The following is a 112611-nucleotide window of genomic DNA, read 5'->3' as shown; positions in this document are numbered from 1 at the left end:
AGCGCGGCGTACCGCTCGACGCCGACCTGATGTTCGACGTGCGCGCGCTGCCGAATCCGTACTACGACCACGAGTTGCGCCCGCTCACCGGGCTCGACCAGCCGGTCATCGCCTTTCTCGACGCACTGCCGATCGTCCACCAGATGATCGACGACATCCATGCGTTCCTGTTGAAATGGCTGCCGCACTTCCGCGATGACAACCGCAGCTACCTGACCGTCGCCATCGGCTGCACCGGCGGCCAGCATCGCTCGGTGTTCATCGCGGAAACGCTCGCCGCGCGCCTCGCGCACGAGGCGAACGTGATCGTGCGGCATCGTGACGCGCCAGTGGATGTCGACGCGTCGTCGCGGCTCGTCTCCGAGGTCGACCGACCCTAGCGACACCCGCCCCTTCGTCAGCGCGCCATGTCCTCCCTATCGACCACCCTGATCGACCTGCCGCTGTTTCCGCTGCACACGGTGCTGTTTCCGGGAGGCCTGCTCCCGCTCAAGGTGTTCGAGGCACGCTACCTCGACATGTCCCGCGCGTGCCTGCGCGACAACGCACCGTTCGGCGTGTGCCTGCTGAAGAGCGGGCCCGAAGTCGCACAGGACGGCGCCGTGTCGGTGCCCGAAACCATCGGCTGCATGGCGCGCATCACCGAGTGCGATACCGGCGAATTCGGGATGCTGTATCTGCAGGCGGTCGGCACGCAGCGTTTCGAACTGCTGTCGTATCGCGTCGAAGGCAACGGTCTGCTGGTCGGCATCGCGGAACCGCTGCCCGACGATATCCCGCTCGAAGGCGAGCAGGCGCTCGCGCAGTTCGGCTCGTGCGCCGAGGTGCTGGAGCGCATCATCGACGCGCTGAAGAAATCCGAGCCGGGCAAGCTGCCGTTCGGCGAACCGTTCCGTCTCGACGATCCGAGCTGGGTGTCGAACCGCCTCGCGGAACTGCTGCCGCTCGACCTGCGCGCGCGGCAAAAGCTGATGGAATTTCCGGACGTCGGCGCACGCATCGACGCGGTGCATCACGTGCTCGACCGGCACGGCTGGCTGTAGGCGCCGCCGGACGGGGCTTCCTTCGGTGCGGAAAACCCGGGGCGGCCGGCGTTTTCTTTTCTCGAGCGCGCGGCCCGCGCCGCGCCCGTTCCCCTTCGTTACAGCAGCGGCCCGCTCAGTGCATCGAGCAGCTTGCGCACGGGCGCCGGCACGCCGTACGCATCGAGCCGGCTCAGCGACACCCACGCGGTCTCCGCGTCCCGTGCCTGCGACGGCAGGCCGCCGCCGTCCGCCATGTCGCTCAGCCGCGGCTCGATCTCGAGCCGAAAATGCGTGAACGTATGCGTGAACGGTGCAAGCGGCACCGGGCCGCCGCCGCCGAAGCCCTGCGCAAGTTCCGCGAGCGCCGCGTCGCCGTCGGCTTGCGGCAGGCACCACAAGCCGCCCCAGATGCCGGCCGGCGGCCGCCGCTCGAGCAGCACGGCGTCGCCGTCGCGCAGCACGAGCATCCAGGTCTTGCGTGTCGGCACGGCCTTCTTCGGCCGCGCGGCCGGCAGTTCGCGCTGCCGGCCCGTCGATTGCGCGACGCAGTCGCCCGCGAACGGGCAACGCGCGCAGTCGGGCTTGCCGCGCACGCACAGCGTCGCGCCGAGATCCATCAGCCCCTGCGTATAGGCGCTCACGTCCGCCGCATTCGCGGCGTCGGGCAACAGCGATTCGGCGAGCGCCCACATGTCGTTCTCGACGCGCTTCTCGCCCGGAAAGCCCTCGACGCCGAACACCCGCGCGAGCACGCGCTTCACGTTGCCGTCGAGGATCGTCGCGCGCGCGCCGTACGCAAACGACGCAATCGCCGCGGCCGTCGAGCGGCCGATGCCCGGCAGTTCGGCCAGCGCGTCGGGCGTCGCCGGAAACGCGCCGCCGTGCTCGGCGACGACGACCTGCGCGCAGCGGTGCAGGTTGCGCGCGCGCGAGTAGTAGCCGAGCCCCGCCCACAGCGCCATCACGTCGTCGACCGGCGCGGCCGCGAGCGCGGCGACGTCGGGGCAGCGTTCGAGAAATCGCGCGTAATACGGGATGACGGTCGACACCTGGGTCTGCTGCAGCATGATTTCCGACAACCAGATCCGGTACGGATCGCGGGTGTTCTGCCACGGCAGGTCGTGGCGGCCGTGCTCGCGTTGCCACGCGATCAGGCGCGTGGCGAACGTGCGGTGCAGCGGCGCGACGGGGAACGGAGCGGGGGCGATGCGGGGCGGCTTCAAGTTATCTAATCGCGGAAAGAGGTTTCAACGCTGGCAGGTCGCACAGAAATAGGTCGACCGCTGGCCCTGCACGATCTGGCGGATCGGCGTGCCGCATACGCGGCAAGGCTGGCCGGCACGGTCGTAGACGAAGCAGTCGAGCTGGAAATAGCCGCTTTCGCCGTTGCTGCCGACAAAATCGCGCAGCGTGCTGCCACCGCGCTCGATCGCATCGGCGAGCGTCGCGCGCACCGCGTCGGCCAGCCGCTCGTAGCGCGGCAGCGACACCTTGCCGGCGGCCGTCGTCGGCCGGATGCCGGCGCGAAACAGGCTCTCCGACGCATAGATGTTGCCGACGCCGACGACCATGTCGCCCGCGAGCAGCGCCTGCTTGACCGAGACCGTGCGGCCGCGCGTGCGCGCATGCAGCAGCGCGCCGGTAAACGCCGGCGAGAACGGCTCGACGCCGAGGCTCGCGAGAAGCGGATGCGCATGCACGTCGCCCGCTTCGCGCGGGTGCCACAGCACGGCGCCGAAGCGGCGCGGATCGCGGAACCGCAGTACGAATTCGTCGAAGATCCAGTCGATGTGATCGTGCTTCGCGGCGACCGGCACGCCGGCCGCCGGCAGCACGCGCAGCGTGCCCGTCATGCCGAGATGGACGATGAACCAGCCCGCGTCGACCTCGAACAGCAGGTATTTGCCGCGGCGCTCGACGGCGAGCACCTCGCGCGCGCGCAATTGCTCGGCGAGCCCCGCCGGCACGGGCCAGCGCAGCATCGCGGTACGGATGTCGACACGCTCGACGCGGCGGCCCGCGACAAAGGGCTCGATGCCCCGGCGCGTGACTTCGACTTCTGGCAACTCTGGCATGTTATACGGGTCTGAGGCTAGGGTCTGTTTGCATATGGAACGCGCATGCGTTGCCACGAGAACGGCCGCTCGCGAGGCGCGCGACGCCGCGAATACTGGACGTATTCGCAAGGAGCGCAACGCGGCGAGCGGCCGTTCTCGTGGCAACCCCAAATTAAAAAATTCATGTCACGGGAATGCCCGAAATCGCCCGCATAGCGGCGTCGCTCGTCGCTTGTTTGGCTCGCCAAACGGCGCTCCTCGCCTCTTGCTATGCGGGCGATTTCGGGCATTCGCATGTGCGTTCCATATGCAAACGGACCCTATCACGATCGTGCGTGTATTGTAGCGAGCGCGTTACAATCGGTTGAAACATCGAACGGATTTCCATGACTCTGCCCTCGAAGCTGCTTCAGAAGCGCCCCGCCGCCGCGCGCGGCGCGCGCGCCTTCCCGGTCCGTCGTGCACTCGGCGCCGCGCTGTTTGCCGCCTGGACCCTCACCGCCTTCCCGGCTCACGCGCAGGATCCGGCATCGGACGACGCGGAGCCGCAGGGCGCGTTCGAGCATGTGATGCCGGATGAGCAGAAGAATCTCCCCGGTGTCCCGCTGACGAGCCAGATCGTCTACCAGGTGCTCGCCGCCGAGGTCGCGCTCCAGCGCAACCAGCCGGCGCCGGCGTACCAGACCTACCTCGCGCTCGCCCGCGACACGCGCGATCCGCGCATGGCGCAGCGTGCGACCGAGATCGCGCTCGGTGCACAGAGCCCGGCCGACGCGCTGTCCGCCGCGAACCTGTGGCGCCAGTACGCACCGGATTCGAACCGGGCGTCGCAGGTCGACGCCGCGCTGCTGGTGCTCGCCGGCAAGCCGGCCGACGCGCAGCCGATGCTCGCGCGCGAGCTGGCCCGCGCAACCGGCGAGACGCGCGGGCCAGCGATCCTCGCGCTGCAGGCGCTGCTCGTGCGCGGCTCCGATCGCGTCGGCGGCCTCGCGGTGCTGAAGGACATGCTGAAGAACGACATGAACCGGCCCGAGGCGCAGCTCGCGATCGCGCGGCAGCAGCTCGCGGTCGACGACAAGGACGGCGCCGCGCAATCGCTGAAGCGAGCGCTGCAGCTCCGTCCCGACTACCTGCCGGCGGCGCTGATGCTGTCGCAGATGGGGCCGGCGGAACGCGCGGCGGGCATCGCGTCGTTCGAGAAATATGTTCAGCAGAATCCGAAGTCGCGCGACGCGCGGCTCGCGCTGTCGCAGCTCTATCTCGCCGACGATCGCCTCGACGACGCGCAGAAGCAGTTCGAGACGATGCGCAAGCTCGACTCGAAGGATCCGACGCCGCTGATGGCGCTCGCGCTGATCAAGATTCAGCAGAAGAAACTCGACGAAGCGACCGCCTACCTGAAGCAGTACGTGCAGCTCGGCGACAAGCAGCAGAACCTCGACGTCGGCCAGGGCTACATCTACCTCGCACAGATCGCGATCGACCAGAACAACGATGCACAGGCGTCGCAATGGCTCGACAAGGTCGACCAGACGAGCCAGCACTATCTCCCCGCACAGATCACGCGCGCGCAGCTGCTGCAGAAACAGGGCAAGACCGACGAGGCGCGCAAGGTGCTCGACGACCTGCCGATCACGGATCCGCGCGACGCGGCCGTGGTCGCGCGCACCGACGCGTCGATCCTGTTCACCGCGAAGCGCTATCCGGAAGCCGAGGCACGGCTCGGGCAGGCGGTCCAGGACTTCCCGGACGATCCCGACCTGCGCTACGACTACGCGATGGCGGCCGAAAAGACCGGCCACTACACGACGATGGAACAGCAGCTGCGCGAGCTGATCCGCACGCAGCCCGACAACCCGCAGGCGTACAACGCGCTCGGCTATTCGCTTGCCGACCGCAACCAGCGCCTGCCCGAAGCCAGCAAGCTGATCGACAAGGCGATGACGCTCGCGCCGAACGATGCCTACATCATGGACAGCCTCGGCTGGGTGAAGTACCGGATGGGCGACACGGCCGGCGCTACGAAGGTCCTGCGGCACGCGTACGAACTGCAGCCGAACGCCGAAATCGGTGCTCACCTCGGCGAAGTGCTGTGGAAGAGCGGCGCACAGGACGACGCGCGTTCCGCGTGGCGTGCCGCGCAGAAGCTCGAGCCCGACAACGAAACGCTCGTGCAGACGCTGAAGCGCCTGCAGATCAACGGTCTCTGATGCAGATGTTCCCGACGCTTTCCCTGTCCTCCCGCGCGCAGCGCACGCTGGCCGCGGCCGGCGCGGCGCTCGCGCTCGCCGGCTGCGCGAGCACGCCGCCGTCGGCAAGCGCGCCGACGGGCGCGGCGCTGCAGACCGCCGCGACGCACGCTTACCATGGCCGCTTCGCGGTGCAGTACGACGATCGTCTCGGCAGGCAGCAGAACGTGTACGGCAACTTCGACTGGCAGGAGCACGGCAACGACGTGTCGCTCGAGCTGCGCAGCCCGCTCGGCCAGACGCTCGCGGTCGTGAAATCGACGCCGCAGGCAGCGTCGCTCGAGTTGCCTAACCGACCGACGCAATATGCGACGGACGTCGGCGACCTGATGCAGCGAACGCTCGGCTTCGCACTGCCGCTCGCGGGCCTGCGCTACTGGCTGCTGCCGACGCCCGCGCCCGCGACGCCCGCGGAGACGGTACGCGATCCGGCCGACGACACGCACGTCAAGCAGATCCGCCAGGACGGCTGGACGATCGACTACCTTGCCTACGCGGACGCCCCGGCCACGGGCGTCAAACGCGTCAACCTCGTGCGCGCGACGCCGCCGCTCGACATCAAGCTCGTGCTCGATCAGTGAGCACGTGCGCCTAGCCTCGACATACGCATGACCGATTCGACCCGCTCGCTGCGCAACTGCCTTGCGCCCGCGAAACTCAACCTGTTCCTGCACATCACCGGCCGCCGCCCGAACGGCTATCACGATCTGCAGAGCGTGTTCCAGCTGCTGAACTGGGGTGACACGCTGCACTTCACGCTGCGCGACGACGGCCGCGTCGCGCGTGTCACCGACGTGCCCGGCGTGCCCGAGGAAAGCGATCTCGTCGTGCGCGCGGCCAACCTGCTGAAGGCGCACACTGGCACCGCACTCGGCGTCGACATCGAGATCGACAAGTGCCTGCCGATGGGCGCCGGCCTCGGCGGCGGCAGCTCCGACGCGGCAACGACGCTGCTCGCGCTGAACCGCCTGTGGCAACTCGACCTGCCGCGCACGGAACTTCAGTCGCTCGCGGTGAAACTCGGCGCAGACGTCCCGTTTTTTATTTTTGGAAAAAATGCGTTCGCAGAGGGTATCGGAGAAGAATTAGCTGAGGTAGAATTGCCGACTCGCTGGTTCTTGGTTGTGACGCCACGCGTTCATGTCCCGACCGCTGAAATATTTTCAGATGAGTTGTTGACAAGAGATTCGAAGCCCGTCACAATTGCTGACTTTCTTGCACAGCAAAACAGCGATGCGGGATGGCCAGACAGCTTCGGCCGGAACGATATGCAGCAAGTTGTGACAAGTAAGTACGCGGAAGTTGCGCAGGTGGTCAAATGGTTGTATGATGTGACCCCCGCGAGGATGACCGGATCCGGAGCAAGCGTGTTTGCAGCGTTTCGCAGCAAACACGAGGCAGAAGCGGCGAAAGCCAAGCTGCCCGCCAGTTGGAACGGCGCAGTTGCCGAGAGCCTGAACGAGCATCCGCTCTTCGCTTTCGCGTCATGAAGTTTTACTTTGCCGGATGGCCTACACGAGTCCGGTGAAGTTATCAGTTAAGTGTAGGGGAGTCGCCAAGTTGGTCAAGGCACCGGATTTTGATTCCGGCATGCGAGGGTTCGAGTCCTTCCTCCCCTGCCAAAAATTTTCCCGCATTTCCCGCCTAAGCCTGAAGCAGGTGCACGATGAGCAGCCATGACGGCCTGATGGTTTTTACTGGCAACGCGAATCCCGCGCTCGCCCAGGAAGTCGTCAACATTCTTGGAATTCCCCTCGGCAAAGCAATGGTCAGCCGTTTCTCCGACGGCGAGATCCAGGTCGAGATCCAGGAAAACGTGCGTGGCAAGGACGTCTTCGTCCTGCAATCCACGTGCGCGCCGGCGAACGACAACCTGATGGAACTGATGATCATGGTCGACGCGCTCAAGCGCGCATCGGCCGGCCGGATCACTGCAGCCATCCCCTACTTCGGCTACGCCCGTCAGGATCGCCGCCCGCGTTCGGCGCGCGTCGCGATCTCGGCGAAGGTCGTCGCGAACATGCTGGAAATCGCCGGCGTCGAGCGGATCATCACGATGGATCTGCACGCCGACCAGATTCAAGGCTTCTTCGACATCCCGGTCGACAACATCTACGCAACGCCGATCCTGCTGGGCGACCTGCGCAAGCAGAACTACTCGGATCTGCTCGTCGTGTCGCCGGACGTCGGCGGCGTGGTGCGTGCCCGGGCACTCGCGAAGCAGCTCAACTGCGATCTCGCGATCATCGACAAGCGTCGTCCGAAGGCGAACGTCGCCGAAGTGATGAACATCATCGGTGAAGTCGAAGGCCGCACCTGCGTGATCATGGACGACATGGTCGATACGGCCGGCACGCTCTGCAAGGCCGCGCAAGTGCTGAAGGACCGCGGTGCGAAGCAGGTGTTCGCGTACGCGACGCACCCCGTGCTGTCGGGCGGCGCCGCCGACCGCATCGCCGCATCGGCACTCGACGAGCTGGTCGTCACCGATACGATCCCGCTGTCGGCCGAATCGCTGGCGTGCTCGAAGATCCGCTCGCTGACGAGCGCGAGCCTGCTGGCCGAGACGTTCTCGCGGATCCGCCGCGGCGATTCGGTGATGTCGCTGTTCGCGGAATCCTGATCGCGAGTCGACACAAGAAAGCATGCGCAGAAAGCGAAGCGGCAACGCTTCGCTTTTTGCACAATCGGACGGGATAGACGAAACCCCGCCGTTTCATCGGGGGCCGCCGTTTGACGGCCCCGTTTTACTGCCTGGTCGCGGGCAGCCATTGGAGAATCACATGAAAGTCGTCGCTTTCGAGCGCCAACAGCAAGGTACGGGTGCGAGCCGCCGCCTGCGCAACGCCGGTAAGACCACGGGCATCGTTTACGGTGGCGAAGCAGCCCCGCAAAAGATCGAACTCGATCACAACGCCCTGTGGCACGCCCTGAAGAAGGAAGCCTTCCACTCGTCGATCCTCGACCTCGAAGTGGCCGGCCAGTCGCAGCAGGTTCTGCTGCGCGACGTGCAATACCACCCGTTCAAGCAACTGGTGCTGCACGTGGACTTCCAGCGCGTTGACGCGAAGAAGAAGCTGCACACGAAGGTGCCGCTGCACTTCCTGAACGCCGAAGTCAGCCCGGCCGTGAAGCTGTCGAGCGCGGTCGTGTCGCACGTCGCGACGGAAATCGAAATCGAGTGCCTGCCGGCTGCGCTGCCGGAGTTCCTCGAAGTCGACCTGTCGAAGATCGAAGCCGGTCAGTCGCTGCACGCGAAGGACATCACGCTGCCGAAGGGCGTCGCGCTGGTCGCGCACATCGATGCGGAAAACCCGGTTGTCGCATCGGCGACGGTCCCGGCTGGTGCCGTGTCGGACGCAGCAGGCGAAGGCGAAACGCCGGCTGCCTAAGCGGCTGCCTACGCGCCCGATCGATCCGTTTCACGAAACGGTCGACGCAACCCGCCGCGGCTTGCCCGGCGGGTTTTTCTTTTTCTGCGCCCAGGCGGCAGCCGCCGCCTTCGAAACGTCATGATCAAACTGATCGTCGGCCTCGGCAATCCCGGGGCGGAATACACCGCGACGCGCCACAACGCCGGCTTCTGGCTGATCGACCAGCTCGCCCGCGAGGCAGGCACGACGCTGCGCGACGAGCGCCGCTTCCACGGCTTCTACGCGAAAGCACGCCTGCACGGCGAGGAAGTGCACCTGCTCGAGCCGCAGACCTACATGAACCGCTCCGGCCAGTCGGTCGTCGCGCTCGCGCAATTCTTCAAGATCCTGCCCGACCAGATTCTCGTCGCGCACGACGAGCTCGACCTGCCGCCCGGCACCGTGAAGCTGAAGCTCGGCGGCGGCAGCGGCGGCCACAACGGCCTCAAGGACATCTCCGCACACCTGTCGACGCAGCATTACTGGCGGCTGCGGATCGGCATCGGCCATCCGCGCGACCTGATTCCGGAAAGCGCGCGCGCCGGCGCGAAGCCCGACGTCGCGAACTTCGTGCTGAAGCCGCCGCGCCGCGAGGAACAGGACGTGATCGACGCGTCGATCGAACGCGCGCTCGCGGTGATGCCGATGGTCGTCAAGGGCGAACTCGACCGCGCGACGATGCAGCTGCATCGCAACTGACCGCGCATCGCACCGGCCCGGTGCATGGGGCCGTCCGGCGTCGCCGGGCGGCACCGCCCTCCCCACCTTGACGCGCACATGCGGTAATCTCGTCGTTTTGCCCGACAGGAGCCAAGCGGTGAGCCGTTACTGGAGCGACGTCGTTCAGCAACTCGTGCCTTATGTGCCGGGCGAACAGCCCGCGCTCGCGCACCCCGTCAAGCTGAACACCAACGAGAATCCCTATCCGCCGTCGCCGCGCGTCGTCGCGGCGATCGCACGCGAACTCGGCGAGACCGGCGACACGCTGCGCCGCTATCCGGATCCGGTCGCGCGCGCGCTGCGCGAGACGGTCGCGGCCCATCACAGCATCAAGCCCGAACAGGTGTTCGTCGGCAACGGCTCCGACGAGGTGCTCGCGCACACGTTCCAGGCGCTGCTGAAGCACGACCGGCCGCTGCGGTTTCCCGACATCACGTACAGCTTCTATCCGACCTACGCTCGCCTGTACGGCGTACAGACCACGGTCGTGCCGCTCGCGGACGACTTCTCGATCCGCGTCGACGACTATCTCGACGACGCCGGCGGCGTGCTGTTTCCGAACCCGAATGCGCCGACCGGGCGCGCGCTGCCGCTCGCGGACGTCGAGCGGATCGCGGCCGCGAATCCGTCGTCGGTCGTCGTGATCGACGAGGCCTATGTCGATTTCGGCGCGCAGTCCGCGATTACGCTGATCGACCGCCATCCGAACCTGCTGGTCGTGCACACGACGTCGAAGGCGCGCTCGCTCGCGGGCATGCGCGTCGGCTTCGCGTTCGGCGATGCGGCACTGATCGACGCGCTGAACCGCGTGAAGGACAGCTTCAACTCCTATCCGCTCGACCGGCTCGCTCAGGTCGCCGCGCAGGCCGCGTACGAGGACACCGACTATTTCGACGCGACCTGCCGGCGCGTGATCGACAGCCGGACGCGGCTCACGCACGCGCTCGACGCGCTCGGCTTCGACGTCGTGCCGTCGGCCGCGAATTTCGTGTTCGCGCGCCATCCCGCGCACGATGCGGGCGCGATCGCGGCAAAGCTGAAGGAACGGGAAATTTTCGTGCGGCACTTCCGGCTGCCGCGGATCGACCAGCATCTGCGCATCACCGTCGGCACCGACGCCGAATGCGATGCGCTCGTCGCGGCGCTGCGCGAGCTGCTTGCCTAACGAAGAACCGGCGCCGGACGGCGCCGCTCGGGAAGCGTGACGCGTGCGCCGATAAACCAAAGCGCGCGCGTCACCGCAGGGTCACGACGCGTCGTCGCCCTTCCCGGCGATCAACGCGTGATACTTCTCCATCAATTGCGCGTGCGATTCGTCATGCTGCGGATCGCGCGGAATGCATTCGACCGGACACACCTGCTGGCACTGCGGTTCGTCGAAATGGCCGACGCACTCGGTGCACTTGTTCGGGTCGATCACGTAGATATCCGGGCCCATCGAAATCGCGCCGTTCGGGCACTCGGGCTCGCACACGTCGCAATTGATGCACTCGTCGGTAATCATCAAAGCCATACTGATCTCACTTCTTCAGGCCGGCGGCCGGCTTCGCAACGAAACCGGCCGGCGCCGCGTCACGCGGCAGGGCCTCCCATCGCGGCGACTTTCTCGGTCAGCCATTTCTCGACGGACGGGAACACGAACTTGCTGACATCGCCGCCCAACTGCGCGATTTCGCGCACGATCGTTCCCGAGATGAACTGGTACTGATCGGACGGCGTCATGAACATCGTCTCGACGTCGGGCAGCAGGTAGCGGTTCATCCCCGCCATCTGGAACTCATATTCGAAATCGGACACGGCGCGCAGGCCGCGCACGATCACGCGTGCGTTGTTGGTGCGGACAAAGTCCTTCAGGAGACCGGTGAAACTCATCACCTTCACGTTCGGATAATGGCCGAGCACCTCGTTCGCAATCGTCAGACGTTCTTCGAGCGAGAAGAACGGCTTTTTCGCGCGACTGTCGGCGACACCGACCACCAGCGTATCAAAAATGCTCGACGCACGCCGCACGAGGTCTTCGTGCCCGCGCGTCAGCGGATCGAACGTACCGGGATACACGGCGACTACCATGTCGCTCCTCCTGTCATCACGCAAACGGGATGGCAGCGGTGCGATGCGCACGCCACTGCCGAGATGGGCATGCGTCGCCTTTGCGGCGCGCCGCCTCGTATGGAACGCGCATTATTCATCATTTTCGCGCCGCAGCAAATGATAGTGAACCGCACCGGCCTTGCCGTGCTTCACGACCTGCCAGCCCGCGAGCGCGTCGTGTGCGGCCGGATCGAGTTCAGCCCCCGTCTCGACGTAAAGCGCACCGTCCGCCGCGACGAGCGGCGCCGACAGCGCGATCGCGCGCTCCAGCGCGGCCGGATCGCCGAACGGCGGATCGAGAAACACGACGTCGAACGCGCCCGGCGTGAGCCCGGCCGCGAGCCGCAACGCATCGGCTTCGGCGACTTCGACCGTGCGGGCGCCGAGCTTGTCCTTGATCGCACGCAGTTGCTGCGCGGCGCGCGGATGGCGTTCGACCATCACGACGCTCGCCGCGCCGCGCGACGCGGCCTCGAAGCCGAGCGCGCCGGTGCCCGCGAACAGGTCGAGGCAGCGCCGGCCTTCGAGATCCTGGCCGAGCCAGTTGAACAGCGTCTCGCGCACGCGATCGGGCGTCGGCCGCAGGCCGTCGAGATCGAGCACCGCGAGCGGAGTGCGTTTCCAGTCGCCGCCGATGATGCGGATCGTGTGCGGCTTGCCGCGGCCAGGAGGGGCCGCCGGGCGGCCGGGAGAGGAACGGGACATACGGAATATAGGCAACGGAGGGACCGGGCGCGCGCAGGGCGCACCGCCAAACAGGCGCACGTTACCACAGCGGCGACGCGCACTGACGCGAGCGCCACGCCGCACTGATAAAATGCACGGTTTCGGCCGCCGTGCGCCGCGCCCGCGCGAACGCAGAACGGCCCGTCCGGCGCCCCGCTTCTGGCGGCGGCCCCCCTCTTCCCGACGTCAGACCATGTTCAGCTTCTTCAAACGATTCAAGAAAACGCAGGAGCCCGATCCCGCGGAATCGCAATCGGCCGACGCGCAGCAAACGGACGAGCCGTCCGATGCGCCCGTGCTCGAGGCTCCGCCCGCGGCCGACGTGCCGCAGGCGCCCGTGCAACCGGCCGCGCCGGCCGTCGTGATGACGGTCACGCCGACCAACGACGGCCGCGACGAAGTCGTCGAGACGGTCGAGATCGTCCCGCCGCCGCTGCAGGACGCATCCGCGAAGAAATCGTGGCTTGCGCGCCTGAAAACGGGGCTCGCGAAAACGGGCAACAGCATCACCGGCGTATTCGTCAACACGAAGATCGACGAGGATCTGTACGAGGAACTCGAAACCGCGCTGCTGATGTCCGACGCGGGCGTCGACGCGACCGAGTACCTGCTCGACGCACTGCGCGAAAAGGTACGCACCGGCCGGCTGACCGACCCGCAGCAGGTGAAGGGTGCGCTGCACGACCTGCTCGTCGAGCTGCTGAAGCCGCTCGAGAAATCGCTGATGCTCGGCCGCGCGCAGCCCCTCGTGATGATGATCACCGGCGTGAACGGCGCGGGCAAGACCACCAGCATCGGCAAGCTCGCGAAGCATCTGCAGAGCTTCGACCAGTCGGTGCTGCTGGCCGCGGGCGACACGTTCCGCGCGGCCGCGCGCGAACAGCTGGCGGTCTGGGGCGAGCGCAACAACGTGACGGTCGTGCAGCAGGAAAGCGGCGATCCGGCCGCGGTGATCTTCGACGCGGTCAGCGCCGCGCGCGCACGCAAGATCGACGTGATGATGGCCGACACGGCCGGTCGCCTGCCGACGCAGCTCCACCTGATGGAAGAGCTGAAGAAGGTGAAGCGCGTGATCTCGAAGGCGCACGACGGCTCGCCGCACGAAGTGCTGCTGGTGATCGACGCGAACACCGGCCAGAACGCGCTCACGCAGGTGAAGGCATTCGACGACGCGCTCGGCCTCACGGGCCTCATCGTCACGAAGCTCGACGGCACCGCGAAGGGCGGGATTCTCGCCGCGATCGCGCGGCAGCGCCCGGTGCCCGTCTACTTCATCGGTGTCGGCGAGAAGGTCGAGGACCTGCAGCCGTTCAGCGCCGTGGAATTCGCGGACGCGCTGCTCGGCTGAACGCCGCCGGCCCGCATCGCCCAGGGCGCCTTCGGGCGCCCTTTTTCATGCGCGCCCGAGGCGCGCCGCGCTCATTCGGCGTCGGGTTGCGCGCCGGGCTCGGCGGCCTTGAACGCGTCGAGCGTCGATGCATGGTCGACGATCCGTTGAATCGTCGGATAACGCGTCGTGTCGATCGAGAAGCGGTTCGCGTTGAACACCTGCGGCACGAGGCACAGGTCGGCGAGCGTCGGCGTGTCGCCGAAGCACAGCTTGCCGGTGCGCGGATCGTTCGCGAGGCGCGTCTCGAGCGTTTCGAAGCCCGCCTCGATCCAGTGCCGGTACCACGCGTTCTTCGCCTCTTCGGGTACCTGCAGCGTGTGCTTCAGGTACTTCAGCACGCGCAGGTTGTCGAGCGGATGGATTTCGCACGCGATCTGCAGCGCGACCGCGCGCACGTACGCGCGGTCGACCGGCTGCTTCGGCAGCAGCGCGGGCTCGGGATGGGTTTCTTCGAGATATTCGATGATCGCGAGCGACTGCTGCAGCGTCGCGTCGCCGTCGATCAGCGTCGGCACGACCGCATCCGGATTCAGTGCACGGTACTCGTCCTTCAGTTGCTCGCCGCCGTTGCGCAGCATGTGCACGGGGACATAGTCGAACGGCAGCTGCTTCAGGTTCAGGGCGATCCGCACGCGGTACGACGCAGAACTGCGGAAATAGCTGTAGAGCTTCATGGGATGTCTCTCGTAGTCGTATTCGGCCGGCAACGGCACAGGCGCGGCGCAGCCGGCGCGCCCGCCGCCGGTACCCGGAGTGTAGCGCGACGCGATGCGCGGCCGCGCTTGCGCCGGCCGCACCCGTGCGATACTCGGGGCATTCCTTACGCTCACCGCGCGGCCCGATGCCGGCCGCCCGCCCCACGTCCCGATGACCGCTTCCCACGATCCCGCCGCCGTTCCATTCCGTTGCGCCCGCTTCATCAAGGAGATCGGCCGCGGCCCGCACGGCGCGCGCGCACTGTCCGCCGAGGACACGTTCGAGCTCTATCGCGCGATGCTCGACGCGCGTGTGTCGGACGTCGAACTCGGCGCGATCCTGATCGCCTATCGGCTGAAGGGCGAAACGTCCGACGAGCTGGCCGCGATGCTTGCCGCCGCGCAGGCGTCGTTCGAGCCCGTGCACGTGCAGGACGCCGCGTTCCGCCCCGTGTCGATCCCGAGCTACAACGGCGCGCGCAAGCAGCCGAACCTCGTGCCGCTGCTCGCGCTGCTGCTCGCGCGCGAAGGCGTGCCGGTGCTCGTGCACGGCGTCGAGCGCGACTCGGGCCGCGTGACGAGCGCGGAGATCTTCTCGGCGCTGTCGCTCGCGCCGTCGACGTCGCACGATGCGATCGAGGACATGCTCGCCGAGCGCCGCGTCGCGTTCGCGCCGATCGAAGCGCTGGCGCCGCGCATCGCGCACCTGCTGTCGATGCGCAGCGTGCTCGGCGTGCGCAACTCGACGCACACGCTCGTGAAGATCCTGCAGCCGTTCGCGCCGGCCGGCCTGCGGCTCGTCAACTACACGCATCCGCCGTACCGCGACAGCCTCGCGCAATTGTTCCGCGACCATCCGGACGCCGCGCTCGGCGGCGCGCTGCTCGCGCGCGGCACCGAGGGCGAGGCCGTCGCCGATACGCGGCGCCAGGTGCAGGTCGACTGGCTGCACGACGGTGTATGCGACACGCTGATCGAGGCCGAACGTTCGTCGACCGATACGCCGCCCGTCGCGCTGCCCGAATCGCGCGATGCGGCGACGACGGCCGCGTGGACGGACGCCGTGTTGCGCGGCGAGGTGCCGGTGCCCGACACGGTCGCGCGGCAAGTCGCGACGATCGTGCAGATCGCCCGCATCGCGCGCTGACGGCGCGGCAACGACCCGCCCCGCGCCCCGACCATTTGACACGCGCCCGCATCCTGGCATAGAGTTGCCGACATGCGTTCCTTTCCGAACACCCTCCGAATTACCTCCGGCTGCCTAGCGCGGCCGCTATCGCTACGACTAGCCTAAGGCTGTCGTAGCGCCGTGTGCTGTCCGCACGGCCCCTCCCAGCAGTTCCTCGCCGTACCCCTCTCGCAGTTTTTACAACCCGAAGTCGTCAGCATTCGTCCGTCTATCCGTCGGTCGATTCGCGAAGATCATTCGCATCCGCAGCGCATTTCGCGCGCTGCGGTGCGAGGCAGCGCCAACCGTCGCCCCTGCCGCCCGTCTTCGCTCGCGACTTGAGACCCGAGGTCCAGAAGATGAAGCGCAATCCGCAAGACAAGTACCGTCCGTTCGAGCCCGTCCGCATCAATGGCCGCCGCTGGCCGACCCGCACCATCGAGCGCGCGCCCGTCTGGATGAGCACCGACCTGCGCGACGGCAACCAGTCGCTGATCGAGCCGATGAGCATCGAGCAGAAGCTCGAGTTCTTCGAGATGCTGGTCGCGATCGGTTTCAAGGAGATCGAAGTCGGTTTTCCGTCGGCGTCGCAAACCGACTTCGATTTCGTCCGCAAGCTGATCGACGACCAGCGGATTCCCGACGACGTGACGATCGAAGTGCTCGTGCAGTCGCGCGAAGACCTGATCGCCCGCACGTTCGACGCGCTCGAAGGCGTGCCGCGCGCGATCGTGCACCTGTACAACGCGGTCTGCCCGTCGTTCCGCCGCATCGTGTTCGGGATGTCGAAGAACGACGTGAAGGCGCTCGCGGTCGACGGCACGCGCATCATCAAGGAGCACGCCGCCGCGCGCCCCGACACGCACTGGACCTTCCAGTACTCGCCGGAAACCTTCAGCATGACCGAGCTGACGTTCGCGCGCGAGATCTGCGATGCGGTCGCGCAAACCTGGCGGCCGACCCGCGACCACAAGATGATCGTCAACCTGCCGGCCACCGTCGAGGCCGCGAGCCCGAACGTGTTCGCCGACCAGATCGAATGGATGGACCGCAACCTCGCGTATCGCGACAGCATCGTGCTGTCCGTGCATCCGCACAACGATCGCGGCACCGCGGTCGCGGCGGCCGAGCTCGCGCTGCTCGCGGGCGCCGACCGCATCGAGGGCTGCCTGTTCGGCAACGGCGAGCGCACCGGCAACGTCGATCTCGTCACGCTCGCACTGAACCTCTACACGCAGGGCGTCGACCCGGGCCTCGACTTCTCCGACATCGACGCGGTGCGCCGCGTCGTCGAACGCTGCAACCAGATTCCCGTGCATCCGCGCCATCCGTACGCGGGCGACCTCGTGTTCACCGCGTTCTCGGGCTCGCACCAGGACGCGATCCGCAAGGGCTTCGCGCAGCAGCGCCCCGACGCGGTCTGGGAGGTGCCGTACCTGCCGATCGACCCGGCCGACCTCGGCCGCAGCTACGACGCGGTGATCCGCGTGAACAGCCAGTCCGGCAAGGGCGGCGCGACGTTCCTGCTCGAACGCGGGATGGGCTTCACGCCGACGCGCCGCGTGCAGATCGAATTCAGCCATGCGGTGCAGACGCTCGCCGACGCGTCCGGCGAGGAAGTGACGGGCGACGCGATCTGCGCGCTGTTCGCCCGCGAATTCTTCGAGACCGACGGCCCGGCCGCGCGGCATGGCAGCGGTGCGCGCTGGCAGAACCGCGAGATCGCGGCAGCGCCGGCAGCGGCCGACGCGACGCCCGAAGACGCCGTGCGACATTTGGCCGCGGCATTCGCGGCGGCAGCCGGCACCGCGATCGACATCGCGTCGTGCGAACACGCGCGCACGACGGACGGCCGGATCGCGGTATCGGTCGGCTGCCGGGTCGGCGATGTGCCGCTGCGGCACGGCGTCGGCCTGCACGCGGATGCGGCAAGCGCCGCGCTCGACGCAATCGTCAGCGCAATCAACCGTTCGGCATGGCATTGCACGGACCGCCGCGCGGCGGCCTGACGCTCAGGGTTCGACAGTCAGCGAGCAGGGCGTGACCGCCCGTGCGCCGCGCGATCCGCGCCGCACGGGCCAGCAAAAAGCGGCCCATAAGGCCGCTTCGGTGGGGACATGAAAAGGAGCGCCACGCGCGCTCATGTCTCGGTCGCGCACCGCGTCGCCTGCCATGCGAGCAGGCACCAGCGGCCCTGCTCCTCGGTATGGACTGACGTATAGGCAATCGGGAACACCAGGCCGCCGTTGTTCGTTTCCATCTCGATCAACGCGCGCCCGGTGACGACGCAGGTTTCGCCACCGACGGGCAGCACGTCCTGCGACTGGATTTCGATCTGACGATAGCGGCGGCGGCCGGCGACGATGGCGTCGATGAACTGCTGCTTGGTTTCACGCTTGCCGTTGGTGTGCACGAAGAACACCTTGTCCGACAGCAGCGCGTCGAGCGCCTCGCCGTCCCCGTCCACCATCGCCCGGAACCGATCGCGCTCGAGCGCGCGGATCGCATCGACCACCTTCGCCATCGCCTGACTCCTCGGCAACGCGCACGCCGTGCGCGGGCATGCGGATCAGAAGTTGTACTGCACGTAGAACTGGTGGAAATTTATACCAGGATTCGGCTCTTTGATACCCGCGTTAGACACATGTTGAAAACGGTAACCGACCTGATACTGTTGCCGTTCTCCGAACTGTGCGCCGACGCCGACGACATCCACGAACTGGAACGACGTCGCAAGCGAAAGATTGTTGGAGATCGTCGGGGAAGTCAGGAACCGGATGCCGGCGCCGGCCTCGACGAACGGACGCACCTGGCCCGCGCTCTTGACGAAGCGGAACATCGGCTGCGCGCCGAATTCGCCGATGCTGCCGTGGACGTTGCCGCCCGTGTGCCAGTAGCCGACGTGGCCTTCCATTACGAAAGCGAAGTGCCAGCCGCCGATTTCCCACCAGTTCCAGCCCGGATCCCACACCACGCCGAGATCGGCCTTGTCGATCCCGTGACGATCCGAAAACCCGCCGCCCGCCTGGATACCCCATCGATCCGCGAACGCCGCACCCGATCCGCCCAGAAGTGACGCCGCCAGCATCGCATGCAGCGCAAGCCGGCTGCGGGGCCGGCGATTCTTCTTATTGTTCATCTGACACTCCAACTTTGTGGGTTGAATGGAGCCTGCCGCGACGGCCTGGCTCGAGCGAACTGAATGGTATGGTAAAGGACTTTTCGGATCGGCATCACGAAGCGAAATGGCTTCCTTCCAAAACGACAAAAATCGAAATCGTCTACTGATTCCCATCAGAAACAATGGTTTACGGAACTTCGATCCGCCGCCTTGGTCGCAGATTAGACTATCGACTCGACTATCTCGATAGAAAAATCGGGAACTCAGATGCCCACGCCCGCTCTAAGGAATTAGCACTCGGTTTCCGGGAGTGCTAAGATTGGCCCCGGAATCTCATCCGAGACCCAGGGTTTGTCCCTGATTCCAAAGGAGTTTTTAGTGAGCAACGCCCTGACCCTTCCGAATACCCTGAGCCCGACGCCGGCCAAGGCCGAATCGGCAGGCTCGCTGGCGCTCGCAGCTCAATCGATGTTGCCGGGCCAGCTTGGCAACATCGACGCGTATATCCAGGCCGTCAATCGCATTCCTCTGCTGACGGCCGAAGAGGAACGCCAGTACGCAACCGAATTCCGCGAAAACAACAACCTCGACTCGGCGCGCCGCCTCGTGCTGTCGCACCTGCGTCTCGTCGTGTCGATCGCGCGTAACTATCTCGGCTACGGCCTGCCGCACGGCGACCTGATCCAGGAAGGCAACATCGGCCTGATGAAGGCCGTGAAGCGCTTCGATCCGGCCCAGAACGTGCGCCTCGTGTCGTACGCGATCCACTGGATCAAGGCCGAGATCCACGAGTACATCCTGCGCAACTGGCGCATGGTGAAGGTCGCGACGACGAAGGCGCAGCGCAAGCTGTTCTTCAACCTGCGCAGCCACAAGAAGAGCATGCAGGCGATGACGCCCGAGGAAATCGACGGCCTCGCGCAGGAGCTCAACGTCAAGCGCGAAGAAGTGGCCGAGATGGAAACGCGCCTGTCGGGCGGCGACATCGCGCTCGAAGGGCAGGTGGAAGACGGCGAGGAGTCGTACGCGCCGATCGCCTATCTGGCCGACTCGCACAACGAGCCGACCGCCGTGCTCGCCGCGCGTCAGCGCGACACGCTGCAGACGGACGGCATCGCGCAGGCGCTCGACGCGCTCGACGCGCGCAGCCGCCGCATCATCGAGGCGCGCTGGCTGCACGTCGACGACGACGGCTCGGGCGGCTCGACGCTGCACGATCTCGCCGCCGAGTTCGGCGTGTCCGCGGAACGCATCCGCCAGATCGAAGCGAGCGCAATGAAAAAGATGCGCACCGCCCTCGCCGAATACGCATAAATCCGGCGACTCAGAGCGCTGCATCGAAAACCGCTGCCTGACCGGCAGCGGTTTTTTTTCGTCTGCTTTTTCCCGCTGCTTTTTCCGCTGCTTTTCCGCTTTTCCCGCTGCGTTTCATCCGCTTTACCGCCCGTTTCTTCGCCGATTAATTGACCCGATTCATCAGGTAATAGGCCGTTTTCGGCTCCCTTCCGCATAAGCTTGATCTGCCTCAAGTTTCAGCCCGTAGTTAGCGACGGTCTGCCGCAGCGCAGCACTCGGCATCGGAAAGCCGTCATCTTAAAATTGGCATGTCAGGCGCAAAAGGATTAAAACAGCTTCACGGCCGTCATAAATCCGACGTAAAGTCGCCCCCAATCCGTCCTAAATCGATTCAGGATAATCACCTTGATCTCGATCAATAAAGAGCCTGCGCCGCCTCCCCAGCGGCCGGCCGGCACGATCGGCTGGCGCGCGCGCATCGCCGCGTGGGCTCGCGGACCGACCCTCGCCCGCGACATCACCCTGGTGCTGATCGTCAAGCTGATCCTCCTGATGTCGCTCAAATACGCATTCTTCAATCATCCGCAGGCCGAGCACATGTCGCTTCCGCCTGCCGCCGTCGCCGAGAAGCTGCTCTCGGTACCGGCACCTGCACCCACCGAGGGAGACCACCATGATAAGTAGTGAAGTCGTCGATCTATCACGCCTGCAGTTCGGCATCACGGCGCTCTACCACTTCCTGTTCGTGCCGCTGACGCTCGGCCTGTCCTGGCTGCTCGTCATCATGGAAGCCGTCTACGTGATGACCGGCAAACAGGTCTACAAGGACATGACCCAGTTCTGGGGCAAGCTGTTCGGCATCAACTTCGCGATGGGCGTGACGACCGGCATCACGCTCGAATTCCAGTTCGGCACGAACTGGTCGTACTACTCGCACTATGTCGGCGACATCTTCGGCGTGCCGCTCGCGGTCGAAGGCCTGATGGCGTTCTTCCTCGAATCGACGTTCGTCGGCCTGTTCTTCTTCGGCTGGAACCGCCTGTCGAAGGTCAAGCACCTGATGGTCACGTTCCTCGTCGCGCTGGGCTCGAACCTGTCCGCACTGTGGATCCTCGTCGCGAACGGCTGGATGAACAACCCGGTCGGCGCCGAGTTCAACTACCAGACGATGCGCATGGAGATGACGAACCTGTTCGACGTGCTGTTCAACCCGGTCGCGCAGGTGAAGTTCGTGCACACGGTGTCGGCCGGCTACGTGTCGGCCGCGATGTTCGTGCTCGGCGTGTCGTCGTGGTACCTGCTGAAGAAGCGCGACATCGACTTCGCGCTGCGCTCGTTCGCGGTCGCGGCCGGCTTCGGCCTCGCGGCGACGCTCTGCGTGATCGTGCTCGGCGACGAATCGGGCTATACGACCGGCGAAGTGCAGAAGATGAAGCTTGCCGCGATCGAATCCGAATGGGAAACGCAGCCGGCGCCCGCATCGTTCACGCTGATCGGCATTCCGAACCAGGAAGAACAGCGTACCGACTACGCGATCAAGATCCCGTATGCGCTCGGCCTGATCGCGACGCGCTCGATCGACGAACCGGTGATCGGCCTGCGCGATCTCGCGAAGCACAGCGAGGAGCACATCCAGAGCGGGATGATCGCGTACGGCGCGCTGCAGAAGATCAAGCAGGGCGACACGAGCGCCGCGACGCGCGAACTGTTCGACCAGCACAAGCAGTATCTCGGCTACGGTCTGATGCTCAAGCAGTTCACGCCGAACGTGACCGACGCGACGCCCGAGCAGATCAAGGCCGCCGCGAAGAAGACGATCCCGCCGGTCGCGCCCGTGTTCTTCTCGTTCCGGATCATGGTGTTCCTCGGCTTCCTGTTCGTCGCGACGTTCGTTGCCGCGTTCTGGTTCTGCGCGCGCCGCGAACTGCTGCAGGACAACCGCCGCTGGTTCCTGCGCTATGCGTTGTGGGCGATCCCGCTGCCGTGGATCGCGATCGAATTCGGCTGGATCGTCGCCGAGCTCGGCCGCCAGCCGTGGACGATCGCGGGCGTGCTGCCGACGCACCTGTCCGCGTCGAGCCTGACGCCGACCGACCTGTACCTGAGTCTCGCGGGCTTCATCCTGTTCTACACCGCGCTGTTCGTCATCGAGATCAAGCTGATGTTCAAGTACGCGCGCCTCGGCCCGTCGTCGCTGCATACCGGCCGCTATCACCACGAACTCGCGGCCGCCAGCGAGCGCGCCCCGGCCTGAGCACGCACCCGAAACGGAACAAGGAATCGCTATGGACTATGCAACTCTCAAGCTGATCTGGTGGCTGCTCGTCGGCGTGCTGCTGATCGGCTTCGCCGTCACCGACGGCTTCGACATGGGCGCGACCGCGCTGCTGCCGTTCCTCGGCAAGACCGACGAGGAGCGCCGCATCATCGTCAACACGGTCGGCGCGACGTGGGAAGGCAACCAGGTGTGGCTGATCACGGCCGGCGGCGCGATGTTCGCGGCCTGGCCGCTCGTCTATGCCGCGTCGTTCTCCGGCTTTTACTTCGCGATGCTGCTCGTGCTGTTCGCGCTGTTCTTCCGGCCGGTGGGCTTCGACTACCGCAGCAAGCGGCCGGACCCGCGCTGGCGCGCGGGCTGGGACTGGGGCCTGTTCGCCGGCGGCTTCGTGCCGGCGCTCGTGTTCGGCGTCGCGTTCGGCAACCTGCTGCAGGGCGTGCCGTTCAAGTTCGACAGCGACCTGCGCGTGACCTATTACGGCAGCTTCTGGGCGCTGCTGAACCCGTTCGCGCTGCTGTGCGGGCTCGTCAGCCTCACGATGCTCGTCGCGCACGGCGCCGCGTTCATCAAGATGAAGACCGACGGCGTGATCGCGCGCCGCGCATCGATCGCGCTGCGTGTGGCGTCGTTCCTCGCGGTCGTGCTGTTCGTGCTGGCCGGCGTGCTGATCGCGTCGTATATCGGCGGCTTCCACATCACGAACGCCGCGCCGACCGACACGGTCGCGAACCCGCTGCTCAAGGACGTCGCCGCCGGCTCGGGCCTGTGGCTCGCGAACTACAGCGAGTTTCCGTGGATGATCGCGGCGCCGGTCGTCGGGATCGCGGGCGGCCTGCTGGCGCTGCTGCTCGCCGGCTCGAAGCAGGAGAAGACGGCGTTCTTCTGCACGGGCCTGATGATCGTCGGCGTGATCCTGACCGCGGGCTTCTCGATGTTCCCGTTCATCATGCCGTCGTCGCTCGACCCGCGCAGCAGCCTGACCGTGTGGGATTCGACGTCGAGCCACAAGACGCTGCAGGTGATGCTGTTCGCGGTGATCGTGTTCCTGCCGATCGTCCTGGTCTACACGGGCTGGGTGTATCGCGTGATGCGCGGCAAGGTCACGCACCAGACGCTCGAAGAGAACAATCACTCGATGTATTGAACCTGGCCGGGGCGCACAGGCGCCCCCGTCCACCGTTTCGCAAGGAGTCGGATCATGTGGTATTTCAGCTGGATTCTCGGTATCGGCGTCGCGCTGTCGTTCGGCATCGTCAACGCGATGTGGCTCGAAGCGCGGCAGAAGACGCAGGAAGCGCCCGCGCGCGTGCGCCGCGACTGACGCGTGACGCGCCGCGGCGGATCGCGCCGCCGCCGTCCGGAACGAACCTCGCTTCGCGCGAGGTTTTTTTTTCGTCCCGGCCGTCCGGACAGGCGCCGCACGCCGATGCCAATTTAGCTCCAGATTGATACCACTTGAATACCAATAAAAGGTTTCATAAGATCGTTGGACACGGCCGCTGACAGGCCGAATCCTTCTGGGTGGGGGAGACATGCGAATCCCGTTTATGGCGCGCGCCTGCGCGCCGTGTTGCCGGGCGGCGGCTGATTGCCGTGCGGCGGCACCTGTTGTCGCCATCGTGCGCGGCCGGACGAACGCAGCCGACTGCGGCCGCTTCGCCATTGCGGCCGTTGCCGCGCGCCGCCGATGAACGCGCGTACGCCGCCCCGCCGGTCCGACCGGCACGCCTGCCCGCCTCCCGTTCCGTAACGCACGCCCCCGCGTGCCGAAAGCGTGCGGTGCGGCCGCATCGCCCCGCGCGCTGGTATCTCCCGCAGCTCCACTGAAAGACCCGATCGCAGCGACGTCGCTCCACGACGCCGCCACGCCCCCTTTTTTATCAGGAGTTCGAATGAAGCGTACCTTGCCATCCCTCTTTGCCGGCGTGCTGATCGCGGCGCTGTCGCCGGCCGCGATCTCCGCCCAGCCGGCATCGACCGCGTCCGGCGCGACCGCGGGCACCGCGCAAACGGCCAGTCTCGCGACGCTGCTGTCGAACGGCCTCGCCTTGCGCGTCGCCGTCGACAACAACCACGCGGCCGCGGCCGGCGTGCCGTGTGCCGATCTCGGCGCCGACGGCGCGGCCTGCGCGACGGGCCGCCTGATCCTGCAGAACCGCGGCCACCAGGCGATCGCCGACGGCGGCTGGAAGCTCTATCTGCACAGCATCCGCCGCCTGCTGCGGATCGACCGTCCGGGCTTCGCGCTGCGGCGGCTCACGGGCGACCTGTACGAGCTGACGCCGCAGCCGGGCTCGGTGCGACTTGCGCCGGGCGAGCGCATCGAGCTGCCGTTCGTCGCCGAATACTGGCTGCTGCGCTACAGCGACGTGATTCCGCGCCCGTACGTCGTCGTCGACGGCGCGCCGCCCGCCGTGCTGCGCTACAACGACACCGACAACGAGCTGCGCTACGTCGAATCGCTGCCGGCCGACGCGCAGAACAACTCGACCGGCAATGCGCCGCCGGTAGCCGCACGGCCCGACGCGAGCCGTGCGCTGCCGAGCGTGAAGCGCGAGCAGCCGCTGCCCGGCACGCTCGACCTGCGCGGCGTCGAGTTCGCGTTGCCGAACCTGCCGGACGCGCAGGTCGCGGCGCTGCGCGAGCGGGCGACGACGCTCGGCCTCGACGGCGCACGCGTGCCCGTGTGGGGTGCCGTCGCGCCGCGCCGGCTGCCGGCCGACATCGCGACGCCGGGCGGCTACCGGCTCGCGATCGGACCGCGCGGCGTGTTCATCGAAGCCTACGATCGCGCGGGCCTCTACTACGGCGTGCAGACGCTCTTCTCGCTCGCGCCGGCCGGCGGCGGCCCGATCCCGGCGATGCTCGTCGAGGATGCGCCGCGCTTCACGCATCGCGGCATGCACGTCGACCTCGCGCGCAACTTCAAGCACCCGGCGACACTGCGCCGCCTGATCGACCAGATGAGTGCGTACAAGCTCAACCGCCTGCACCTGCATCTGTCCGACGACGAAGGCTGGCGCATCGAGATCCCCGGCCTGCCCGAGCTGACCGAGATCGGCTCGCGCCGCTGCCACGACCCGAGCGAGACGCGCTGCCTGCTGCCGCAACTCGGCTCCGGCCCGGACAACCGCTCGGGCGGCGGCTACCTGACGCGCGACGACTACGTGGCGCTGGTGCGCTACGCGGCCGCGCGTTTCGTCGAGATCATTCCCGAGATCGACATGCCCGCGCATGCGCGTGCGGCCGTCGTGACGATGGAGGCGCGCTACCGCCGGCTGCATGCGGCCGGCCGCGAGCAGGAAGCGAACGCGTACCGGCTGCTCGATCCGCAGGACACGTCGAACCTGCTGACGGTGCAGTTCTACGACCGGCGCAGCGACCTGAACCCGTGCGTGCCGGGCGCGCTCAATTTCGCGTCGAAGGTGATCCGCGAGATCGCGGCGATGCATGCGGACGCGCAGGCGCCGCTGCACATCTGGCACTACGGCGGCGACGAAGCGAAGAACATCCTGCTCGGCGCGGGCTTCCAGCCGCTGAACGGCACCGACCCGAACAAGGGCCGCATCGATCTCGCCGCGCAGGACAAGCCGTGGGCGCGTTCGCCCGCGTGCACGGCGCTGCTCCAGCGCGGCGAGATCAAGTCGATCGACGAGCTGCCGACGCGTTTCGCGCAACAGGTGAGCGCGGCGGTCAACGCGAACGGGATCGACACGATGGCCGCGTGGCAGGACGGCATCAAGCATGCGAACGGGCCGCAGGACTTCGGCACGCGCCACGTGATGGTGTCGCTGTGGGACACGATCTTCTGGGGCGCATCGGACAGCGCGCGCGACCTGAGCGGCAAGGGCTACCTGACGGTGCTGGCGCTGCCCGACTACCTGTACTTCGACTTCCCGTACACGCTCAACCCGCGCGAGCGCGGCTACTACTGGGGCTCGCACGCGACGGACGAGTACAAGGTGTTCTCGCTCGCGCCGGAGAACCTGCCGCAGAACGCCGAAGTGATGGGCGACCGTGGCGGCAACGCATTCGAGGCAACGGGCACGGGCCCCGCGCCGCGCATCGAAGGCATGCAAGGGCAGGCATGGGGCGAGGTGATGCGCAACGACACCTTCCTCGAATACATGGCCTATCCGCGGCTGCTCGCGCTCGCCGAGCGCGCGTGGCACCGGGCCGACTGGGAGCTGCCGTACGCGGCCGGCGTGCGCTACAAGCGCGGCGATACGCATCACGTCGACACGGCCGCGCTGCAGCGCGACTGGGCCGGTTTCGCGACGCTGCTCACGCAACGCGAATTGCCGAAGCTCGACCGCGCGGGCATCGGCTACCGGAAGCCGACCTTCACGCTGACGAACCCGTGAACGGCTGGATGACTGCACGATCGAGCAGTTGAGCAATGCGCGATGCGGACGAACGCATCGCGCAATCGCCCCACCAAACAAAAACGGCTTGCGACGCATCGCAAGCCGTTTTCGTTTCTGCCGACCGGCCCGAACCCGCAGCGCGGGTCCTGCCGGCCTTATTGCGTCATGCCGGTTGCGCTGCCGCCCCGCCTGCCGCCGGCGGCAGGCGTGCGCCGAGCTGTTCGGCATAGCGTGCCGCCGCGTTGCCGCAGACGATGTGGAACGTGTCGAGCGACACCCACGCGACGTCGAGCGCGCCGAGACGATCGCGATCGACCGCCGACGGATCGCGCACGACGACGCGCAGGCGCGTGGTCGCGACCGCGTCGAGCGACGCGACGTTGGTCGCCCCGCCGAACACCGCGAGCCAGCGGGCCGGCTCCGGATCGAGCGGGCCGGCGGCCGCGCCGGTGACCGGCTGCGCCGCGGCGGCCGTCGCCGTCGACGCCGCGCCGGTCGCACCGCTGCCGATCGCGGTACGCATCTCGTCGGCAATGAGGTCGGCCTCGGGCCCGATGATCACCTGCACGCTGTTGCCGCCGCGCTTGAGCACGCCGCGCGCGCCGATCGACTTCAGTTCCGGCTCCGATACCTTCTCCGGATCGACGACGGTCAGGCGCAGGCGCGTCGTGCATGCGTCGACGACCGTCAGGTTGCCCGCGCCGCCGAGCGCGGCGATGTAGCGCTGCGCGCGCGGTGCAACCGCAGCCGATGCGGCGCCCGCAGCCGGCGCGACGAATCCACCCGATGCGTACGATTCCGCCGCCGCGTCGGCCGATGCCGGCTCACGGCCCGGCGTCGCCATGTTGAACTTGCGGATGAAGAAGCGGAACAGCCCGTAGTACGCGGCGCCGTATGCGATGCCGAGCGGAATCGCGATCCAGCCCTTCGTCGACAGCCCGTAGTTCAGCACGTAGTCGATCGCACCGGCCGAGAACGTGAAGCCGAGCTTCACGCCGAGGATCTGGCAGATCGCGAGCGACAGCCCCGTCAGCACCGCGTGGATCACGTACAGCACCGGCGCGAGGAACATGAAGCTGAACTCGATCGGCTCGGTCACGCCGGTCAGGAACGACGTCAGCGCCATCGAGAACAGCAGGCCGCCGACCATCGCGCGGCGCTCCTTCGGCGCTTCGTGCAGCATGGCCAGACACGCTGCCGGCAGGCCGAACATCATGATCGGGAAGAAGCCGGCCATGAAGGTGCCCGCGGTCGGGTCGCCCGCGAAGAAGCGGTGCAGGTCGCCGTGCACGATCTCGCCGCCGGCGGGCGGCGTGAAGTTGCCGAACACGAACCACGCGAGCGAGTTGATGATGTGGTGCAGGCCCGTGACGAGCAGCAGGCGGTTCAGGAAGCCGAACACGAACGCACCGATCGCGCCCGCCGTCGTCAGCCACTGGCCGGCCGCGTCGATCGCATGCTGGACCGGCTGCCACACGTAGCCGAACACGATGCCGAGTATCACGCAGACCAGCCCCGTGATGATCGGCACGAACCGTTTGCCGCCGAAGAACGCGAGGTAGTCCGGCAGCTTGATGTCCTTGAAGCGGTTGTACAGCAAGCCCGCAACGACACCCGCGATGATCCCGGACAGCACGCCCATGTTCAGCTTGGGATCGATGTCCTTCATGATCGCGGTTTCGATCAGGTAGCCGATCGCGCCCGCGAGCGCAGCAACACCGTTGTTGTCTTTCGCGAAGCCGACCGCCACGCCGATCGCGAACAGCAGCGGCAGGTTGTCGAAGATCGCGCCGCCGGCGTCGGCGATCATCTTGATGTTGAACACGTCCGGCTGGCCGAGCCGCAGCAGGATGCCGGCAACCGGCAATACCGCGATCGGCAGCATCAGCGCCCGGCCCAGGCCCTGTATTTTCAGAAACGGATTCCCGTTCATTCAGTCCTCCAATCCTTGTCTCGTCGTTAAGCGTCGTTGACCTAATTGCTCTCGTAGTGAAACGGGTCGCGAGCCTGCCTTCGACGTTCAGTCGAGCGGCCAGACCTCGCGGCTTGCTGCCCTTACCGCCTGTGCCGAATCGAGCGCGAGCAGATCCTGCGCGCGCTGACGGCACAACTGGTAATCGAGACGGCGCACACGCGCCTTGATGCCCGGCACCACTACCGGGTCGACCGACAGCTCGGTCACGCCGAGGCCGACCAGAATCGGCACCGCGAGCGGATCGCCGCCGAGCGCGCCGCACACGCCGACCCACTTGCCGTGCTTCGCAGCGCCGCGCACCGCGATGTCGATCAGGCGCAGCACGGCCGGATGCAGGCCGTCGGATTGCGCGGCCAGGTCGGCCTGGCAGCGATCCATCGCAAGCGTGTACTGCGTCAGGTCGTTGGTGCCGATCGACAGGAAATCCGCGTGTTGCGCGAGCTGGTCGGCCAGCAGCGCGGCCGACGGCACCTCGATCATCACGCCGACCTCGATCGGCTCGGTGCGGCCCTGCGCGCGCGCGAACTCGTCGATGCGCTTTCTGAGCCGCACGATCTCGCCCGCGTCGGTGACCATCGGCAGCAGGATGCGCACCGCGCCGAACGGCTTCACCGCGAGCAGGCCCTGCAACTGGTCGTCGAGCAGATCGGGGCGCACCTGCGCAAGGCGGATGCCGCGCAGGCCGAGCGCCGGGTTCGGTTCGGGCGGCAGCGTCAGGTAGTCGACTTCCTTGTCGGCGCCGACGTCGAGCGTGCGGATGATCGCCGTGCGGCCCTGCAGCGCGTCGACGATCGACTGGTAGCTCTGCTGGTGTTCGACGACCGTCGGCGCGGCCTGGCGATGGATGAACATCAGCTCGGTGCGCAGCAGGCCGACCGCGTCCGCGCCGTTGTCGACCGCGGTGTTCGCGTCGTCGAGCGTCGCGATGTTCGCGGCCACCTCGATCGCGCGGCCGTCGGCCGTCGCGGCGGCAACGCCTGCCAGCTGCCGGTTCGCCTCGCGCACGCCTTCCAGGCGCTGGCGCTCGTGCCGCGCGCGTTCGACGTCGAGCGCGGTCGGCGCGTGTTCGAGACGGCCCGCGCTCGCATCGACGACGACCTGCGTGCCGTCCGGAATCGCATACAGCGCATCGCCGACCGCGACCAGCGCCGGGATGCCGAGCTGCCGCGCGATGATCGCCGCGTGCGACGTCGCACCGCCGCGCGCCATCACGAGCGCGGTCACGCGCTGGCGATCGAGCGACGACAGGTCCGACGGCGTGAATTCCTCGGCCGCGAGCACGGCCTCGTCGGGCAGCGCACGCGCCGCGCCGTTCGTGTGGCCGAGCGCGCGCAGCACGCGCTTCTCGATGTCGCGCAGGTCGGCCGCGCGTTCGGCGAGCAGCGCGTCGTCGAGCTTCGACAGCGTGTCGATCTGCGTGCGGATCGTCGCGCGCCATGCGAAACCCGCGCTCTTGCCGAGGCTGATCAGGTCGCGTGCCGCGTCGATCAGCGTCGGGTCCTCGAGCAGCACGCGATGCACCGCGAAGATGCCCGCTTCGCCGACCGCGCCGCGCGCCGATGCGCTGCGCACCGTTTCGTCGAGTTCGCCGTCGACAGCCTTCAGCGCCTGGTCGAGCTGGCGGCTTTCCGTGGCCGGCGTGCCGGCGGCCTGTTCGGGCGGCACGATTTCCGCATCGTCGAGACGCACCAGCGTGCCGACCGCGATGCCGGGGGCCGCGCATACGCCCACGAGCGTGTTCGGGTCGATCGGCGCGCCGACGTTGCGCGCGGCCGTCTGCGGCGCGGGCGACCTCAGTCGCGCCGGCTTTTCCTCGACTTCGCCGTGCGCTTCGCGCAGCAGTTCGTGCTCGACCGCATCGACGGCCTGCTGCGCGTGCGCGCCGCGGCCGACCAGTTCGACCGTCGCGCCTTCGCCGGCGCCGAGGCCGAGCAGGCCGACGACGCTCGCGATCGACGCCTTGCGGCCGTCGAACAGCACGTCGACGGTCGCGTCGAGCCCGCGCACGGCCTCACGCGCACGCGCGGCCGGCCGCGCGTGCAGGCCGCCCGGCTGCGCCAGCACGATTTCGCGGCGCACTTCGTTGTGTGCCGCCGCGCCGGCCTGCGCCGCCTGCGCAGCCGCTTCGCCCTTGCCGCGCAGCGCGAGCAGCGGCGTCTCGCCGGCCGTCGCGAAACCGCTCGCGCGGTCGACGACCTCGAACGCGTCGGAGTTCGCGATCGCGATCACCGACACGAGCGAATGCGCGCTGCGCGCGACCGCGTCCTGGTCGAACTCGATCAGCAGATCGCCCGCTTCGACGCGTGCGCCGGCCTCGACGTGCGCGGTAAAGCCCTGCCCGTTCAGCTCGACGGTGTCGATGCCGATGTGCAACAGCACTTCCGCGCCTTGCGGCGTCGTGATCGTCACCGCGTGGCCCGTGCGCGCGAGATGCGACACGATGCCCGCGCACGGCGCGACGAGCTTGCCCGCGAGCGGGTCGATGCCGATGCCGTCGCCGAACATCCCGCCGGAGAACACCGGATCGGGCACGTCGGCCAGCGGAACGATCGGCCCCGTCAACGGGGCAAGCAGGACGATCTGATCGTGGGTGGGGCTCTTCAACTGGGACTCCTCGGCGCGTCTCATCGGCTGTCTCGGCTATCAGTGCGTTTCGGTGACTTTGTTCAGGTGGCGCGGCGTGTCGGGATTGCGGCCGCGCGCGACGGCGAGATCCGCCGCCATCACGTAGAACGAAAGAATGGCGGCGATCGGGTCGAGCGCCGGATGGGCGGACTGCGCGAGCGGCAGCACCGTGCCCGACAGGCCGGGCGTGCCGGCGGGCGCCGCGAGCAGCACGGCGGCGCCGCGCGCGCGCATGTCTTCCGCGAGTTGCAGCAGGCCGGCCTGTTCGGGCCCCGGCGGCGCGAACACGAGCAGCGGATAGTCGCGATCGATCAGTTCCATCGGGCCGTGACGAACTTCGGCGCTCGAGAACGCCTCGGCCTGGATGCCGGACGTTTCCTTCAGCTTCAGCGCGGCTTCCTGCGCGATCGCGAGACCGAGGCCGCGGCCGATGACGATCATCCGCTCGATGCCCGCGAGCGCGGCAACGGCCTGCGACCAGTCGAGCCGGCCGGCCTGCGCGAGCACGTCGGGCAAGCCGCGCAGCGCGGTCATCAGCGCGGCGTCGCGCTGCCAGTAAGCGACGATCTGCGCGGACAGCGACAGCATCGCGATATAGCTCTTCGTCGCGGCAACCGACAGTTCGGGGCCGGCGAGCAGCGGCAACTGGTGCTCGCACGCATCGGCGAGCGGCGACGGCAGCACGTTCACGGCGGCGACGGTGCGCGCGCCGGCTTCGCGCAGCGCGGCCATGGTGTTGACGAGGTCGGGGCTCTTGCCCGACTGGGAGAAGGCGATCGCGAGTTGATCCTGCACCTTCAGCGGCGCCTGCTGCAGCGTCGCGACCGACATCGGCAGCGACGCGACCGGCACGCCGAGGCGGCTCATCGTCAGGCTCGCGAAATAGCTCGCGGCGTGATCCGAGCTGCCGCGCGCGACCGTCAGCGCGACGGCCGGCGGGTGATCGAGCAATTGGCCGGCGAGCGCTTCGACGCGCGTGGTGTCGGCGATTTGCGCGGCGACGACCTGGGCGGACTCGCGCGCTTCCTTAAGCATATTCGACAATCGATTCTCCTTCGACATAGGTCGCGGTGAGGTTCAGGTCGCGATCGAACACCGCGAGGTCGGCCCATGCGCCGCGCTCGAGGCGGCCGCGATCGGCGACGCCGAGGTAGTCGGCCGCATAGCGCGACATCCGGTTCGACACGTCGGCGATCGGCAGGCCGAGCGACACGAGGTTGCGCAGCGCCTGGTCCATCGTCAGCGTGCTGCCGGCGAGCGTGCCGTCGGCGAGCCGCACGCCGCCGAGGCACTTCGTCACGTGCTGGCTGCCGAGCCGGTATTCGCCGTCGGGCATGCCGGTTGCGGACGTGCTGTCGGTCACGACGTACAGGCGCGGAATCGCGCGCAACGCAGCACGAATCGCGCCCGGGTGCACGTGCAGCAGGTCGGGAATGATTTCCGCGTATTCGGCATGCGCAAGCGCCGCACCCACCAGGCCCGGGTTGCGGTGATGCAGCGGCGACATCGCGTTGAACAGGTGCGTGAAGCCGCATGCGCCGTGCTTGAGCGCGGCGACGGCATCGTCGTAGGTCGCGAGCGAGTGGCCGAGCTGCACGCGCACGCCGCGCGCGGCCATCTCGCCGATGATCTCGATGTGGCCGGCGATTTCCGGCGCGAGCGTGACGACGCGGATCGGTGCGATCGACAGGTACTTCAGCACTTCGTCGAGCACGGCCGACACGGCCGCGTCGGGCTGCGCGCCGAGCTTGCCGGGGTTGATGTACGGCCCTTCGAGGTGCACGCCGAGCACGCGCGCACCGCCCGGCGTGCGGGTGCGCGCGACGCTGCCGAGATTGCCGACGACCTTCATCAGTTCGTCGCGCGGCGCGGTCATCGTCGTCGCGAGCAGGCTCGTCGTGCCGAATTGCGCGTGCGTGCGGGCGATCGTCTCGATCGCGTCGCCGCCTTCCATCACGTCGGCGCCGCCGCCGCCGTGCACGTGCAGGTCGATGAAGCCGGGCAGGATGTACGGCGCGTCGTTCTGTGCGGGATCGGCGGGCGTACCGTCGAGCGTGGTGATGCGGCCGTTCTCGCTATCGAGCGAACCGTGAATCCAGCCGTCGGGGGTGAGGATGTTTCCAGTCAGCATGACGTTCTCTTGATGATCTGGTGACGCGGGCATCCGCGTCGTGATTTGCAAATCCGTGTCGTTGCTTCGCGCATGTCGCGTTGCTTGGCGCGCGGGCAGTCTCGCGCGTCAGCGTTTCAGTTCGGCGACGAAGTCGTAATAGTCGTCGCGGCAATACGATTCGGTCACTTCGATCGCGCGCTGGTCGGCGCCGTAGCCGATGCGCGTGATCACGAGCAGTGCCGCACCCGGCTTCACCGCCATCCACTTCGCGATCTCGCGCGTCGCGTTCACCGCGCGAAAGTGCTGCAGTGCGCGCACGACGACCATGCCGCGCGCTTCGAGGTATTCGTACAGCGACGCGCCGAGCGCCTGCGGATCGGGCACCACCGCGGCCGGCAGCGTCGAATGCTCGACGGCCATCACGATGCCGTCCGCGCGGCGCAGCCGTTCGAGCCGCGCAACCGTCGCGCCCGGCGCGAGGCCGAGATGCACGATCTCGTCGCGGCTCGCGGTACGCAACTTGCGCGACAGCCATACCGAATCGGGCATGAAGCCGCGCTGCTGCATCTTCGCGGTGAAGCCGACGAGACGCGACAGCGGATCGGCGACGCGCGGCGTGATGAAGCTGCCCGCACCGCGCGCCCGCGTGATCAGCCCCTGCTCGACCAGCAGCGCGAGTGCGCGGCGGGCCGTGATCCGCGATACGCCGACCGACACCGACAGCAGCCGCTCCGACGGCAGCGCCTCGCCGGCCCGCCACGCGCCGCCGTGAATCGCGCTCGCCAGGTTGCGGGCGAGCTGCAGGTAGAGCGGCGTGTCGCTGAGGGGATCGGGCGCCAGTTCGGACCAGCCGGTTTCCATGTGCCTCCGGGTGTCGGACGACGACCTCGGGCCGTCGAAAGTGAACGCATTATATAACCACCATAATACCAGTCAACGAACTGGTATTAGCTGCGTGAAAATCGCCGAAAGCCTTGCTGCGCAAGCGTTTTAGTGCCGTGAAATCCTTTGTTTACAACGATGTGCGGGATAGGGATTTACCCGAAGTGGTATGCAAGGGGACAGTTCCAGTGCCCGGTTCAGCCAGGTTTCGGGTGCGAATATGAGACCGGGATAGAACCAGTTGAGCCGACTGGTATGCATCGTGGGGCGAAGCGCCGCGCGGGCCGGCGGCACGCGTCGGGGGCGTCAGTGGAATTCGCGGCTCGACGTGCGCAGGCCGCCGAGCAGCGGCGTCAGATCCTCGAAATGCTGCGCGACGAGGTGCCTCACGTCGCTCACGACCTGCCACACGCCGGACGCCGCGAGCAGCCGCGAATCGAGGGTTTCGCGGCGCTGCCGCGCGAGCAGTTCGGGCCGGACGATCACGTTCACGCAGCCCGTTTCGTCCTCGAGCGTCATGAACATCACGCCTTTCGCGGTGCCCGGCATCTGCCGCGCGGTCACGAGCCCGCACGCGCGTGCGAGCCGGCCGTCGGGGCGGTCGCGCAGTTCGGCCGCGGACGACAGCCGCTGCGCGCGCAGCGCGGGCCGCAGCAGCGCGACCGGATGGCGGTTCAGCGTGAGGCCGGTGGTGTGATAGTCGGCGAGGATGTCGTCGGCCTCCGACGGCGCACCGAGCGCGGGCTTCTCCGCTTCGTCGATCGGCGCGGCGGCGAGCAGGTCGCGCTCCGGCGCCGCGGCGACGGCCTGCCACAGTGCATCGCGGCGATGGCCGGCGAGCGTCGCGAGCGCATTCGCGGCGGCGAGCGCTTCGAGGTCGCGGCGTTCGAGCTGCGCGCGACGCGCGAGGGTGTCGACGTTCTCGAACGGGCCCGCCGCGCGTGCGGCTTCGATGCGGCGCGCGGCGGCTTCGCCGAGACCGCGCACGAGCGACAGGCCGAGCCGCACGGCAGGCTGGCCGTGCGGCGGCAGCTGGCCGGGCAGCGCTTCGAGCGATGCCTCCCAGTCGCTTTGCGTGACATCGATCGGCAGGACCTGCACACCGTGGCGCTTCGCGTCCTGCACGAGTTGCGACGGCGGGTAGAAACCCATCGGCTGGCTGTTCAGCAATGCGGCGAGGAAGATCGCCGGTTCGTGGCATTTGAGCCAACTGCTGGCGTAGGCGAGCTTCGCGAAGCTCGCCGCGTGGCTTTCGGGGAAACCGTAATCGCCGAAGCCCTTGATCTGTTCGAAGATCTGTTCGGCGAATTCGGGCGGATAGTCGCGCTCGCGCATCCCGTCGACGATCTTGCGGTGATATTGCTCCAGATTGCCCTTGCGCTTCCACGCGGCCATCGCGCGACGCAACTGGTCGGCTTCGCCGGGCGTGAAGCCGGCCGCGATCATCGCGACCTGCATCACCTGCTCCTGGAAGATCGGCACACCCTGCGTGCGCTCGAGCGCGGGCTTCAGATCTTCCTTCGGGTAACTGACCTTTTCGATGCCCTGCCGCCGCTTCAGATAGGGATGCACCGCTCCACCCTGAATCGGCCCCGGCCGCACGATCGCCACCTCGATCACCAGATCGTAATAATTGCGCGGCCGCAGGCGCGGCAGCATCGACATCTGCGCGCGCGATTCGATCTGGAACACGCCGACCGTGTCGGCGCGGCAAATCATGTCGTAGGTCGCTTCATCATCCTGCGGAATGTGTTTCAGCGTGAATGGCTCGCCGCCCGGCTCCGGCGGCCCGCGCCATGCGGTGCGCATGTCGAATGCGCGATGCAGCGCCGACAGCATGCCGAGCGCCAGCACGTCGACCTTCATCAGCCCGAGTGCCTCGAGATCGTCTTTATCCCACTGGATCACGCGCCGCCCGTCCATCGCCGCGTTCTCGACCGGCACGAGCCGCGTGAGCTTGCCGCGGCTGATCACGAAGCCGCCGGAGTGCTGCGACAGGTGGCGCGGGAAATTGAGCAATCGCCCCGCCAGTTCGGCCCATGCGCGGATCAGCGGCGTTTCGGGATCGAGCCCGGTCGTCGCGAACTTCTGCAGCAGATCGCGGCTGCCGTCGAACCAGCGGTGCCCTTTCGCAACGCGATCGACCAGCATCGGATCGACGCCGAGCGCCTTGCCGGTTTCGCGCAGCACGCCGCGCGGGCGATACGTCGATACGGCAGCGGCGAGCGCGGCGCGATCGTGTCCGTATTTTTCATAGATATGCTGGATCACTTCTTCCCGACGCTGATGCTCGAAGTCGACGTCGATATCGGGCGGCTCGCCGCGTTCCTCGCTGATGAAGCGCTCGAACAGCATCGTGCTCTGTTCGGGGTTCACCTCGGTGATGCCGAGGCAATAACAGACGACCGAGTTCGCTGCCGAGCCTCGGCCCTGACACAGGATGTTCTGGCTGCGCGCGTATTTGACGATGTCGTAGACGGTCAGGAAGAACGGTTCGTAGCTCAGCTTCGCGATCAGGTCGAGTTCATACCGGATCTGTTTCTCCACTTTCTCCGGAATACCCTGCGGATAGCGCTCGGCCGCCCCTGCCTCGGTTTCCTGTTCCAGGTAACTCGCCGGCGTGTGCCCCTTCGGCACGATTTCGTCGGGATACTCGTAGCGCAGCGAATCGAGTTCAAAATGACACGCATCGAGAATCGCGCACGTTTCCGCGATCTCTTCAGGCGAAAACAGTTGCCCGATACGCTGCCGCGAACGCAGGTGCTGTTCGGCATTCGGCGCGAGCGCATAGCCGCATTCCGAAACCGGCATCCCGACGCGGATCGCCGTCATCACGTCCTGCAACGCCTTGCACGAGCGCCGGTGCATCGTCACGTCGCCGAGCGCGACGATGCGCACGCCGCGCCGCGCGCCGGCCGCACGAATCTCCTCGCGCTGCGCACCGTCCAGCGCACGCTGCAACTGCACGAGCCCTAGCCGCGCACGCTCGCCGAATGTCGTGCGAAACCACGCGACCTGCGCATCGAGTACATCCGCACGCACCGGATACGTGGGCACGAGAATCGCGTAGCAGTCGGGTATTCCGCGCAAGTGCGCAAACTCCTCGGGCGGCACCGACAGCATCCGCGACGTCAGTCGGTACGTGCCCTTCGGCGATGCCATCCGCCGCCACGAAATCAGTTCGGACAGGTTGCCGTAACCCTCGCGGCTCTGCGCGAGCAGCACGAGCCCGAACGCGCCGGGGCCAGGATCGTGGCCCGGCGCAACTTCATCCGGGGTTACTTCGAAATACGAACCGATGACGAGCGGCAGCCCTTTCGCCTTCGCCTCGACATGCATGCGCGCCGCGCCTGCGAGCGAGCATTCGTCGGTGATCGCGATCCCGCGATAACCGAGCTCGAACGCGCGCTCGACCAACTCCTCCGCATGCGACGCGCCATGCAGGAACGAGAAGTTCGAGCGGCAAAACAACTCCGCGTAATCGTGCAGCCAACTGAATTCCGCAACCATCACCGTTCACCCGAACAGGCCGTGCAGGAACCAGCGCGGCTCGGACTCGCTCCCCGCCCGCTCCCGGAATACCCAGTAGCACGCACCGGCCTCGTCCTGCGCGACGCAGTAATCGCGCGCAGCGAGCTGACCATCGAACCACCCGGCCTCGATCCGTTCCACCGACGACATCATCCTGAGCGGCGTATGAAATACCGGCCGCTCCCCGCGCATCAGCAACGGCAGCGGCTCGGCCAGCAGCCACGCGGGACGCGGCGGCACGGCCGGCGGACCGGCGGCCGGCTTGCCGGCCTGCGCATCGAGCGGCAGCCAGCGGTTCGCGGCTTCGGGCCGGTGATCGGCAACCGGCGCCGCGCGCAGCACGTTCTCCGCGCCGAGCCGCGCGACCAGCAACTCGAACAGCCGCGCGCGCGTCTCGCGCGTGCCGCCCGGTTCGGGAAACAGATCGTCCGCCGGCGGCGCGACCGATTCGACGCGCGTGGCCTTCAGGCGCACCGCGATCACCGCGGCCGGCAGTTCGACGCGCGCGAGCCGCTCGCCGAGCAGCCGCATGAAGTGCGCCTCGTCGCGTACGGGTGCGGCGAACGCGAGTTCGAGCGGCGTCGGCGGCACGGCCTGGCGGCCGCGCTCGTGCTCGAGATCGAACGTCATTGCGGCCAGCGACAGTTGCCGCGCGGCCAGCCAGCCGCAGAGCTGCACGACGAGCCGCCGCGCGGCGAACAGCACGGCTTCCGCGTATTCGACGCGCTCCGGCAATTCGAGCCGCACGTCGAACACGGGCGGCACCGCCATCCACGCAAGCGGCTCGACCGCGTCGCCGTACGCGCGATCGAGCGCGGCCAGCAGCGCGGGACCGCAGCGGCGCTGCAGCCCCGCGCGCGGCAGGCGGCGCAGATCGGCGAGCGTGCGGCAACCGAGGCCGTCGAACCAGCCCGCATACGGACGCGCATCGGGCAGCAGCACACAGGGCAGCCCGTCGAGCGAGCGGACGAGCGACGCGTGGCCGGCGACGCGGCGCCGGCTGCGCGCGCGCGCCGACGTGCGCGCGAGCAGCCACGCGCCGCGCCCGGTCGGCGCGGCGGACAGGCGCGCCGCATAACCGAGCGCCGCGAGCGTCGCGCGCACCTGGCGGCACAGTGACGGCAAGCCGCCGAACAGGCGCAGGCTCGGGCCGACGTCGACGATCAGCGTGGCTTCGTCGTCGAGCGCGACGCACGGCGAGAAGCGCAGCAACGCGAGCGCGACCGCGCGCAGCGCATCGGCCTCGCGCGCGGGATCGCGTTCGACGAGCTGCGTGTCGGGTGCGAGCGTCAGCACGCCGCCGCGCTTCATGCCCGCACGCACGCCTTGCCGGCGCGCGGCCGCATCGGCGATCAGCACGACGCCTTGCTCGAGCACCGCGCAGCCGGCGCCGCCGGCCGCTGCGTCAGACGGCTGCGGGGCGCACACGTCGAGCGGCAGGCGCGGCAGATGGATGCCGAGCAAGACGCGCATAACGACTCTCCACGATGGGCGACGGCAGGTCGAGCACGAGCGGCTCGCCGCGCGCGGGCCCGCGACGCTTGACGATATCGAGCGACACGCCGCCCGGCACGGGATGCAGCGCGACGCGCAGCACGGCCGGCGACGGCTGCCGCGCGGCCGACAGCGGACGCAGCATCACGAACAGCGTGTCGCCCGTGCGCGCGGCCGCGAGATGCAGGCGCCGCAGCGCATCGGGCCGCGCGTCCTGCCAAAGCAGCAGCGCGCCGCAACAGCCGGTCCTGAGCGCCTGCTCGGCGGCCCACAACGCATCCGTGCGGCTGCCGGCGCGCAGCCACAGCAACGCGTCGGCCGGCACGCCGAGACTGGCGAGCGCGGTCGCATGCGGCGATTGCGGCGGCGCGACGAGCGCGAGCGGACGCCGGGCGCTGACGGTGCGTGCGAGCGCGGGCGCGAGCAGCCGCATCTCGCCGCAGCCCGGCTGCGCGGCCAGCAGTTCGACGAGCCCGCCGACCGGCCAGCCGCCGCCCGGCAGCTCGGTGGACAGCGGCGCGAAGCCGGTATCGATCGTGCGCGGGCCGCCGCACGCGAGCTGCGAGCCGCGCCAGAGCGACGGATGAAGGGATTCGGGAGAAATGGAGGATGCGAGCATGACGCCACCCACAACTGTATGGATATACAGTATATGGCAATGCGCCCGTGTCGCACAGCGCCGGTGCGAAACCGGTTTTTGTCAGAGGAAAAACAGGGGGAAAGCCGGCGCGCCCGTCATGTTACGGTGCGCCGGATCGGGCCGCCCGCACGCCCGCCGCCACGACCATCCGGCCCGATGCGACGCACGCGGGCCGGATCGCCCGGCCGGATCGGCACGCAAACCCTCACGCAAACCGGCACGATGCAACACCGCATCGCGCCGGCTCGCCGCGTACCGCCCGTCAGGTTAGCTCAGCAACAACGCGTCGTCGTCGAGCTGCTCGTGCCGCACCTTCTCGAACATCTGCAGCAGGTCCGGCACGTCGAGCCCCTTGCGCGCGTCGCCCGACACATCGAGCACGACCTGCCCCTGGTGCAGCATCACCGTGCGGTCGCCGTAGTCGAGCGCCTGCCGCATGCTGTGCGTGACCATCATCGTCGTCAGCCGGCTCTCGGCGACGATGCGCGCGGTCAGTTCCAGCACGAACGCGGCCGTCTTCGGGTCGAGCGCGGCCGTGTGCTCGTCGAGCAGCAGGATCCGCGACGGCCGCAGCGACGCCATCAGCAGGCTCACGGCCTGCCGCTGGCCGCCCGACAGCAGCCCGATCCGGTCGGTCAGCCGGTTTTCGAGGCCGAGGTTCAGCAGCCGCAGCTTGTCGCGGAACAGCTCGCGCGACGAACGGTCGAGCGCGGCCCGGAAGCCGCGCCGCACGCCGCGCGCCGTCGCGAGCGCCATGTTCTCCTCGATCGTCAGCGCCTCGCAGGTGCCGGCCATCGGATCCTGGAACACGCGCGCGACGAGGTGCGCGCGGTCCCACGCGGGCTGGCGCGTGACGTCCGCGCCGTCGATCGCGATGCGCCCCGCATCGACGCGCTGGTCGCCGCTGACCGCATTGAGGAAGGTCGACTTGCCGGCGCCGTTCGAGCCGATCACCGCGACGAACTGGCCGTCGGGAATCTCGAGCGACAGCCCGCGCAGCGCGCGCGTCTCGATCGGCGTGCCGGGATTGAACGTGAGTGTCAGGTCTTGTGCGGACAGCATGTCATGCCCCTCCGTTCTTGCGCGCGAACAGCTTCTTGCGCGTCGCCGGCAGCACCAGCGCGATCGTGACGAGCGCGGCCGTCACGAGGTTCAGGTCCTGCGCCTTCAGGCCGATGAATTCGCTGTTCAGCGCGAGCGCGATGAAGAAGCGGTAGACGATCGCGCCGAGCACGACGGCAAGCGTCGTCAGCACCAGCCGGCGCGCGGGCAGCAGCGTCTCGCCGATGATCACCGCGGCCAGCCCGATCACGATCGTGCCGATCCCCATCGAGATGTCCGCGCCGCCCTGCGTCTGCGCGAACAAGGCGCCTGCGAGCGCGACGAGCGCATTCGACAGCGCCATCCCGGCAAGCGTCGCGCGGCCGGTCGCGATGCCTTGCGCACGCGCCATCCGCGGGTTCGCGCCGGTCGCGCGCATCGCGAGGCCGAGCTGCGACGAGAAGAACCAGTCGAGGCCGAGCTTCGCGACCACGACGACGATCGCGAGCAGCGCCGGGCGCAGCACGTAGTCGGGCATCCAGTCGGGTTGCAGCACGGTGAACAGCGTCGGCTCGGTGATCAGCGGCACGTTCGGCCGGCCCATGATCCGCAGGTTCACCGAATACAGCGCGATCATCATCAGGATGCTCGCGAGCAGATCCATGATCTTCAGGCGCACGTTGAGCCAGCCCGTGATGAAGCCGGCCAGCGCGCCCGCGACGATCGCGAGCACCGTCGCGGAGAACGGGTCGTAGCCGGCCGAGATCAGCGTCGCGGCGACGGCCCCGCCGAGCGGAAAACTGCCGTCGACGGTGAGATCGGGGAAGTTGAGGATGCGAAACGAGATCAGCACCCCGAGGGCGACGAGACTGAAGATCAGGCCGATCTCCAGCGCGCCCAGAAACGAGAACAGAGACATGATGGGGAAATCCTGTTGCTTCCCGGCCGGACGTGTACGGCCGGGTGAAGCGAACGGGCGGCCCCGGGTGGGAGCCGCCCGTCCGGCGGTGTCGTTCGGGCCCGGATCGGGCCCGCAAGCGCGGCGGTCGGGCCGCAGCTTACTTGATGACCGTCTTCGCGTCCTTCAAGAGATCCGGCGCCAGCGTGACGCCCTGCTTCGCGGCCGCGCCCGTATTCGCGAACAGCTCGAGGTTGCTGCTCGTCTCCGACGCGATCGCGCCCGGCTTCTCGCCCTTCAGGATGCGCGCGACGACCTTGCCCGTCTGGCGGCCGAGGTCGCCGTAGTTGATGCCGAGCGCCGCGATGCCGCCGCGCTTCACGCTGTCGGTGTCGCCGGCGACGAGCGGGATCTTCGCTTCGTTCGCGACCTTCACGAGCGCTTCGTACGCGGACACGACGTTGTTGTCGGTGTTCGTGTAGATCACGTCGACCTTGCCGATCAGGCTCTTCGCGGCCGGGCCGATGTCGACGGTACGCGGCGCGGCCGCTTCCTTCAGCGTCATCCCCTGCTTCGCGAGGATCTCCTTGAGCTCCTTCACGACGACGACCGAATTCGCCTCACCCGGGTTGTAGACCATGCCGACCGTCTTCGCATTCGGCACGACGCGCTTGATCAGCGCGACCTGGCGATCGAGCGGCAGCTTGTCGGACACGCCAGTCACGTTGGTGCCCGACGGGCCCCAGCCCTTCACGAGCTGCGCGGCGACCGGATCGGTCACGCCCGAATAGACGACCGGCACGCTCTTCGTCGCCGCGACGACCGACTGCGCGGCCGGCGTCGCGATCGCGACGATCACGTCGGGCTTGTCGCCGACGAACTTGCGTGCGATCTGCGCGGCCGTGCCCGTGTTGCCCTGCGCGCTCTGGTATTCCCACTTGAGCTTGTCGTCGCCGTAGCCTTCCGCCTTCAGTTCGGCGCGCACGCCGTCGCGGATCGCGTCGAGCGCCGGATGGTCGACGATCGACAGCACCTTGACGGTCTGCGCGTGCGCGGCGCCTGCCAGCGCGAGTGCGGCCACGCCGGCCGTGATCGAACGGATCGCGAAAGTCTTGAATCGCTTCATGGGTGAGTCTCCCCCGTATTGTGTCGGTTCTGGATGATGGATTCCCGCCGCCGTCAGGCGGGCACCGCCGCGCGTAAAACTCGGCGGCGGCCGGCCCGCGCGCACCCCGGGAAGGTGCGTAGCGGCGAACGCACGAGGATACCATTTCCGCAGACCACCACCTGACTCCGCCCTTTCACGCGGCGCGCCGGATTGCGCTGCCCGCCGGTGCCCGCGACCGCGCGCGAAGCCCGGCCGGCGGCGGCTCCCGCCGGCATCGGCGCAACGCGTCAGCCGCGTTGACGGCTTTACGTTATGCTGTCGGCCGACCCAGGCGACACCATCGGAGGGCACATGAAACGGGGAGTCCGTGCAATCGTATTCGCCGCCGTCGCGCTGGCGCTGCCGGGCGCGGCATTCGCGCTGACCGACGGTTATGCGCAATACGACGAGTGCATGCTCGGCGCGCTGCGCGAAAGCCGCAACGGCGCCGCGGCCCAGCTGATCCAGCGCTCCTGCGACGCGCTGTACCGCAACAACGCGATGCTGCTGCCGCGCGAGCGGCGCTTTCACGAGTGCGTCGTGCAGTCGCTGCCGGGCGTGCGCGACAACTATGCGATCCAGCAGATCATGGCGATCTGCTCGCGGCGCGGCGACATGTGAGCCGGCGCTGAACGCGGCGCACCACGCGGCCGTCCACCGGCCGCGCCAATGAAAAAAGGCCTGCGCGATGCAGGCCCTTTTCGTTCAGCGGTCCGACCGGTGTGCGGCGTTCAGAACGACGCGACCATCGAGCCCTTGAACTGCTTCTTGATGAATTCCCGCACTTCCGGCGACTGGTACGCCTTGACCAGCTTCTTCACCCACGGCTGATCCTTGTCCTTCGCGCGCACGGCGATCAGGTTCGCGTACGGGCTCGTCAGCGCTTCGAGTGCGATCGCGTCCTTGGTCGGCTGCAGGTTCGCGGCCAGCGCGTAGTTCGTGTTGATCACGGCCGCGTCGACGTCCGACAGCACGCGCGGCAGTTGCGCGGCGTCGAGTTCGGAGATCTTCAGCTTCTTCGGGTTCTCGGCGATGTCGAGCACCGTCGCGTTGTTGCCGCCCGTGCCGGCGCCCGACTTCAGCTTGATCACGCCTTGCGTCTGGAGCAGCAGCAGCGCGCGGTTCTCGTTCGACGGATCGTTCGGCACCGCGAGCTTCGCGCCTTGCGGCAGGTCCTTCAGCGACTTGAACTTCTTCGAGTACACGCCGATCGGCGAGATGTAGGTCAGGCCCGCGCTGACGATCTTGTAGCCGCGCTGCTTCACCTGGCTGTCGAGGTAGGGCTGGTGCTGGAAGCTGTTCGCGTCGAGGTCGCCCGAATCGAGCGCCGCGTTCGGCTGCACGTAGTCGTTGAACTCGATGACCTTCACGTTCAGGCCTTCCTTCTCCTTCGCGACCTTCTGCACGAGCTGCCACACTTCCGCATCCGGGCCGGCAACCGTGCCGACCTTGATCACCTTGTCCTCGGCATGCGCGCCCGCCGACAGCGTCAGCGCTGCACCGGCAGCCAGCACGGAAAATACCTTCAGGAGACTGCGACGCTTCATCTGTTTCTCGCTTTCTTGCTTACTGGAAATGGGGCGCGATACGGGTATCCCCCGACTCGCTGGAAGGGGCAAATGGTGTCACAGGATCGGCGGGAAGTGAAATACATCCCGCTCATATGGGTATGCACCGCAGCGGTGCTGGCGGCGGATGCGCGGCTTGGCCGTTAGTTGCGTTTGCGTGTGACGCGCATCCGTCAAGTCTGCGTCACGCCACCGCTGCGTCGCCGGCCGCCTTCGTGCCGAACGCGGGTTCGGCCGCCCGCTCGCCGGCCCGCCGCGACGATATGCCGCCTGCATCGCCGACCCGGAACGCGCCGACCGCGTCGCGCAGCCGCGCGGCCTGTTCCTGCAGCGACCCAGCGGCGGCCGCAGCCTCCTCGACGAGCGCCGCGTTCTGCTGCGTCACCTGATCCATCTGCGTGACCGCGCGCCCGACCTGCGTGATGCCGCTCGCCTGCTCCTCGGACGCGGCCGCGATCTCGCCCATGATGTCGGTCACGCGCGCGACGGCCTGCAGGATCTCGCCCATCGTCGTGCCGGCCTGGCCGACCAGCGTCGAACCGTTGCGCACGCGCTCGACCGAATCGACGATCAGCGCGCGGATCTCCTTCGCGGCCGTCGCGCTGCGCTGCGCGAGCGAGCGCACCTCGCCCGCGACCACCGCGAAGCCGCGACCCTGCTCGCCCGCGCGCGCGGCCTCGACCGCCGCGTTCAGCGCGAGGATGTTGGTCTGGAATGCGATGCCCTCGATCACGCCGATGATGTCGGCGATCTTGCGCGAGCTGTCGTCGATCTCGCCCATCGTGCCGATCACGCGGTTCACGACGTCGCTCCCCGTGCGCGCGATGTCCGACGCGTTGTTCGCGAGCCCGCTCGCCTGCCGCGCGTTGTCGGCGTTCTGCTTCACCGTCGCGGTCAGCTGCTCCATGCTCGCGGCCGTTTCCTCCAGCGACGCGGCCTGCTCCTCGGTGCGCTGCGACAGGTCGTCGTTGCCGGCCGAGATCTCCCGGCTCGCCGACGCGATCGATTCGGCCGACTGGCGAATCCCGCCGATCGTCGCCTGCAGCCGTGCCTGCATGTCGCGCATCGCCGCCATCATGCTCGTGCGGTCACCCGCGCGCACGGGCACCGGCTGCGTCAGGTCGCCCTGCGCGATGCGCGTCGCGAGCGCGGCCGCTTCGTCGGGCTCGCCGCCGAGGCTGGCGCGCACGTTGCGGATGATCACCAGCATCGCCGTGCTGATCACGAAGCCGATCACGAACACGACCGCGAGGTGGCCGAGCAGCGTGCGGTAGTAGATGGTGTCGATGTCCTTCAGGAACACGCCGCTCGAGATGTTCCAGTCCCACGGCGCGAAACGCGTGACGTAGCTGATCTTTGGCACGGCGGTTTCGCTGTGCGGCAGCCGCCCGCGATATTCGGCGAAGCCGCTGCCGGTCGCCTTCGCGGCGTTCATGATCGTGACGAACAGCGGCTTGCCGTCCGGATCGAGCGTGTCGCCGACCTGCGTGCCGACCAGCTTCGGCAGCGTCGGATGCATCAGCACGACCGGCTTCGAGTCCATCACGAACACGTAGCCCGAATCTCCGTAGCGCATCGCGGCAAGGCTCGCGAGCGCGTCGCGCTTCGCATCGGCCTCGGGCAGCGTGCCGCTCTGCGCGAGCGCGTGATACGACTTCACGATGCCGGCCGCCGAATCGACGAGATTCGCGATGCCGGCCCGGCGTTCGGCGAGCATCGTCGCGCGCGTCTCGTAGGCGCTCCAGGCGCCGACGCCCAGCAAACCGATCCATACCAGCGCAAGCGCGAGCCACAGCTTGCGGTTCAAACTCATTCTGCTCATCTGCGTGCCTTTATCGATGTCGGTGCACACGATGCGCACGAACGGCCTGCCGCACGCAAACGGTTGCCCTTGCATTTACGGCAACGAGGCTTACAACTTGAATACACGCCGGAGCGCAACGGACGGCCCCGGCGCGACAGCCCGCATCCGCTGTGCTACAAAGACCGGCTGGCCGGCGCGCGACGCGCCGGCGCCATTCCGGGGCCATCCATGTACGTCATCGACATCCACTACACCGCATCGCTCGAGCGCATCGACGACGCGCTCGAGCGCCACCGTGCGTATCTGCAGCCGCTGTTCGACAAGGGCATCTTCATCGCGGCGGGGCCGAAGGTGCCGCGCGAAGGCGGCGTGATCCTCGCGGCCCGCATCGATCGCGACGAACTCGACGCGATCCTGAAGACCGACCCGTTCGTCACCGAGGGGCTCGCGACGTATCGCGTGACGGAATTCCGGATCACGCGCGCCGCATCCGGCTTCAACGTGCCGGCGCTGCCGTAACGCGGCATCTGCGCGGCACGCGCGCGTGCCGACGCGCCGCGCGGCGGGCGGCGGGCGGCGGGCGGCGGGCGGCGCATGCAAACGAAAAGGGAAAAAAGAAAGCGTGACGGCGCGAAACGGCCGTCACACGATCGCCGGGCCGGGCGCCCGGCGAATGCCGGTCAGTCGACCAGCAGCTTCAGGTCGTGGACCCACGGGCCGGGGCCCTGGCCGTCGCGCACGAACAGGCGGAGCTTGCCGTCGCGATCGAACACATAGCTCGCGGCGGTGTGATCCATCGTGTAGCTGCCGGGCGTCTTGCCGGGCACCTTCGCGTAGTACACGCGGAAATCCTTCGTGACCTTCTTCAGCGCCGCTTCGTCGGCCGGCCGCAGGCCGATGAACGACGGATCGAACGCGGGCACGTACTGGCCGAGCAGCGCCGGCGTGTCGCGTTCCGGGTCGACGGTGACGAACAGCACCTGCACGCGCTTCGCGGCATCGGGCCCGAGCTGCTTCAGCGCCTCGGACAGTTCGGCCATCGTCGTCGGGCACACGTCCGGGCAGTGCGTATAGCCGAAGAACATTACGACAGCCTTGCCCTTGAAGTCGGCGAGCGTGCGCACCTTGCCGGCCGTATCGGGCAGCGAGAAGTCGTTGCCGAACTGCGTGTTGCCGGTGATGTCGAGGTTCTGGAATTTCGGCGCGTTGTCGCATCCGGCGAGCAGCAGCGCTGCCGTGAATGCGCACGCGAGCATCCAGCCTTGGCGCGCGCGGCGCCCGAACCGTGTATGGAGCATTGCGTTCAAACCGTGCGGTTACACGCCGAGCAGCGGGCGTGCATAGTGATCGACGAGCAGCGCGGCGAACAGCAGCGACAGATAGACGATCGAATAGCGGAAGGCCTTGCGGGCGAGTTCGTCCGAATAATCGCGGTAGATCTTCCACGCATACGCGAGGAACACCGCGCCGAGCAGCACCGCGCTCGTCAGGTAGACAGCCCCGCTCATCCCGGAGATGAACGGCATCAGCGTGACCGCGAACAGGATCACCGTGTACAGCAGGATGTGCAGCCGCGTGAACTTCTCGCCGTGCGTGACGGGCAGCATCGGCAGCCCCGCGCTCTCGTAATCCTTGCGGCGATAGAGCGCGAGCACCCAGAAATGCGGCGGCGTCCACACGAAGATGATCAGCACGAGGATCCACGCGTCGCCGGGCACCGCGCCGGTGACCGCGGCCCACCCGAGCGCCGGCGGCATCGCGCCCGACGCGCCGCCGATCACGATGTTCTGCGGCGTCATCGGCTTGAGCAGCAGCGTGTAGATCACCGCGTAGCCGACGAACGTCGCGATCGTCAGCCACATCGTCAGCGGGTTCGTGAACGTGTAGAGCGTCCATGCGCCGGCGCTGCCGAGCACGGCCGAGAACACCAGGATCTGCGGCGTCGTGATCTCGCCGCGCGCGGACGGGCGCCATGCGGTACGCCGCATCATCGCGTCGATCTTCTGCTCGACGAGGCAGTTGATCGCGAATGCGGCGCCGGCCAGCAGCCAGATGCCGACCGTGCCGCCGATCAATACATGCCAAGGCACCATGCCCGGCGTCGCGAGGAACATGCCGATCACCGCGCAGAACACCGCGAGCTGCGTGACACGCGGCTTCGTCAGCGCCATGTACTGGGAAAAGCGGCTACCGGGCGATTGGGAGAGGGTGCTTTGCATGGGGGCGGTCACGCCGGGGCGGCGTCGCGCGCAGGCTGCGCGACACGGCCGGGGCGGCTTGAAAGGATGCGAAAGTTTAACATGACGACGAGCAGCAGCAGGATCGCGGCACCGCCGTTGTGCGCGACGGCGACCGGCAGCGGCCACTGCAGCACGATGTTGGTCAGGCCCGTCACGAACTGCAGCAGGACGACCAGCAGCACGCCGTTCGCGGGCCGCCGCAGCGATTCGAAGCGGCGCATCTTCAGCGCGAACGCGACCAGGTACGCGACCACGACGAACGCGAACGTGCGGTGCGTCCAGTGGATCGCGACCAGCGCATCCTGCGTGATCGCGTCGCCGTCCTTCGTCATCCCGAGCGCGCGCCACAGGTGGAAGCCGTGCCCGAAGTCCATCGGCGGAATCCACTGGCCGTTGCAGGTCGGGAAATCGGTGCACGCGAGCACCGCGTAGTTGGTGCTCACCCAGCCGCCGAGCGCGATCTGCACGACCAGCAGCACGAGCGCCGCGAGCGCGGCCGCGCGATAGCGCCCGGCCTCCGGGTCGTGAGACGGCAGCGGCGTCTGCCGCGCCGCGAGCCAGCCGAGTGTGCCGAGCAGCGCGAGGCCGAGCAGCAGGTGGGTCGTGACGATCACGGGCTGCAGCTTCATCGTGACCGTCCATGCGCCGAACACGCCCTGCACGACGATCAGCAGCAGCAGGCTCGTCGGCCACCACGGCGACACGTGCAGCGGGCGGCGACGCAGCCGCGCGGCCCATGCGATCACAACCTGCGCGATGATCAGCACGCCGATCGCCATCGCGAAATAGCGGTGGATCATCTCGATCCACGCCTTCGTCATGCTGACGGGGCCCGTCGGCATCGCCTGATGCGCGGCCGTGATCGCGGCATGCGCGATGAACGGCGACGACGTGCCGTAGCAGCCGGGCCAGTCGGGGCAGCCGAGCCCCGAATCGGTCAGCCGCGTGAAGCCGCCGAACATCACCAGGTCGAGGGTCAGGAACGTGGTGATCCACACGAGCTTGCGGAACTTGTTGTCGTCGGCCTTCACCCACACGTACGACAGCGGCAGCAGCGCGATGCAGAAGCCGATCAGGCCGAGTTGCAGTAGATACGACATCGGAATGGTGCCTCGCTCTCTTGCCTTAACCGATGCTCGACCACTTCAGCAGCTTCGTCACGTCCGCCTTGATCTTGCTGGGATTCGGGTCTTTCGGGAAACGCATCATCAGGTTGCCGTTCGGATCGACCATGTAGATGTGGTCGCTGTCCTTCGTGCCGGCGTCGGCCGGCAGCCACGCGGCCACCGCGGCCGGATCGGCGACGAGCCGGCGCGTGTCCGGATAGGCTTCCAGCACCTTCTGCGGCATCGCGCCCGCATCGCTGCGCAGCCACACCATCGTGAGCCGGTGCCGTTCGCCGGCCTGCGTGACGCGGATCTGGCGCATGAAATAGAGCTTCTGCGCGCATGCGTCGTCGCACGCGCTGCGGTCCGTCATCACGAACAGCCACACGCCGCGCAGCGACGACAGCGGCACCGTCTTGCCGGTTTCGTCGGTGACCTGCAGATCGGCCGGGATCGGCCGCTGCGGCTCGATCAGCGTGCCGTAGTTCGTCGAACCGCCCTTCGGCTTGATCACGTAATAGGTGAAGTACGACGCGAGCATCGGCGCCGCGCACACGAGACCCAGCAACACGAGCATCCAGCGGCCGCGCTTGCGGGCCGCCGGCGAGATCGGCGCAGCGGCCGGACCCTGACGGGAAGATTGCATGGACAAATCAGACCTCTCGAAACGAACCCGCGGCGCGTGCGCCGCGTCCTGGCATGGCGCTCACGCGCCGGCCGACTTCTTCGCCGCACGCCGCGCGGCGTACAGGCCGAAGCCGAGCGCGGCCGCCGCCATGGCCCACCACTGAAACATGTAACCGTAATTGCGCTCGACGCCGGTCGCCGCCGCCGGCCAGTCGCGCACGAGCTTGTCGCCGTCGTCGCTCGTCTGCTGGATCACGAACGGCTGCAGCGGCAGCCCCGTTTCCTTCGCATACGCGGCGACGTCCAGGTTCTGCCGGATCTTCTGGTGCGCCGCCGATCCGCCTTCGCCGAGCTCGAACGCACGCGACGCGTCCGCGCGCGCGATGCCCACGATCTCGACGTCGCCCGCGGGCGTCGCGAACGACTCGATCGCCGTGCGATCGGCGATGTTGCGCGGCAGCCAGCCGCGGTTGACGAGCACGACACCGCCGCCCGTGAGTTTAAACGGCATCACGACGTAAAAACCCGGCTGGTCGTTATACGGCCGATTGTCGAGAAACACCGCTTGCTCGGGCAGGAAGCGGCCCTTCGCACGCACGCGATGAAACTCGATCGACGCGAGCGGAATCGGCTGCGCGCCGACCTCGACCGGCGCCGCATGCTCGTAGCGCTCGATGCTCGCCTGCAGCGCTTCCTTCTGGTGCGCGCGGTCGCGCTGCCAGAAACCGAGACGGATCGTGACCGCGACGACGACGAGAATCAGCAGCGCAGGCAGCCAGCGAATCTTCATCGTGCGGCCCGCCCGGCACATTCGCGAAAACGAAGTGCGATAATTATCCTCTTCCTTCCGAATTGCCGTCGTCCGGTTCGCGTCATGCACATACTCGTTCCCATCGCCTTCGTCCTCATCATCGCCAGCATGGGCTCGGCGCTCTACTTCATGATGCACGACCGCGGCCACACGAAACGCATGGTCTGGTCGCTCGCCACCCGCGTCGGGCTGTCGGTCTCGCTGTTCCTGTTCATCCTGCTCGCGAACTGGATGGGCTGGATCCATTCGACCGGCCTGCCGATCGGGCGTTGACGCATTTGCCGCCGCGGCCCGCTGCAACCGATGTGACCGCTGTGACATTTAGCCGCACGGCCGCGCCACCAAGTAAAAGCGCCGCCTGACTGAGTCGCGGCGGCGCCAAGGGTGTCGGCTCGCAACTGCCGGGCCGACACCAATGAAAACGGCCCGCGCATTGCTGCGCGGGCCGTTTTTCCATTTACAGCCAGTAGACGACGACGTACAGGCCGAGCCAGACGACGTCGACGAAGTGCCAGTACCACGCGGCGCCTTCGAATGCGAAGTGGTGATCGGGCTTGAAGTGGCCGCGGATCATCCGCACCAGCACCACCGCGAGCATCGTGCCGCCGAGGAACACGTGGAAGCCGTGGAAGCCGGTCAGCAGGAAGAACGTCGAACCGTACACGCCCGAGTTCAGCGTCAGGTTCAGTTCGTTGTACGCGTGGTAGTACTCGAAACCCTGCAGGAACAGGAAGCAGATACCGAACGCGAGCGTCGCGGCCAGCCATGCGATCGCCTTCTTGCGATGATCGTCGCGCAATGCGTGGTGCGAGATCGTCAGCGTCACGCCCGACGACAGCAGGAATGCCGTGTTGATCGTCGGGACCGGCCACGGGCCCATCGTCTTGAAGTGACCGGCAAGCGCGGCGGGGCCTTCGTTCGGCCACACGGCGGAGAAGTCCGGCCAGATCAGCTTGTAGTCGAGGCTGCCGAGCTGGTGCAGCGCGATTTCACGTGCATAGAACAGCGCGCCGAAGAACGCGCCGAAGAACATGACTTCGGAGAAGATGAACCAGCTCATGCTCCAGCGGTACGACTTGTCGACGTTCTTGCCGTATTGACCGCCTTCCGATTCGGCGATCGCGTCGCCGAACCAGTGATACAGCGTGAAGAGCAACCACAGCAGGCCGAGCAGCGCCGTAAACGGCGCCCAGTCGTGACCGTTGATCCACAGCGCCGTCGATCCGAGCATGACCAGCAGCCCGATGGCCGCGCTGATCGGATGGTGCGACGGATGCGGCACGAAATAGTACGGGGTCTGGTTTTGACCGCTCATGCTTGATTCTCCACTTCAGTCCAATTTGTTTACCGGAAACCGCTCCGGCTTTATTTCTTGCGCGGCGCGACCGCCACCGCTCTTTCCTGCACGCAGCGCCGCGGCGCTGCGTACTGCATTCTTTCGTGGCCGCGGGCCTCAGCCCACGACCGCACGCACGATCAGGATCAGCACGCCGATGAACACGCCGGCCGCGATCAACGCGACGATCAGCACGTGCAGCGGATTGAGCTGCGTCGCGTCGGCCTCCAGGTCGCGCCGCTTGCGCACCCCGAAGAACGACCACAGCACCGCTTTCACCGCCTGGCCGAACGACCCGCCCCGCTTGCCCTCCGTCATCGCCCCGTCTCCGTCGTCATGCATCCGGCTTCGCCGCGCCCTGCGCCGCGGTACTGCGCGTCGCCGGCGCCGGCGCGGCCGGCGTATTCAGCTCGAAGAACGTGTACGACAGCGTGATCGTCTTCACGTCCTTCGGCAGTTTCGGATCGATCACGAACACCACCGGCATCTTGCGCGACTCGTGCGCGGCCAGCGTCTGCTGCGTGAAGCAAAAGCATTCGATCTTCTTGAAGAACTCCGTCGCCTGCTTCGGCGCGTAGCTCGGAATCGCCTGTGCAACGACCGGCCGGCCCTGCCCGTTCGTCACGTCGTATACGATCGTCGTCAGCTCGCCCGGATGCACGTCGAGACTGTTGTGCTCCGGCTTGAAACCGAGCGGGCCGCGCGCGTTCGCATCGAACTCGACCGACACCGTGCGGCTGGTGTCGACCTGCGAGTTCTTCACCTCGCGCTCGCTGACGTCGCGCTGCACCAGGTTGTTGATGCCGGTGATCTGGCAGATCGCCCGATACATCGGGATCAGCGCGAAGCCGAAACCGAACATCAGCCCGGCCACGACGAAGAGCTTCACCAGCATCGAACGATTGAACGCGCGATCGACGGCGCCCTCTTCCGGCTTCGACATACGACAACTTCCTCGCTACTGCGTCAGTTACTGCATCAGTGAGTGGACAGCCACCACTGCTTGATCACGACACCCACAAAAAAAACGGCGGCGATGACGAGCAGGATGAGGCCGAGCCGCTTGTTGCCCGCGCGGATCTGCTCGGGCGTTCGTCTTTCTTGTGGATTCCGGTTCATCTGAAACTTCGGTTCGGCGCCCGCCGCGCCTGCCTGCGCGGCAGGCAGCGGCTAAGCGCACTGTGAAACTTATTCGACGTGCGGCGGTTGCTCGAACGTATGGAACGGAGCCGGGCTCGGCACCGTCCACTCGAGGCCCGTCGCGCCGTCCCACGGCTTGTCCGACGCCTTTTCCAGATCGCCGCCGCCACGGTAGGCCGGCAGCGCGACCGCGAACAGGAAGTACACCTGCGCGAGGCCGAAGCCGAATGCGCCGATCGTCGCCACCTGGTTGAAGTCCGTGAACTGCGCCGGGTAGTCCGCATAACGACGCGGCATGCCCGCGAGGCCGACGAAGTGCATCGGGAAGAACGTCAGGTTGAAGAAGATCATCGACGCCCAGAAGTGGATCTTGCCGCGCGTCTCGTTGTACATCCAGCCCGTCCACTTCGGTGCCCAGTAGTACCAGCCCGAGAACAGCGCGAACAGCGAGCCGGCCACCAGCACGTAGTGGAAGTGCGCCACCACGAAGTAGGTGCCGTGATACTGGATGTCGAGCGGCGCCATCGCGAGCATCAGGCCCGTCAGGCCGCCGAACGTGAACACGAACAGGAAGCCGATCGCGAACAGCATCGGGGTTTCGAGCGTCATCGAGCCGCGCCACATCGTCGCGAGCCAGTTGAACACCTTCACGCCCGTCGGCACGGCGATCAGCATCGTCGCGTACATGAAGAACAGCTGACCGGTGACCGGCATGCCCGTGGCGAACATGTGGTGTGCCCAGACCATGAACGACAGGATCGCGATCGAAGCCGTCGCGTACACCATCGAGCTATAGCCGAACAGCGTCTTGCGCGAGAACGCCGGGATCACCTGCGACACGATCCCGAACGCCGGCAGAATCATGATGTACACCTCGGGGTGGCCGAAGAACCAGAAGATGTGCTGGTACATCACCGGGTCGCCGCCGCCTGCCGCGTTGAAGAACGACGTGCCGAAGTGGCGGTCGAACAGCACCATCGTGATCGCGCCTGCCAGAACCGGCATCACGGCGATCAGCAGGTAGGCCGTGATCAGCCACGTCCACGCGAACATCGGCATCTTCATCAGCGTCATGCCAGGTGCGCGCATGTTCAGGATCGTCACGACGATGTTGATCCCGCCCATGATCGACGACGCGCCCATGATGTGCACCGCGAAGATCGCGAAGTCCATGCCCGGGCCCATCTGCGTCGACAGCGGCGCGTACAGCGTCCAGCCGGCGGCCGTCGCGCCGCCCGGCGCGAAGAACGAGCCGACCAGCAGCACTGCCGCGACCGGCAGCAGCCAGAAGCTGAAGTTGTTCATCCGCGCGAACGCCATGTCGGACGCGCCGATCTGCAGCGGAATCATCCAGTTCGCGAAGCCGACGAACGCCGGCATGATCGCGCCGAACACCATGATCAGGCCGTGCATCGTCGTGAGTTCGTTGAAGAACTCCGGACGCATGATCTGCAGGCCCGGCTCGAACAGTTCGGCACGGATGCCGAGCGCCATCACGCCGCCCGACAGGAACATGATGAACGAGAACAGCAGGTACAGCGTACCGATGTCCTTGTGGTTGGTGGCGAACAGCCAGCGCCGCCAGCCGTGCGGCATTTCGTGCGCGTGGTCGTCGTGCGCGTGGTCCGCGGCTACGTCGTGCCCGATGCTAGACATGAGAATCTCCTAATGCGAATACGTCGACTAACTCAGCGACACGTCAAGCCGCCGGCCCGATCTCGACACGCCGGGCTTCCTTCGCGTCTGCCCCGCCCGAGATCGTTTCCGGCTTTTTGAGAATAATGTGGTCTTCCGCCACGCCTGCTGCCTTCAGCGCGTCGCGCACGGCTTGTGCGCGGTGCTTCGCCAGTTCGGCGTTCGCGTCGGCCGAGCCCGTCTTGTCGGTGAAGCCCGACAGCGCGAGCTTCGCGTCCGGATGTGCCTTCGCATAGTCGGCCGCGGCGGCGATCGCCGCTTTCGCGTCGGCCGGCAGCACGCTCTTGCCCGTCTCGAAGTAGATCGTCGACAACGCGACCGATGCCGCTGCCGATGCTGCCGCCGGCTGCTCGGCCGCGCCCGACGCGGCTTGCGCCGGTGCCGAAGCCGCGTCGGCCGACGCCGCTGCGCCTGCCGCGTCTTCCGGCATCTTGCCGTTGCGCGCGTCAGCCACTTGCTTCGGCTGCAGCAGGTCGTTCTTGTGGTTGCCCCACGAATTGCGCTCGTACGTGATGACCGATGCGATGTCGAGGTCCGACAGCGACGCCCACGACGGCATTGCGCCCTTGCCCAGCAGCACGCGCTCGACGTGGCCGGCGATCGGGCCGTTCACGATCGGGCTGCCGTCCATCGCCGGGAATGCGCCGAGGCCCTTGCCGCTCACCTGGTGGCAGGCCGCGCAGTTCGCCTTGTAGACTTCCTCGCCGTGCGCGACGAGTTCGGCCATCGTGTAGACCTTGTTCGGATCGACCGCCGCGCCGGCCAGCTTGGCCTTCTGCGCGGTGACCCACTTCGCGTAGTCGTCTTCCGACAGGACAACGACTACGACCGGCATGTACGCGTGCTCCTTGCCGCACAGCTCGGTACAGAAACCGCGGAAGGTGCCGACCTTGTCGGCCTTGAACCACGTGTCGCGCACGAAGCCGGGAATCGCATCCTGCTTCACGCCGAACGCGGGCACGTACCACGAGTGGACGACGTCGTTCGCGGTCGTGATGATGCGGATCTTCTTGTTGACCGGCACGACGAGCGGGTTGTCGACTTCCTGCAGATAGGTGTCGGTGATCGGCTTCTTGCCCATCACTTCGTCGCGCGGGGTGGTCAGCGTCGACAGGAAGCCGATGCCCTCGCCCGGGCCCTTCACGTAGTCGTAGCCCCACTTCCACTGGTAGCCGGTGACCTTGATCGTGAGATCGGCGTTGGTCGTGTCCTTCATCGCGACGACGGCCTTCGTCGCCGGCAGCGCCATCAGCACGACGATGACGAACGGCACGATCGTCCAGATGATCTCGACGGTCGTGCTTTCATGGAAATTGGCGGCCTTGTGGCCTTTGGATTTGCGGTGCGCGAAGATCGAATAGAACATCACGCCGAACACGCCGACGAAGATCACCGTACACAGGATCAGCATCATCGTGTGGAGATCGTAGAGCTCCTCGGCGATTTTCGTGACCGGCGGCTGAAAGTTGATCTCGTTGACGCGGGGGCCGCCCGGGCTATCACCGACCGCCAGGGCGGCACCGGCAAAGAGCAATCCGCTGCATGCCAGCACGCCCGTGAGGGCTCGCTTGATTGTTTTCATAGCATCCTTACCCAAAATTTCCATTCAAACCCTCCCCCGTCGCAAGCCGCCGGCCTGTTCCCGGCCGGTGCCCGCGCCTCGTCAGCCGCAGCGCCTGAGCGACATGCGCAGTTCGTCGGCGAACTGCGCACGCTTGTACTGCGCGAGATGCTGCCCGATTACGACGGTCTGCCCGCGCGATACCAGCCGAATCGGATCGCGTGGCGTCGCGCCCGGTTCGACCCGCACCCAGCGCGGGTTGAATTCGATCTGCGTGAGCCGCTCCGCATCCATCCGCTCGATCACGAGCCGGTGCGGGAACAGCCTGATGCGTTCGTAATCGACCGCATGGCGAGCATAGATCGCGAATGCGACACCCACAGCCAGCAACTCGATTCCGGTGAAGGGCATGACGAGCCAAGCCCCCCGCCACATCAGCAACGTCGCGATCACCAGCGAGAAGCCAGCGAGCGACGCGTAAAACAGCACGAACTGGCGCGGCGACGCCGAACAGTTGCGTTTCATGAGCCAGTCTTCGAGGACCGGCTCGCCGTTCGTCGTCTCCGCCAAAACCCTCGCTGCTTCCATCGCCGCCTCACGCGAATGGCATGCGATGCATGCCTGCATCGGACTCGTCGCCCCGTATTGCGGGGACCCCGGGACGACAAGCTGACGCATTATAGGCGGGTTCAATGGCATCCACAAGCAAGCGCCTATCGCCCGCCAAGCCAAGCGCGACAAGCTTTCCGGCCATTTTTGGCGCCAATTCGACCCCGCTTTGCGCCGCTAATTTCGGACATAACAAAACCCCTCTTTACCGCTTTACCGATTCTTCGGACGCCCCTTTCCGATGTCCTCGATGCGCACGATCCCGTGCCCTTCGGCGGTCGTGCGCGGGACGGCCTTCCATGCGTGGCCGTAGATCACCTCGAAGGTCAGCGCAATCGTGCCGTCCGCGCGCCGGCGCGCTTCCAGCGCGTCGCCGAGCGCCGCGCGAAAGCGTCGCGTCGCGCGCTGCGGCGCCGCCCGCTCGAACGGATAGGCGCCCCAGCGGCGCACGTCGGCCAGCAGGGAATCGGGGGATTTGTACGTGACGGTCAGCACTTCCTGATCCATCACGGGAATCTCGAAGCCGCTCTCGACGAGCATGTCGCCGAGGTCGTGCATGTCGACGAAATCGATCACGCGCGCGGCGGGCGGCGCAATGCCGAGCGCCGCTTCGGCGTCCGCGCAGGCCGCGCGCAGCTCGCGCAGCGTGTCGGGGCCGAGCGTGCTGAACATCAGCAGCCCGTTCACGCGCAGCACGCGCTGCCATTCGGGCAGCACCGCGTCGGGGCGCGAATGCCAGTGGAGCGCGAGATTCGACCAGATCAGGTCGAACGCGCCGCCCGAAAACGGCAGCGCAGCGAAGTCGGCCTGCGCGACGCGCGGGCCGCGCTGGCCCAGCGCCCGGCCGAGCGAGGCCGGCAGCCAGCGGCGCCAGCTCGCCTGCTCGACCTCGCGCTGTCCGGCCCGCGCAAGCATCGCGCCGGACAGGTCGACGCCGAATACGGGTGCTTCAGGAAAGCGCGCGCGCAGCGCCGGCAGATCGTCGCCCGGGCCGCAGCCCGCATCGAGCACGGCCGTGGGGCTCACCTTGATGTATTCGAGACGCTCGTTCATCCGCTGCGCGATCTCGCGCGGCAGGAACGCGACCGCGTCGAACGTGGCGGCACGGCGATCGAAGATCCGCCGCAGGCGCCTGGCGTCATTGGCCGGACGGCCGGTTGAAGTCGAAGCTGGGGACATGTCGGGCACACTGGCGAAGAGCCCGAAGTATACTCGCTCGCCCCGCAGGCTTCATCGAGACGGGGCCGCCAGGAGTGTTCGCGATGATCCGCAGTTCTGCTCCGCGCACGATGCGCGTCGTTTTGTCGCAGGTTCGCGCGCTGGCTGCGCGCGTCGCCGCGATCGCGCTGCCGAATCGCTGCGCACTGTGCGGCAATTTGTCACACGCCGTGATTTGCATTGCCTGCGACGCCGCGTACTGGAATGAAGCGCGGCTGCGCTGCGACATCTGCGCGCTGCCGCTAAGTGTCGGGCAGCCGCGTTCGCGCCCGCTCCGTGGCGGGCACGGCCGCGCGGCCGCGTACCGTTGCGACGCGTGCCGCACGGCGGCGCCGCCGTTCGACGCGACGCTCGCGCTCGCGGATTACCGCGCGCCGCTCGACGGGCTCGCGCGCGGTCTGAAGTTTCACGCGCGGCTCGCGCTCGGCGCCGAATTCGCGGCCCGGCTCGCCCGGCTGGTCGACGATACGCGCGGCACCGGCGGCTTCGACCTGGTCGCGCCGGTGCCGCTGTCGCACCAGCGGCTCGTCGCACGCGGCTACAACCAGGCATGGGCGATCGCGCGGCCGCTCGCGCGCCGGCTCGGCGTGCGCGCGGATGCGGCACTGCTCGCGCGCGTCGCCGACACCGCGCCGCAGTCGCGGCTCGCCCTGCGCGCGCGGCGCGACAACGTGATGTCGGCGTTCGCGGTGGCCGGCGACGTCACTGGCCGCCACGTCGCGCTCGTCGACGATGTCATGACGTCCGGCGCGACGCTCGCGGCCGCCGCGCACGCACTGAAGGCGGCGGGCGCCGCGCGCGTGACGAATCTGGTTGCGCTGCGCACCGCCAGGGATTAATTAATTAGAGAGGCCGGCCGCCTGCACGCGGCCGCGGCCGTCACGAACCGGCCGGCCGGGAACGAGCGCGCATTGCTCCGCACCGGCCGGCCCAGCCAAACCGAAACATGTTCAACGTCGTCCTCGTCGCTCCCGAAATTCCGCCGAACACCGGCAACGTGATCCGCCTGTGCGCCAACACCGGCGCGCACCTGCACCTGATCGAGCCGCTCGGCTTTCCGCTCGACGACGCACGGATGCGCCGTGCCGGCCTCGACTATCACGAGTATGCGCAGATGCGCGTGCACCGCGACTGGGACGCGTTCGTCGCGGCCGAATCGCCCGATCCCGCGCGGATGTTCGCGTTCACGACACGCGGCTCGGGCCGCTTCCACGATCATGCGTTCCTGCCGGGCGACTGGTTCGTGTTCGGCTCGGAGACGCGCGGCCTGCCCGCCGCGCTGCTCGAACGCTTCCCGAACGAACAGCGCGTGCGCCTGCCGATGCGGCCGGACAACCGCAGCCTGAACCTGTCGAACACGGTCGCGGTGGTCGTGTTCGAGGCGTGGCGCCAGGCCGGCTTCGAAGGCGGCGCGTGATGCGTACGCGGCGCGAGCCGCGTCAGTTGCGCGCGAGCCGCGCGCGATACAGGTCGTGGATGTCGGGGGAAAAGCACGCGAACACCACGCGTGCGAGGCTCGGCGCCTGCGGCAGCATTTCGACGACGGTGCCGACTGCAATGTCGACGGCCTCGCCGGCCGGATAACGATAGATGCCGCAACTGATCGCCGGAAACGCGATCGACGTCGCGGCCACCTCTTCGGCCAGCTCGATCGCGCGCCGGTAGCACGATGCGAGCAGGTCGCGCTCGCCGCGATCGCCGCCGTGCCACACCGGCCCGACCGCATGGATCACGTAGCGCGCCGGCAGCCCGTGGCCGCGCGTGAGCTTCGCGTCGCCCGTATCGCAGCCGCCGAGCGTGCGGCACTCGGCGAGCAGGCCGGGGCCGGCAGCGCGGTGAATCGCGCCGTCGACACCGCCCCCGCCGAGCAGCGAGCCGTTCGCGGCGTTGACGATCGCGTCGACATCGAGCGTCGTGATGTCGACGAGTTGCGCGTCGAGCGTGGTGGATTGGATCTGCAGCATGACAACCTCCCGAAACGCCGGAGACTTGTTCAAGCGTAGTGCGCTTTGGCGCCGCGCGCTTGACGCGACCGCACCGGGCGGCGCCCGGCCGCGCTACTCGGCGCGCGCGTCGCGCCGCAGCAGGCCGCTGACGGCGTCGCGCGGCGCGATGCCGTCGAACAGCACGCCGCACACGGCTTCGGTGATCGGCATCTCGATCGATTGCGCGTGCGCGATCGCCAGCACGGCCTGCGCGCAGCGCACGCCTTCGGCCACGTGGCCGAGCGCACCGAGGATGTCGTTCAGCGTGCGGCCGGCCGCCAGTTGCAGGCCGACCGTGCGGTTGCGCGACAGGTCGCCCGTCGCGGTGAGGATCAGGTCGCCGAGGCCCGTGAGGCCCGTGAAGGTTTCCGCGCGGCCGCCGAGCGCGACGCCGAGCCGTGACATTTCGGCGAGGCCGCGCGTGATCAGCGCGGCGCGCGCGTTCAGCCCGAGGCCGAGGCCGTCGGAAATGCCGGTCGCGATCGCGAGCACGTTCTTCACCGCGCCGCCGACCTCGACGCCGACCACGTCGTCGCCCGTATAGATCCGCATCGCGCCATGATGGAACGCGGCGAGCGTGCGCTCGCGGCATTCGGCGGACGTGCTCGCCACCGTCAGCGCGACGGGCAGCGACTGTCCGACCTCGCGCGCGAAGCTCGGCCCCGACAGCACGCCGTTGCTGCGCTGTTCGGGCAGCTCGGCCGCGATCACCTGATGCGGCAGCAGATGCGTGTCGGCCTCGAAGCCCTTGCAGACCCAGACAATGTGCGCGGGCACGCAGCCTGCGTCGTGCATCGCGTGGCACAGCGTGCGCAGCCCGGCCACGGGCGCGGCGATCACGCACAGCGCGTCGTCCGCTGCGCCGTGCGCGAGCGCGGCGCCGAGATCGGCGTCGTAGCGCAGTGCGTCAGGCAGCGCGATGCCGTCCAGATAGCGGGAATTTTCGTGCCGGGCCTGCAGCCCGGCGATGAGCGCGGCGTCGCGCGCCCACAGAAGCGTATCGTGCCGCGCGGCCAGATGGCCCGCGAGCGCGGTGCCCCAGGCACCGGCGCCGAGAACGGCTACTTTCATACCCAGCACCGGTCCGTGTGAAACGTCAGTTCAGCGTCGTGCCGTTCGGCGCGCCTGCGGCGCCGGCCTGCTGCTGAAGCTGCGCGAGACGCTGCTCGTACAGCGCCTGGAAGTTGATTTCCGCCAGGTGGATCGGCGGGAAGCCCGCACGCGTGATCGCGTCGGCGATGTTCGAGCGCAGGTACGGGAACAGGATCGTCGGGCAAGCGATGCCGACCAGCGGGTCGAGCTGTTCGTCCGGAATGTTGCGAATGTCGAAAATGCCGGCCTGCTTCGCTTCGATCAGGAACGCGACCTTGTCCTTCACCTTCGCGGTGACGGTACCCGACACGACGACTTCGAACACGCTTTCCGCGAGGCGGTCGGCCTTGACGTCGACTTCGACTTCAACCGACGGCATGTCCTGCTCGAGGAAGATAGCCGGCGAATTCGGCTGCTCGAGCGACATATCCTTCAAGTAGACGCGCTGGATGTTGAAGAACGGTTGGTTTTCGACGTCGGACATGGTGTTTCCCAAAAAAGTGGTGACGGAGCGGCCCGGCTTCTCGCCGGCCGCCACGGATGAATCCTGCGCGCCCAAGCCGCGGCGCGGCCGGCGGCCATTCTGCCCTAATCAGGCCGCTTGCAGAAGCGGCGCAAGCCCGCCTTCGCGGTCGAGCTTCGACAGATCGTCGTAGCCGCCGACGTGCGTGTCGCCGATATAGATCTGCGGCACCGTGCGGCGCCCCGTGCGCGTCATCATTTCCTCGCGGCGCGCCGGATCGCGGTCGATCAGCACCTTTTCGATCTGCTCGACACCGCGCAGCTTCAGCAGGCGCTCGGCCTGCATGCAATACGGACACACCTGCGTGCTGTACATCAAAACCTTGTTCACTTCGCCACTCCTTGTTTGACGACCGGCATCCCGGCCTGCTGCCAGGCAGCCACGCCGCCCTCGAGCACGTGCACCTCGGCATAGCCCGCCGCCTCGACCTCGCGCGCCGCCTTCTGCGACTGCTGGCCATTCTGGCAGACGAGCAGCACCGGCGTGCTCTTGTTCTTCGCGACCTGCGCGATCTTCGCGCCGATCTCGCCCGCCGCGACCTGACGCGCCGACGGCAGGTGGCCGGCGGCGAAATCGGACGCGGCGCGCACGTCGATCACGACCGCATTGCGGCGGTTGATGAGCTGGGTGGCCTCCGCGGCCGACAGGCCGCCGCGGCCGCGGCGCAGGGCGGGCCACGCCAGCAGGCCGCCGGATACCAGCAGGATCGCGATGAGGGCCAGGTTCGTGTAATCGGTAAAGAACGTCACGGAATTCCGCCGGAAAAAGAGAAATCGGATGAGGACAATCCTGCCATTATAAAATAACCGCCTTGCGCGATGGCGGGCCCGGGTCGGGTGCCGCACGACGCGCACCGCTTCCTTCACTACCGACCGCAAGATCCATGTACAAACTCGTTCTCATCCGCCACGGCGAATCGACGTGGAACAAGGAAAACCGCTTCACCGGCTGGGTCGACGTCGACCTGACCGAACAGGGTCGCAACGAGGCCTACCAGGCCGGCGAATTGCTCAAGGAGGCCGGCTACACGTTCGACATCGCGTACACGTCGGTGCTCAAGCGCGCGATCCGCACGCTGTGGCACGTGCAGGACCGGATGGACCTCATGTACCTGCCGGTCGTCCACTCGTGGCGCCTGAACGAGCGCCACTACGGCGCGCTGTCGGGGCTGAACAAGGCGGAAACGGCCGCGAAGTTCGGCGACGACCAGGTGCTCGTCTGGCGCCGCAGCTACGACACGCCGCCGCCCGCGCTCGAACCGACCGACGAGCGCGCGCCGTTCAACGACCCGCGCTATGCGAAGGTGCCGCGCGAGCAACTGCCGCTCACCGAGTGCCTGAAGGACACGGTCGCGCGCGTGCTGCCGCTGTGGAACGAGTCGATCGCGCCCGCGGTCCGCGCCGGCAAGCAGGTGCTGATCGCCGCGCACGGCAACTCGCTGCGCGCGCTGATCAAGTACCTCGACGGCATCTCGGACAGCGACATCGTCGGCCTGAACATCCCGAACGGCGTGCCGCTCGTGTATGAACTCGACGAGAACCTGAAGCCGATCCAGCACTATTACCTCGGCGACCAGGACGCGATCGCGCAGGCGCAGGCCGCCGTCGCGAAGCAGGGCAAGGCGGGCTGACGCCCGTCGCGCCGGGCGTGCCGCGTCCGGCGCGGCACGCCGCGCGAACCTTCGCGGCCCCGCTGCGGTCGAACCCGCTTTCGAACCCGCAGCGCGTCCGGCGGCGCCCCGCCGGGCCTGCTCCGGGCCCGGCCCACGGCATCTGTTCGCCGCTTTTCGCGGCGTTCCACTGAGTTATCGGACGAACAGTTATACTTGTCCGCTACATCCCCGCTACCGCCACGCGCTTCCCGACCGCACCAGACTCTCTATGCGAATGAAATTGAAGAACATCGGCCTGATTGCCGCGGGCCTCGCCACGGGCGTGTTCGCCACGCTGCAGATTTCCGCGTCGGCCGAGCAGACCGCCACGGCGCCGCTTCCCCTCGACCAGCTCCGCCTGTTCGCGGAAGTATTCGGCCAGATCAAGCGCGAGTACGTCGAACCGGTCGACGACAAGAAGCTGCTGACGGCGGCGATCAAGGGCATGGTGTCGAGCCTCGATCCGCACTCGTCGTTCCTCGACAAGACCGACTATGACGAGCTGCAGGAGCAGACGAAGGGCCGCTTCGCGGGTCTCGGCATCGAGATCTCGCAGGAAGACGGCCTCGTCAAGGTGATCTCGCCGATCGAGGACACCCCCGCATTCCGCGCCGGCATCCGTCCGGGCGACCTGATCACGCGCATCAACGACAAGCCGGTGCGCGGCATGACGCTCGACAAGGCCGTCAAGCAGATGCGCGGCGAGCCGGGCACCAAGGTCACGCTGACGATCTTCCGCAAGAGCGACGACCGCACGTTCCCGGTCACGGTCACGCGCGCGATCATCAGGGTCCAGAGCGTGAAGATGAAGATGCTCGACCCCGGCTATGCGTATATCCGCATCACGAGCTTCCAGGAGCGCACGACGCCCGATCTCGCCGCGAAGCTGCAGGACATCGCGCGCCAGCAGCCGAACCTGAAGGGCCTGGTCCTCGATCTGCGCAACAACGGCGGCGGCCTGCTGCAGAGCGCGGTCGGCGTGGCCGGCGCGTTCCTGCCGCCCGACTCCGTCGTCGTGTCGACCAACGGCCAGATCCCCGATTCGAAGCAGGTCTACCGCGATACGTACGACAACTATCGCCTGCCGTCCTTCGACGGCGATCCGCTGAAGAACCTGCCGCCGGTCTTCAAGACCGTGCCGATGATCGTGCTGACGAACGCGTATTCGGCGTCCGCGTCGGAAATCGTCGCCGGCGCGCTGCAGGATTCGAAGCGCGCGCAGATCATGGGCAAGACGACGTTCGGCAAGGGCTCGGTGCAGACTGTCCGCCCGATGACGGCCGACACCGCGCTGCGCCTGACGACCGCGTACTACTACACGCCGAGCGGCCGCTCGATCCAGAACAAGGGCATCACGCCCGACGTGCCGGTCGATCAGTACGCGGACGGCGATCCGGACGACGTGCTCGTGACGCGCGAGGTCGACTACACGAACCACCTCGCGAACACGCAGGACCCGAACGAGAAGAAGGAACAGGAAGAGCGCGAGCAGCGCCGGATGGATCAACTGCGCATCCTCGAAGAGCAGAACGACAAGAAGACGCCGGAGCAACGCCAGAAGGACCGCGATCGCAAGCCGATCGAGTTCGGCAGCGCCGACGACTTCATGATGCAGCAGGCGCTCAACAAGCTCGAAGGCAAGACCGTCCAGGCATCGAAGTCGCTGCTCGCCGAGAGCACGACGAAGAGCCCGGCCGGCAAGGCTGCCGCGGTCTCGAAGGCATCGGGCGCGAACGCGAAGCCGGCTTCCGCACCGAAGCCCGCGTCGGCGCCGAAGTAAGCGCCGGCCGGCATCCGACGGGCCATCGCGGGAAGACCGCGATGGCCCGTTTTTCATGTGCGCCTAGTGTAGTGTTCGGTGCTAAGCGGTGCTGATGTGCCAGCGGATTCGTGCTCGTGGCAAGGCGCAAACCGCAGCGATGCCCAGTGGCATCGCGAGGATTTGCAACGCAGCCACGGGCGCGAAGGCGCAGCACATCAGTGCCGATTAGCGCCGAACACTGCACTAAAATACGCAGATACGCCCGCGCCGCCGCCCGCCGCATGCTTCGCCCGATCTCCCCATGAACGACGATCAACTCCTCCGCTACTCCCGCCACATCCTCGTCGACGAAATCGGCATCGACGCGCAGCAGCGCTTTCTCGACGCGCACGCGATCGTCGTCGGCGCGGGCGGCCTCGGCTCGCCCGCCGCGATGTACCTCGCGGCATCGGGAGTCGGCACGATCACGCTCGTCGACGCCGATACGGTCGACCTCACGAACCTGCAGCGGCAGATCCTGCACGTGACGGCATCGGTCGGCCGCAGCAAGGTCGAATCGGGGCGCGACGCGCTCGCGCAACTGAACCCCGACGTGAAGGTGAACGCGGTCGCGGAGCGCGTCGACGACGCGTGGCTCGACGCGCACGTGCCGGCCGCGACCGTCGTGCTCGACTGCACCGACAACTTCGCGACGCGGCACGCGATCAACCGCGCGTGCGTCGCGCACGGCGTGCCGCTCGTGTCGGGCGCCGCGCTGCGCTTCGACGGACAGATCAGCACGTTCGATTTCCGCGATGCAACTGCACCCTGCTATGCGTGCGTGTTTCCGGAAGACCAGCCGTTCGAGGAAGTCGCGTGCGCGACGATGGGCGTGTTCGCGCCGACGGTCGGGATCATCGGCGCGATGCAGGCTGCCGAAGCGCTGCGCGTGATCGGCGAAATCGGCACGACGCTCAACGGGCGGCTGATGATGCTCGATTCGCTGCGGATGGAATGGACGACGATGAAAATCGCGCGCCAGGCCGACTGCCCCGTCTGCGGGGGCCGGCACTGACGCGCGTCGGACGCATGCGCCGGCCGGCGCATGCACGACACTTCACGGCAGTTAGCGGCGACGCGGGCGCCTGAGCTGCATAAGCGGCATAAGCGACCTAAGCGGCCGCATCCGCGCGCGGCTCGGCGACCGACAGCCGCTTCAGCGCCGCCTGCACTTCCTCCGGCTCGAATGCGGCAAGCACGTCGGCCGTCGGTTTCTCGAGCGCCTTCAGGTGCGCGCGCAGGATCTCCTGCTTCACGACGAGCAGCTGGCTCGGGTGCATCGAGAACTCGGTGAGCCCCATCCCGAGCAACAGGCGCGTGAGCGCCGGATCGCCCGCCATCTCGCCGCACACCGACACGGACACGCCCGCGCGCTTCGCTTCGCGCAACGTATAGGAGATCAGGTGCAGCACGGCCGGATGCAGCGGGTCGTACAGGTGCGCGACCGCGTTGTCCGCGCGATCGATCGCGAGCGTGTACTGGATCAGGTCGTTCGTGCCGATCGACAGGAAATCGAACCGCTTCAGGAACAGCGGCAGCGCGATCGCCGCGGCCGGAATCTCGATCATCGCGCCGATGCGCACGTTCGGATCGTATGCGAGCCCCGCGTCGTCGAGCTGGCGCTTCGCCTCGCGGATCAGGTCGAGCGTCTGGTCGATCTCCTGCGCGTGCGCGAGCATCGGGATCAGGATCTTTACCTGGCCGAACGCGGACGCGCGCAGGATCGCGCGCAACTGCGTGAGGAACATCTGCGGCTCGGACAGGCTCCAGCGGATCGCGCGCAGGCCGAGCGCCGGGTTCGGCGCCGTCTCGTAGCCCTCGTCGAGCGCCTCGAGCGGCTTGTCCGCGCCGACGTCGATCGTGCGGATCGTCACCGGCATGCCCTTCATCCACTCGACGGCCCGCTTGTATGCGGCGAACTGCTCCTCCTCTTCCGGCATCTCCTTCTGATGCATGAACAGGAACTCGGAGCGGAACAGGCCGACGCCGACCGCGCCGGCTTCGACGGCCGCCTTCGCATCGTCGGGCAGCTCGATGTTCGCGTACAGGTCGATCTTGGTGCCGCACAACGTTTGCGTCGGCGAGAATTTCAGGCGCTGCAGCTTGCGTTGCTCGAGCAGCTTCTCGGACTGGCGGTACGAGTATTCCTCGAGGACGATCGGCGCCGGATCGACGATCACGATGCCCTGGTCGCCGTCGACGATGATCAGGTCGTCCTGGCGGATCAGCGCGCTCGCGTGCTGCACGCCGACCGCGGCCGGAATGCCGAGGCTGCGCGCGACGATCGCCGTGTGCGACGTGCGGCCGCCGAGGTCGGTGACGAACGCCTGGAACGACTGCGTCTTGAACTGCATCATGTCGGCCGGCGCGATGTCGTGCGCGACGACGATCATCTCGTTGGTGCCGTTCGCGGCCGCGCGGTCGAGCGCCTGCGACGCGGACGGCGCACCGGCGAGCGCCTTCAGCACGCGCTCGACCACCTGCTCGATGTCGGCCTTGCGCTCGCGCAGGTATTCGTCCTCGATGTCGTCGAAGTGGCGCGTGAGCAGCTCGAGCTGCTCGGTCAGCGCCCACTCGACGTTGTAGCGGCGCGTGCGGATCAGGTCGATGGTTTCCTGCACGAGCATCGCGTCGCTCAGGATCATCATGTGGACGTCGATGAATGCGCCCACTTCGCTCGGCGTGTCGTCGGTCAGGTCGGCGCGCAGCGCTTCGAGTTCGTGATGCACGACGTCGAGCGCCGTGCGGAAACGCTCGACTTCGGCGTCGATCTGGTTCGCCTCGATCAGGTAATGGGCGACGTCGAGCGCCGCCGGCGCGATCAGATACGCTCGCCCGATCGCGATACCTCGTGAGACGGGAATGCCTTGCAGCGTGAAGGACACGCGCACCTCCTCTGTACAAGTAAAGCCGCGGCACACTGCTGCGATGCGCTTATGACCCCGGTTAGCGATTATAAATTCCGCGACTCCCTGTTGACTGCATGCAGCGCAACATTGCGCATTCCGCATCAATGCTTTCGACGAAAAAAATGCCGCGAAATCCGCGGCATTCTGGCTGGAAACGGCAACGATCCCGCGCGACGATCACTGGCCTTCGCCGAACTTGTCGGCGATCAGCTTCAGCAGCGCGTCCATCGCTTCCCGCTCGTCGGGCCCTTCGGTCTCGATCGTCACGGTGCTGCCGATGCCCGCCGCCAGCATCATCACGCCCATGATGCTCTTCGCATTGATCTTGCGCCCGTTGCGTGTCATCCAGACTTCCGACTGGAAGTTGCCGGCCAGTTGCGTAAGCTTGGCCGATGCGCGCGCATGGAGCCCCAATTTATTGACGATAGTGGTTTCTTGTTGAAGCATGATTCTCGGTCGGGTCGGTCGGAGCCGCCGGCGGTGCGCGTCGGCGGTGCTGTCTAAAACGAAAAACGCAGTGATCAGTGCGATTCGGTGCGCGGCTGCGGTTCGGGCGGAATCGGCGCGCACTGGCCGCAGCCGGCTTCCGTCGGCGGCGGCGGCGTGCCGGCCGCCACTTCGTGGACGCCCTTCGCGCCGCCGGACAGCGCCTTGTCGACGAGCTTGTCGAGCGGCACGGTGCGATAGCAGACGGCCCGCACGAGCATCGGCAGGTTCACGCCCGCCAGCACGCGCACGTTGTCGATCTTCGCGAGCTGGCCCGCGATGTTCGCGGGCGTCGCGCCGTACATGTCGGTCAGCACGACCACGCCGTTCTCTTCCTTGAGCCGCGCGAGTTCCGCGTGCGCGAACGCCATCACCTGGGTCGGATCGCTGTCCGCCATCACGTCGATACAGCCGATGCGCGCGGGCACGCCGCCGTAGATGTGCGCGATGCAGTCCCGCAGCGCGGTGGCGAGCGGTGCGTGCGCGATGATCAGGATCCCGGCCATGTCAGATCGCTCCCGGCCGCCCCTGGCGGGCCGATACCCCGCGGCGGGGCAAAAAGCGTAGCGAGTGTGGGAAGCGTTTCATGTTCAGCCTTGCAACAGTGTCGGCCCGACCGCCGGGCCTTCGGTGCGCCGATCTCGGCACCGGGCAAGCGGGCATTGTAGCAGGCCGGTCAAGCTGCTCCGGCGACGGGGGACCTGCGCGGGCCGCCGCCGGGGTTGCGCGGGAAAACGGCCTACGCGGCCGCGCGCTCCAGCGCGTCGATGAACATCGCGGCGACGTCGAAGCCGGTCTGCTCCATGATCTCGCGGAAGCACGTCGGACTCGTGACGTTCACCTCGGTCAGCCAGTCGCCGATCGCATCGAGGCCGACCAGCAGCAGCCCGCGCGACGCGAGCACGGGCCCGAGCGTCCCGGCGATCTCGCGATCGCGGGCAGTCAGCGGCTGCGCGACGCCGAGCCCGCCCGCGGCGAGATTGCCGCGCACCTCGCTGCCCTGCGGAATCCGCGCGAGCGAATACGGCACGGGCTCGCCCGCGATCAGCAGGATCCGCTTGTCGCCGGCCTTGATCTCGGGAATGAACTTCTGAATCATCAGCGAGCGCGTGCCGTCGTGGCCGAGCATCTCGATGATCGCGCCGAGATTCATCCCGTCGGCCTTCACGCGGAACACGCCCATCCCGCCCATGCCGTCGAGCGGCTTCACGATCACGTCGCCGTGCTCGGCGTGGAACGCGCGCAACCGCGCGGCATCGCGCGTGACCAGCGTCGGCGCGACGAATTGCGGAAACTCGCCGATCGCCAGCTTCTCCGAATGGTCGCGGATCGACTGCGGCTTGTTGAACACCCGCGCGCCCGCGCGCTCGGCCAGTTCGAGCATCCACGTGGCCGTCACGTACTCCATGTCGAACGGCGGATCCTTGCGCATCAGCACCGCGCCGAACGACGTCATTTGACGGGATTCATGCGCGGCCGCCTCGTACCACGGATGACGATGCAGGTCGGCCGTATCGCCGACGATCGTCACGCGCTGCACGTCCGCCTCGACGCCCGACCCGGTCCACGCAAGCTGGTGCGGCTCGCACGTGTAGATCACGTGCCCGCGCCGCGCGGCCTCCGCCATCATCGCGTAGGTCGAATCCTTGTAGATCTTGAAGCGCTCGAGCGGGTCGGCGATAAAAAGAATGTCCATGCGGGTCCTGTACGTAGCGAAGGTCCGTTACACCTGGATGGCTTCGGGATCGGTCTTTTCCAGTTCGATCGACGACGCGATCAGCGACAGCCGCGCGACGACGCCGTACATGTAGAAACGGTTAGGCGGCGCGGCGCCCGGCTTGGCGCCGGCATCCGGCAGCGCGGTGTGCTCGAAGCCGAGCGGCACGTAGTGCATGCCGGGCGCGTTCAGGTTCTGGTCGCGCTCGCGGCCGCCGTGCGTGCGGTAGAAGCCGCCGACCACATAGCGGTCGATCATGTATACGACGGGCTCGGCCACTTCGTCGCCGACGCGCTCGAACGTATAGACGCCTTCCTGCACGATCACGTCGCGCACCGCGAGGCCGGCCTTCGACTCGGCCATCTGCGCGCGCTCGGCCTTCGACATGCGGCCGATCTCGGCCGCGTCGTGCACGGTCATCACGCCGCGCCCCGCCGTGCCCGCGTCGGCCTTCACGACGACGTACGGCTTTTCGCTGATCCCGTATTCGCGGTACTTGCGCGCGATCTTCTTCAGCACGCCGTCGATCGCGTCGGCGAGCGCCTGCTCGCCTTCATGCGCCTGCCAGTCGACACCCTCGACGTGCGCGAAATACGGATTCACCATCCACGGATCGACGCCGACCATCTTCGCGAACTTCTTCGCGACGTCGTCGTAGCACGAGAAGTGCGTCGACTTGCGGCGCACGGCCCAGCCCGCGTGCAGCGGCGGCAGCAGGTACTGCTCGTGCAGGTTTTCCAGCACGGCCGGGATACCGGCCGACAGGTCGTTGTTCAGCAGGATCGAGCACGGATCGAAATTCTTCAGGCCGAGGCGGCGCTGCGAACGCTCGAGCGGTTCGAGCACGATCTTCTGCCCGTCGGCCAGCGTGATCGGCGTCATGTCGGTGATGCTCGGGTCGAGCGAGCCGAAGCGCACGTTCAGGCCGGCCTGGCGCATGATCGTCGCGAGCCGCGCGACGTTTTCCAGGTAGAACGCGTTGCGGGTCGGCAGCTCGGGGATCACGAGCAGGTTCTTCGCGTCCGGGCAGATCTTCTCGATCGCGGCCATCGCGGCCTGCACGGCGAGCGGCAGCACTTCGGACGGCAGATTGTTGAACGCGCCGGGGAACAGGTTCGCGTCGACGGGCGCCAGCTTGAAGCCGGCGTTGCGCAGGTCCACCGAACAATAGAACGGCGGGGTATGTTCCTGCCATTCGAGCCTGAACCAGCGTTCGATCGCAGGCGTCGCGTCGAGGATCTTCCGCTCGAGTTCGAGCAGCGGACCGTTCAACGCGGTAACGAGGTGGGGAACCATGAATCACTCGCGAGCGGGAGAATGAAGATTGTAGAGCAATTGCCCTGTCCATTTGGGGATTGTTCCCGGCTTCGCAAGGGTTTGGAGGAAGTTTTCGGCTATTGACCCGATAGCGCGAAGGGTTATGCGCTACGGCAGCACGCGGTAGGAGAAAAAAAGCCCGCCGGGTGGGCGGGCCGAAGTCGCTGCGCTCATTCGTGGCGGGCGCCGTCTCCGCGGCGGCCCGCCGTGCATCCTTATGACTTATTCGACATGCTCGCCGTGCAGGATCACGTCGAGGCCTTCGCGCTCTTCCTCTTCGGACACGCGCAAGCCCATCGTCAGGTCGATCAGCTTCAGCAGCACGAAGCTCAGCACGCCGCTGTAGACCAGCGTAATCAGCACGCCCTTCGCCTGCAGCAGCAGGCTGCCGTCGAAGCCGCCGATGTCCTTGACCGCGAACACGCCCGTCAGCAGCGCGCCGAGAATCCCGCCCACGCCGTGCACGCCGAACGCGTCGAGCGAATCGTCGTAGCCGAGCTTCGACTTGAGCCACGTGGCCGACCAGAAGCAGATCACGCCCGCCGCGATGCCGATCACGAGCGCACCGGCGACGCCGACGAAGCCGGCAGCCGGCGTGATCGCCACGAGACCCGCGACCGCGCCCGACACGATACCGAGCACCGACGGCTTGCCCTTCGCGATCCATTCGGCAAACATCCAGCCGAGCGCCGCGCAGGCCGTCGCCACTTGCGTGGTCAGCATCGCGAAGCCGGCACGGCCATCAGCCGCGACCGCGGAGCCCGCGTTGAAGCCGAACCAGCCGACCCACAGCATCGAGCCGCCGATCATCGTCAGCACGAGGTTGTGCGGCGCCATCGATTCGCGACCGTAGCCGACGCGCTTGCCGAGCACCAGGCACGACACGAGGCCCGCGATACCGGCGTTGATGTGCACCACCGTGCCGCCCGCGAAGTCGAGCACGCCGTCGGCCGACAGCCAGCCGGTCGGCTCCCACACCATGTGCGCGATCGGCACATAGACGATCAGCGACCAGAGCGTCATGAACACAAGCATCGCCGAGAACTTCATCCGGTCGGCGAACGCACCGCAGATCAGCGCCGGCGTGATGATCGCGAACGTCATCTGGTAGACGAAGTAGACCGATTCCGGAATCGTCGTCGCCAGGTGGCTGACGGTCAGCGTCGTCGCCTTGTCGCCCTTGATGTAGTTCATCCCGTGCAGGAACACGCGCGACAGGCCGCCGATGAAGCCGTTGCCCGGCGTGAACGCGAGGCTGTAGCCGACCACCGTCCACAGCACCGTGATCACCGCGGTGATCGCGAAGCTTTGCATCACGGTCGCGAGCACGTTCTTCTTGCGGACCATGCCCGCGTAGAACAGCGCGAGGCCGGGGATCGTCATGAACAGCACGAGCGCGGTGGAGGTCAGCATCCACGCGGTGTCGCCGGCGCTGATCTTCGACGAATCGACGGAGAACGGCGCGGTCGGCGCGGCGGGTGCGGCCGGCGCCGACGCAGCGGCGGCGGCCGATGCGTCTGCGGCGCCCGAAGCCGGTGCGGCAGCGGCCGCTGCGGCGGATGCGTCAGGCGCGGCGCTTGCCGTCGAGGCGGGTGCCGCGGCAGCCGATGCGTCGGAAGCCGTTGCGGCGGGCGCGGACGCAGCCGCGGCGGACGCCGCGTCGTCGGCGAGCGCGGGGCCGACGCCGGCCGCGATCAGCGAGCCGGCCATCAGCAGGGACATCAGAAGTTTGCGCATCTTGGGTTTCCTCTTGTCGCTTGTCTTGTCTGTTCTGTTACAGCGCGTCAGCGCCCGTCTCCCCGGTGCGAATCCGGATCACTTGTTCGATCGGCGTCACGAAGATCTTGCCGTCGCCGATCTTGCCGGTGCGCGCGGCCCGCTCGATCGCCTCGACCGCCTGGTCGACGAGATCGTCGGACACGGCCGCCTCGATCTTCATCTTCGGCAGGAAATCGACCACGTATTCGGCGCCGCGATACAGCTCGGTATGCCCTTTCTGGCGCCCGAACCCTTTTACCTCCGTCACCGTGATACCCGAGACGCCGAGCGCCGACAGCGCTTCGCGCGTCTCATCGAGCTTGAACGGCTTGATGATTGCGGTAATGAGTTTCATGAAGTCCTCTCGCTGGGTTGTCCCGTCGAATTGGTTGGAATGTTGTAACGGACTCTTCTCAGCAACTCGCATGCCATGTTCGTCCGAGCGCCGTCTCGAAGGGCTCAGTAACGGGGTCGCATCCTGTGATGTAAGGTGCGGAAGCCCGGCCGAATGGCCAACATGGCCCGGTTTGCTGGCGCGGCGAAAGGATCGTTGCTAGAGTGCACGCACGTCCCGGCTCGCCGGGACATTCACCCATGCGGGCGCCATGCCCGGATTTCGCGCTCCGGGCGCACCATTTCCGGTCATGCGTGCATCATGGGCACGTACGCAACTGAAGATGCACAATTTTTGTGCAAGGAAGGGGAATCACATGAAGCAACCCAGCGACGTTTTCCACGATCTGCAGTCGCGCGTCAGCGACCTGCTGAAAAACTCGCCGGCCAAGGACGTCGAGCGCAACGTGAAGGCCATGCTGTCGCAAGGCTTCTCGAAGCTCGATCTCGTCACGCGCGAGGAATTCGACACGCAGGCGCAGGTGCTCGCCCGCACCCGCGTGCGCCTCGAGGAACTCGAAAAGCGCGTCGCGGAGCTCGAGCAGAAGCTCGCGGCACCGCAGGCCTGACGCCCGCCACCCGACCGCAAGGTCCGGGCGCGGGCCGCCTCGCGCGGCCCGCGCCTGCCGCCCCGAAGCCGTACCGCCGTTCTTCGTAGTCCGTTGTTCTTCGTAGTCCATCGTTCTTCGCAGCTCCCCGCTCTTCGCTGTTCATCGCTCTTCGCAGTCCGTCGTTCCGCAGTCCCTCGTTCTTTCCCCGCGCCACGCCGGCAAGCGCGCACCGATTCCTCCGATTCCCGCGGCATGCGGCCCCGAACGGCCGTCGCCCGTCTGTTTACAGGAGCCTCGCCATGTCGCTCGCCGTGGTGCGCAGTCGCGCGCCCGCATCCGGCCGCGCGCCGGACGTTACCGTCGAAGTCCATCTCGCCAACGGGTTGCCGTCGTTCTCGATCGTCGGCCTGCCCGATCTCGAAGTCCGTGAAAGCCGCGAGCGCGTCCGCGCCGCGCTGCAGAACTGCGGCTTCGAATTCCCCGTGCGCCGCATCACCGTCAACCTCGCGCCGGCCGATCTGCCGAAGGAGTCGGGCCGGTTCGATCTGCCGATCGCGCTCGGCATCCTCGCCGCGAACGGCCAGATTCCGGCCGACGCGCTGGCCGGCCGCGAATTCGCTGGCGAGCTGTCGCTGACCGGCGCGCTGCGGCCGATGCGCGGCGCGTTCGCGATGGCGTGCGGTGCGGCACGCGACCGGCGCGCGGGCGAAACCGGATCGGGCCTCGGTTCCGGCCCGGGCCCGGATTCGGTCGCCCTGTCCGGCTCCGCGGCAACGGCGCGTCCGCCCGAACTGTACCTGCCGCTCGACAGCGCGGCCGAGGCGGCGCTCGTGCCGGGCGTCACGGTATTCGGCGCGCCCGACCTGCCCGCGCTGTGCGCACACCTCGCCGATGCGCCCGACGGACGACTGATGCCGGTCGCGGCGCCCTGCCTCGACGGCCTGCCGGCGCCGGCCGCGCCCGACCTCGCGGACGTGATCGGCCAGCGCGGCGCCCGGCGCGCGCTGGAAGTCGCCGCCGCGGGCGGTCATCACATGCTGATGGTCGGCCCGCCGGGGGCAGGCAAGTCGATGCTGGCCGCGCGGCTGCCTGGCCTTCTGCCGCCGCTGACCGACGACGAGGCGCTGACGTCGGCCGCGCTCCTTTCCGCGAGCCGCCTCGGCTTCTCGCCCGCGCAATGGCGCCGGCGGCCGTTCCGCGCGCCGCATCACTCGTCGAGCGCCGCCGCGCTGGTCGGCGGCCGCAACCCGCCGCAGCCGGGCGAAATCACGCTCGCGCACCTCGGCGTGCTGTTCCTCGACGAACTGCCGGAATTCGACCGGCACGTGCTCGAGATGCTGCGCGAGCCGCTGGAAGCCGGCCGCATCACGATCTCGCGCGCGGCGCAGCAGGCCGACTTCCCGGCCGCGTGCCAGTTGATCGCCGCGATGAACCCGTGCCCGTGCGGCTGGCACGGCGATCCGTCCGGGCGCTGCCGCTGCACGCCGGACGTCGCCGCGCGCTACCTGCGCAAGCTGTCTGGGCCGCTCGTCGACCGCATCGACATCCAGATCGACCTGCCCGCGCTGTCGCCGGCCGAACTCGCGTCGCGCGCGTCGGCGCCCGGCGAACCGAGCGCCGCGGTGGCCGCGCGGGTTGCGCAGGCGCGCGCGCTGCAGCTCGGCCGGCAGGGCAAGACGAATCACATGCTGAGCGGCCGCGAGACCGACGACCTGTGCCGGCCGACCGACGAAGGCGAGCGGCTGCTGCGCGAAGCCGGCGAGCGCTTCGGCTGGTCGGCGCGCGCGTATTTTCGCGTGCTGAAGGTCGCGCGGACGATCGCCGACCTGGCCGGCGACCCGCTGCCGACGGCCGCGCAAATCGCCGAGGCGATCCGCTACCGGCGCGTGCTTACGTCGCTCTGAGCGCCCTCGGAGGACAAAATCCGGCTGTCAAGACTTGACTTATGCACAATTTCGCGAATCTGGCCCCGGATCATGGCTCGCCGGGGCCCGCTCATCGCAAAATTCGTATCCCTTTGTTTTTATTGATATTTCCCCAAACCCGGACGAGCGGCAAAACGGGCCGGAGGGCCGCCCGGTGCGGCTCAGCGGGAAATCCGGCCGACTTTTCAACAAAGTTATCCACATGCGCTGTGGATAGCCGAAAAAACCTCGCAAAATCCGGCGACTAGCGTCGAAAGCTGCGAATGAACTTTCAGTTGTCACGCAGTGTCTGAGCGCCCTCTCCGGTCGTCGTCAGTCGAGTTTGAACGAGCCGAAAAACTGGTCGAACTGCTCCTGGGCGAGCGGCCCGTCGGCGATCACGACAGCCTGGTACGCGTGCCGGCCGCGCGCGGCAAGCCGCGCGACGATCGTCTTGCGCGCGCGATCGCCGCCGGCGGCCGCGCCCGCGATGCGCAGCTCGAGCCCGTTCATCGCGCCGCCGGCCGCCAGCGGCACGGGCACCGAAGCCGTCTGCGGCGTACCTTCGAGATTGCGCGACAGCCCGGCGCGCAGGAACTCGAGCGCCGCGCGGCGCGTGTCGTCGCGGTCGTCGGGCAGCGTCAGCGTGCCGACCGCGAACACCGCGCCGTCGACGTGCGCGGCCTGCATCCGCATCGGCATCGACGTGCCGCCGATCGCAACCGGCTGCTCCTCGACGGTCGGCTTCGCCGGCAGGTCGATCGTGTAGCCGGCGTCGTTGTGGAGCGTGCGCCAGTCGTACGACGGCGAGCACGCGGCCAGCACGGCGCTCGCGCAGGCGAGCGCGGCGAAGTGTCGCAGCGGACGAAACAGGGGGCGCAACGAATCGAAGACTTCCTTCGGCATGGCGTGGATCGGGCAGGCAAAAAGGGCCATTATCCGCCGAACGTGAAAACCGGGATGCGTGGCCGCCGCCGGTGCGCGCACCGCATTCGCGCTAAAATGGGCGCCGAATTTCGACGTCCTTTGCATTGATCCGCGTCATCGACCGACTCCGAGAGCACCGCAGATGAACACCACGCCTCCCGCCCGCCGCAGCGCCGGCCCCGCCCGCTACATCGTCGCGGCCGTCGTCGTCGCGGCCATCGCCGTAGCCGGCTTCTTCGCGTTCAACGGCAAGTCCAGCGCGCCGGACGCGACGTTCACGCTGCTGTCGGGCCAGAAGGTCTCGACCTCCGGCGACCTGAAGGGCAAGGTCTATCTCGTGAACTTCTGGGCGACGAGCTGCGCGACCTGCATGCAGGAAATGCCGCAGATGGTCGATACCTATAACCGCTTCAAGGGTCAGGGGCTGGAATTCGTCGCGGTCGCGATGAACTACGATCCGCCGATGTACGTCGCGAACTATGCGCAGACGCGCCAGTTGCCGTTCAAGGTCGCACTCGACGACGGCAGCGTCGCGAAGCAGTTCGGCAACGTGCAGCTCACGCCGACGACCTTCGTCGTCGACAAAAACGGCAAGATCCTGAAGCGCTACGTCGGCGCCCCGCAGTTCGCGGAACTCGACGCGCTGCTCAAGAAGGCGCTCGACGGCAACGCGGCCTGAGCGCCGCCTGATCCGGATCGAAGGGCCGCGCGCAGCGCCCTTCCCCGCCAACGGACCGCACGACCGGCCAGCCCGGTTCCGCGGTCCGTTTGCTTTTCAGCGCTCGGTTTCGCCTTTCGCCGACAGCCCGTAGCGCTTCATCTTCTCGTACAGCGTCGCCTTGCCGACATGCAGCCGGTCGGCCGTCGCGGCGACCGCGCCGCCGGTCTGATTCAGCGCCTCGGCGATCACCGCGCGCTCGAACTGCTCGATGCGCTCCTTCAGCGTCTGCTCGTTGTCGGCAGCGTCGCCGCCCGCGCCCGCTTCCTGCGGCATGTCGGCCACGCCGAGCACGAAGCGGTCGGCCGCGTTGTGCAGCTCGCGCACGTTGCCGGGCCAGTCGCGCTGCATCAGGCTCGCGCGCTGCCGGTCGGTCAGCACGGGCGCGGGCCGCCCGTAGCGCACGGCCGCATCGAGCATGAAGTGCTCGAACAGCGGCACGATGTCCTCGCGGCGCTCGGCGAGCGGCGGCAGCGCGATCGTCACGACGTTGAGCCGGTACAGCAGGTCGCGCCGAAACGTACCGGCCGCGACGAGTTCGCTCATGTCGCCCTTCGCGGCCGCGACGACGCGGCAGTTCACGCGGATCGGCTGGTTCGAGCCGAGCCGCTCCAGCACGCCGTCCTGCAGCACCCGCAGCAGCTTCACCTGCAGCGCGAGCGGCATGCTTTCGATTTCGTCGAGGAACAGCGTGCCGCCGGACGCGTATTCGAGCTTGCCGACGCGCCGCTTCGCGGCGCCGGTGAACGCGCCGGGCTCGTAGCCGAACATCTCCGACTCGAACATCGGCTCGGGCAGCGCGCCGCAATTCACCGCGATGAACGGCTTGTCGCGGCGCGGCGACAGCTCGTGCAGGCTGCGCGCGATCAGTTCCTTGCCGGCGCCGGTGTCGCCGTTGATCAGCACCGACGCATCGGTCGGCGCGACGTTCGCGATCAGCTTGCGCACCTGCTCGATCGCGGGGCTGCGGCCGATGATGCGCGGCGCGACGACGTTCTGCCCGGCCAGCTCGCGCCGCAGCGCATGGTTCTCGAGCACGAGCTCGCGCCGCTCGAGCGCGCGGCGCACCGTCTCGATCAGGCGCTCGGCCGCGAACGGCTTTTCGATGAAGTCGTACGCGCCGTCGCGCATCGCCTGCACGGCCATCGAGATGTCGCCGTGCCCGGTGACGAGGATCACGGGCACGTCGGGCACGCGCTCGCGGCACTGCGCGAGCACGTCGAGCCCGCTTGCGCCGGGCAGCCGGATGTCGCTGACGATCGCGCCCGCGGTGTCCGCGACGATCGCCTTCTCGGCCGCTTCGGCCGACTCGAAGCCGGCGACGTCGAAGCCCGCCAGCTGAAGGCTCTGCACGCTCGCCCGGCGAACGAGCGCATCGTCTTCGATATAGATCACTTGCAGCCGGTTGGCCATCGTACTCACTTGCTCCTGACGGGCCGCGCGGCAGTGTTGCGCGCGCGGCGGCGTTGATGCCGGTCGTTCGCCGACCGGGCCTAGTGCGAGCCCGCCGGCTCGGACACGGAGTCCGGATGATGCGTGCGCGCGCGCCGCAGCGTCAAGACGAACAGCGCGCCGCCCGACGGCGCGTTGCGCGCGGTCAGCGCACCGCCCGCGTCGCTCGCGATCGACGACGAGATCGCGAGGCCGAGCCCGAGCCCGCGCCCCATTTCCTTGGTCGTGAAGAACGGCTCGAACAGGCGCGGCAACAGGTCGGGCGCGATGCCGGGGCCGTTGTCGCGCACCTCGACCGCGAGCGTCGCGGCCGACACCGCGATCGTCACTTCGATCGCGGGCGCCGCGATGCCCGCGACCGCGTCGAGTGCGTTGCCGAGCAGGTTGATCAGCACCTGCTCGAGGCGCAGGTCCTCGCAACGTGCGACAAGCTCGGGGTAGTCGCGCGCCAGATCGAGCGGCACGCCGTGCGCGGGCGATACGGTCGCGTCCTGCAGCGTCAGCGTGAGTGCGACGCCGCGCAGGCGATCGCCGAGCAGCGACAGTACGCTGCGCAGCGCACGCACGACGAGCGCCCGCTCGTTGCGCGGCTTCGCACGGCCGACGAACAGCTTCAACTGGTTCGTGATCTTGCCCATCCGCTCGGTGAGCGCGGCGATCGCCTCGAGGTTCTCGCGCGCGGCCGCCTGCTCGCCGCGATCGAGCAGCACGCGCGTGTTGTCCGAGAAGCTGCGCAGCGCCGCGAGCGGCTGGTTCAGTTCATGCGTGATGCCGGCCGCCATCTGGCCGAGCGCGGCCAGCTTGCTCGCCTGGATCAGTTCGTCGTGCGCGGCGCGCAGCTCCTGCTCCGCGCGGATCCGGTCGCCGACTTCCTTCTGCAACTGCTCGTTCGCTTCCGACAGGTCGGCCGTGCGCTCCTCGACGCGCCGGTTCAGCTCCGCATACGCCTGCTGCAACAGCGCGCGGCCGCGGATCATTTCGCGCACGCGCGCGCGGCGCATCCGCCAGTAGAACGCGAGCAGCGCGACCGACACGAAACCGAAGCCCGTGACGATCGTCGCGTTGCGCGCATCGGCGTCGATCGGCGCGATCGGCGCGAGCGTGACGAGCAGCCAGTCGGGCTCGCCGATCCGCCGCTTGCTGGCCAGGAAGCGCGGCGCGCGCAGGCCCGCGCCGAGGCGCACGATCTCCGCATCGGCGCCGAGCGTCTGCTCGATGCGCAGCGGCAGCGGTGTGACGGGCTGCTGCGCGTACTGGCGCGTCTCGTAGATCGACGCGGCGACGGGCCCCGTCAACGGCCGCAGCGTGTGGTATTTCCACGCGGGCACCGACGACAGGAACACGACGCCGTGATCGTCCGCGACGACGAGCGGCTCGGACGCGTCAGCGCCCTGGAACCATTCGAGATTGAGCTTCACGACCACGACGCCCGCGATCTTGCCGTCGCGCCATACGGGCTGCGAGATGTAGTAGCCGGGATCGCGCGAGATCGTGCCGATCCCGAAGAAGCGGCCGACCCGGCCGTTCATCGCGTCGAGGAAGTAGGGGCGGAAACGGTATTCGATCCCGACGAAGCTGTCGGGCGCGCGCCAGTTGCTGGCGGCGACGCACAGGCCGTCCGCGCCGATCACGTAGGTGACGGTCGCGTGCGCGTGTTCGTTGAGATCTTCGAGATAGCGGTTGACGCGTGCGGTGTAGTCGCCGCGCTTCGGCTCGGCGAGCAGGTCCTGCACATACGGATGGCTGCCGAGCAGATAGGGCAGCGATTCGTAGCGGTCGAGCGTGCTCTTGAGCGCGTTGGTGGTGCGGTCGACGCGCACCGCGGCGTTGCGCTGCAACTCGGCGACGCCGCGTTGCCAGGTAATCGTCCACGTCAGCGCGCACGCCGCGACGAGCGCGGCGGCAAGCACGACGAGGATGAGCAGGCGGCGCTTCACGGTCGAGGCTTCCTGGCGATGCGGATCGCCTATTGTGTCATAGGCCTCCCTGTCAACGCCTCGGCCGCCGCGTGCCGCGCCGCCGGCGGGCGGTGCCGCCGCCTGCTCCTTCACGACGTCAGACGCCGGCCGTCTCGGTCGCCGAGACTTCGCCGCCGCCCTTCAGCGCCTGGCGCAGCTTGTTGCGGTCGAGCTCCTTCTCCCAGGCGGACACGACGACCGTCGCGACGCCGTTGCCGACGATGTTGGTCAGCGCGCGGCATTCGCTCATGAAGCGGTCGATGCCGAGGATCAGCACCATGCCCGACAGCGGGATCGTCGGCACGACGGCCAGCGTCGCGGCGAGCGTGATGAAGCCCGCGCCCGTCACGCCGCTCGCGCCCTTCGACGTCAGCATCGCAACCGCCAGCAGCGTGAGCTGCTGCATCCACGTCAGTTCGATGTTGGTCGCCTGCGCGATGAACAGCACGGCCATCGTCATGTAGATGTTGGTGCCGTCGAGGTTGAACGAATAGCCGGTCGGCACGACGAGGCCGACGACCGAACGCGAGCAGCCGGCCTTCTCGAGCTTTTCCATCAACTGCGGCAGCGCGGCTTCCGACGAGCTCGTGCCGAGCACGATCAGCAGCTCTTCCTTGATGTAGGACACGAAGCGGATGATCGAGAAGCCCGTGAAGCGCGCGATCGCGCCGAGCACGACGAGCACGAACACGACCGACGTCAGGTAGAACGTGCCGATCAGCTTGAGCAGCGGCACCAGCGAGCCGACGCCGTACTTGCCGATCGTGAACGCCATCGCGCCGAACGCGCCGATCGGTGCCAGCTTCGTGACGATGTGCACGATGCCGAACAGCACGCGCGTGAGCCCGTCGATGAAGTCGGTGACGACCTTGCCGCGCTCGCCGAGGTGCGCGAGCACGCTACCGAACAGCAGCGCGATCAGCAGGATCTGCAGGATTTCGCCCTGCGCGAACGCATCGACCATCGTGTTCGGGATGATGTGCATCAGGAAGTCGACCGTCGACTGCCCGTGCGCCTTCGCCGCGTACGACGCGACGGCCTTGCCGTCGAGCGTCGCCGGGTCGATGTTGAAGCCGACGCCCGGACGCAGGATGTGCGTGGCCGCGAGGCCGAGCAGCAGCGCGAAGGTCGACACGACCTCGAAGTACAGCAGCGCCTTGCCGCCGACGCGGCCGACCTTCTTCATGTCCTCCATGCCGGCGATGCCGGTGACGACCGTACAGAAGATGATCGGACCGATCACCATCTTGATCAGCTTGATGAACCCGTCGCCGAGCGGTTTCATGTCGGTGGCGAGCGCCGGGTAGTAGTGGCCGAGGATCACGCCGACGATGATGGCGAAGATCACCTGCACATAGAGCACTTTGTAGAAGGGTTTCTTCTTCACGATGGTTCCTGCTGAAGTAGATGAGCCGGTGGATACGGCGTCACGCGCGCAGGCGAATGTCAGGGGAAGAGCATTCGCCCGCGCGGCTGCCGTGCCGCAACAAGCGATGCCTCACGACATCCGGAGGGGGAGGAAGGCAGTGGTCATCGATTGTCTCCTGTCGACCCGAGTTAGCGCTTCAGCGCTTACTTGGGTCCCATGCAACGCTTGGTTTAATAGTCAGGCCGAGTGGGCGGCCGTGCGTTTTATATCGCAAGGTCGATGCCAGGTTTCCGTAACCCCTCAAACCATTGTTTTCATTGTATTTCTCATAATGCGGCAGGCAAGGAAATCCGGGATTCCGGATTTCCGGAAAATATCCGTCCGGCGATCCGGACGGATTGGCACTTTGATCAGACGAATCAGTGCTGCACGGCCTCGCCGGCCAGCAGGCCGGTTTGCGCGTAGAACTCCTGCTGCGCGAACGCGTCGCGCTCGCGTCGCGCGCGCTCGCTGCGATCCGCGAGCGAGCCGACGACGATCCCGATGAACGCGAGCGGCACCGACACGAGCGCCGGGTTGTCGAGGAACACCGGCGCGTGCGCGTGGTGCAGCACGTCGACCCACACCGACTTCGACAGCACCGTGAGCACCACCGCCGACGCGAGGCCGAGGCCGCCGCCGAGCACCGCGCCGCGCGTCGTCATCCCGCGCCAGAAGATCGACATCGCAAGCACCGGGAAATTCGCGCTCGCGGCCACCGCCGCGACGAGCCCGACCATGAACGCGACGTTCACATGCTCGAACAGGATCGACAGCCCGATCGCGACGGCCGACAGCACGATCGTCGCCGCGCGCGAGATGCGCATCTCCAGGCGCTCGTCGGGCTTGCCGCGCGCCCACATCTGCGCATACAGGTCGTGCGAGATCGTCGTCGCGCCGGCGAGCGTCAGGCCCGCGACCACCGCGAGGATCGTCGCGAACGTGACGGCCGCGATAAAACCGTAGAACCAGTTCCCGCCGACCGCCTGCGCGAGCTTCACCGCGACCATGTTCGAGCCGCCGAGCAGGTCGTGCGTGAGGTTGAACGTGCCGTTCGCGCCGAGCTTGAAGAACTCGGGATGCTGCGCGAGCAGCACGATCGCCGAGAAGCCGATCACGAAGGTCAGCAGGTAGAAGTAGCCGATGAAGCCGGTCGCGTAGAGCACCGACTTGCGCGCCTCCTTCGCGTTCGGCACCGTGAAGAAGCGCATCAGGATGTGCGGGAAGCCGGCCGTGCCGAACATCAGCGCGATGCCGAGCGACAGCGCGTTGGCCGGATCGCGGATCAGTTTGCCGGGCCCCATGATGCCGAGCGCGCCCGGATGCACGGCCACCGCGCGGCGGAACATCTCGTCGACGCTGAAGCCGAATTCGCCGAGCGCGAGCAACACGAGCAGCGTCGCGCCGCACAGCAGCAGCACGGCCTTGATCACCTGCACCCAGGTGGTCGCGGTCATCCCGCCGAAGAACACGTAGACGACCATCAGCACGCCGACGATCAGCTCCGCCGTGCCGTACGACAGCCCGAACAGCAGCTGGATCAGCTTGCCCGCGCCGACCATCTGCACGACGAGGTACAGCACGACGATCGTCAGCGCGTTCGCGGAGGTCAGCAGCCGGATCGGCCGCTGCGCGAAGCGGTACGCGACGACGTCGACGAACGTGAACTTGCCGAGGTTGCGCAGCGGCTCGGCGATCAGGAACATCACGAACGGCCAGCCGACCAGAAAGCCGATTGAATAGATGAGCCCGTCGAAGCCGAACATGAACACCATGCCGGACAGCCCGAGGAACGACGCGGCCGACATGTAGTCGCCCGCGATCGCGAGGCCGTTCTGCAGCCCGGTGATGCCGCCGCCGGCCGTGTAGAAGTCGCGTGTCGAGCGCGTGCGGCGCGCGGCCCAGCGCGTGAGCGCGAGCGTCGCGAACACGAACGCGAAGAACATCCCGATCGCGACCGGGTTCAGCTCGACCTTGTCGGGCATCGGGCCCGCGACCGATACCGCATGGGCGGCGGAGGAAACGAGAATGGCAAGCGCGCCGAGCGCGATCGATGTGCGTCGCATGTCGGCCTCCGTCAGGAACGCTGCAGGATCGCGTCGACCCGGCGGTCGAACGCACGATTCGCGCGCAGCACGTAGCACGCGGTCAGGCCGATCGCGACCAGGATGATCGCGACGCCCACGGCGATCCCGACCGTCGTCGTCGCGCCGCGATACAGCGGCGCCGCGAGCACGTGCGGCGCGAGCGCGACGAGCAGGATGAAGCCGTAGTAGGTCGCGATCATCAGCGCCGTCAGCGTGAAGCTGAAGCGGCGCCGCGCACGCACGAGTTGCTGGTAGTCGCGGCGCGCCGTGACCGATTCGATGACGGAAAGCTCCATGGTGTCTCCTATGTGGACCGGAGTTGGCGCTTTGGCGCCTTACTCCGGTCCCATGCTTCGCGGTCGACCGGATTTGGCGCTTGAACGCCGCCCCCAGTCCCCGCAGGGCCCCTCGTCGTTTCGCGAGGGTTGTCTTGTGAATGGCCGGCGCGTCAATCGATCCGCCCGCGCCGCGGCGGTAAAAAACGCGTTACACGATGCGATCCGCACGCAGCCGCGCAACCTCATCGGACGACATCCCGAGCCAGCCGCCGAGCACCGCGTCCGTATCCGCGCCCAGCACCGGCGGCGCGCCGCGCACCGGCAGCCGTGCGCCGTCGAAACGATACGGTGGCGCGAGCACGTCGACACCGCCCGCGACCGGATGCGGCTGCCGCGTGACGAGCCCCGCGCTGGTCGCGCGCTCGGACCTCAGCGCTTCGTGCAACCCAAGCACTTCACCGCACGGAATGCCCGCGTCGGCGAGCGCCGCAAGCAGCGTCGCGCGCGACCGGCGCGCGAGTTCGCGGCGAAGCTCGGGCAGCAGGTCCGCGCGGTTTTCCGAGCGGCCGAGATTGGTCTTGTAGCGCGCGTCAGCCGCGAGGTCGGGCCGCTCGATCACCTCGCAGAAGCGCGCGAACTGCGTGTTGTTGCCGACGGTGATCACGAGCGGGCCGTCGGCCGCGTCGAACACGCCATACGGCACGATCGACGGATGCGCGTTGCCGTAGCGCGGCGGGTCCTCGCCCATCAGCAGCGCATCGAGCCCGTAGTACGCGGTGATCATCAGCCCGCAGTCGAACAGCGCCATCTCGATGCGCCGCCCGCGCCCGGTTGCATGACGCTCGTACAGCGCGGCGAGGATCGCCTGCGCCGAATACATGCCGGTGAACAGGTCGACCGCCGCGACGCCGAACTTCAGCGGCGGCTGGCCGGCCTCGCCGTTCAGCGCCATCAGCCCTGCCTCGCCCTGCACGACGAGGTCGTAACCGGGCCGCGCGGCCTCGGCGCCCGAACGGTCGTAGCCGGAAATCGCGCAGTGCACGAGGCGCGGGTTCAGTTCGGCCAGCGCGTCATAGCCGAGGCCGAGCTTTTCCGCGCCGCCGAACTTGAAGTTGTGGACCAGCACGTCGGCCTGCGCGGCCAGCTCGCGCGCGACGCGCTGCCCTTCTTCGGTCTGCAGGTCCACGCAGATCGAACGCTTGCTGCGATTCACGCTGTTGAAGTAAGTCGTCTCGGTATCGCCGATCCGCAGCCCCCAGTCGCGCGTATCGTCACCGCGCGCCGGATGCTCGACCTTGATCACTTCCGCGCCGAAGTCGGCGAGCACCATCGCGCACCACGGGCCCGCGAGCACGCGCGAGAAATCGAGCACCTTCACGCCGGCCAGCGGCAATGCGCGCGGTTCGTTCGTCATCCTTGTCTCCTCCATTCGCGCTGCGCGCTTTTACTGTTTGGACAACGCGATGTAGCGCGCGAGATGGTGATCCTCGTCGCCGAGCTGGTGATCGATCATCACGAGGCGCTTCGCGTAATGCGACAGCGGCAGCTCCCACGTCATCCCGATCCCGCCGTGCAACTGAATGCTCTCCTCGGCGACGAGCGTGCCGATCCGGCCGATGCTGTATTTCGCTGCCGCGAGCGCGCGTTCGCGCACCGCGCGCGGCGCATCGAGCTGCGCGGCCGCGTTGATCACGGCCGAGCGCGCCTGCTCGACTTCGAGCAGCAGGTCGGCCATCCGGTGCTGCAGCGCCTGGAAACTGCCGATCGGCAAACCGAACTGCTTGCGCGTGCGCAAGTAGTCGAGCGTGTGTTCCTTCGCGACGTCCATCGCGCCGAGCGCTTCCGCCGACAGCGCGAGCAGCCCGTAGCCGAGCACGCGTTCGAGCAGCGCAGCGCCCGCTTCGCCGTCGCGCTCGACGTCCGGATCGCCGAGCGCGGCATCGACCGGCAGTGCAACGCGATCGAAGCGCACCTCGGCCGCGCGGCCGCCGTCGATCTTCCGGTAATCGCGCAGCGATACGCCCGGCGCATCGGCCGGCACGACGAACAGGCCGATGCCGGCCGCATCGTCGTCGTGGCCGGACACGCGCGCGCTGACGACGAAGAACGCCGCCTGCGCGGCCTGGTCGACGACGCCCTTCGCGCCCGTCAGCACCCAGCCGTCGCCCGAGCGTTCGGCGCGCGTGCGCACGGTCGTCAGTTCGTAGTGCGAGCCCGGCTCGTCGTGCGCGAACGCGGCGCTCGCGCTGCCGTCGATCAGCGCCGCGAGCTTGTCGCGATGCGCATCGCCGCCGGCGAGCGACAGCGCGCGGCCAGCCAGCAGCGCGCCGAGGAACGGCTCGACGACGAGCCCGCGCCCGAGGCATTCGAACACCACCGCGATATCGAAGCCCGCGCCGCCGAAGCCGCCGTCGGCTTCGGCAAACAGCGCGCCGACCGTGCCGAGCTCGGCAAAGCGCTGCCACATCGCGCGATCGAAGCCTTCGGCCGACTGCGCGATGCGATCGCGCACCGGGAACGCGTACTGTTCGGCGATGAAGCGGTTCAACGTGTCCGCCAGCATCCGGCGGTCTTCTGTGTGCTGGAAATCCATCGTCGCGCTCCTCGTTACAGCCCGAGCATCATCTTCGCGATGATGTTCTTCTGGATCTCGTTCGAGCCGCCGAAGATCGACAGCTTCCGGTTGTTGAAGTACTGCTGCGCGGCGCTCGCGGCATCGTCCGGGCCGACCGGTTCGCCGTCGTAGTCCGCATCGAGCGCTTCGTCGACGAACGGCTGCGCGTACGGCCCCATCGCGCGCCGCATCAGCGACGCGATCTCCTGGCGGATCTGCGTGCCGCGGATCTTCAGCATCGAGCTTTCCGCGCCCGGCGCGCCGCCGCCCGCGACCGCGGCCAGCACGCGCAGGTTGGTCGTGCGCATGTTCTCGAGCTCGATCTCGACGCGCGCGACGCGCGCCGCGAAGAACGGATCGTCCGCGAGCGGCCTGCCGTTCTTCGTCACCTTCGCGGCCACCGCGCGCAGCCGATCGAGCGCGGCCGTCGAGAAGCCGATCCCGGCGATGTTGGTGCGCTCGTACGTGAGCAGGAATTTCGCGTAGGTCCAGCCGCGGTTCTCTTCGCCGACGAGGTTTTCCGCCGGCACGCGCACGTCGGTGAAGAACACCTCGTTCACCTCGTGCTCGCCGTCGAGCGTGATGATCGGACGCACGTCGACGCCCGGCGTGTTCATGTCGATCAGCAGGAAGCTGATGCCCTCCTGCTTGCGCACGTCGGTCGCGGTGCGCACGAGGCAGAAGATCATGTTCGCGTAGTGGCCGAGCGTGGTCCACGTCTTCTGCCCGTTCACGATGTAGTGCTCGCCCTGCGCGTCGATTCCGCGCACCGCGCTCGTCTTCACCGCCGCGAGATCGGAACCGGCGCCCGGCTCCGAGTAACCCTGGCACCACCAGTCGGTGCCGTCGAGGATGCGCGGCAGCCAGTGGCGCTTTTGCGCCTCGCTGCCGTACTTGATCAACACCGGGCCGAGCATGTTCACGCCGAACGGCACGATGCGCGGCGCACCGGCGAGCGCGCATTCGTTGTCGAACAGGAACTTCTGCGCGACGCTCCAGCCGGGGCCGCCGTATTCGCGCGGCCAGTGGCTCGCGAGCCAGCCGCGCGCGTTGAGTGTCGCGTGCCATTCGCGCATGTCGTCGCGCGTGAGGTGCAGGCCGCCCTTCACCTTGCGCGCGATGCGCTCGGGCAGTTCCGCTTGCAGGAAGCGCTGCACTTCCGTGCGGAAGGCTTCCTCTTCGGGAGTGAAATTGAGGTCCATCTTCGGTCCGTTGCGAATGCGGTTGGCGTTCAGTCGATGCGGTTCAGGCTCGCGAAATCCGCGCCACGCGCGACGAGTTCGACGATCAGCGGCGACGGCTTCCAGAACAGCGGATCCTCCTTCGCGAACGCGCGGATATCGGCGAGCACGTTCGCGAGGCCGAGCGTGTCCGCGTAGTGCATCGGTCCGCCGCGATAACGCGGGAAGCCGTAGCCGTACAGGAACACCGCGTCGACATCGAGCGGGCGCAGCGCGATCTTTTCGTGCACGACGTTCGCGCCTTCGTTGATCATCGCGGCGAGGTAGCGGCGCAGGATTTCGTCGTCGGTGAACGTGCGCGGCGCGACGCCCTTCTTCGCGCGTTCTGCCGCGACGATCGCTTCGACTTCCGGGTCCGGCGTGCCGACGCGCGCGCCGTCCGGATACAGGTAGTAGCCGCGCGACGTCTTCTGCCCGAACCAGCCGCGCTCGCACAGCCGGTCGGAAATCTCCACGTAGCGCGCGCGCGGATCGCGCGTCGCCGCGCGGCGCTTGCGGGTCGCCCAGCCGATGTCGCCGCCCGCGAGATCGACCACCTGGAACGGCCCCATCGGGAAGCCGAATTCGCGCACTGCGCGATCGATCTGGTACGGCGACGCGCCGTCTTCCATCAGGTAGTCGGCCGCCGTGCGATAGACGGCGAGGATCCGGTTGCCGATGAAGCCGTCGCATACGCCTGCGCGCACCGGCGTCTTCTTCAACTGCTTGGCAAGCGCGAACGCGGTCGCGACGACGTCCGCGCTGACGCGCGCCGGCACGACGATCTCGAGCAGCTTCATCACGTTGGCCGGCGAGAAGAAATGCAGGCCGATCACGTCGGCCGGCCGGTCGATGCTCGCGGCCAGCTCGTCGATGTCGAGATACGACGTGTTGGTCGCGAGCACCGCGCCCGGCTTGCAGACGCGCGCGAGTTCGGCGAACACGGCCTTCTTCACGGCCATGTCCTCGAACACGGCCTCGATCACGACATCGGCCTGCGCGAGCGCGTCGTACGACGTGCTGCCCTTGAAGCGCGCGAGCCGCGCCGCGTGCGCGGCCGGCGTCATCCGCCCTTTCGCGACGAGGCCGTCGTACACCTTCTCGACGTGCGCGCGGCCGCGCGCGAGCGACGCTTCGTCGCGTTCGATCATCGTCACCGGCAGCCCGGCGTCGAGCGCCGCGACCGCGATGCCCGCGCCCATCGTGCCGCCGCCGACCACGCCGATCCGCTCGACCGGCCGCGCGCTCGCACGCCGCGCCTCGGGCGCCTTCGCGGCTTCGCGTTCCGCGAAGAACGCATGCACGAGGCCCGCGCGCTGCGGGCTGTCGATGCACTGCAGGAACAGGCTGCGTTCGAACGTCATCCCCGCGTCGAACGACTGCGTGAGCGCGGCCTCGACCGCTTCGACGATCTTCGCCGGCGAGAACAGCCCGCGCGACTTCTTCGGCAGTTCCGCGCGCGCCGCGTCGATCGCGGCCTGCGCGGCCGCGCGATCGGCGAGCCCCTGCGCATCGCGCGTGCGGCGCACCGGCGCGCCGAGCGACACGAGTTCCTGCGCATAGGCAAGGCCTTCGGCGAGCGTGTCGTCGCTGTGCGCGACGCGATCGACGAGGCCGAGCGCGAGCGCTTCGTCCGCGCTCGCGTGGCGGCCCGTCAGCATCAGGTCGAGCGCGGCCTTTGCGCCGATCAGGCGCGGCGTACGCTGCGTGCCGCCCGCGCCGGGCAGCAGGCCGAGCGTGACTTCGGGCAGCCCGAGCTTCGCGCCGGGCACCGCGAGCCGGTAATGCGCGGCCAGCGCGACTTCGAGGCCGCCGCCGAGCGTCGCACCGTGCAGCGCGACCACGACCGGCTTCGCGCTGGACTCGATCCGCTCGCACACATCCGGCAGCGACGGCGGCACGGGCGGCTTGCCGAATTCGCGAATGTCGGCGCCCGCGATGAAGTTGCGGCCGGCGCCGACGATCAGCACCGCGCGGATCGCGTCGTCGGCCTGCGCGGCGTCGAGCGCGTCGGCGAGGCCGCGCCGCACGTCGGCCGACAGCGCGTTGACGGGCGGATGGTCGATCGTGACGACGAGCACCTTGTCGCGCCGCTCGCGCGTGACCGTGCCGGCTTGGGGTGTTGCAGATGAATTCATGGTGTCTCCTGTCCTGTCATATGCACCAGACATGCACCGATTCTCGATTGATCGAGATTCATTGACAATTCCCTCTCGCCTTTACAAGCTGTCAAGTCTGACTTGACACTGAATGCTTTCCAATCGTTAAACGGGACGGATCAGGAGCGAACGCATGGACCTGAACGCGCTGACGCTGCTCGTCGAGATCCTCGACGCCGGCAATCTCAGCAAGGCCGCGCAGCGGCTCAAGATGAGCCGCGCGAACGTCAGCTACCGGCTGAACCAGCTCGAGCGCTCGATCGGCCAGCAGCTCGTGCGGCGCACGACGCGGCGCATCGAGCCGACCGAGATCGGGCTGAAGCTGTACGAGCACGGCCGGCGCATCCGCAACGAGCTGCTCGCCGCGGAGGAATCGGTGACGACGCTCGGCCAGGACCTGCAGGGGCGCGTGCGGCTGTCGGTGCCGAGCGGCTACGGGCAGATGGTGATGTCCGAATGGCTGCTCGCGTTCAAGCGGCTGCATCCGGGCATCGTGCTCGACGTCGTATTCGAGAACCGCGTGGAAGACCTGATGCGCGACGAGATCGACATCGCGGTGCGCGTGATGCCCGAGCCGCCGCAGAACCTCGTCGCGCGCGACATGGGCGCGGTGCGCTACGTCGCGTGCGCGTCGGCTGCGTTCGCGGCCGCGCACGGGATGCCCGCGAGCCTCGGCGCGCTGGCCGCCGCGCCGGTCGTCACCGCGACGGTGATGGGCCGCCAGCTCAGGATCGCCGCGTATCTCGGCGACGAGCGGCACGAGGTGCTGCTCGAGCCCACGCTGATTTCGGAGAACTTCCTGTTCCTGCGCCAGGCGATCCTCGCGGGGATCGGCGTCGGCATCGTGCCCGACTACGTGATGCAGGACGACATGCGGCGCGGCGCCGTCGTCACGTCGCTCGACGCATACCGGCTCAGCATCTTCGGCACGCACATGTACATGCTCTACATGCCGAACCGGCACCACACGCGCGCGACGTCGACGTTCATAGAGTTCATCCTCGAACAGGCCGGAAAGGCCGGCCGGGGCGGGCCCGGCGCGATGCGTCAGGGTTTCCTGTCGGATGACAATCCGCCGGCCTCGCGGCGACAATAGCGCGCCGGGGCGCGCAGCCCCGTTGCGCCCGCACCATCGCTTCATTCGAATTCACTGCTGCCGAGGGTTCAATGTTCGACCGGATTCGTCCGCATTCGCGTCCCTGGACGCTGCTCGCCGCCGTCGCGTTCGTCGCGTTCAACGCCGGCTGCACGTCCCCGTCAACGCCGTCGGGCGCCGTCGTCCCGGTGGCCGCCGCGTCGGGCGCAGCCGTGCCGCTGCCCGGCTTCCATGCGCCCGAGCTGTCGTCCGGCTGGGTCGACAAGCCGGGCTGGACTTCGCAGCACAGCATGATCGCGGCCGCGAACCCGCTCGCGACGCAGGCCGGCTACGAGATGCTGAAGGCCGGCGGCACCGCGATCGACGCCGCGATCGCGACGCAGATGGTGCTCGCGCTCGTCGAGCCGCAATCGTCGGGGATCGGCGGCGGCGCGTTCATGCTGTACTTCGACGGCAAGGCGACGCAGGCGTACGACGGCCGCGAAACCGCGCCGGCCGCCGCGACCGACCGCCTGTTCTACGGGCCGACCGGCCAGCCGATGGGCTTCTACGAAGGCGTCGTCGGCGGGCGCTCGGTCGGCACGCCGGGCGTGCTGCGCATGCTCGACGCCGCGCACCGCGCGCACGGCAAGCTGCCGTGGCGCCGGCTGTTCCAGCCCGCGATCCGGCTCGCCGAGCACGGTTTCACGATCAGCCCGCGGCTCGCGACACTGATCGCGAACGACAAGTACCTGAAGAACGACCCGGCCGCGCGTGCGTACTTCTACAACCCGGACGGCACGCCGAAGGCGGCCGGCACGGTGCTGAAGAACCCCGCGCTCGCGACCGTGCTGCGCCAGGTCGCCGACCGCGGCGCGAACGCGTTCTACATCGGCGCGATCGCGCGCGACATCGTCACCAAGGTCCGCAAGCACCCGACCAATCCGGGCCTGCTGTCGCTCCAGGATCTCGCACGCTACAAGGCGAAGGTGCGCACGCCGCTGTGCGCCGACTACCGGCGCTCGGTCGTCTGCGGGATGCCGCCGCCGTCGTCGGGCGGCCTCGCGATCGCGCAGATGCTCGGCATCCTCGAAGCGATGCCCGACTGGCAGCAGATCGGCGCGCAGAAGCCGGTGCGCAACGACGTCGGCTACGAGCCGACGCCGTTCGCCGCGCACCTGTTCAGCGAAGCCGGGCGCCTCGCGTATGCGGACCGTGCGCGCTATGTCGCCGATCCCGATTTCGTGCCGCTGCCGGGCGGCAACTGGGCAAGCCTCACCGACAGGACCTACCTCGCGCAGCGCGCGCAGCTGATCGGCGACAGCAGCATGGGCGTCGTGCAGGCCGGCGCGCCGCAGGGCGCGACGCTCGCGATGGCCGACGATCGCAGCCCCGAATTGCCGTCGACGTCCGACATCGCGATCGTCGACCGCTACGGGCAGGCACTGTCGATGACGACGAGCATCGAGGATGCGTTCGGTTCGCGGCTGATGGTGCGCGGCTTCATGCTGAACAACCAGCTCACCGATTTCTCGTTCGTGTCGAACGACAACGGCCGGCCGGTCGCGAACCGCGTGCAGCCCGGCAAGCGGCCGCGTTCGGCGATGTCGCCGGAGCTCGTGTTCGACAAGAAGACGAAGCAGGTGACGATGGTCGTCGGCTCGGCCGGCGGCCCCGCGATCATCAATCACGTCGCGAAGACGCTGGTCGGCGTGCTCGACTGGGGCATGACGATGCAGCAGGCGATCGCGCTGCCGAACTTCGGGTCGATGAACGGGCCGACCCAGCTCGAGCGCGGCCGCGTGTCGGACGCGCTCGCCGACGGCCTGAAGGGCCGCGGGCACGACGTGCAGGTCGTCGAGATGAATTCTGGGCTGCAGGGGATCCAGCGGCTGAACGTGCAGGGGCAGACCGTGTGGTTCGGCGGCGCGGACCCACGGCGCGAAGGGGTTGCGATGGGGGATTGACGGACGCCCCCCGTCCGCGGCAGCGCGCGTGAGCCGTCACGCGCCGCTCCTTGCATCACACATACCGACGACCGATTATCCGTGGCCGCCCATCGAATCGCGGCCACGGCCCCCGCCAGCCTCCCCCCATACGATTTGTCCCATTAGCGACGTCATCATTTTCGTAACTGTCTGATCGACGGCGCATTCGACGAACCGTATATTGCCCCGGTTCAAGGCCATCCGATACGGACATGTCTTCACCGACGGCGGTACATCGTACCTGCTCCGTTCGGTGAGTCGCACGTGCATCGTCCGGCCGTCTGACATACGACATCAATCAATCAGGACTACGATTCATATGACAAGCGTCATCGCCATTCGCTCCGGTATTCCGTGCGCACGCTCGCGCGCTTCGATCAAGCCGAAGCGCACACCTGCCGCCAGACTCACGGCATTCGCTCTCGCGCTCGCCGCGCTCGCACCGTGCTACGGCCATGCCGACACCAACCTGGTCATTATCGGCGGTATCGGCGGCGATCCGATCGCGGCCGGCGCCGGCTCGATTGCGATCGGACCGGGCGCGAAAGCGCTTGGCGAAACCGGCGCCGACAACTCGGCGATCGCGATCGGCTCGAGAGCCGTTGCCGACGGCCGAGCGACCGTCGCCGTCGGCGAAAACGCGAACGTCTACGGCGACCGCTCGAGCGCGTTCGGCGTATCGTCGAACGTCAATGCGAACCGCGGCCTCGCGCTCGGCGCCGACACGAAGGTCAGCGCGCACGGCGCGGTCGCACTCGGCCAGGGCAGCGTCGCCGACCGCACGAACACCGTGTCGATCGGCAACACCGGCAACGAGCGCCAGCTCGTCAACCTGCGGGCCGGCACGCGCGACACCGACGCAACCAACCTGTCGCAGCTCAAGCCCGTCGTCGACGCGCTCGGCGGCGATGCCGCCGTCAACGCGGACGGCACCGTGCGCGGCCCGAGCTACGAGATCGACGGCAAATCCTTCAGCAATGTCGGCGGCGCACTGACGAATCTCGACGGGCGCGTCAACTCGCTCCGCGTCGACGTCGACGATCTCGGCACGCGGCTCGACAACGGCACGACCGGCCTGGTCCGGCAGGACCCGGCGAGCCTCGCGATCTCGATCGGCGCCGACAAGGGCGGCACGTCGGTCAGCGTCGCCGGCGCGAACGGCACGCGCGCACTGACCGGGCTGTCGAACGGCACCGGCGATACCGACGCCGTGACGGTCGCGCAGCTCAAGGCGACCGGCCTGATCGACCCGAATGGCAAGCCGCTCGGCGCGATCGTGTACGACGACCTGACGCTCGGCAGCGCGACGCTCGGCGGCGTCGGCGGCACCTTGCTCGACAACGTCAAGGGCGGCGCAATTGCAGCGGGCAGCATGCAGGCCATCAACGGCGGGCAACTCTTTGCGATGGAGCAGAAATTCCAGAGCAGCGTCGATTCACTGAATTCTCGCGTGACGAATGTCGAGCAGAACGGCACCGGCGCCAAACCGTGGACGGGCGAGCATGGCAACCAGCTGGCCCAGCTCGGCGACGGCTCCGGAGCGACCGGATCGGATTCGATGGCGCTCGGCCAGAACTCGAACGCATCCGGCAATGGCGGCGTCGCGCTCGGGAACAATGCGACGGCATCGGGCAATAATTCGGTCGCGCTCGGCGCGAACTCCGTCGCCGATCGCGACGACTCGGTCTCCGTCGGCTCGCCCGGCCACGAACGGCAGATCACCAACGTCAAGGCCGGCACCGCGCCGACCGATGCCGTGAACGTGCAGCAGTTGAACGACCAGATCGGCAGCGTTCGATCCGACATCGATCACTACCGGCGCGACGCAAGCGGCGGCATCGCGTCCGCCGTCGCGATCGCGAACCTGCCGCAGGCATCGCTGGCGGGCGAAAGCATGGTATCGATTGCCGGCGGCACGTACAGCGGTCAGTCGGCCGTCGCGTTCGGCCTGTCGACCGCGACCCGCAACGGTCGCTGGGTCGTCAAGGCGTCCGGGTCGACCAATACACGAGGCACCGTGGCAGTCGGCGCCGGCGCAGGCTATCGCTGGTAAGCCGTCGCGGCATTGCCGACAGCATCATCCGGAACGGGCCGGGTTTCGATCGACACGAAACCCGGCCCGTTCCATTCGAGGCGATGCCCGACTGGCAGCAGATCGGCGCGCAGAAACCGAACGCCTCACTTCAGTGCAACGGACCGCGTCGCGGATCGATCGGCGTCGTCACGCCGCAACGCGCCTCGATCACCTCGCCCGCCGCAAGGCAACGACCCTCCTGAAAGCGCCCGGCCACAAGTTGCACGCCGACCGGCAGCCCATCCACCGCTCCGACCGGCACGGACAGGCCCGGAAGGCCGAGAATCGCGGTGGCGAGCATCGGGCTTTGCGCATCCAGAATGCGCCGCATCGCGTCGTCTCCGCGGCGGTCCGCATCGATCGGGAACGGGCGTTGCCAGGACACCGGCATCAGCAGCAATGGATGACGGGCGAAAAAAACCTGCCAATGGCGCAGCACCGACGAGCGCCGCGACAGCGCGTTCATGTAGCCGACCGTGTCTAGCGGCTTCGCGAGATGCATCATGCTCGCGTAAGCGGCACGGACCGCGTCGTCGCCGTAGGCGTCGATCGCACCGCCCATGCCGGCCTCCATTTCGGCCGTCGTCAACGCGAGCCACAGATCGGCCGCTTCCCGCAGCGCCGGCGGCGTCGCGTGCACGACGGAATAGCCGGCAGCATCGAGGCAGCCGGCGGCGAAATCGAGCGCATCGAGCACCGCCGGATCGGCCTCGATGCCGTCCATCTGCCGGCACAACGCAACGCGCGTCGGCCCCGCGTCGGCACTCAACGGTACCGGCACCCACCACGGATCGTTGAGATCCGGCGCAGCAAGCGCCCGCAGCGCGAGACGCAGATCGGCCACCGTGCGTGCAAGCGGCCCCTGCACCGACGCAAGCTGAACGGCCGGAGTCCGCTCGTGCGCCTGACTCGGATTGAACGCGGGCACGCGCCCCTGGCTCGGGCGCAATCCCGCAACGCCGCACGCATACGCCGGATATCGAATCGAGCCGCCCAGATCATTGCCGTGCGCGATCGCGCCCACGCCGGTCGCCACCGCGACAGCCGCGCCGCCGCTCGATCCGCCGGATGTCAGGCCGGGCACCCACGGATTCAGCGTCCGGCCGTACAGCTCGTTGTCGGTAAACCAGCGCAGCGAAAACGCGGGCGTATTGGTACGGCCGATGATGATCGCGCCTGCCTTGCGCAGATTCGCGACGACCGGGCTGTCGGCAACCGCCACGACGTCGCGATAGGCGGCGACGCCATTGCTCGTCGCACGCCCGGTCATGTCGACATTGACCTTCACCGTCACCGGCACGCCGTGCAGCGGGCCGACCCGCGCCCCTCGGGCGATCCGCGCGTCCGCGTCGGCCGCGGCGCGCATCGCGTCGTCGGCAAGCACGTCGACGACCGCGTTGGTCTGCGGATTGACGGCATCGAGCCGCGCGAGACAGCTCGCGACGACCTCCTGGGCCAGGCATTCGCGTTGCGTCAGGTTTGCCACGACCTCCGTTGCGCTCAGGCGCCACAGTTCCTTGTCCATCCGTATCGTCTCCTCGATGCGCTGCACTGCGCCTTCTTTGCTTGAGATAAAAATATCTTATGAAGAATTGGCGCGCACCGACAGACAATTTGTTTTTGGGCGTGACAGCCAGCGGTTGCCGCCCACGAGTTCGTTTTATACGGAGGAGTGGCGGACCAGCCACCGAAGGCACGGCTGCGGCTGGTCGGGGCGGGCAGCATTCGGGCTGGCCGCCGCGCGCAACCTGCGCCGAGCCAGGCTGCAGTCGGCAACGCGATCGGATCGACGAACGCGAGGACGATCCCGGCGCCCGCTCAGCCTCTGCCCTTCCACGGCACGATCCGCCGCTCGACCCACCGCATCGCGAGATCGAACAGCCACGCGATCGCACCGATGATCAGGATGCCCATCACGACGATGTCGGTGCGCAGGAAGCTCGATGCGTTGAGCACCATCTGCCCGAGCCCGGCCGTCGCGGCGACCATCTCGGCCGCGACGAGCGTCGTCCAGCCGAAGCCGATCGCGATCCGCAGCCCGGTGAGAATTTCCGGCAGCGCGGCCGGCAGCACCACGTGGCGCACGATCTGCGCGAAGCTGCCGCCGAGCGAATACGCGGCGTTGATCTGCTCGACCGTCGCCGCGCGCACGCCGGCGCGCGAGGCCATCGCAATCGGCGCGAAGCATGCGAGGAAGATCACGACGAGCTTCGCCGTCTCGTCGATGCCGAACCAGATCACGACGAGCGGCAGGTACGCGAGCGGCGGCAGCGGCCGGTAGAACTCCAGCAGCGGATCGAGCACGCCGCGCGCGACGCGGCTCACGCCCATCAGGATGCCGGCCGGCACGCCGATCGCGGTCGCGAGCAGGAATGCGCCGAACACGCGCGCGGCACTCCACAGCAGATGCTCGGACAGCGGCAGGCCGCCCTGGATGCGGCCGTGCCACGCGTCGACGAAGGCCGTCCACACGGCTTCCGGCGCGGGCAGGAACAACGGCGGCAGCCACTGCCGATGCGTCGCGACCCACCACAGCACGGCGAGCGCCGCGACCGTCGCCACGCTCAGCCCTGCGGTCTTTCCCTGCCCCGGCAAGCGGTAACGGTGCGACGCGCGCGCCGGGCGCGCCGCCGCGGGACGCCGCGTCGTGTGTTCGTCCTGCTCGAAACCCGCGGCCGTGCGATCGGTCGCCCACGAATCCTGCGTGCTCATGCTGTCCTGCCTGTGCAAAATACTGTTCCGGCCACGCCCGACGGCCACGCCCTGCCGCGCCAGCTCGCGCGTCACGCGGCTTCCCCGACGGCTTCGTCGCGATGCAGATACGCGATCAGCCGCTCGCGCCATCCGATGAAATCGGGCGACGACTTCACCGCGCGCGCATCGCGCGATTCGACGTAGCGACGCGCAAACGGCAACTCGAAGGTTTCGGCGATCCGGCCGGGGCCCGGCGTCATCACGACAAGACGCGTCGCGAGGAACAGCGCCTCCTCGACGTCGTGCGTGATGAAAAACACCGTCTTGCCGGTGCGTGCCCACACGTCGAGCACGAGCGCCTGCATCGTGCCGCGCGTCATCGCGTCGAGCGCGCCCATCGGCTCGTCCATCAGCAGCACGCGCGGGTCGCTCGCGAGCGCACGCGCGATGCCGACACGCTGCTGCATCCCGCCCGACAGCTCGTACACGCGCGCATGCGCATGCTTGTCGAGCCCGACCAGCGCGAGCATCTCCCGCGCCCGCGCTTCGCGTTCGGCCTTCGACACACGCGCGAAGCGCAGCCCGAGCGCGACGTTGTCGAGCACGTCGAGCCACGGCAACAGCGCGTATTTCTGGAACACGACACCGCGATCAGCACCCGGGCCCGTGACCGGCACGCCGTCGACGCGCACGTCGCCGGTGGTCGGCGCGACGAAACCGGCCATGCAGTTCAGCAGCGTCGTCTTTCCGCACCCGGACGCACCGAGCGCGACGACGAACTCACCGGCATCGATGCGCAGGTCGACGCGCGCGAGCGCCTGCGTGGTCGGCCGTCCGCGCTCGCCCGGATAGGCAACCGATACCTGACGAACTTCCAGCGTGCTCATGAGCGATGCTCCGCGATGCGTTGCGTGGCCGTGCTCAGCGCGCGGCCTTCTGCACGAACTGCGGATCGACGCCGGCCGAATAGTCGGACAGCACCGTCTGGATCGTGCCCTGCGATTTGAGGAACGTGGCGGTGGCCGCGAGCGACTTCGCGGCGCCCGATTGCGCACCGCCGCCGAGCCACGTCGGCGACGCCTGCTCGGCCGCCGTCGGGAATGCGTAGAGCGCGAGGCTGGCCGGCACGTCCTGCGCGTTCGCGCCCGACACCTTCGCCACCGCCTCGACCTGCGGCGAGCCGACCTTCCACGCGGCTGCATGCGTGCGGTAGTCGGCATCGGCGGCTGCGAGCACCTTCACGAAGCGCGTGACGAACTCGGGGTTCTCGCGCGCGAACTTGCGGCTCACGACGAAGCCGTCGAAGGTGGCCTTGCCGCTTTCTTTCGCAACCCGGCCCGACGTCGTCAGCACGGTGCCCGACTGCTTGACCTTCGCCAGCACGGGATCCCAGATATAGGTCGCGTCGATGTCGCCGCGCGCCCACGCGGCCGCGACTTCGGGCGGACGCAGGTTGACGATCTTCACGTCGTTCGGGTTGACGCCCGCGGCCTGCAGCGCGACGAGCGTATGGAAATGCGACGTCGACACGAACGGCACGCCGATCTTCCTGCCCTTCAGCGCCGCGACGCTCGTGACGCCCGAGCCGTTGCGCGCGACGAGCGCCTCGGCGTCGTTGATGTTGTCGAGCACCCAGAACAGCGAGATGTCGAGCCCCTGCGACAGCCCGGCCGCGATCGGGCTCGACCCGGCTTCGCCGAGCTGCACGGAGCCCGACGCGAGCGCGCGAATCACGTCGGCGCCGCTGTCGAGCTTGCGGAACCTGACCTTGTAGCCGGTCGCTTTTTCGACTTCACCGCTCGCCTGCGCGTAGCGCCACGGCACGACCATGTCCTGGTACGCGATCACGACTTCGCGCGATTCGGCGTGCGCCGCGCCGAGCGCGGCAAAGGCGGTCAGCGCGACGACGGCGCGGCGGACGAAGCTGAAACGGGACATGCGGCTCTCCTTCGGAATGCGGGCATTGCTGCGGGAGAGCCGACTATAGGAGCTTTGCGCGCGGCGGGAGCGAACTTATCCTGCGAAGCTATCGATGCCGTTTCAGCTTTGCTTTCCACGCTCGACCGGATCGTACGTCCGGTCGGATGGCGATTGTCGTGCGAATGCGGGGATCGCAGCCGCACCAGCAAAAAAGCCCGCATCGCTGCGGGCTTTTTCGACTGCGTGAAGGCTGCGGTAACGCCAACGCGGCGCTCAGACCACCCCGGCGCCATGCGCCTGCAGATCGGCGTGATAGCTCGAACGCACCATCGCGCCGACGGCCGCGTGCGTGAAGCCCATCTTGTACGCCTCTTCCTCGTACATCTTGAACGTATCCGGATGCACGTACGCCCGCACCGGCAGGTGGTGCTCGGACGGCTGCAGGTACTGGCCGATCGTCAGCATGTCGACGTCGTGCGCGCGCAGGTCGCGCATCACCTGCAGGATTTCCTCTTCGGTCTCGCCGAGGCCGACCATCAGGCCCGACTTCGTCGCGACGTCCGGATGCAGCGCCTTGAAGTCCTTCAAGAGCTTCAGCGAGTGCGCGTAGTCCGAACCCGGGCGCGCTTCCTTGTACAGGCGCGGCACCGTTTCGAGGTTGTGGTTCATCACGTCGGGCGGCGCGGCGTTCAGGATCGAGATCGCACGGTCGAGACGGCCGCGGAAGTCCGGCGTCAGGATCTCGATGCGCGTGTCCGGCGACTGCGCGCGCGTTTCGCGGATGCATTCGACGAAGTGGGCGGCGCCGCCGTCGCGCAGGTCGTCGCGGTCGACACTCGTGATCACCACGTACTTGAGCTTCAGCGCGGCGATCGTGCGCGCGAGGTTCTTCGGCTCGTCGGTGTCGAGCGGATCGGGACGGCCGTGACCGACGTCGCAGAACGGGCAGCGGCGCGTGCACTTGTCGCCCATGATCATGAACGTCGCGGTGCCCTTGCCGAAGCATTCGCCGATGTTCGGGCAGCTCGCTTCCTCGCACACGGTGTGCAGGTTGTGCTCGCGCAGGATCGTCTTGATCTCGTTGAAGCGCGAACTGCCGGTGGCCGCCTTCACGCGGATCCACTCGGGCTTCTTCAGCTTCTCGATCGGAATGACCTTGATCGGGATGCGCGCCGTCTTCGCCTGCGCCTTCTGCTTGGCGGTCGGATCGTAGGCAGCGGTCGCGGCCGAATCGGCCGGTGCGGGAGAAGCGGTAACGTCAGTCATTCGATTGTTCCAGTGCCTGCGGCTTGTCGGCGGCCGCGGATGCGCCGTCGAGGTTGGCGATCAGACGGCGCACCAGCGTGTGGGCGACGTCGTTCCAGTCGGCGGCAACCTCGAGGCTCGCCATGTCGACGGTTTCCAGTCCGGCATAGCCGCACGGGTTGATCGCAAGAAACGGGCGCAGATCCATCTTCACGTTCAGGCTCAGCCCGTGATAGCTGCAGCCGTTGCGGATCTTCAGGCCGAGGGCCGCGATTTTCGCGCCTTCGTGCACGCCGGATGCCACGTAGATCCCCGGCGCGCCCGCCTTGCGGACCGAAGCGAGATTATACGCCGCGAGGGTTTCGATCACGGCCTCCTCGATCTTCGTCACGAGCGTGCGCACCATCAGCTTGCGCCGGCGCAAGTCCAGCAGCAGGTAGACGACGATCTGGCCGGGGCCGTGATAAGTGATTTGCCCGCCGCGGTCGACCTTCACGAGCGGCACGCCGCTGTCGGCCACCAGCAGGTGAGCCGGGTCGCCCGCCTGGCCGAGCGTGTAGACGGGCGGATGCTCGACCACCCAGAGCTCGTCGCCGGTGTCGGCCGTGCGCGTATCGGTGAACGCGCGCATCGCGTCGAAGCTCGTCTCGTAGGCCTCGACGCCCCGCCAGCGCACGGTGACCGGGTGATCCGGCGATTCGGCGGGCGATACGGAAACGGCGACAGGCGTGGACACGATGGAAACCGGCGAAACGGACATGGGCGGTAGTTTACCGAAAACCCATGGGTCTCGCCGGCCCGGGAAAGGGACGGATGGTCAGTATCCGTCGGAGGAAATGCCGATCAAACAGTGCGCCATCCGTCATGGAACAGCGCGGTCACGCGTTCGCGCAGCCGTGCCAGCCCGCCGAGCGCGACTTCCCTGGTCGGCCGCGACACCGAGAACGCGACGCACGCGCCCTCCCGGCCTTCCGCGCTGAGCCACAGCCGCTCGCCGCGGCGCAGCTTCAGCGTCTCGCCGTCGACCAGGAAATAGTCGTCGACGTCGTTGCTGCGCGTGGCCCAGATCGGCCCGCACTGGACAATCAGCCGCGTGCTGCGTTGCACCTTCATCGGCACGGTTTCGCCCGCGGGGATTTCGAACGTGATGCTTGAGGAAATTTCTTGCATGATCGACTCCGCCAATAAGTGCTTCGATGGCTACAATCGTAGTCACTTCAAGGCGTCCGACAAAACGACCAATTTTCACGTCGATGTGAGGAAAATTAGCAAATGGACCTCCGCCAGCTGCCTGCATTGAACGCGATTCGCGCGTTCGAAGCCGCCGCCCGTCACGAGAATTTCTCGCGCGCCGCCGACGAGCTGTACGTCACGCACGGCGCGGTCAGCCACCAGGTGCGCGCGCTCGAGGAGGAGCTCGGCGTGCAGCTTTTCACGCGCAACGGCAAGCGGCTGTGCCTGACCGACGCCGGCATGCGCTACGCGCAGCAGATCCGCACTGCGCTGATGGTGATCGCCGACGCGACGCGCGACGTGCGCGCGAGCGACCGCGACCGGCGGCTCGTGGTGTCGATGCTGTCGTCGTTCGCCGCGCGCTTCATCACGCCGCGCATCGGCACGTTCATCGAGCGCCATCCGGAAATCGACGTCGAGCTGCAGTCGACCAACTCGCTCACCGATTTCGCGCGCGACGACGTCGATCTCGCGATCCGCTTCGGCTTCGGCAGCTATCCGGGGCTGCATGTCGAGCCGCTGTTCGAGGAGGTGTTCTTTCCGGCGTGCTCGCCGACGCTGAATGGCGGCAAGCTGCCGCAGACGCCCGCCGATCTCGCGCACTACAACCTGCTGCGTTCGGACGACGAGCTGTGGCGGCCGTGGTTCGACGCGGCCGGGCTCGATACGCTGACCGAGCCGAAGCGGGGGATTCTGTACCAGGATTCGTCGAACCTGCTGCTGGCCGCGATCGACGGCCAGGGCATCGCGCTGGTGCGGCGCTCGCTCGCGGTGCACGACCTGCTGGACGGGCGCATCGTGCGCCTGTTCGACATCGACGGGCCGAGCCCGTGGCACTATTTTTTCGTGTGTCCGCCGCCGCTGCTGAACACGCCGCGCGTGCAGGCGTTCAGGACCTGGCTGCTCGACGAAGTTGCCGAATACAAGCGGCTGTGCGACGAACTGGACGCGCGGCGCTCGGCGGGGAAGACCCCCGCCGAGCGCGCGCAGAAAAGAAGCGCTTAGAGTACGACCTTGACCATCGGATGGCCGGTCAGTGCGCGGTAGATGTTGTCGAGCTGTTCCTGGCTCGTCGCGCGCACGGTGATCGTGAGGCCCGTGTAATTGCCGCCGCTCGACGCGCGCTCCTCGATCTTCTCGACATCGATCTCGTTGTCGTGAACGGCGACGACCTTGAAGATCGTGTCCTTGAACTCGGGGTGCGCCTTGCCCATGATCTTGATCGGGAAATCGCACGGGAACTCCAGCAGCGACTCCTTCCGGGTCTCGATCGCGCCGGTGACCTCGACGGTTTTGGTCGGTTCGCTCATCATTTTCTCCGGGTTAGGTCAAACTGTTCAAACTCGCGTGCCTTCGCACGCTGGTACGCGTCGTACAGCGCCGCGAACACGGGGCCCGGCTTGCCGCCCTGCACGGGCAGATCGTCGAGCGACGTGACGGGCAGTACTTCCTTCGTGGCCGACGTGATCATGATCTCGTCGGCCGCGCGCAACTCCGCTTCGCCGATCTCCCGCGCGGTGAACGGGATCTTGCATTCGTCGGCCAGCTGCTCGACCAGCGCGTAGCGGATCCCCTCGAGGATCTTGTTGCTGCGCGGCGGCGCGATCAGCTCGCCGTTCTTCACGATCCACACGTTCGACGACGAGCCTTCGGTCAGGTAGCCGTCGCGCAACTGCAGCGTCTCGAACGCGTCGCGTTCGGCCGCATGCTGCGCCATCAGCACGTTGCCGAGCAGCGAGATCGACTTGATGTCGCAATGCAGCCAGCGGCGATCCTCGGCCGTCACGCAGCGCACGCCCTTCGCGCGCTCTTCTTCCGACGGCAGGCGCAGCGGGCCCGTCATCGCGAACACCGTCGGCACCGCGTTCGCCGGGAACGCATGGCCGCGCTTCGCGACGCCGCGCGTCACCTGCAGGTAGACGAGCGCGTTGCCGTCGCCGAGGCCTTCGGCATTCGCCGCGACGACGCGCTCGATCAGCGCGCGCCAGCCGGCGGCATCGTGCGGATTGTCGATGCCGATCTTCTTCAGGCTGCGCGCGAGCCGCTCCAGATGCTGCTCGATCCGGAACGGCACGTGCGCGCCGTCGTGCGCATAAACTGGGACGACTTCATACACGCCGTCGCCGAAGATGAACCCGCGGTCGAGCACCGGGACACGGGCTTCGGACAGCGGCACCAGTTCCTCCTGCGACGAGACGCTGAGGTAGACGATCGGTTCGAATTCGGCTTGGCTCATGGCTATGACAGATGGGGATGAAGTCGTAAAATCAAAGGCCCGTCGTGCTTACTTCTTCTTGCTGAACATCAGCAGGATCGAGTCCCAGATACGCCCGAAGATACCGGCTTCCGGCACGGCCTGCAGCGCGACGACCGGGAATTCGGACAGCGTCTTGCCGTCGGCGACGATCTTCACGGTGCCGACCTGCTGGCCTTCCGCGAGCGGCGCGATCAGCGGCGCGTTGACGTCGACTTCCGTCTTGACCTTGTCGCCGAGGCCGCGCGGCACGGTCGCCCACTGGTCGCCCTTCACGCCGACCTGCACGGTGTTTGCCTTGCCCTTGTAGATGCGCGGCGTCGAGATCGCCTGGCCGCCCTTGAACAGGCGCACCGAATCGAACGCGCTGTAGCCGTAGTTCAGCATCTTCATGCTGTCCTGCGTGCGTTCGCCTTCCTTCTGCTCGCCCATCATCACCGACACCAGGCGGCGCTGGCCGTCGACGCCCGGGATCGCGCGCTTGGCCGACGCGATCAGGCAGTAGCCGGCCGCCTGCGTATGGCCCGTCTTCAGACCGTCGACCGTCGGGTCGAGCCACAGCAGACGGTTGCGGTTGCCCTGGCGGATGTTGTTGTACTTGAATTCCTTCTCCGAGAAGATGCCGTAGTACTGCGGAAAATCGCGGATCAGGTGCGCGGACAGCTTCGCGAGGTCGCCGGCCGTCGTGTAGTGATTCGGGTCGGGCATGCCGTTCACGTCGGCGAAGTGCGTGCCCTTCATGCCGAGGCGCTGTGCCTCGTCGTTCATCAGCGTGACGAACTGCCCTTCGCTGCCGCCGACGAGTTCGGCCAGCGCGATCGCGGCGTCGTTGCCCGACTGGATGATCATCCCGTACACGAGGTCGTGCACGGACACCGGCTTGTTCGCCTCGATGAACATGCGCGACTCGTCGGTGCCGACACGGCGCACCGCTACGCTCGGCGTGACGATCTGCTCCATCGAGATCTTCTTCTTGTCGAGCGCCTCGAACACGAGGTAGGCCGTCATCAGCTTCGTCAGCGATGCGGGCTCGACACGCTCGTCCGCATTGCCCGATGCGAGCACCGTGTTGCTCGTCGCGTCGACGAGCACCCACGAACGCGCGTTCACGCCCGGCGGCGGAACCGCGCCCGGCATGAAGGTCGCGGGCGCGCCGGTGAACTGCTCGGCAGCAGCGGCCGGCGCCGCGTGCGCGGCCTTGGCCTTGGCGGCCGGCTTCGCCTCGGCGACGACGATCGTCGACGCGAGCGCGACGGGCAGCATCACGCCGAGCGCGACGTTGCGCGCGGCGGTGCCGAAGGCGATGGAGGAAGCGAGGGACTTGAGGCCTTGGGGAGACAGACGCATGATCGATTCAGGCTGATGGCAGAAAGTGCGGTGCGAAACGCGCAGGGTTGAACGGCAAGGCGGCGGGCGTTTCGGGCACTCGCCCGACATCGTCGGGCGACGCGAAACGCGCCGGTTGGACTCGTGCGGACGCGTTCGGTTCGCGGCCGTCGCGAGCGGGCGGACAGGCGGCGAAACGAGCGCCGCATGCGCCCAGCCGGGCCGCGGGCGACGCGAAATGCGGCCATTATACGTGGCCGCGAACGGCGTTTTCGCGAACCGGGTGTCGTGTCCCGTGCCACGCAGTGTCGACGTGCCGGCGCAATCGTGCTCGTGGCAACGCGCAAACCGCGGCGATATCCGGCGGCATCGCGAGAATTTGCAGCGCCGCCACGGCGCCCGAACGCGCAGCACATCGGTGCCGATTTGCGCCGAACACCGCACGATCGCAGGACGGCCGCACACCGGCTTCGGGAGGATAGCGCGGGCACGCTGCGGGAAATCGCCCGAAGCCGCGCGAAAGGCGCGCGCAGGCGGTGTGCAAGTCCGGTTGCGCGCGCGGTGCGGCGCGCTGTCGTGCGGTCGATCGCGCATCCGGCGGGTGCCGGTGCGCGACGCGAGCCGCCGGCCGTTACGCCGGCGCCCGCGTACCGGCTAGCGCCACGCGTCGACGATGATGCGCTTCAGCACATGCAGCTTGCGATGGAGGAAATGCTCGGCGCCGGGGATCACGACGACCGGCAGCTCCTGCGGCCGCGCCCAGTCGTACACCGACGCGATCGGCACCGTGTCGTCGGTTTCGCCGTGGATCACGAGCGTGTTCTCCGGCACGTCGGCCACCTGCCAGCGGCTTGCGGCCGTGCCGACGAACACCATCCGCTCGATCGACTCGCCCGCGTCGCGCAGCCGCTTCGCGACATGCGACAGCACGAAGGTGCCGAACGAGAAGCCCGCGAGCACGAGCGGCAGGTCCGCATACGCGGGCTGCGCGCGCATGTGCGCGAGCACCGCGAGCAGGTCGTCGGCCTCGCCGATGCCGTTGTCGTGCACGCCTTCGGTCGCGCCGACGCCGCGGAAGTTCGACCGGTAGACGACGTAGTCGAGCTGGACGAGCGTGCGCGCCAGGGTCTGCGCGACCTTGTTGTCCATCGTGCCGCCGAACAGCGGATGCGGATGCGCGACGAGCGCGATGCCGCGCGGCGCGGCGCCGCCTTCGCGCACGGCGTCGGGCAGGTCGACCGCGATTTCGATCTGCCCGACCGGGCCCGCGATCAGCGATTTCTGCGTATGAACGTTCATTCGGCCGGCCCGCTCAGATCTTCAGGCGATCGACGACCTTGCCGTCGCGCAGGTGCGATTCGACGATCTCGTCGATGTCGGCCTGGTCGACATACGTGTACCACGTGCCTTCCGGATACACGACCATCACGGGCCCTTCCTCGCAGCGGTCGAGGCAGCCGGCCTTGTTGATGCGAACCTTGCCGGGCCCCGCGAGGCCGAGTTCCTTCACGCGCTTTTTCGCGTATTCCTGCATGGTCTGCGCGTCGCATTGCGCGCAGCTCGGACGCTCGGCGCCCGGTTCGCGCTGGTTCAGGCAGAAGAAGACGTGGTGCTGGTAGTAGGAATCCATGATGGTGGCGAGCGGCCCGGCGCGATGCCGGGCGGAAAGAGGGGCGATAGCCGTTGCGCGGTGCAACGGATGATGGTCCGGACGATTATAGCGACCGGCGCGCGCCGCTGCCCGCGATGCGGCCGGGGCTGCGCTGCCCGGCCTGCACCGTCAGCGGCGCACCGCGGCCGGCAGCCACGCGCGCTCGACGCGCTGGCCGAGCCAGATCAGCGCCGCGTACGGCCAGATCCAGGCGAGCCAGCGCGCGATGCTGTTGAAGTGCACGTAGCGGCCCTGCCGCCAGCCCGACAGCGTGAAGTCGAAGAACGGATTGACCGGCAACAGGTTGACGAGCGCCACGCCGGCCAGCAGCGCAAGTGCCGCCAGCGTCGCGCGCCAGGTCGCCGGCACGTGCAGCGCGACGAGCGCGGCCGCGAAGCCGAGCTCGATGCCGAGCCGCGCGCCGGGCGTCGCCCACACGACGACGAGACCGGTGGCCGACTGCATGAACGTCGCGGCCGCCTTCAGCACGAGCGTCGCGGCGACGAACGCGATCAGCAGCCGGATGCGCGGCGCACGCGGCCGCATCGCGAGCGACGCGATCGCCAGCACGGCGAACAGCATCAGCCCGCCGAGCGCGGCCTCCCACGCGGAATCGGACAGCCAGCCGTCGACGCGCTCGGGCCATTCGCTCACGTGCCACGCGGCCGGCAGCCATGCGAGCAGCGTGTCCTGCATCGACGCGTCGGCGCGCTCCCACAGCGCGGCCGGCCAGTCGCCGATGCCGAACAGGAACGGCGACGGAAACAGGATCGCGAACGGCCACAGCGCGGCCAGCAGCAGCGGCGTCGCGCCATCGGCCTCGAACCACGCGAAGCGCAGCCGGCGCAGCGCGCCGCGGTCGAGCAGCGCACCGGTGGCCGGCGCGACGAGCGCCGCGCCCAGCAGCGCGCCGAGCGCGTTGGCCGCGAGATCGAGATTCGATGCGATGCGCGTCGGCAGGTAGGTCTGCAGCGCCTCCATCGAGCCCGACAGCAGCACGCCGAGCGCGCCCGCGATCAGTGTCGCGGCAACCCCGCGCCAGCGCGGGTGCAGCGCAAGCACGCCGAGCGCGCCGAACGGCAAATAGCCGAGCACGTTCGTGACCACGTCGAACGCGGTCACGTAGCGCTGCATCGGCGCGAACAGGTAGTCGAACGGCCCGATGCCGAGCGACACCCAGCCTTCGAACGGATACAGCGACGCGTAGACGATGAGCGCCGCGTAGGCGGCAAAGGCCTGCCGCGCGAGCGGCGATGCGCGATGCGCGCCGGTCGCGTTCATCGCGGCTGCGCGGCGTGCGTCACGGCGTGCCCGCGTACGCCTGCATGCCGACCCACGCGGCGATCTGCGACACGATCTCGTCGCTCGCCGTCGCAAGCGCACGCGCGCCGCCGGCCGCGTCGGGCGTGCTCGACGGCGCGCGCGCGACGAACGTGCGCTGGCCGAGCACCTTGCCGTCGAGCATCAGCGTCGCGCGTGCGGTGACGGCGCCGTGGCTTTGCGACTGCCCGTCGAACACCTGCTCGAATTCGTTCAGGTCGACCTTGAGGGTGGGCGCGCGCACGCCGTCGGACCCTTCGAGCACCGCGCCGCGCGACGACAGCGCGCCGCGCAGCCGCTGCGTGAGCAGTTGCGCGGGCGGTGCGGTCCAGCGGCTGTCGCGATAGACGGCCACGTGCTGCGCATCCGCATACGCGAGGCGGTACGCGAACTTGTCCGAATCGAGCGCATCGGGCGCGGCGACGTCGAGCACCTTCAGCGCGGGGCCCGCACCGGCCGTCACGACCGGCGCGGCCGGCCCCAGGTCGTAGCGGACATTCGACAGCACCGCGCTGTTGCCGGCACAGCCGGCCGCAAGCGCAAGCGTCAGCACGGCGAGCGCGGTCGCAGCCGGACGCAGCGCGCGGTCAAGGATTCGTGGCATGGCGTGTTCCTGCATGATGTTTCCGGTTTCGATGGACGTCACTGCCCGGCCGTTTCCGGCCGGGCGATCGACGGGTTTCCGGCCTGCTTCACTTCCCGGCCGTCGCACCCGGCCAGACGAAGCCCGCTTCGCCTGGCCCCGGCGCCGCGCCGGGCGAACCGAACAACAGACTGCGCGGGTTGCGGCCGAGTTCACCGGCGACGTCCTTCAATTGCTGCGACGCGTCGCCGACGCTGCCGGCCAGCGCATTGAAGCGCGGCAGCGTGTCGTACTGCACGCGCGCGTTGAGATCGTTCAGCGCGACGCCGACCTGCTCGGCGGCCGTGCCGGCCTTGTTCAGGTTCGACACGAGCGGCCCGTTCGGCTGCAGCAGCGTGTTCGCCGACGCCATCGTGCGGTTCACCTGGTGCATCGTTTCCGGCAGCGCGGCGACGGCCGGGGCGAGTTGCTTCGACAGCGTCGTCGCGCCATCGGCCGCGTGCTGCAGGCTTTCGGCCGTCGCGCGCAACTGCTCGCGCATCTCGGGCGACATCAGCGCGTTCGCGCTTTTCGCGGCCAGTTCGAGCTGCCGCAGCAGCACGTCGCCGCGCTCCTGGATCTGGTCGAACAGGCTCGGCCGCATCGGGATCTGCGCAATCGCCTTCGGCGACGACGGCAGCGGCGCCAGGTCGCGGCCCGTATCCTCGAGCTGCACGAACGCGATGCCCGTCACGCCCTGGAAGCCGAGGCTGCCGTAGGTCGACTGCGTGATCGGCGCGTCGTGGTCGACGAGAATCCGGATCCGGATCTGGCCCGGGTGCGTGCGGTCGAAGCCGATCGACTGCACCTTGCCGACGTCGAGGCCGCGAAAGCGCACGGCCGCGTCCGGGAACAGCCCCGTCACGTTGGTGCGCGCGAGCAGGTCGTACGGCACGCGCACGGTGCGGTCGACGTTGAACCAGAACACGGTGCCCGCGATCGCGAGCGTCAGCGCGATCGTGAACAGGCCGGCCCAGAACGCATGTGATTTGTTTTCCATTCGCGGGTTCCTTGCTCCTTGCCTTGCCTACAGCTCGACGCTCGACAGCGCCGGTTCGAGGGCCGCCTTCGGCAGCTTCGCGCGCCGCTCGGGCGGCAGCGCCTGCAATGCGCGGCGCCCGCGCAGCCCCAGGAAATATTCGTGGATGAACGGATGGTCGACGTTCGCGACCTCCTCGACCGGCGCCGCGACCAGCACCTTGCGGTCGGCCAGCACCGCGACACGCGTCGACAGCGCGACCATCGTGTCGAGATCGTGCGTGATCATCACGACGGTCAGCCCGAGCGTGCGGTGCAGCGTCGCGATCAGCTCGACGAATTCGTCGGACGCCTGCGGATCGAGGCCGGCCGTCGGCTCGTCGAGGAACAGCAGCTCGGGCTCGAGCGCAATCGCGCGCGCGATGCCGACCCGCTTCACCATCCCGCCCGACAGCGCGGCCGGCATCTTCGACGCGTGCTTGCACGGCAGCCCGACCATCTCGAGCTTCAGCATCACGATGTCGTGCAGCAGGTCCGGCGGCACGCGGCCGAGCTCGCGCAGCGGCTGCGCGACGTTGTCGAACACCGTCATCGACGAGAACAGCGCGCCCTGCTGGAACAGCATCCCGGAGCGCGTGCGCATCATCCGCGCGGTCGCATCGTCGA

105 protein-coding genes and 1 tRNA gene (2 of these 106 cut by a window edge) are annotated in these 112611 nt (G+C 67.8%); 34 read left to right on the top strand and 72 right to left on the bottom strand.

Annotated features, from left to right (window positions below; genetic code table 11):
* Together rapZ and KVT39_RS29670 are read left to right on the top strand one after the other, a co-directional pair.
* On the top strand, window positions 1-380 hold the 3' portion of the coding sequence (rapZ, locus tag KVT39_RS29675) for an RNase adapter RapZ (RefSeq protein ID WP_034179062.1). The gene continues 529 nt to the left of window position 1, outside the view; 380 of the gene's 909 nt are visible here — the last part of the coding sequence; its start codon lies beyond the left edge, outside the window; the stop codon is at window positions 378-380.
* Window positions 381-407: 27 nt separating this feature from the next.
* Window positions 408-1043: an LON peptidase substrate-binding domain-containing protein gene (locus tag KVT39_RS29670; protein ID WP_034179063.1), complete on the top strand. Its 636-nt coding sequence runs from the start codon at window positions 408-410 to the stop codon at window positions 1041-1043.
* A 98-nt stretch (window positions 1044-1141) separates the two neighbouring features.
* On the opposite strand, the gene mutY is transcribed toward KVT39_RS29670, so the two are convergent.
* Together mutY and mutM are read right to left on the bottom strand one after the other, a co-directional pair.
* Complete coding sequence (gene mutY / locus KVT39_RS29665) at window positions 1142-2248, bottom strand: A/G-specific adenine glycosylase (protein ID WP_217590807.1); 1107 nt, start codon at window positions 2246-2248, stop codon at window positions 1142-1144.
* Between the two features lie 24 nt (window positions 2249-2272).
* Window positions 2273-3100: a bifunctional DNA-formamidopyrimidine glycosylase/DNA-(apurinic or apyrimidinic site) lyase gene (gene mutM / locus KVT39_RS29660; RefSeq protein ID WP_072444687.1), complete on the bottom strand. Its 828-nt coding sequence runs from the start codon at window positions 3098-3100 to the stop codon at window positions 2273-2275.
* Window positions 3101-3468: 368 nt separating this feature from the next.
* Here mutM and KVT39_RS29655 point away from each other — a divergent pair, with 368 nt between their 5' ends.
* From KVT39_RS29655 to hisC, 8 genes are all read left to right on the top strand, one after another.
* A complete protein-coding gene (locus KVT39_RS29655) occupies window positions 3469-5292 on the top strand; it encodes a tetratricopeptide repeat protein (RefSeq protein ID WP_034179066.1) in 1824 nt (607 codons plus the stop codon).
* Window positions 5292-5912 carry a lipoprotein insertase outer membrane protein LolB gene (gene lolB / locus KVT39_RS29650; protein WP_217590806.1) on the top strand — a complete coding sequence of 207 codons (621 nt, stop codon included), beginning with the start codon at window positions 5292-5294 and terminating at the stop codon, window positions 5910-5912. Before KVT39_RS29655 ends, lolB begins: the two co-directional genes overlap by 1 nt.
* Before the next feature lie 27 nt (window positions 5913-5939).
* The gene (gene ispE / locus KVT39_RS29645) at window positions 5940-6821 is read left to right on the top strand and encodes a 4-(cytidine 5'-diphospho)-2-C-methyl-D-erythritol kinase (RefSeq protein WP_175750332.1); all 882 of its coding nucleotides are present in this window, start codon (window positions 5940-5942) and stop codon (window positions 6819-6821) included.
* A gap of 55 nt (window positions 6822-6876) precedes the next feature.
* A tRNA-Gln gene (locus tag KVT39_RS29640) sits at window positions 6877-6953 on the top strand.
* Window positions 6954-6997: 44 nt separating this feature from the next.
* Window positions 6998-7954, top strand: a complete 957-nt coding sequence (locus KVT39_RS29635; RefSeq protein ID WP_034179069.1) for a ribose-phosphate pyrophosphokinase — start codon at window positions 6998-7000, stop codon at window positions 7952-7954.
* A gap of 160 nt (window positions 7955-8114) precedes the next feature.
* Window positions 8115-8723, top strand: a complete 609-nt coding sequence (locus KVT39_RS29630; protein WP_175750333.1) for a 50S ribosomal protein L25/general stress protein Ctc — start codon at window positions 8115-8117, stop codon at window positions 8721-8723.
* 120 nt (window positions 8724-8843) lie between these two features.
* Window positions 8844-9443 (top strand): aminoacyl-tRNA hydrolase, encoded by a 600-nt coding sequence (pth, locus tag KVT39_RS29625; protein ID WP_034179071.1) that lies wholly within the window; start codon window positions 8844-8846, stop codon window positions 9441-9443.
* A gap of 118 nt (window positions 9444-9561) precedes the next feature.
* Complete coding sequence (gene hisC / locus KVT39_RS29620) at window positions 9562-10629, top strand: histidinol-phosphate transaminase (RefSeq protein ID WP_217590805.1); 1068 nt, start codon at window positions 9562-9564, stop codon at window positions 10627-10629.
* A gap of 81 nt (window positions 10630-10710) precedes the next feature.
* On the opposite strand, the gene KVT39_RS29615 is transcribed toward hisC, so the two are convergent.
* The 3 genes from KVT39_RS29615 to rsmD all read right to left on the bottom strand — a co-directional run bounded on the left by KVT39_RS29615 (window position 10711) and on the right by rsmD (window position 12260).
* Entirely contained in the window at window positions 10711-10977 is a 267-nt protein-coding gene (locus tag KVT39_RS29615) for a YfhL family 4Fe-4S dicluster ferredoxin (RefSeq protein ID WP_034179073.1), read from the bottom strand.
* Between the two features lie 59 nt (window positions 10978-11036).
* Window positions 11037-11534: a pantetheine-phosphate adenylyltransferase gene (coaD, locus tag KVT39_RS29610; RefSeq protein ID WP_031403077.1), complete on the bottom strand. Its 498-nt coding sequence runs from the start codon at window positions 11532-11534 to the stop codon at window positions 11037-11039.
* A 111-nt stretch (window positions 11535-11645) separates the two neighbouring features.
* Window positions 11646-12260 (bottom strand): 16S rRNA (guanine(966)-N(2))-methyltransferase RsmD, encoded by a 615-nt coding sequence (rsmD, locus tag KVT39_RS29605; protein WP_034179074.1) that lies wholly within the window; start codon window positions 12258-12260, stop codon window positions 11646-11648.
* A gap of 214 nt (window positions 12261-12474) precedes the next feature.
* Between rsmD and ftsY the strand changes: the two genes are divergently transcribed.
* The gene (gene ftsY, locus KVT39_RS29600; protein ID WP_105393312.1) at window positions 12475-13629 is read left to right on the top strand and encodes a signal recognition particle-docking protein FtsY; all 1155 of its coding nucleotides are present in this window, start codon (window positions 12475-12477) and stop codon (window positions 13627-13629) included.
* Between the two features lie 71 nt (window positions 13630-13700).
* Here ftsY and maiA read toward each other — a convergent pair whose 3' ends face one another.
* On the bottom strand, window positions 13701-14345 hold the full coding sequence (gene maiA / locus KVT39_RS29595; protein ID WP_034179437.1) for a maleylacetoacetate isomerase: 645 nt from the start codon (window positions 14343-14345) through the stop codon (window positions 13701-13703).
* Between the two features lie 193 nt (window positions 14346-14538).
* On the opposite strand from maiA, the gene ybiB reads away from it, so the two are divergent.
* Window positions 14539-15513, top strand: a complete 975-nt coding sequence (gene ybiB / locus KVT39_RS29590) for a DNA-binding protein YbiB (protein WP_217590804.1) — start codon at window positions 14539-14541, stop codon at window positions 15511-15513.
* Between the two features lie 380 nt (window positions 15514-15893).
* Window positions 15894-17543, top strand: a complete 1650-nt coding sequence (leuA, locus tag KVT39_RS29585; RefSeq protein ID WP_175750336.1) for a 2-isopropylmalate synthase — start codon at window positions 15894-15896, stop codon at window positions 17541-17543.
* 131 nt (window positions 17544-17674) lie between these two features.
* Here leuA and KVT39_RS29580 read toward each other — a convergent pair whose 3' ends face one another.
* Window positions 17675-18058, bottom strand: coding sequence for a nuclear transport factor 2 family protein (locus tag KVT39_RS29580; RefSeq protein WP_034179077.1), 384 nt, complete (start codon window positions 18056-18058; stop codon window positions 17675-17677).
* 45 nt (window positions 18059-18103) lie between these two features.
* A complete protein-coding gene (locus tag KVT39_RS29575; RefSeq protein WP_131947505.1) occupies window positions 18104-18673 on the bottom strand; it encodes an acyloxyacyl hydrolase in 570 nt (189 codons plus the stop codon).
* A 360-nt stretch (window positions 18674-19033) separates the two neighbouring features.
* Between KVT39_RS29575 and rpoH the strand changes: the two genes are divergently transcribed.
* The 6 genes from rpoH to KVT39_RS29545 all read left to right on the top strand — a co-directional run bounded on the left by rpoH (window position 19034) and on the right by KVT39_RS29545 (window position 26593).
* Window positions 19034-19969, top strand: coding sequence for an RNA polymerase sigma factor RpoH (gene rpoH / locus KVT39_RS29570; protein WP_034179079.1), 936 nt, complete (start codon window positions 19034-19036; stop codon window positions 19967-19969).
* A gap of 381 nt (window positions 19970-20350) precedes the next feature.
* Window positions 20351-20635, top strand: coding sequence for a cytochrome oxidase putative small subunit CydP (gene cydP / locus KVT39_RS29565; RefSeq protein ID WP_175750344.1), 285 nt, complete (start codon window positions 20351-20353; stop codon window positions 20633-20635).
* On the top strand, window positions 20625-22205 hold the full coding sequence (locus tag KVT39_RS29560; protein WP_034179081.1) for a cytochrome ubiquinol oxidase subunit I: 1581 nt from the start codon (window positions 20625-20627) through the stop codon (window positions 22203-22205). The genes cydP and KVT39_RS29560 overlap by 11 nt, the downstream gene beginning before the upstream one ends.
* A 31-nt stretch (window positions 22206-22236) precedes the next feature.
* Complete coding sequence (cydB, locus tag KVT39_RS29555) at window positions 22237-23373, top strand: cytochrome d ubiquinol oxidase subunit II (RefSeq protein WP_034179082.1); 1137 nt, start codon at window positions 22237-22239, stop codon at window positions 23371-23373.
* Between the two features lie 54 nt (window positions 23374-23427).
* On the top strand, window positions 23428-23550 hold the full coding sequence (gene cydX, locus KVT39_RS29550; RefSeq protein ID WP_034179083.1) for a cytochrome bd-I oxidase subunit CydX: 123 nt from the start codon (window positions 23428-23430) through the stop codon (window positions 23548-23550).
* Window positions 23551-24121: 571 nt separating this feature from the next.
* A complete protein-coding gene (locus KVT39_RS29545; RefSeq protein ID WP_217590803.1) occupies window positions 24122-26593 on the top strand; it encodes a family 20 glycosylhydrolase in 2472 nt (823 codons plus the stop codon).
* A gap of 166 nt (window positions 26594-26759) precedes the next feature.
* Here the strand turns inward: KVT39_RS29545 and nagE are convergent, their stop codons facing one another.
* From nagE to KVT39_RS29490, 11 genes are all read right to left on the bottom strand, one after another.
* Entirely contained in the window at window positions 26760-28529 is a 1770-nt protein-coding gene (gene nagE, locus KVT39_RS29540; RefSeq protein ID WP_217590802.1) for an N-acetylglucosamine-specific PTS transporter subunit IIBC, read from the bottom strand.
* A gap of 87 nt (window positions 28530-28616) precedes the next feature.
* Entirely contained in the window at window positions 28617-31199 is a 2583-nt protein-coding gene (gene ptsP / locus KVT39_RS29535; RefSeq protein WP_217590801.1) for a phosphoenolpyruvate--protein phosphotransferase, read from the bottom strand.
* 15 nt (window positions 31200-31214) lie between these two features.
* A complete protein-coding gene (locus KVT39_RS29530; RefSeq protein WP_217590815.1) occupies window positions 31215-32231 on the bottom strand; it encodes an SIS domain-containing protein in 1017 nt (338 codons plus the stop codon).
* Window positions 32224-33327: an N-acetylglucosamine-6-phosphate deacetylase gene (nagA, locus tag KVT39_RS29525; protein WP_034179088.1), complete on the bottom strand. Its 1104-nt coding sequence runs from the start codon at window positions 33325-33327 to the stop codon at window positions 32224-32226. The genes KVT39_RS29530 and nagA overlap by 8 nt, the downstream gene beginning before the upstream one ends.
* Before the next feature lie 108 nt (window positions 33328-33435).
* Window positions 33436-34170: a GntR family transcriptional regulator gene (locus KVT39_RS29520; protein ID WP_034179089.1), complete on the bottom strand. Its 735-nt coding sequence runs from the start codon at window positions 34168-34170 to the stop codon at window positions 33436-33438.
* A 327-nt stretch (window positions 34171-34497) separates the two neighbouring features.
* The gene (locus tag KVT39_RS29515) at window positions 34498-37701 is read right to left on the bottom strand and encodes an error-prone DNA polymerase (protein WP_217590800.1); all 3204 of its coding nucleotides are present in this window, start codon (window positions 37699-37701) and stop codon (window positions 34498-34500) included.
* Window positions 37702-37707: 6 nt separating this feature from the next.
* Window positions 37708-39195: a DNA polymerase Y family protein gene (locus KVT39_RS29510; protein ID WP_217590799.1), complete on the bottom strand. Its 1488-nt coding sequence runs from the start codon at window positions 39193-39195 to the stop codon at window positions 37708-37710.
* On the bottom strand, window positions 39128-39835 hold the full coding sequence (imuA, locus tag KVT39_RS29505; RefSeq protein WP_217590798.1) for a translesion DNA synthesis-associated protein ImuA: 708 nt from the start codon (window positions 39833-39835) through the stop codon (window positions 39128-39130). The genes KVT39_RS29510 and imuA overlap by 68 nt, the downstream gene beginning before the upstream one ends.
* A 288-nt stretch (window positions 39836-40123) precedes the next feature.
* Entirely contained in the window at window positions 40124-40918 is a 795-nt protein-coding gene (locus tag KVT39_RS29500) for an ABC transporter ATP-binding protein (RefSeq protein ID WP_217590797.1), read from the bottom strand.
* A 1-nt stretch (window position 40919) separates the two neighbouring features.
* On the bottom strand, window positions 40920-41816 hold the full coding sequence (locus KVT39_RS29495; protein WP_105393573.1) for an ABC transporter permease: 897 nt from the start codon (window positions 41814-41816) through the stop codon (window positions 40920-40922).
* 139 nt (window positions 41817-41955) lie between these two features.
* Entirely contained in the window at window positions 41956-42921 is a 966-nt protein-coding gene (locus KVT39_RS29490) for an ABC transporter substrate-binding protein (protein WP_034179095.1), read from the bottom strand.
* Between the two features lie 333 nt (window positions 42922-43254).
* Between KVT39_RS29490 and KVT39_RS29485 the strand changes: the two genes are divergently transcribed.
* The gene (locus KVT39_RS29485) at window positions 43255-43563 is read left to right on the top strand and encodes a VF_A0006 family four-cysteine protein (protein WP_105393575.1); all 309 of its coding nucleotides are present in this window, start codon (window positions 43255-43257) and stop codon (window positions 43561-43563) included.
* Between the two features lie 110 nt (window positions 43564-43673).
* Here the strand turns inward: KVT39_RS29485 and KVT39_RS29480 are convergent, their stop codons facing one another.
* Both KVT39_RS29480 and KVT39_RS29475 read right to left on the bottom strand, forming a co-directional pair.
* On the bottom strand, window positions 43674-44489 hold the full coding sequence (locus KVT39_RS29480; protein WP_034179096.1) for a MetQ/NlpA family ABC transporter substrate-binding protein: 816 nt from the start codon (window positions 44487-44489) through the stop codon (window positions 43674-43676).
* Window positions 44490-44694: 205 nt separating this feature from the next.
* On the bottom strand, window positions 44695-46332 hold the full coding sequence (locus KVT39_RS29475) for a methyl-accepting chemotaxis protein (RefSeq protein ID WP_217590796.1): 1638 nt from the start codon (window positions 46330-46332) through the stop codon (window positions 44695-44697).
* 210 nt (window positions 46333-46542) lie between these two features.
* On the opposite strand from KVT39_RS29475, the gene KVT39_RS29470 reads away from it, so the two are divergent.
* The gene (locus KVT39_RS29470) at window positions 46543-46833 is read left to right on the top strand and encodes a YciI family protein (RefSeq protein WP_034179097.1); all 291 of its coding nucleotides are present in this window, start codon (window positions 46543-46545) and stop codon (window positions 46831-46833) included.
* 161 nt (window positions 46834-46994) lie between these two features.
* Here KVT39_RS29470 and KVT39_RS29465 read toward each other — a convergent pair whose 3' ends face one another.
* From KVT39_RS29465 to KVT39_RS29445, 5 genes are read right to left on the bottom strand one after another with little or no spacing between them, the layout of a single operon-like run.
* A complete protein-coding gene (locus KVT39_RS29465; protein ID WP_217590795.1) occupies window positions 46995-47612 on the bottom strand; it encodes an SCO family protein in 618 nt (205 codons plus the stop codon).
* Between the two features lie 18 nt (window positions 47613-47630).
* The gene (gene cyoE / locus KVT39_RS29460) at window positions 47631-48533 is read right to left on the bottom strand and encodes a heme o synthase (protein WP_034179099.1); all 903 of its coding nucleotides are present in this window, start codon (window positions 48531-48533) and stop codon (window positions 47631-47633) included.
* Window positions 48534-48541: 8 nt separating this feature from the next.
* The gene (locus KVT39_RS29455; RefSeq protein ID WP_034179100.1) at window positions 48542-49654 is read right to left on the bottom strand and encodes a heme A synthase; all 1113 of its coding nucleotides are present in this window, start codon (window positions 49652-49654) and stop codon (window positions 48542-48544) included.
* A gap of 25 nt (window positions 49655-49679) precedes the next feature.
* Window positions 49680-50306, bottom strand: coding sequence for a cytochrome c oxidase subunit I (locus KVT39_RS29450; RefSeq protein WP_034179101.1), 627 nt, complete (start codon window positions 50304-50306; stop codon window positions 49680-49682).
* A gap of 60 nt (window positions 50307-50366) precedes the next feature.
* On the bottom strand, window positions 50367-51077 hold the full coding sequence (locus tag KVT39_RS29445) for an SURF1 family protein (protein WP_034179102.1): 711 nt from the start codon (window positions 51075-51077) through the stop codon (window positions 50367-50369).
* Between the two features lie 84 nt (window positions 51078-51161).
* Between KVT39_RS29445 and KVT39_RS29440 the strand changes: the two genes are divergently transcribed.
* A complete protein-coding gene (locus KVT39_RS29440; protein WP_034179103.1) occupies window positions 51162-51371 on the top strand; it encodes a twin transmembrane helix small protein in 210 nt (69 codons plus the stop codon).
* 184 nt (window positions 51372-51555) lie between these two features.
* Here the strand turns inward: KVT39_RS29440 and KVT39_RS29435 are convergent, their stop codons facing one another.
* The 8 genes from KVT39_RS29435 to KVT39_RS29400 form a co-directional block, all read right to left on the bottom strand.
* Window positions 51556-52413 carry a cytochrome c oxidase subunit 3 gene (locus tag KVT39_RS29435; RefSeq protein ID WP_034179104.1) on the bottom strand — a complete coding sequence of 286 codons (858 nt, stop codon included), beginning with the start codon at window positions 52411-52413 and terminating at the stop codon, window positions 51556-51558.
* Window positions 52414-52551: 138 nt separating this feature from the next.
* A complete protein-coding gene (locus KVT39_RS29430; protein ID WP_047899090.1) occupies window positions 52552-52752 on the bottom strand; it encodes a DUF2970 domain-containing protein in 201 nt (66 codons plus the stop codon).
* Window positions 52753-52768: 16 nt separating this feature from the next.
* Window positions 52769-53377 (bottom strand): cytochrome c oxidase assembly protein, encoded by a 609-nt coding sequence (locus tag KVT39_RS29425; protein WP_034179106.1) that lies wholly within the window; start codon window positions 53375-53377, stop codon window positions 52769-52771.
* Between the two features lie 35 nt (window positions 53378-53412).
* The gene (locus KVT39_RS29420; protein WP_006760728.1) at window positions 53413-53553 is read right to left on the bottom strand and encodes a cytochrome oxidase small assembly protein; all 141 of its coding nucleotides are present in this window, start codon (window positions 53551-53553) and stop codon (window positions 53413-53415) included.
* 69 nt (window positions 53554-53622) lie between these two features.
* A complete protein-coding gene (gene ctaD, locus KVT39_RS29415) occupies window positions 53623-55230 on the bottom strand; it encodes a cytochrome c oxidase subunit I (RefSeq protein WP_034179108.1) in 1608 nt (535 codons plus the stop codon).
* A 43-nt stretch (window positions 55231-55273) separates the two neighbouring features.
* Window positions 55274-56875, bottom strand: coding sequence for a cytochrome c oxidase subunit II (gene coxB / locus KVT39_RS29410; protein ID WP_217590794.1), 1602 nt, complete (start codon window positions 56873-56875; stop codon window positions 55274-55276).
* Between the two features lie 57 nt (window positions 56876-56932).
* Window positions 56933-57457, bottom strand: a complete 525-nt coding sequence (locus tag KVT39_RS29405) for a DUF2244 domain-containing protein (RefSeq protein WP_051983603.1) — start codon at window positions 57455-57457, stop codon at window positions 56933-56935.
* A 195-nt stretch (window positions 57458-57652) separates the two neighbouring features.
* Window positions 57653-58618: a methyltransferase domain-containing protein gene (locus KVT39_RS29400; RefSeq protein ID WP_034179111.1), complete on the bottom strand. Its 966-nt coding sequence runs from the start codon at window positions 58616-58618 to the stop codon at window positions 57653-57655.
* Window positions 58619-58701: 83 nt separating this feature from the next.
* Here KVT39_RS29400 and KVT39_RS29395 point away from each other — a divergent pair, with 83 nt between their 5' ends.
* Window positions 58702-59496 (top strand): phosphoribosyltransferase family protein, encoded by a 795-nt coding sequence (locus tag KVT39_RS29395; RefSeq protein WP_175748955.1) that lies wholly within the window; start codon window positions 58702-58704, stop codon window positions 59494-59496.
* Between the two features lie 107 nt (window positions 59497-59603).
* Window positions 59604-60074, top strand: a complete 471-nt coding sequence (gene trmL / locus KVT39_RS29390; protein WP_034179112.1) for a tRNA (uridine(34)/cytosine(34)/5-carboxymethylaminomethyluridine(34)-2'-O)-methyltransferase TrmL — start codon at window positions 59604-59606, stop codon at window positions 60072-60074.
* A gap of 22 nt (window positions 60075-60096) precedes the next feature.
* Here trmL and KVT39_RS29385 read toward each other — a convergent pair whose 3' ends face one another.
* The 5 genes from KVT39_RS29385 to KVT39_RS29365 form a co-directional block, all read right to left on the bottom strand.
* Window positions 60097-60621 (bottom strand): O-acetyl-ADP-ribose deacetylase, encoded by a 525-nt coding sequence (locus tag KVT39_RS29385; RefSeq protein ID WP_217590793.1) that lies wholly within the window; start codon window positions 60619-60621, stop codon window positions 60097-60099.
* Between the two features lie 93 nt (window positions 60622-60714).
* A complete protein-coding gene (locus KVT39_RS29380; RefSeq protein ID WP_034179114.1) occupies window positions 60715-61713 on the bottom strand; it encodes an NAD(P)H-dependent glycerol-3-phosphate dehydrogenase in 999 nt (332 codons plus the stop codon).
* Window positions 61714-61738: 25 nt separating this feature from the next.
* Window positions 61739-62218 (bottom strand): protein-export chaperone SecB, encoded by a 480-nt coding sequence (secB, locus tag KVT39_RS29375; protein WP_034179115.1) that lies wholly within the window; start codon window positions 62216-62218, stop codon window positions 61739-61741.
* A gap of 108 nt (window positions 62219-62326) precedes the next feature.
* On the bottom strand, window positions 62327-62587 hold the full coding sequence (gene grxC / locus KVT39_RS29370; RefSeq protein ID WP_034179116.1) for a glutaredoxin 3: 261 nt from the start codon (window positions 62585-62587) through the stop codon (window positions 62327-62329).
* Window positions 62584-63006: a rhodanese-like domain-containing protein gene (locus KVT39_RS29365; RefSeq protein WP_034179117.1), complete on the bottom strand. Its 423-nt coding sequence runs from the start codon at window positions 63004-63006 to the stop codon at window positions 62584-62586. Before KVT39_RS29365 ends, grxC begins: the two co-directional genes overlap by 4 nt.
* A gap of 134 nt (window positions 63007-63140) precedes the next feature.
* Between KVT39_RS29365 and gpmA the strand changes: the two genes are divergently transcribed.
* From gpmA to KVT39_RS29350, 3 genes are all read left to right on the top strand, one after another.
* Complete coding sequence (gene gpmA, locus KVT39_RS29360) at window positions 63141-63887, top strand: 2,3-diphosphoglycerate-dependent phosphoglycerate mutase (RefSeq protein ID WP_105389624.1); 747 nt, start codon at window positions 63141-63143, stop codon at window positions 63885-63887.
* Window positions 63888-64137: 250 nt separating this feature from the next.
* Window positions 64138-65688, top strand: coding sequence for a S41 family peptidase (locus KVT39_RS29355; RefSeq protein WP_217590792.1), 1551 nt, complete (start codon window positions 64138-64140; stop codon window positions 65686-65688).
* Window positions 65689-65971: 283 nt separating this feature from the next.
* Entirely contained in the window at window positions 65972-66724 is a 753-nt protein-coding gene (locus tag KVT39_RS29350; protein ID WP_105389622.1) for a molybdopterin-synthase adenylyltransferase MoeB, read from the top strand.
* Between the two features lie 97 nt (window positions 66725-66821).
* On the opposite strand, the gene ptsP (KVT39_RS29345) is transcribed toward KVT39_RS29350, so the two are convergent.
* From ptsP (KVT39_RS29345) to KVT39_RS29315, 7 genes are all read right to left on the bottom strand, one after another.
* Window positions 66822-68594, bottom strand: a complete 1773-nt coding sequence (ptsP, locus tag KVT39_RS29345) for a phosphoenolpyruvate--protein phosphotransferase (protein WP_131949220.1) — start codon at window positions 68592-68594, stop codon at window positions 66822-66824.
* A gap of 201 nt (window positions 68595-68795) precedes the next feature.
* Window positions 68796-69065 (bottom strand): HPr family phosphocarrier protein, encoded by a 270-nt coding sequence (locus tag KVT39_RS29340; RefSeq protein WP_006477716.1) that lies wholly within the window; start codon window positions 69063-69065, stop codon window positions 68796-68798.
* A gap of 74 nt (window positions 69066-69139) precedes the next feature.
* Window positions 69140-69610 carry a PTS sugar transporter subunit IIA gene (locus KVT39_RS29335; protein WP_034179121.1) on the bottom strand — a complete coding sequence of 157 codons (471 nt, stop codon included), beginning with the start codon at window positions 69608-69610 and terminating at the stop codon, window positions 69140-69142.
* Window positions 69611-69843: 233 nt separating this feature from the next.
* A complete protein-coding gene (gene gshB, locus KVT39_RS29330) occupies window positions 69844-70800 on the bottom strand; it encodes a glutathione synthase (RefSeq protein WP_034179122.1) in 957 nt (318 codons plus the stop codon).
* 27 nt (window positions 70801-70827) lie between these two features.
* Window positions 70828-72117 (bottom strand): glutamate--cysteine ligase, encoded by a 1290-nt coding sequence (gene gshA / locus KVT39_RS29325; RefSeq protein ID WP_034179123.1) that lies wholly within the window; start codon window positions 72115-72117, stop codon window positions 70828-70830.
* 243 nt (window positions 72118-72360) lie between these two features.
* A complete protein-coding gene (locus tag KVT39_RS29320) occupies window positions 72361-73875 on the bottom strand; it encodes an ammonium transporter (protein WP_217590791.1) in 1515 nt (504 codons plus the stop codon).
* Between the two features lie 37 nt (window positions 73876-73912).
* The gene (locus tag KVT39_RS29315; RefSeq protein WP_006398175.1) at window positions 73913-74251 is read right to left on the bottom strand and encodes a P-II family nitrogen regulator; all 339 of its coding nucleotides are present in this window, start codon (window positions 74249-74251) and stop codon (window positions 73913-73915) included.
* A 355-nt stretch (window positions 74252-74606) separates the two neighbouring features.
* On the opposite strand from KVT39_RS29315, the gene KVT39_RS29310 reads away from it, so the two are divergent.
* Both KVT39_RS29310 and KVT39_RS29305 read left to right on the top strand, forming a co-directional pair.
* A complete protein-coding gene (locus KVT39_RS29310) occupies window positions 74607-74858 on the top strand; it encodes an accessory factor UbiK family protein (RefSeq protein ID WP_034179125.1) in 252 nt (83 codons plus the stop codon).
* Window positions 74859-75139: 281 nt separating this feature from the next.
* Window positions 75140-76744 (top strand): YifB family Mg chelatase-like AAA ATPase, encoded by a 1605-nt coding sequence (locus KVT39_RS29305; RefSeq protein WP_105389621.1) that lies wholly within the window; start codon window positions 75140-75142, stop codon window positions 76742-76744.
* Between the two features lie 333 nt (window positions 76745-77077).
* Here the strand turns inward: KVT39_RS29305 and KVT39_RS29300 are convergent, their stop codons facing one another.
* Window positions 77078-77650, bottom strand: a complete 573-nt coding sequence (locus KVT39_RS29300) for a hypothetical protein (RefSeq protein ID WP_034179127.1) — start codon at window positions 77648-77650, stop codon at window positions 77078-77080.
* 163 nt (window positions 77651-77813) lie between these two features.
* Here KVT39_RS29300 and KVT39_RS29295 point away from each other — a divergent pair, with 163 nt between their 5' ends.
* A complete protein-coding gene (locus KVT39_RS29295; protein WP_034179128.1) occupies window positions 77814-78350 on the top strand; it encodes a peroxiredoxin in 537 nt (178 codons plus the stop codon).
* 96 nt (window positions 78351-78446) lie between these two features.
* Here KVT39_RS29295 and KVT39_RS29290 read toward each other — a convergent pair whose 3' ends face one another.
* The 9 genes from KVT39_RS29290 to KVT39_RS29250 form a co-directional block, all read right to left on the bottom strand.
* Window positions 78447-79802 (bottom strand): sigma-54 dependent transcriptional regulator, encoded by a 1356-nt coding sequence (locus KVT39_RS29290; RefSeq protein WP_175919592.1) that lies wholly within the window; start codon window positions 79800-79802, stop codon window positions 78447-78449.
* An 80-nt stretch (window positions 79803-79882) separates the two neighbouring features.
* Window positions 79883-81892, bottom strand: coding sequence for an ATP-binding protein (locus KVT39_RS29285; protein WP_034179130.1), 2010 nt, complete (start codon window positions 81890-81892; stop codon window positions 79883-79885).
* A gap of 4 nt (window positions 81893-81896) precedes the next feature.
* Window positions 81897-83186: a dicarboxylate/amino acid:cation symporter gene (locus KVT39_RS29280; RefSeq protein WP_034179131.1), complete on the bottom strand. Its 1290-nt coding sequence runs from the start codon at window positions 83184-83186 to the stop codon at window positions 81897-81899.
* Between the two features lie 401 nt (window positions 83187-83587).
* Window positions 83588-85273: a cation acetate symporter gene (locus KVT39_RS29275; protein ID WP_217590790.1), complete on the bottom strand. Its 1686-nt coding sequence runs from the start codon at window positions 85271-85273 to the stop codon at window positions 83588-83590.
* A gap of 11 nt (window positions 85274-85284) precedes the next feature.
* The gene (locus KVT39_RS29270; RefSeq protein WP_059233105.1) at window positions 85285-85590 is read right to left on the bottom strand and encodes a DUF485 domain-containing protein; all 306 of its coding nucleotides are present in this window, start codon (window positions 85588-85590) and stop codon (window positions 85285-85287) included.
* Between the two features lie 190 nt (window positions 85591-85780).
* Complete coding sequence (locus tag KVT39_RS29265; RefSeq protein WP_217590789.1) at window positions 85781-86986, bottom strand: CaiB/BaiF CoA-transferase family protein; 1206 nt, start codon at window positions 86984-86986, stop codon at window positions 85781-85783.
* A 30-nt stretch (window positions 86987-87016) separates the two neighbouring features.
* Window positions 87017-88165, bottom strand: coding sequence for an acyl-CoA dehydrogenase family protein (locus tag KVT39_RS29260; protein WP_175748959.1), 1149 nt, complete (start codon window positions 88163-88165; stop codon window positions 87017-87019).
* 14 nt (window positions 88166-88179) lie between these two features.
* On the bottom strand, window positions 88180-89388 hold the full coding sequence (locus tag KVT39_RS29255; RefSeq protein ID WP_217590788.1) for an acyl-CoA dehydrogenase family protein: 1209 nt from the start codon (window positions 89386-89388) through the stop codon (window positions 88180-88182).
* 29 nt (window positions 89389-89417) lie between these two features.
* Window positions 89418-91544, bottom strand: coding sequence for a 3-hydroxyacyl-CoA dehydrogenase NAD-binding domain-containing protein (locus tag KVT39_RS29250; RefSeq protein WP_217590787.1), 2127 nt, complete (start codon window positions 91542-91544; stop codon window positions 89418-89420).
* Window positions 91545-91698: 154 nt separating this feature from the next.
* Here KVT39_RS29250 and KVT39_RS29245 point away from each other — a divergent pair, with 154 nt between their 5' ends.
* The 3 genes from KVT39_RS29245 to KVT39_RS29235 all read left to right on the top strand — a co-directional run bounded on the left by KVT39_RS29245 (window position 91699) and on the right by KVT39_RS29235 (window position 96681).
* Entirely contained in the window at window positions 91699-92661 is a 963-nt protein-coding gene (locus tag KVT39_RS29245; protein WP_034179137.1) for a LysR family transcriptional regulator, read from the top strand.
* A 71-nt stretch (window positions 92662-92732) separates the two neighbouring features.
* A complete protein-coding gene (gene ggt / locus KVT39_RS29240; protein WP_217590786.1) occupies window positions 92733-94607 on the top strand; it encodes a gamma-glutamyltransferase in 1875 nt (624 codons plus the stop codon).
* A gap of 340 nt (window positions 94608-94947) precedes the next feature.
* A complete protein-coding gene (locus KVT39_RS29235; protein ID WP_217590785.1) occupies window positions 94948-96681 on the top strand; it encodes a YadA family autotransporter adhesin in 1734 nt (577 codons plus the stop codon).
* A 130-nt stretch (window positions 96682-96811) separates the two neighbouring features.
* On the opposite strand, the gene KVT39_RS29230 is transcribed toward KVT39_RS29235, so the two are convergent.
* The 7 genes from KVT39_RS29230 to KVT39_RS29200 form a co-directional block, all read right to left on the bottom strand.
* Window positions 96812-98227, bottom strand: a complete 1416-nt coding sequence (locus KVT39_RS29230; protein ID WP_175748964.1) for an amidase family protein — start codon at window positions 98225-98227, stop codon at window positions 96812-96814.
* Window positions 98228-98520: 293 nt separating this feature from the next.
* Window positions 98521-99546 carry an ABC transporter permease subunit gene (locus tag KVT39_RS29225; protein ID WP_254640673.1) on the bottom strand — a complete coding sequence of 342 codons (1026 nt, stop codon included), beginning with the start codon at window positions 99544-99546 and terminating at the stop codon, window positions 98521-98523.
* On the bottom strand, window positions 99486-100283 hold the full coding sequence (locus KVT39_RS29220) for a taurine ABC transporter ATP-binding protein (RefSeq protein WP_034179142.1): 798 nt from the start codon (window positions 100281-100283) through the stop codon (window positions 99486-99488). The genes KVT39_RS29225 and KVT39_RS29220 overlap by 61 nt, the downstream gene beginning before the upstream one ends.
* Window positions 100284-100317: 34 nt before the next feature.
* A complete protein-coding gene (tauA, locus tag KVT39_RS29215) occupies window positions 100318-101334 on the bottom strand; it encodes a taurine ABC transporter substrate-binding protein (RefSeq protein WP_217590783.1) in 1017 nt (338 codons plus the stop codon).
* Between the two features lie 255 nt (window positions 101335-101589).
* A complete protein-coding gene (gene lipA / locus KVT39_RS29210) occupies window positions 101590-102582 on the bottom strand; it encodes a lipoyl synthase (protein ID WP_217590782.1) in 993 nt (330 codons plus the stop codon).
* Entirely contained in the window at window positions 102575-103321 is a 747-nt protein-coding gene (gene lipB / locus KVT39_RS29205) for a lipoyl(octanoyl) transferase LipB (RefSeq protein ID WP_175748967.1), read from the bottom strand. Before lipB ends, lipA begins: the two co-directional genes overlap by 8 nt.
* Window positions 103322-103404: 83 nt before the next feature.
* Window positions 103405-103731, bottom strand: a complete 327-nt coding sequence (locus KVT39_RS29200; protein WP_105389640.1) for a DUF2917 domain-containing protein — start codon at window positions 103729-103731, stop codon at window positions 103405-103407.
* Window positions 103732-103833: 102 nt separating this feature from the next.
* Here KVT39_RS29200 and KVT39_RS29195 point away from each other — a divergent pair, with 102 nt between their 5' ends.
* On the top strand, window positions 103834-104799 hold the full coding sequence (locus KVT39_RS29195) for a transcriptional regulator GcvA (protein ID WP_217590781.1): 966 nt from the start codon (window positions 103834-103836) through the stop codon (window positions 104797-104799).
* Here KVT39_RS29195 and KVT39_RS29190 read toward each other — a convergent pair.
* The 9 genes from KVT39_RS29190 to KVT39_RS29150 form a co-directional block, all read right to left on the bottom strand.
* Window positions 104796-105104, bottom strand: a complete 309-nt coding sequence (locus KVT39_RS29190; RefSeq protein ID WP_011546305.1) for a YbeD family protein — start codon at window positions 105102-105104, stop codon at window positions 104796-104798. The genes KVT39_RS29195 and KVT39_RS29190 overlap by 4 nt on opposite strands.
* Window positions 105104-106030 (bottom strand): D-amino acid aminotransferase, encoded by a 927-nt coding sequence (locus KVT39_RS29185; protein ID WP_217590780.1) that lies wholly within the window; start codon window positions 106028-106030, stop codon window positions 105104-105106. The genes KVT39_RS29190 and KVT39_RS29185 overlap by 1 nt, the downstream gene beginning before the upstream one ends.
* 48 nt (window positions 106031-106078) lie before the next feature.
* On the bottom strand, window positions 106079-107395 hold the full coding sequence (locus KVT39_RS29180; protein ID WP_105389639.1) for a D-alanyl-D-alanine carboxypeptidase family protein: 1317 nt from the start codon (window positions 107393-107395) through the stop codon (window positions 106079-106081).
* Window positions 107396-108028: 633 nt separating this feature from the next.
* On the bottom strand, window positions 108029-108673 hold the full coding sequence (locus KVT39_RS29175) for an alpha/beta hydrolase (RefSeq protein ID WP_034179149.1): 645 nt from the start codon (window positions 108671-108673) through the stop codon (window positions 108029-108031).
* Between the two features lie 13 nt (window positions 108674-108686).
* On the bottom strand, window positions 108687-109004 hold the full coding sequence (locus KVT39_RS29170; protein WP_011694422.1) for a ferredoxin: 318 nt from the start codon (window positions 109002-109004) through the stop codon (window positions 108687-108689).
* A 150-nt stretch (window positions 109005-109154) separates the two neighbouring features.
* Window positions 109155-110306 (bottom strand): VanZ family protein, encoded by a 1152-nt coding sequence (locus KVT39_RS29165; RefSeq protein ID WP_217590779.1) that lies wholly within the window; start codon window positions 110304-110306, stop codon window positions 109155-109157.
* A gap of 19 nt (window positions 110307-110325) precedes the next feature.
* On the bottom strand, window positions 110326-110949 hold the full coding sequence (locus tag KVT39_RS29160) for an ABC-type transport auxiliary lipoprotein family protein (protein ID WP_217590778.1): 624 nt from the start codon (window positions 110947-110949) through the stop codon (window positions 110326-110328).
* Between the two features lie 88 nt (window positions 110950-111037).
* Window positions 111038-111967 carry an MlaD family protein gene (locus KVT39_RS29155; protein WP_105389601.1) on the bottom strand — a complete coding sequence of 310 codons (930 nt, stop codon included), beginning with the start codon at window positions 111965-111967 and terminating at the stop codon, window positions 111038-111040.
* A gap of 27 nt (window positions 111968-111994) precedes the next feature.
* Window positions 111995-112611 carry the 3' portion of an ABC transporter ATP-binding protein gene (locus KVT39_RS29150; protein WP_217590777.1) on the bottom strand. 322 nt of this gene lie beyond the right edge of the window, so the window shows 617 of its 939 coding nt (coding positions 323-939); the start codon falls outside the window, past its right edge; its stop codon occupies window positions 111995-111997.

Origin of the sequence: Burkholderia sp. GbtcB21, from assembly GCF_019091065.1 — a bacterium.
GTDB classification, from domain to species: Bacteria; Pseudomonadota; Gammaproteobacteria; order Burkholderiales; family Burkholderiaceae; genus Burkholderia; species Burkholderia pyrrocinia_C.
The sequence above is the reverse complement of the archived record's forward strand: the minus strand, read 5'-3'. Positions and strand labels throughout refer to the sequence as shown.

Excerpts from the sequence above, each read along its gene's own strand:
- KVT39_RS29350 (WP_105389622.1), top strand. The coding sequence starts at position 65,972 with ATGAACGACGATCAACTCCTCCGCTACTCCCGCCACATCCTCGTCGAC.
- cydB (WP_034179082.1), top strand. The coding sequence starts at position 22,237 with ATGGACTATGCAACTCTCAAGCTGATCTGGTGGCTGCTCGTCGGCGTG.
- KVT39_RS29265 (WP_217590789.1), bottom strand. The coding sequence starts at position 86,986 with ATGACGAACGAACCGCGCGCATTGCCGCTGGCCGGCGTGAAGGTGCTC.
- KVT39_RS29260 (WP_175748959.1), bottom strand. The coding sequence starts at position 88,165 with ATGGATTTCCAGCACACAGAAGACCGCCGGATGCTGGCGGACACGTTG.
- KVT39_RS29400 (WP_034179111.1), bottom strand. The coding sequence starts at position 58,618 with ATGTCCCCAGCTTCGACTTCAACCGGCCGTCCGGCCAATGACGCCAGG.
- secB (WP_034179115.1), bottom strand. The coding sequence starts at position 62,218 with ATGTCCGACGTCGAAAACCAACCGTTCTTCAACATCCAGCGCGTCTAC.
- mutM (WP_072444687.1), bottom strand. The coding sequence starts at position 3,100 with ATGCCAGAGTTGCCAGAAGTCGAAGTCACGCGCCGGGGCATCGAGCCC.
- nagA (WP_034179088.1), bottom strand. The coding sequence starts at position 33,327 with ATGCTGACTGGAAACATCCTCACCCCCGACGGCTGGATTCACGGTTCG.
- KVT39_RS29430 (WP_047899090.1), bottom strand. The coding sequence starts at position 52,752 with ATGACGGAGGGCAAGCGGGGCGGGTCGTTCGGCCAGGCGGTGAAAGCG.
- KVT39_RS29155 (WP_105389601.1), bottom strand. The coding sequence starts at position 111,967 with ATGGAAAACAAATCACATGCGTTCTGGGCCGGCCTGTTCACGATCGCG.
- KVT39_RS29270 (WP_059233105.1), bottom strand. The coding sequence starts at position 85,590 with ATGGAGCTTTCCGTCATCGAATCGGTCACGGCGCGCCGCGACTACCAG.
- KVT39_RS29305 (WP_105389621.1), top strand. The coding sequence starts at position 75,140 with ATGTCGCTCGCCGTGGTGCGCAGTCGCGCGCCCGCATCCGGCCGCGCG.
- nagE (WP_217590802.1), bottom strand. The coding sequence starts at position 28,529 with ATGAACGGGAATCCGTTTCTGAAAATACAGGGCCTGGGCCGGGCGCTG.
- ftsY (WP_105393312.1), top strand. The coding sequence starts at position 12,475 with ATGTTCAGCTTCTTCAAACGATTCAAGAAAACGCAGGAGCCCGATCCC.
- KVT39_RS29250 (WP_217590787.1), bottom strand. The coding sequence starts at position 91,544 with ATGAATTCATCTGCAACACCCCAAGCCGGCACGGTCACGCGCGAGCGG.
- KVT39_RS29420 (WP_006760728.1), bottom strand. The coding sequence starts at position 53,553 with ATGAACCGGAATCCACAAGAAAGACGAACGCCCGAGCAGATCCGCGCG.
- KVT39_RS29385 (WP_217590793.1), bottom strand. The coding sequence starts at position 60,621 with ATGCTGCAGATCCAATCCACCACGCTCGACGCGCAACTCGTCGACATC.
- KVT39_RS29455 (WP_034179100.1), bottom strand. The coding sequence starts at position 49,654 with ATGTCGTATCTACTGCAACTCGGCCTGATCGGCTTCTGCATCGCGCTG.
- lipA (WP_217590782.1), bottom strand. The coding sequence starts at position 102,582 with ATGACTGACGTTACCGCTTCTCCCGCACCGGCCGATTCGGCCGCGACC.
- KVT39_RS29300 (WP_034179127.1), bottom strand. The coding sequence starts at position 77,650 with ATGCCGAAGGAAGTCTTCGATTCGTTGCGCCCCCTGTTTCGTCCGCTG.
- KVT39_RS29255 (WP_217590788.1), bottom strand. The coding sequence starts at position 89,388 with ATGGACCTCAATTTCACTCCCGAAGAGGAAGCCTTCCGCACGGAAGTG.
- KVT39_RS29440 (WP_034179103.1), top strand. The coding sequence starts at position 51,162 with ATGCACATACTCGTTCCCATCGCCTTCGTCCTCATCATCGCCAGCATG.
- KVT39_RS29630 (WP_175750333.1), top strand. The coding sequence starts at position 8,115 with ATGAAAGTCGTCGCTTTCGAGCGCCAACAGCAAGGTACGGGTGCGAGC.
- KVT39_RS29220 (WP_034179142.1), bottom strand. The coding sequence starts at position 100,283 with ATGAGCACGCTGGAAGTTCGTCAGGTATCGGTTGCCTATCCGGGCGAG.
- KVT39_RS29295 (WP_034179128.1), top strand. The coding sequence starts at position 77,814 with ATGAACACCACGCCTCCCGCCCGCCGCAGCGCCGGCCCCGCCCGCTAC.
- KVT39_RS29170 (WP_011694422.1), bottom strand. The coding sequence starts at position 109,004 with ATGGATTCCTACTACCAGCACCACGTCTTCTTCTGCCTGAACCAGCGC.
- KVT39_RS29160 (WP_217590778.1), bottom strand. The coding sequence starts at position 110,949 with ATGCCACGAATCCTTGACCGCGCGCTGCGTCCGGCTGCGACCGCGCTC.
- KVT39_RS29475 (WP_217590796.1), bottom strand. The coding sequence starts at position 46,332 with ATGAGCAGAATGAGTTTGAACCGCAAGCTGTGGCTCGCGCTTGCGCTG.
- KVT39_RS29195 (WP_217590781.1), top strand. The coding sequence starts at position 103,834 with ATGGACCTCCGCCAGCTGCCTGCATTGAACGCGATTCGCGCGTTCGAA.
- KVT39_RS29560 (WP_034179081.1), top strand. The coding sequence starts at position 20,625 with ATGATAAGTAGTGAAGTCGTCGATCTATCACGCCTGCAGTTCGGCATC.
- imuA (WP_217590798.1), bottom strand. The coding sequence starts at position 39,835 with ATGCTCGCATCCTCCATTTCTCCCGAATCCCTTCATCCGTCGCTCTGG.
- KVT39_RS29175 (WP_034179149.1), bottom strand. The coding sequence starts at position 108,673 with ATGAACGTTCATACGCAGAAATCGCTGATCGCGGGCCCGGTCGGGCAG.
- KVT39_RS29655 (WP_034179066.1), top strand. The coding sequence starts at position 3,469 with ATGACTCTGCCCTCGAAGCTGCTTCAGAAGCGCCCCGCCGCCGCGCGC.
- ispE (WP_175750332.1), top strand. The coding sequence starts at position 5,940 with ATGACCGATTCGACCCGCTCGCTGCGCAACTGCCTTGCGCCCGCGAAA.
- KVT39_RS29245 (WP_034179137.1), top strand. The coding sequence starts at position 91,699 with ATGGACCTGAACGCGCTGACGCTGCTCGTCGAGATCCTCGACGCCGGC.
- KVT39_RS29290 (WP_175919592.1), bottom strand. The coding sequence starts at position 79,802 with ATGGCCAACCGGCTGCAAGTGATCTATATCGAAGACGATGCGCTCGTT.
- KVT39_RS29490 (WP_034179095.1), bottom strand. The coding sequence starts at position 42,921 with ATGAAGCGATTCAAGACTTTCGCGATCCGTTCGATCACGGCCGGCGTG.
- cyoE (WP_034179099.1), bottom strand. The coding sequence starts at position 48,533 with ATGCAAAGCACCCTCTCCCAATCGCCCGGTAGCCGCTTTTCCCAGTAC.
- pth (WP_034179071.1), top strand. The coding sequence starts at position 8,844 with ATGATCAAACTGATCGTCGGCCTCGGCAATCCCGGGGCGGAATACACC.
- KVT39_RS29180 (WP_105389639.1), bottom strand. The coding sequence starts at position 107,395 with ATGCGTCTGTCTCCCCAAGGCCTCAAGTCCCTCGCTTCCTCCATCGCC.
- KVT39_RS29225 (WP_254640673.1), bottom strand. The coding sequence starts at position 99,546 with ATGGCGCGAGCGGCTGATCGCGTATCTGCATCGCGACGAAGCCGTCGG.
- lolB (WP_217590806.1), top strand. The coding sequence starts at position 5,292 with ATGCAGATGTTCCCGACGCTTTCCCTGTCCTCCCGCGCGCAGCGCACG.
- KVT39_RS29395 (WP_175748955.1), top strand. The coding sequence starts at position 58,702 with ATGATCCGCAGTTCTGCTCCGCGCACGATGCGCGTCGTTTTGTCGCAG.
- coaD (WP_031403077.1), bottom strand. The coding sequence starts at position 11,534 with ATGGTAGTCGCCGTGTATCCCGGTACGTTCGATCCGCTGACGCGCGGG.
- KVT39_RS29310 (WP_034179125.1), top strand. The coding sequence starts at position 74,607 with ATGAAGCAACCCAGCGACGTTTTCCACGATCTGCAGTCGCGCGTCAGC.
- KVT39_RS29165 (WP_217590779.1), bottom strand. The coding sequence starts at position 110,306 with ATGAACGCGACCGGCGCGCATCGCGCATCGCCGCTCGCGCGGCAGGCC.
- KVT39_RS29485 (WP_105393575.1), top strand. The coding sequence starts at position 43,255 with ATGAAACGGGGAGTCCGTGCAATCGTATTCGCCGCCGTCGCGCTGGCG.
- KVT39_RS29190 (WP_011546305.1), bottom strand. The coding sequence starts at position 105,104 with ATGAGCGAACCGACCAAAACCGTCGAGGTCACCGGCGCGATCGAGACC.
- KVT39_RS29575 (WP_131947505.1), bottom strand. The coding sequence starts at position 18,673 with ATGAACAATAAGAAGAATCGCCGGCCCCGCAGCCGGCTTGCGCTGCAT.
- coxB (WP_217590794.1), bottom strand. The coding sequence starts at position 56,875 with ATGGAAATTTTGGGTAAGGATGCTATGAAAACAATCAAGCGAGCCCTC.
- KVT39_RS29230 (WP_175748964.1), bottom strand. The coding sequence starts at position 98,227 with ATGGACAAGGAACTGTGGCGCCTGAGCGCAACGGAGGTCGTGGCAAAC.
- KVT39_RS29435 (WP_034179104.1), bottom strand. The coding sequence starts at position 52,413 with ATGAGCGGTCAAAACCAGACCCCGTACTATTTCGTGCCGCATCCGTCG.
- ggt (WP_217590786.1), top strand. The coding sequence starts at position 92,733 with ATGTTCGACCGGATTCGTCCGCATTCGCGTCCCTGGACGCTGCTCGCC.
- leuA (WP_175750336.1), top strand. The coding sequence starts at position 15,894 with ATGAAGCGCAATCCGCAAGACAAGTACCGTCCGTTCGAGCCCGTCCGC.
- KVT39_RS29185 (WP_217590780.1), bottom strand. The coding sequence starts at position 106,030 with ATGAGCCAAGCCGAATTCGAACCGATCGTCTACCTCAGCGTCTCGTCG.
- KVT39_RS29405 (WP_051983603.1), bottom strand. The coding sequence starts at position 57,457 with ATGCAGGCATGCATCGCATGCCATTCGCGTGAGGCGGCGATGGAAGCA.
- KVT39_RS29445 (WP_034179102.1), bottom strand. The coding sequence starts at position 51,077 with ATGAAGATTCGCTGGCTGCCTGCGCTGCTGATTCTCGTCGTCGTCGCG.
- tauA (WP_217590783.1), bottom strand. The coding sequence starts at position 101,334 with ATGTCCCGTTTCAGCTTCGTCCGCCGCGCCGTCGTCGCGCTGACCGCC.
- KVT39_RS29275 (WP_217590790.1), bottom strand. The coding sequence starts at position 85,273 with ATGCGACGCACATCGATCGCGCTCGGCGCGCTTGCCATTCTCGTTTCC.
- gshB (WP_034179122.1), bottom strand. The coding sequence starts at position 70,800 with ATGGACATTCTTTTTATCGCCGACCCGCTCGAGCGCTTCAAGATCTAC.
- rsmD (WP_034179074.1), bottom strand. The coding sequence starts at position 12,260 with ATGTCCCGTTCCTCTCCCGGCCGCCCGGCGGCCCCTCCTGGCCGCGGC.
- KVT39_RS29495 (WP_105393573.1), bottom strand. The coding sequence starts at position 41,816 with ATGTCTCTGTTCTCGTTTCTGGGCGCGCTGGAGATCGGCCTGATCTTC.
- lipB (WP_175748967.1), bottom strand. The coding sequence starts at position 103,321 with ATGTCCGTTTCGCCGGTTTCCATCGTGTCCACGCCTGTCGCCGTTTCC.
- KVT39_RS29635 (WP_034179069.1), top strand. The coding sequence starts at position 6,998 with ATGAGCAGCCATGACGGCCTGATGGTTTTTACTGGCAACGCGAATCCC.
- KVT39_RS29355 (WP_217590792.1), top strand. The coding sequence starts at position 64,138 with ATGCGAATGAAATTGAAGAACATCGGCCTGATTGCCGCGGGCCTCGCC.
- cydX (WP_034179083.1), top strand. The coding sequence starts at position 23,428 with ATGTGGTATTTCAGCTGGATTCTCGGTATCGGCGTCGCGCTGTCGTTC.
- KVT39_RS29465 (WP_217590795.1), bottom strand. The coding sequence starts at position 47,612 with ATGCTCCATACACGGTTCGGGCGCCGCGCGCGCCAAGGCTGGATGCTC.
- KVT39_RS29425 (WP_034179106.1), bottom strand. The coding sequence starts at position 53,377 with ATGTCGAAGCCGGAAGAGGGCGCCGTCGATCGCGCGTTCAATCGTTCG.
- KVT39_RS29615 (WP_034179073.1), bottom strand. The coding sequence starts at position 10,977 with ATGGCTTTGATGATTACCGACGAGTGCATCAATTGCGACGTGTGCGAG.
- gpmA (WP_105389624.1), top strand. The coding sequence starts at position 63,141 with ATGTACAAACTCGTTCTCATCCGCCACGGCGAATCGACGTGGAACAAG.
- KVT39_RS29450 (WP_034179101.1), bottom strand. The coding sequence starts at position 50,306 with ATGCAATCTTCCCGTCAGGGTCCGGCCGCTGCGCCGATCTCGCCGGCG.
- KVT39_RS29335 (WP_034179121.1), bottom strand. The coding sequence starts at position 69,610 with ATGGCCGGGATCCTGATCATCGCGCACGCACCGCTCGCCACCGCGCTG.
- ybiB (WP_217590804.1), top strand. The coding sequence starts at position 14,539 with ATGACCGCTTCCCACGATCCCGCCGCCGTTCCATTCCGTTGCGCCCGC.
- KVT39_RS29480 (WP_034179096.1), bottom strand. The coding sequence starts at position 44,489 with ATGAAGCGTCGCAGTCTCCTGAAGGTATTTTCCGTGCTGGCTGCCGGT.
- KVT39_RS29545 (WP_217590803.1), top strand. The coding sequence starts at position 24,122 with ATGAAGCGTACCTTGCCATCCCTCTTTGCCGGCGTGCTGATCGCGGCG.
- ptsP (WP_217590801.1), bottom strand. The coding sequence starts at position 31,199 with ATGAGACGCGCCGAGGAGTCCCAGTTGAAGAGCCCCACCCACGATCAG.
- KVT39_RS29315 (WP_006398175.1), bottom strand. The coding sequence starts at position 74,251 with ATGAAACTCATTACCGCAATCATCAAGCCGTTCAAGCTCGATGAGACG.
- KVT39_RS29340 (WP_006477716.1), bottom strand. The coding sequence starts at position 69,065 with ATGCTTCAACAAGAAACCACTATCGTCAATAAATTGGGGCTCCATGCG.
- KVT39_RS29200 (WP_105389640.1), bottom strand. The coding sequence starts at position 103,731 with ATGCAAGAAATTTCCTCAAGCATCACGTTCGAAATCCCCGCGGGCGAA.
- KVT39_RS29510 (WP_217590799.1), bottom strand. The coding sequence starts at position 39,195 with ATGCGCGTCTTGCTCGGCATCCATCTGCCGCGCCTGCCGCTCGACGTG.
- KVT39_RS29470 (WP_034179097.1), top strand. The coding sequence starts at position 46,543 with ATGTACGTCATCGACATCCACTACACCGCATCGCTCGAGCGCATCGAC.
- KVT39_RS29670 (WP_034179063.1), top strand. The coding sequence starts at position 408 with ATGTCCTCCCTATCGACCACCCTGATCGACCTGCCGCTGTTTCCGCTG.
- KVT39_RS29515 (WP_217590800.1), bottom strand. The coding sequence starts at position 37,701 with ATGGTTGCGGAATTCAGTTGGCTGCACGATTACGCGGAGTTGTTTTGC.
- maiA (WP_034179437.1), bottom strand. The coding sequence starts at position 14,345 with ATGAAGCTCTACAGCTATTTCCGCAGTTCTGCGTCGTACCGCGTGCGG.
- KVT39_RS29520 (WP_034179089.1), bottom strand. The coding sequence starts at position 34,170 with ATGGAAACCGGCTGGTCCGAACTGGCGCCCGATCCCCTCAGCGACACG.
- gshA (WP_034179123.1), bottom strand. The coding sequence starts at position 72,117 with ATGGTTCCCCACCTCGTTACCGCGTTGAACGGTCCGCTGCTCGAACTC.
- trmL (WP_034179112.1), top strand. The coding sequence starts at position 59,604 with ATGTTCAACGTCGTCCTCGTCGCTCCCGAAATTCCGCCGAACACCGGC.
- KVT39_RS29320 (WP_217590791.1), bottom strand. The coding sequence starts at position 73,875 with ATGCGCAAACTTCTGATGTCCCTGCTGATGGCCGGCTCGCTGATCGCG.
- KVT39_RS29235 (WP_217590785.1), top strand. The coding sequence starts at position 94,948 with ATGACAAGCGTCATCGCCATTCGCTCCGGTATTCCGTGCGCACGCTCG.
- KVT39_RS29500 (WP_217590797.1), bottom strand. The coding sequence starts at position 40,918 with ATGCTGTCCGCACAAGACCTGACACTCACGTTCAATCCCGGCACGCCG.
- KVT39_RS29580 (WP_034179077.1), bottom strand. The coding sequence starts at position 18,058 with ATGGCGAAGGTGGTCGATGCGATCCGCGCGCTCGAGCGCGATCGGTTC.
- KVT39_RS29530 (WP_217590815.1), bottom strand. The coding sequence starts at position 32,231 with ATGCTTAAGGAAGCGCGCGAGTCCGCCCAGGTCGTCGCCGCGCAAATC.
- KVT39_RS29380 (WP_034179114.1), bottom strand. The coding sequence starts at position 61,713 with ATGAAAGTAGCCGTTCTCGGCGCCGGTGCCTGGGGCACCGCGCTCGCG.
- ctaD (WP_034179108.1), bottom strand. The coding sequence starts at position 55,230 with ATGTCTAGCATCGGGCACGACGTAGCCGCGGACCACGCGCACGACGAC.